Source organism: Bradyrhizobium sp. BRP56 (assembly GCF_020194035.1).
Classification (GTDB): domain Bacteria; phylum Pseudomonadota; class Alphaproteobacteria; order Rhizobiales; family Xanthobacteraceae; genus Bradyrhizobium; species Bradyrhizobium australafricanum.
Genome location: NZ_JADYVV010000005.1, coordinates 1 through 115,343, shown reverse-complemented (window position 1 = coordinate 115,343; position 115,343 = coordinate 1). Strand labels below are relative to the sequence as shown.

At 63.3% G+C, this 115,343-nt stretch carries 104 protein-coding genes and 2 pseudogenes (1 of these 106 running past the window's edge); 47 read left to right on the top strand and 59 right to left on the bottom strand.

Annotated features, from left to right (window positions below; all coding sequences use genetic code 11):
• Positions 1-103 carry the final stretch of a polyphosphate kinase 2 gene (gene ppk2 / locus I6F38_RS05890; protein ID WP_225159418.1) on the top strand. It extends 698 nt beyond the left edge of the window, so the window shows 103 of its 801 coding nt (coding positions 699-801); the start codon falls outside the window, past its left edge; it ends in the stop codon at positions 101-103.
• 42 nt (positions 104-145) lie between these two features.
• Here the strand turns inward: ppk2 and I6F38_RS05885 are convergent, their stop codons facing one another.
• From I6F38_RS05885 to I6F38_RS05875, 3 genes and pseudogenes are all read right to left on the bottom strand, one after another.
• The gene (locus I6F38_RS05885; protein WP_225159465.1) at positions 146-580 is read right to left on the bottom strand and encodes a hypothetical protein; all 435 of its coding nucleotides are present in this window, start codon (positions 578-580) and stop codon (positions 146-148) included.
• 91 nt (positions 581-671) lie between these two features.
• Entirely contained in the window at positions 672-3,422 is a 2,751-nt protein-coding gene (locus I6F38_RS05880) for a decarboxylase (protein ID WP_225159417.1), read from the bottom strand.
• Positions 3,423-3,608: 186 nt separating this feature from the next.
• Positions 3,609-5,304 (bottom strand): annotated as a pseudogene (locus I6F38_RS05875) (SulP family inorganic anion transporter).
• Positions 5,305-5,467: 163 nt separating this feature from the next.
• Here I6F38_RS05875 and I6F38_RS05870 point away from each other — a divergent pair.
• Positions 5,468-6,355 (top strand): dienelactone hydrolase family protein, encoded by an 888-nt coding sequence (locus I6F38_RS05870; protein ID WP_225159416.1) that lies wholly within the window; start codon positions 5,468-5,470, stop codon positions 6,353-6,355.
• A 27-nt stretch (positions 6,356-6,382) separates the two neighbouring features.
• Positions 6,383-6,964, top strand: a complete 582-nt coding sequence (locus I6F38_RS05865; RefSeq protein WP_225159415.1) for an invasion associated locus B family protein — start codon at positions 6,383-6,385, stop codon at positions 6,962-6,964.
• A 16-nt stretch (positions 6,965-6,980) separates the two neighbouring features.
• Here I6F38_RS05865 and I6F38_RS05860 read toward each other — a convergent pair whose 3' ends face one another.
• From I6F38_RS05860 to I6F38_RS05850, 3 genes are all read right to left on the bottom strand, one after another.
• Positions 6,981-7,328, bottom strand: a complete 348-nt coding sequence (locus tag I6F38_RS05860) for a response regulator (protein ID WP_309145033.1) — start codon at positions 7,326-7,328, stop codon at positions 6,981-6,983.
• Positions 7,329-7,524: 196 nt separating this feature from the next.
• Complete coding sequence (locus I6F38_RS05855; RefSeq protein WP_168856818.1) at positions 7,525-8,157, bottom strand: response regulator; 633 nt, start codon at positions 8,155-8,157, stop codon at positions 7,525-7,527.
• Between the two features lie 118 nt (positions 8,158-8,275).
• The gene (locus tag I6F38_RS05850; RefSeq protein ID WP_225159463.1) at positions 8,276-10,024 is read right to left on the bottom strand and encodes an ABC transporter substrate binding protein; all 1,749 of its coding nucleotides are present in this window, start codon (positions 10,022-10,024) and stop codon (positions 8,276-8,278) included.
• Between the two features lie 347 nt (positions 10,025-10,371).
• Between I6F38_RS05850 and I6F38_RS05845 the strand changes: the two genes are divergently transcribed.
• Entirely contained in the window at positions 10,372-11,040 is a 669-nt protein-coding gene (locus I6F38_RS05845) for a helix-turn-helix domain-containing protein (RefSeq protein ID WP_057017143.1), read from the top strand.
• Positions 11,041-11,046: 6 nt separating this feature from the next.
• Here the strand turns inward: I6F38_RS05845 and I6F38_RS05840 are convergent, their stop codons facing one another.
• Together I6F38_RS05840 and I6F38_RS05835 are read right to left on the bottom strand one after the other, a co-directional pair.
• A complete protein-coding gene (locus tag I6F38_RS05840; RefSeq protein ID WP_038374727.1) occupies positions 11,047-11,484 on the bottom strand; it encodes a potassium channel family protein in 438 nt (145 codons plus the stop codon).
• Positions 11,484-12,563, bottom strand: coding sequence for an AI-2E family transporter (locus I6F38_RS05835; protein ID WP_225159414.1), 1,080 nt, complete (start codon positions 12,561-12,563; stop codon positions 11,484-11,486). The genes I6F38_RS05840 and I6F38_RS05835 overlap by 1 nt, the downstream gene beginning before the upstream one ends.
• A 383-nt stretch (positions 12,564-12,946) precedes the next feature.
• On the opposite strand from I6F38_RS05835, the gene I6F38_RS05830 reads away from it, so the two are divergent.
• Positions 12,947-13,366, top strand: coding sequence for a hypothetical protein (locus tag I6F38_RS05830; RefSeq protein ID WP_225159413.1), 420 nt, complete (start codon positions 12,947-12,949; stop codon positions 13,364-13,366).
• Between the two features lie 36 nt (positions 13,367-13,402).
• Here I6F38_RS05830 and I6F38_RS05825 read toward each other — a convergent pair whose 3' ends face one another.
• Together I6F38_RS05825 and I6F38_RS05820 are read right to left on the bottom strand one after the other, a co-directional pair.
• Complete coding sequence (locus I6F38_RS05825; RefSeq protein WP_225159412.1) at positions 13,403-13,720, bottom strand: hypothetical protein; 318 nt, start codon at positions 13,718-13,720, stop codon at positions 13,403-13,405.
• Positions 13,721-14,160: 440 nt separating this feature from the next.
• Positions 14,161-14,814, bottom strand: coding sequence for an ATP-dependent Clp protease proteolytic subunit (locus I6F38_RS05820; protein WP_225159411.1), 654 nt, complete (start codon positions 14,812-14,814; stop codon positions 14,161-14,163).
• A gap of 690 nt (positions 14,815-15,504) precedes the next feature.
• Between I6F38_RS05820 and I6F38_RS43945 the strand changes: the two genes are divergently transcribed.
• On the top strand, positions 15,505-15,627 hold the full coding sequence (locus tag I6F38_RS43945) for a hypothetical protein (protein ID WP_256520575.1): 123 nt from the start codon (positions 15,505-15,507) through the stop codon (positions 15,625-15,627).
• Positions 15,628-15,657: 30 nt separating this feature from the next.
• Here the strand turns inward: I6F38_RS43945 and I6F38_RS05815 are convergent, their stop codons facing one another.
• The 10 genes from I6F38_RS05815 to I6F38_RS05770 all read right to left on the bottom strand — a co-directional run bounded on the left by I6F38_RS05815 (position 15,658) and on the right by I6F38_RS05770 (position 24,827).
• Entirely contained in the window at positions 15,658-16,650 is a 993-nt protein-coding gene (locus tag I6F38_RS05815; protein ID WP_092084474.1) for a formate dehydrogenase subunit gamma, read from the bottom strand.
• A gap of 41 nt (positions 16,651-16,691) precedes the next feature.
• Positions 16,692-17,288 carry a formate dehydrogenase FDH3 subunit beta gene (gene fdh3B / locus I6F38_RS05810; RefSeq protein ID WP_011088224.1) on the bottom strand — a complete coding sequence of 199 codons (597 nt, stop codon included), beginning with the start codon at positions 17,286-17,288 and terminating at the stop codon, positions 16,692-16,694.
• A 12-nt stretch (positions 17,289-17,300) separates the two neighbouring features.
• Positions 17,301-20,243: a formate dehydrogenase subunit alpha gene (locus I6F38_RS05805; RefSeq protein ID WP_225159410.1), complete on the bottom strand. Its 2,943-nt coding sequence runs from the start codon at positions 20,241-20,243 to the stop codon at positions 17,301-17,303.
• Between the two features lie 2 nt (positions 20,244-20,245).
• Positions 20,246-20,464, bottom strand: a complete 219-nt coding sequence (locus tag I6F38_RS05800) for a twin-arginine translocation signal domain-containing protein (protein WP_028345027.1) — start codon at positions 20,462-20,464, stop codon at positions 20,246-20,248.
• A 29-nt stretch (positions 20,465-20,493) separates the two neighbouring features.
• A complete protein-coding gene (locus tag I6F38_RS05795) occupies positions 20,494-21,273 on the bottom strand; it encodes a Cro/CI family transcriptional regulator (RefSeq protein ID WP_225159409.1) in 780 nt (259 codons plus the stop codon).
• 129 nt (positions 21,274-21,402) lie between these two features.
• Positions 21,403-22,023, bottom strand: a complete 621-nt coding sequence (locus I6F38_RS05790) for a DUF3306 domain-containing protein (protein WP_225159408.1) — start codon at positions 22,021-22,023, stop codon at positions 21,403-21,405.
• Positions 22,020-22,535: a DUF3305 domain-containing protein gene (locus tag I6F38_RS05785; protein WP_225159407.1), complete on the bottom strand. Its 516-nt coding sequence runs from the start codon at positions 22,533-22,535 to the stop codon at positions 22,020-22,022. The genes I6F38_RS05790 and I6F38_RS05785 overlap by 4 nt, the downstream gene beginning before the upstream one ends.
• Positions 22,532-23,539 carry a DUF6352 family protein gene (locus tag I6F38_RS05780; protein ID WP_225159406.1) on the bottom strand — a complete coding sequence of 336 codons (1,008 nt, stop codon included), beginning with the start codon at positions 23,537-23,539 and terminating at the stop codon, positions 22,532-22,534. Before I6F38_RS05780 ends, I6F38_RS05785 begins: the two co-directional genes overlap by 4 nt.
• Complete coding sequence (locus I6F38_RS05775; protein ID WP_225159405.1) at positions 23,536-24,075, bottom strand: DUF6505 family protein; 540 nt, start codon at positions 24,073-24,075, stop codon at positions 23,536-23,538. The genes I6F38_RS05780 and I6F38_RS05775 overlap by 4 nt, the downstream gene beginning before the upstream one ends.
• On the bottom strand, positions 24,072-24,827 hold the full coding sequence (locus I6F38_RS05770) for a biotin/lipoate--protein ligase family protein (protein WP_225159404.1): 756 nt from the start codon (positions 24,825-24,827) through the stop codon (positions 24,072-24,074). The genes I6F38_RS05775 and I6F38_RS05770 overlap by 4 nt, the downstream gene beginning before the upstream one ends.
• A 148-nt stretch (positions 24,828-24,975) precedes the next feature.
• On the opposite strand from I6F38_RS05770, the gene I6F38_RS05765 reads away from it, so the two are divergent.
• Both I6F38_RS05765 and I6F38_RS05760 read left to right on the top strand, forming a co-directional pair.
• Positions 24,976-26,946, top strand: coding sequence for a 4Fe-4S binding protein (locus I6F38_RS05765; RefSeq protein WP_225159403.1), 1,971 nt, complete (start codon positions 24,976-24,978; stop codon positions 26,944-26,946).
• Between the two features lie 4 nt (positions 26,947-26,950).
• On the top strand, positions 26,951-27,244 hold the full coding sequence (locus tag I6F38_RS05760) for a hypothetical protein (RefSeq protein WP_225159402.1): 294 nt from the start codon (positions 26,951-26,953) through the stop codon (positions 27,242-27,244).
• A 52-nt stretch (positions 27,245-27,296) separates the two neighbouring features.
• Here I6F38_RS05760 and I6F38_RS05755 read toward each other — a convergent pair whose 3' ends face one another.
• A complete protein-coding gene (locus I6F38_RS05755; RefSeq protein ID WP_225159401.1) occupies positions 27,297-28,589 on the bottom strand; it encodes a c-type cytochrome in 1,293 nt (430 codons plus the stop codon).
• A 279-nt stretch (positions 28,590-28,868) separates the two neighbouring features.
• Between I6F38_RS05755 and I6F38_RS05750 the strand changes: the two genes are divergently transcribed.
• The gene (locus I6F38_RS05750; protein ID WP_057017128.1) at positions 28,869-29,108 is read left to right on the top strand and encodes a hypothetical protein; all 240 of its coding nucleotides are present in this window, start codon (positions 28,869-28,871) and stop codon (positions 29,106-29,108) included.
• A gap of 128 nt (positions 29,109-29,236) precedes the next feature.
• Here I6F38_RS05750 and I6F38_RS05745 read toward each other — a convergent pair whose 3' ends face one another.
• The 9 genes from I6F38_RS05745 to I6F38_RS05705 all read right to left on the bottom strand — a co-directional run bounded on the left by I6F38_RS05745 (position 29,237) and on the right by I6F38_RS05705 (position 40,442).
• Positions 29,237-29,431, bottom strand: coding sequence for a hypothetical protein (locus I6F38_RS05745; protein WP_057017127.1), 195 nt, complete (start codon positions 29,429-29,431; stop codon positions 29,237-29,239).
• A gap of 137 nt (positions 29,432-29,568) precedes the next feature.
• Positions 29,569-30,873 (bottom strand): acyl-CoA dehydrogenase family protein, encoded by a 1,305-nt coding sequence (locus I6F38_RS05740; RefSeq protein WP_225159400.1) that lies wholly within the window; start codon positions 30,871-30,873, stop codon positions 29,569-29,571.
• A gap of 11 nt (positions 30,874-30,884) precedes the next feature.
• A complete protein-coding gene (locus I6F38_RS05735) occupies positions 30,885-32,564 on the bottom strand; it encodes an AMP-binding protein (RefSeq protein ID WP_225159399.1) in 1,680 nt (559 codons plus the stop codon).
• A gap of 117 nt (positions 32,565-32,681) precedes the next feature.
• The gene (locus I6F38_RS05730; protein ID WP_233285872.1) at positions 32,682-33,341 is read right to left on the bottom strand and encodes a GntR family transcriptional regulator; all 660 of its coding nucleotides are present in this window, start codon (positions 33,339-33,341) and stop codon (positions 32,682-32,684) included.
• A gap of 145 nt (positions 33,342-33,486) precedes the next feature.
• Complete coding sequence (locus I6F38_RS05725; RefSeq protein WP_225159459.1) at positions 33,487-35,028, bottom strand: sugar ABC transporter ATP-binding protein; 1,542 nt, start codon at positions 35,026-35,028, stop codon at positions 33,487-33,489.
• Positions 35,025-36,143: an SMP-30/gluconolactonase/LRE family protein gene (locus I6F38_RS05720; RefSeq protein ID WP_225159398.1), complete on the bottom strand. Its 1,119-nt coding sequence runs from the start codon at positions 36,141-36,143 to the stop codon at positions 35,025-35,027. The genes I6F38_RS05725 and I6F38_RS05720 overlap by 4 nt, the downstream gene beginning before the upstream one ends.
• 3 nt (positions 36,144-36,146) lie before the next feature.
• Entirely contained in the window at positions 36,147-38,258 is a 2,112-nt protein-coding gene (locus I6F38_RS05715; protein WP_225159397.1) for an SMP-30/gluconolactonase/LRE family protein, read from the bottom strand.
• Between the two features lie 115 nt (positions 38,259-38,373).
• Entirely contained in the window at positions 38,374-39,396 is a 1,023-nt protein-coding gene (locus I6F38_RS05710; RefSeq protein ID WP_225159396.1) for a sugar ABC transporter substrate-binding protein, read from the bottom strand.
• 59 nt (positions 39,397-39,455) lie between these two features.
• Entirely contained in the window at positions 39,456-40,442 is a 987-nt protein-coding gene (locus tag I6F38_RS05705; protein WP_092084499.1) for an ABC transporter permease, read from the bottom strand.
• A 345-nt stretch (positions 40,443-40,787) separates the two neighbouring features.
• On the opposite strand from I6F38_RS05705, the gene I6F38_RS05700 reads away from it, so the two are divergent.
• The gene (locus I6F38_RS05700) at positions 40,788-41,360 is read left to right on the top strand and encodes an alpha-ketoglutarate-dependent dioxygenase AlkB (protein WP_225159395.1); all 573 of its coding nucleotides are present in this window, start codon (positions 40,788-40,790) and stop codon (positions 41,358-41,360) included.
• A gap of 214 nt (positions 41,361-41,574) precedes the next feature.
• On the opposite strand, the gene I6F38_RS05695 is transcribed toward I6F38_RS05700, so the two are convergent.
• Together I6F38_RS05695 and I6F38_RS05690 are read right to left on the bottom strand one after the other, a co-directional pair.
• Complete coding sequence (locus I6F38_RS05695; protein WP_016842183.1) at positions 41,575-41,847, bottom strand: DUF2312 domain-containing protein; 273 nt, start codon at positions 41,845-41,847, stop codon at positions 41,575-41,577.
• A 109-nt stretch (positions 41,848-41,956) separates the two neighbouring features.
• Complete coding sequence (locus I6F38_RS05690; protein WP_225159394.1) at positions 41,957-42,568, bottom strand: exopolysaccharide biosynthesis protein; 612 nt, start codon at positions 42,566-42,568, stop codon at positions 41,957-41,959.
• Positions 42,569-42,634: 66 nt separating this feature from the next.
• Here I6F38_RS05690 and I6F38_RS05685 point away from each other — a divergent pair, with 66 nt between their 5' ends.
• Positions 42,635-43,165, top strand: coding sequence for a hypothetical protein (locus I6F38_RS05685; RefSeq protein ID WP_225159393.1), 531 nt, complete (start codon positions 42,635-42,637; stop codon positions 43,163-43,165).
• Between the two features lie 8 nt (positions 43,166-43,173).
• Positions 43,174-43,536: a hypothetical protein gene (locus I6F38_RS05680; protein WP_225159392.1), complete on the top strand. Its 363-nt coding sequence runs from the start codon at positions 43,174-43,176 to the stop codon at positions 43,534-43,536.
• A gap of 102 nt (positions 43,537-43,638) precedes the next feature.
• Here I6F38_RS05680 and I6F38_RS05675 read toward each other — a convergent pair whose 3' ends face one another.
• Entirely contained in the window at positions 43,639-44,559 is a 921-nt protein-coding gene (locus tag I6F38_RS05675; protein WP_092084505.1) for a LysR substrate-binding domain-containing protein, read from the bottom strand.
• Positions 44,560-44,659: 100 nt separating this feature from the next.
• Between I6F38_RS05675 and I6F38_RS05670 the strand changes: the two genes are divergently transcribed.
• The 21 genes from I6F38_RS05670 (at position 44,660) to I6F38_RS05570 (ending at position 68,742) form a co-directional block, all read left to right on the top strand.
• Positions 44,660-45,430, top strand: a complete 771-nt coding sequence (locus I6F38_RS05670) for an ABC transporter ATP-binding protein (protein WP_225159391.1) — start codon at positions 44,660-44,662, stop codon at positions 45,428-45,430.
• Entirely contained in the window at positions 45,427-46,149 is a 723-nt protein-coding gene (locus I6F38_RS05665) for an ABC transporter ATP-binding protein (RefSeq protein WP_225159390.1), read from the top strand. The genes I6F38_RS05670 and I6F38_RS05665 overlap by 4 nt, the downstream gene beginning before the upstream one ends.
• A gap of 1 nt (position 46,150) precedes the next feature.
• Positions 46,151-47,065: a branched-chain amino acid ABC transporter permease gene (locus I6F38_RS05660; protein WP_225159389.1), complete on the top strand. Its 915-nt coding sequence runs from the start codon at positions 46,151-46,153 to the stop codon at positions 47,063-47,065.
• Between the two features lie 3 nt (positions 47,066-47,068).
• Complete coding sequence (locus I6F38_RS05655; RefSeq protein ID WP_225159388.1) at positions 47,069-48,142, top strand: branched-chain amino acid ABC transporter permease; 1,074 nt, start codon at positions 47,069-47,071, stop codon at positions 48,140-48,142.
• A gap of 31 nt (positions 48,143-48,173) precedes the next feature.
• On the top strand, positions 48,174-49,361 hold the full coding sequence (locus tag I6F38_RS05650) for an ABC transporter substrate-binding protein (protein WP_225159387.1): 1,188 nt from the start codon (positions 48,174-48,176) through the stop codon (positions 49,359-49,361).
• A gap of 89 nt (positions 49,362-49,450) precedes the next feature.
• A complete protein-coding gene (pxpA, locus tag I6F38_RS05645) occupies positions 49,451-50,179 on the top strand; it encodes a 5-oxoprolinase subunit PxpA (protein WP_028345053.1) in 729 nt (242 codons plus the stop codon).
• A 38-nt stretch (positions 50,180-50,217) separates the two neighbouring features.
• Entirely contained in the window at positions 50,218-50,460 is a 243-nt protein-coding gene (locus tag I6F38_RS05640; RefSeq protein ID WP_018270951.1) for an acetyl-CoA carboxylase, read from the top strand.
• A gap of 16 nt (positions 50,461-50,476) precedes the next feature.
• Positions 50,477-51,877, top strand: coding sequence for an acetyl-CoA carboxylase biotin carboxylase subunit (locus I6F38_RS05635; RefSeq protein WP_225159386.1), 1,401 nt, complete (start codon positions 50,477-50,479; stop codon positions 51,875-51,877).
• A gap of 42 nt (positions 51,878-51,919) precedes the next feature.
• Positions 51,920-52,795 carry an allophanate hydrolase subunit 1 gene (locus I6F38_RS05630; RefSeq protein ID WP_225159385.1) on the top strand — a complete coding sequence of 292 codons (876 nt, stop codon included), beginning with the start codon at positions 51,920-51,922 and terminating at the stop codon, positions 52,793-52,795.
• Positions 52,785-53,762: a biotin-dependent carboxyltransferase family protein gene (locus tag I6F38_RS05625; protein WP_225159384.1), complete on the top strand. Its 978-nt coding sequence runs from the start codon at positions 52,785-52,787 to the stop codon at positions 53,760-53,762. Before I6F38_RS05630 ends, I6F38_RS05625 begins: the two co-directional genes overlap by 11 nt.
• 216 nt (positions 53,763-53,978) lie before the next feature.
• Entirely contained in the window at positions 53,979-54,944 is a 966-nt protein-coding gene (locus I6F38_RS05620; protein WP_092084526.1) for a LysR family transcriptional regulator, read from the top strand.
• A gap of 106 nt (positions 54,945-55,050) precedes the next feature.
• Positions 55,051-56,010: a helix-turn-helix domain-containing protein gene (locus I6F38_RS05615; RefSeq protein WP_225159383.1), complete on the top strand. Its 960-nt coding sequence runs from the start codon at positions 55,051-55,053 to the stop codon at positions 56,008-56,010.
• A gap of 165 nt (positions 56,011-56,175) precedes the next feature.
• Complete coding sequence (locus I6F38_RS05610; protein ID WP_225159382.1) at positions 56,176-58,203, top strand: hydantoinase/oxoprolinase family protein; 2,028 nt, start codon at positions 56,176-56,178, stop codon at positions 58,201-58,203.
• Positions 58,204-58,206: 3 nt separating this feature from the next.
• Entirely contained in the window at positions 58,207-60,168 is a 1,962-nt protein-coding gene (locus tag I6F38_RS05605; protein ID WP_225159381.1) for a hydantoinase B/oxoprolinase family protein, read from the top strand.
• Positions 60,169-60,271: 103 nt separating this feature from the next.
• Complete coding sequence (gene torT / locus I6F38_RS05600) at positions 60,272-61,372, top strand: TMAO reductase system periplasmic protein TorT (RefSeq protein WP_225159380.1); 1,101 nt, start codon at positions 60,272-60,274, stop codon at positions 61,370-61,372.
• A 71-nt stretch (positions 61,373-61,443) separates the two neighbouring features.
• A complete protein-coding gene (locus tag I6F38_RS05595; protein WP_225159379.1) occupies positions 61,444-62,982 on the top strand; it encodes a sugar ABC transporter ATP-binding protein in 1,539 nt (512 codons plus the stop codon).
• The gene (locus tag I6F38_RS05590; RefSeq protein WP_225159378.1) at positions 62,979-63,995 is read left to right on the top strand and encodes an ABC transporter permease; all 1,017 of its coding nucleotides are present in this window, start codon (positions 62,979-62,981) and stop codon (positions 63,993-63,995) included. The genes I6F38_RS05595 and I6F38_RS05590 overlap by 4 nt, the downstream gene beginning before the upstream one ends.
• The gene (locus I6F38_RS05585; RefSeq protein ID WP_225159377.1) at positions 63,988-65,001 is read left to right on the top strand and encodes an ABC transporter permease; all 1,014 of its coding nucleotides are present in this window, start codon (positions 63,988-63,990) and stop codon (positions 64,999-65,001) included. Before I6F38_RS05590 ends, I6F38_RS05585 begins: the two co-directional genes overlap by 8 nt.
• Complete coding sequence (locus I6F38_RS05580; RefSeq protein WP_225159376.1) at positions 64,998-65,891, top strand: FAD binding domain-containing protein; 894 nt, start codon at positions 64,998-65,000, stop codon at positions 65,889-65,891. The genes I6F38_RS05585 and I6F38_RS05580 overlap by 4 nt, the downstream gene beginning before the upstream one ends.
• A 16-nt stretch (positions 65,892-65,907) precedes the next feature.
• Entirely contained in the window at positions 65,908-66,366 is a 459-nt protein-coding gene (locus I6F38_RS05575) for a (2Fe-2S)-binding protein (protein ID WP_225159457.1), read from the top strand.
• 15 nt (positions 66,367-66,381) lie between these two features.
• Positions 66,382-68,742 (top strand): xanthine dehydrogenase family protein molybdopterin-binding subunit, encoded by a 2,361-nt coding sequence (locus tag I6F38_RS05570; protein ID WP_225159375.1) that lies wholly within the window; start codon positions 66,382-66,384, stop codon positions 68,740-68,742.
• A gap of 147 nt (positions 68,743-68,889) precedes the next feature.
• On the opposite strand, the gene I6F38_RS05565 is transcribed toward I6F38_RS05570, so the two are convergent.
• The 4 genes from I6F38_RS05565 to I6F38_RS05550 form a co-directional block, all read right to left on the bottom strand.
• On the bottom strand, positions 68,890-69,777 hold the full coding sequence (locus I6F38_RS05565; RefSeq protein WP_092084555.1) for a 2-hydroxy-3-oxopropionate reductase: 888 nt from the start codon (positions 69,775-69,777) through the stop codon (positions 68,890-68,892).
• A 126-nt stretch (positions 69,778-69,903) separates the two neighbouring features.
• Positions 69,904-70,689 carry a hydroxypyruvate isomerase gene (hyi, locus tag I6F38_RS05560; RefSeq protein WP_225159374.1) on the bottom strand — a complete coding sequence of 262 codons (786 nt, stop codon included), beginning with the start codon at positions 70,687-70,689 and terminating at the stop codon, positions 69,904-69,906.
• 36 nt (positions 70,690-70,725) lie between these two features.
• Positions 70,726-72,513 (bottom strand): glyoxylate carboligase, encoded by a 1,788-nt coding sequence (gene gcl / locus I6F38_RS05555; RefSeq protein ID WP_225159373.1) that lies wholly within the window; start codon positions 72,511-72,513, stop codon positions 70,726-70,728.
• Positions 72,514-72,694: 181 nt separating this feature from the next.
• Positions 72,695-73,543 carry an IclR family transcriptional regulator C-terminal domain-containing protein gene (locus I6F38_RS05550; protein WP_225159455.1) on the bottom strand — a complete coding sequence of 283 codons (849 nt, stop codon included), beginning with the start codon at positions 73,541-73,543 and terminating at the stop codon, positions 72,695-72,697.
• Positions 73,544-73,780: 237 nt separating this feature from the next.
• Here I6F38_RS05550 and I6F38_RS05545 point away from each other — a divergent pair, with 237 nt between their 5' ends.
• The 6 genes and pseudogenes from I6F38_RS05545 (at position 73,781) to pyk (ending at position 80,257) form a co-directional block, all read left to right on the top strand.
• Positions 73,781-74,194 (top strand): CBS domain-containing protein, encoded by a 414-nt coding sequence (locus I6F38_RS05545; protein ID WP_225159372.1) that lies wholly within the window; start codon positions 73,781-73,783, stop codon positions 74,192-74,194.
• A gap of 85 nt (positions 74,195-74,279) precedes the next feature.
• A complete protein-coding gene (locus I6F38_RS05540) occupies positions 74,280-75,299 on the top strand; it encodes a 2-dehydropantoate 2-reductase (protein WP_225159371.1) in 1,020 nt (339 codons plus the stop codon).
• Positions 75,300-75,304: 5 nt separating this feature from the next.
• A pseudogene (locus I6F38_RS05535) lies at positions 75,305-76,088 on the top strand (fumarylacetoacetate hydrolase family protein).
• Positions 76,089-76,153: 65 nt separating this feature from the next.
• Positions 76,154-77,512, top strand: coding sequence for an oxalate/formate MFS antiporter (gene oxlT / locus I6F38_RS05530; RefSeq protein ID WP_225159370.1), 1,359 nt, complete (start codon positions 76,154-76,156; stop codon positions 77,510-77,512).
• 30 nt (positions 77,513-77,542) lie between these two features.
• Positions 77,543-78,838: a glycerate kinase gene (locus I6F38_RS05525; RefSeq protein ID WP_225159369.1), complete on the top strand. Its 1,296-nt coding sequence runs from the start codon at positions 77,543-77,545 to the stop codon at positions 78,836-78,838.
• A gap of 3 nt (positions 78,839-78,841) precedes the next feature.
• Positions 78,842-80,257, top strand: a complete 1,416-nt coding sequence (pyk, locus tag I6F38_RS05520; RefSeq protein WP_225159368.1) for a pyruvate kinase — start codon at positions 78,842-78,844, stop codon at positions 80,255-80,257.
• A gap of 81 nt (positions 80,258-80,338) precedes the next feature.
• Here pyk and I6F38_RS05515 read toward each other — a convergent pair whose 3' ends face one another.
• Both I6F38_RS05515 and dinB read right to left on the bottom strand, forming a co-directional pair.
• Positions 80,339-80,548, bottom strand: coding sequence for a hypothetical protein (locus I6F38_RS05515; RefSeq protein ID WP_092084574.1), 210 nt, complete (start codon positions 80,546-80,548; stop codon positions 80,339-80,341).
• Positions 80,549-80,662: 114 nt separating this feature from the next.
• Complete coding sequence (gene dinB, locus I6F38_RS05510; protein WP_225159367.1) at positions 80,663-81,910, bottom strand: DNA polymerase IV; 1,248 nt, start codon at positions 81,908-81,910, stop codon at positions 80,663-80,665.
• A 408-nt stretch (positions 81,911-82,318) separates the two neighbouring features.
• Between dinB and I6F38_RS05505 the strand changes: the two genes are divergently transcribed.
• A complete protein-coding gene (locus I6F38_RS05505) occupies positions 82,319-82,585 on the top strand; it encodes a hypothetical protein (RefSeq protein ID WP_225159366.1) in 267 nt (88 codons plus the stop codon).
• 328 nt (positions 82,586-82,913) lie between these two features.
• On the top strand, positions 82,914-83,939 hold the full coding sequence (locus I6F38_RS05500; RefSeq protein ID WP_225159365.1) for a hypothetical protein: 1,026 nt from the start codon (positions 82,914-82,916) through the stop codon (positions 83,937-83,939).
• A 157-nt stretch (positions 83,940-84,096) separates the two neighbouring features.
• On the opposite strand, the gene I6F38_RS05495 is transcribed toward I6F38_RS05500, so the two are convergent.
• The 19 genes from I6F38_RS05495 to I6F38_RS05405 form a co-directional block, all read right to left on the bottom strand.
• A complete protein-coding gene (locus I6F38_RS05495; RefSeq protein WP_168856880.1) occupies positions 84,097-84,513 on the bottom strand; it encodes a tetratricopeptide repeat protein in 417 nt (138 codons plus the stop codon).
• Positions 84,514-84,804: 291 nt separating this feature from the next.
• Positions 84,805-85,209 carry a hypothetical protein gene (locus I6F38_RS05490; RefSeq protein ID WP_225159364.1) on the bottom strand — a complete coding sequence of 135 codons (405 nt, stop codon included), beginning with the start codon at positions 85,207-85,209 and terminating at the stop codon, positions 84,805-84,807.
• Between the two features lie 12 nt (positions 85,210-85,221).
• Positions 85,222-86,907: a type II and III secretion system protein family protein gene (locus tag I6F38_RS05485; protein WP_225159363.1), complete on the bottom strand. Its 1,686-nt coding sequence runs from the start codon at positions 86,905-86,907 to the stop codon at positions 85,222-85,224.
• A gap of 396 nt (positions 86,908-87,303) precedes the next feature.
• Positions 87,304-87,714 carry a TadE family protein gene (locus I6F38_RS05480; RefSeq protein WP_225159362.1) on the bottom strand — a complete coding sequence of 137 codons (411 nt, stop codon included), beginning with the start codon at positions 87,712-87,714 and terminating at the stop codon, positions 87,304-87,306.
• Positions 87,714-89,045, bottom strand: a complete 1,332-nt coding sequence (locus I6F38_RS05475) for a pilus assembly protein TadG-related protein (RefSeq protein WP_225159361.1) — start codon at positions 89,043-89,045, stop codon at positions 87,714-87,716. The genes I6F38_RS05480 and I6F38_RS05475 overlap by 1 nt, the downstream gene beginning before the upstream one ends.
• Positions 89,046-89,055: 10 nt before the next feature.
• The gene (locus I6F38_RS05470; RefSeq protein WP_225159360.1) at positions 89,056-89,514 is read right to left on the bottom strand and encodes a hypothetical protein; all 459 of its coding nucleotides are present in this window, start codon (positions 89,512-89,514) and stop codon (positions 89,056-89,058) included.
• A 6-nt stretch (positions 89,515-89,520) separates the two neighbouring features.
• Complete coding sequence (locus I6F38_RS05465) at positions 89,521-90,156, bottom strand: methyltransferase (protein WP_225159359.1); 636 nt, start codon at positions 90,154-90,156, stop codon at positions 89,521-89,523.
• An 18-nt stretch (positions 90,157-90,174) separates the two neighbouring features.
• The gene (locus I6F38_RS05460) at positions 90,175-91,080 is read right to left on the bottom strand and encodes a type II secretion system F family protein (RefSeq protein WP_225159358.1); all 906 of its coding nucleotides are present in this window, start codon (positions 91,078-91,080) and stop codon (positions 90,175-90,177) included.
• Positions 91,077-92,003, bottom strand: a complete 927-nt coding sequence (locus tag I6F38_RS05455; RefSeq protein WP_225159357.1) for a type II secretion system F family protein — start codon at positions 92,001-92,003, stop codon at positions 91,077-91,079. The genes I6F38_RS05460 and I6F38_RS05455 overlap by 4 nt, the downstream gene beginning before the upstream one ends.
• Positions 92,003-93,448: a CpaF family protein gene (locus tag I6F38_RS05450; protein WP_038379677.1), complete on the bottom strand. Its 1,446-nt coding sequence runs from the start codon at positions 93,446-93,448 to the stop codon at positions 92,003-92,005. The genes I6F38_RS05455 and I6F38_RS05450 overlap by 1 nt, the downstream gene beginning before the upstream one ends.
• Positions 93,445-94,476 (bottom strand): AAA family ATPase, encoded by a 1,032-nt coding sequence (locus I6F38_RS05445; protein ID WP_225159356.1) that lies wholly within the window; start codon positions 94,474-94,476, stop codon positions 93,445-93,447. Before I6F38_RS05445 ends, I6F38_RS05450 begins: the two co-directional genes overlap by 4 nt.
• 170 nt (positions 94,477-94,646) lie before the next feature.
• Entirely contained in the window at positions 94,647-95,612 is a 966-nt protein-coding gene (cpaB, locus tag I6F38_RS05440) for a Flp pilus assembly protein CpaB (RefSeq protein ID WP_225159355.1), read from the bottom strand.
• Position 95,613: 1 nt separating this feature from the next.
• Positions 95,614-96,120, bottom strand: a complete 507-nt coding sequence (locus tag I6F38_RS05435; RefSeq protein ID WP_028334084.1) for an A24 family peptidase — start codon at positions 96,118-96,120, stop codon at positions 95,614-95,616.
• 72 nt (positions 96,121-96,192) lie between these two features.
• Complete coding sequence (locus tag I6F38_RS05430) at positions 96,193-96,408, bottom strand: hypothetical protein (protein ID WP_050386273.1); 216 nt, start codon at positions 96,406-96,408, stop codon at positions 96,193-96,195.
• 91 nt (positions 96,409-96,499) lie between these two features.
• Positions 96,500-96,715, bottom strand: coding sequence for a hypothetical protein (locus tag I6F38_RS05425; protein ID WP_028334082.1), 216 nt, complete (start codon positions 96,713-96,715; stop codon positions 96,500-96,502).
• 355 nt (positions 96,716-97,070) lie between these two features.
• The gene (locus I6F38_RS05420; protein ID WP_225159354.1) at positions 97,071-97,622 is read right to left on the bottom strand and encodes a hypothetical protein; all 552 of its coding nucleotides are present in this window, start codon (positions 97,620-97,622) and stop codon (positions 97,071-97,073) included.
• 251 nt (positions 97,623-97,873) lie between these two features.
• Positions 97,874-99,235 (bottom strand): HlyD family type I secretion periplasmic adaptor subunit, encoded by a 1,362-nt coding sequence (locus I6F38_RS05415; RefSeq protein WP_225159353.1) that lies wholly within the window; start codon positions 99,233-99,235, stop codon positions 97,874-97,876.
• Positions 99,236-99,245: 10 nt separating this feature from the next.
• Complete coding sequence (locus I6F38_RS05410; protein ID WP_225159352.1) at positions 99,246-100,958, bottom strand: type I secretion system permease/ATPase; 1,713 nt, start codon at positions 100,956-100,958, stop codon at positions 99,246-99,248.
• Positions 100,959-101,331: 373 nt separating this feature from the next.
• Positions 101,332-104,457 (bottom strand): prealbumin-like fold domain-containing protein, encoded by a 3,126-nt coding sequence (locus tag I6F38_RS05405; RefSeq protein WP_225159351.1) that lies wholly within the window; start codon positions 104,455-104,457, stop codon positions 101,332-101,334.
• Positions 104,458-105,150: 693 nt separating this feature from the next.
• On the opposite strand from I6F38_RS05405, the gene I6F38_RS05400 reads away from it, so the two are divergent.
• From I6F38_RS05400 to I6F38_RS05375, 6 genes are all read left to right on the top strand, one after another.
• The gene (locus tag I6F38_RS05400) at positions 105,151-105,687 is read left to right on the top strand and encodes an NYN domain-containing protein (protein ID WP_038377452.1); all 537 of its coding nucleotides are present in this window, start codon (positions 105,151-105,153) and stop codon (positions 105,685-105,687) included.
• Positions 105,688-105,809: 122 nt separating this feature from the next.
• Positions 105,810-106,268, top strand: coding sequence for a hypothetical protein (locus tag I6F38_RS05395; protein WP_225159350.1), 459 nt, complete (start codon positions 105,810-105,812; stop codon positions 106,266-106,268).
• A 268-nt stretch (positions 106,269-106,536) separates the two neighbouring features.
• Positions 106,537-108,237, top strand: a complete 1,701-nt coding sequence (locus tag I6F38_RS05390) for a TolC family outer membrane protein (RefSeq protein WP_225159349.1) — start codon at positions 106,537-106,539, stop codon at positions 108,235-108,237.
• Positions 108,238-108,504: 267 nt separating this feature from the next.
• The gene (locus tag I6F38_RS05385; protein WP_225159454.1) at positions 108,505-110,658 is read left to right on the top strand and encodes a type I secretion system permease/ATPase; all 2,154 of its coding nucleotides are present in this window, start codon (positions 108,505-108,507) and stop codon (positions 110,656-110,658) included.
• 14 nt (positions 110,659-110,672) lie between these two features.
• Complete coding sequence (locus I6F38_RS05380; protein WP_225159348.1) at positions 110,673-111,923, top strand: HlyD family type I secretion periplasmic adaptor subunit; 1,251 nt, start codon at positions 110,673-110,675, stop codon at positions 111,921-111,923.
• A 220-nt stretch (positions 111,924-112,143) separates the two neighbouring features.
• Entirely contained in the window at positions 112,144-113,157 is a 1,014-nt protein-coding gene (locus tag I6F38_RS05375; RefSeq protein ID WP_225159347.1) for a transglutaminase-like cysteine peptidase, read from the top strand.
• Between the two features lie 84 nt (positions 113,158-113,241).
• Here the strand turns inward: I6F38_RS05375 and I6F38_RS05370 are convergent.
• Positions 113,242-115,343 (bottom strand): DUF5801 repeats-in-toxin domain-containing protein (locus tag I6F38_RS05370; RefSeq protein WP_225159346.1); only part of this gene is annotated, 2,102 nt, incomplete at its 5' end.

The following is a 115,343-nucleotide window of genomic DNA, read 5'->3' as shown; positions in this document are numbered from 1 at the left end:
AGTCAAGCGCGACACGGTCAAGCTCCCCAAGCGCTCCAACAAGGGTCGCTACAATGATCAGGCCGGGCTGCGCGGAATGAAATTTGTCGAGGAACGCTACTGAGAGGACAGGCCGCGCAGGGCGCGCGGCCGGCCTCCCTTAGACCTACTTCAAACGGATGGAAACCCCGCCCACGGCGGCCGAGACTTCGGCGCCCACCTTTGGGCCGCTGAGCTGCAGGATCACGCCATTGGCGTTCTGCAGTTGCACGCCGCCGGCGCCCGCGGCGATCGCCCCACCGGCGCCTGCAGCGCTGTAGGAGCCTTCGATCGAGGCTGGCCCTCTGAGATTGAGGGCGCGCCCGACAAGCTTGGTGGTCGAAGCGCCGATCGTGAAGCCGACGCTCATGCCCGACACCGTGAACGGATAGTGCTTGCCGCGCAGGGTCAATACGCCCTCGCCGCCTCCGACACCAACGATGAATCCACCCTTGGTGAAGATGACGGCGACCGAGCCGGTCTCAGCCAGCGACGGCGTGCTGAAGCCGGCCAATCCAACCGCCAGCGAAACAAGAACTCCGATCAAACTCACTTTCCTCATCATGTCCCTCCAGGAACCGGTTGCGTTACGCCTTGTTGCGCAAGACTCATCGCCGCAAGAATGCGAAGACGCCTTGCGGACTCTCCTTCGTCTATGATGCAGCCTTGAACTTCGGCGCGGCCGCTCGCGGCTTGCCCATCCTGGCCAATGCCTCGGTCGTCACGAGCTTCAGGCCCTCGGCCGCGTCGTAGCCATGGATCTCCTTGACATCCAGCTTGCGCATGAAATCGATGGTCTCCTGCGTGATGACCTGGCCAGGGACCATGATCGGGAAGCCCGGCGGATAGGGAATCACGAAGTTGGCGGAGACGAGAGCGGGCCCGTTCTTCAGGCGCCTGTCGATCTCGGGATCGTGCAGGCGAATATATTCGCATCCTGCCGCGTCATAGGCCGAATAGAACCCGCCGCGGATGTCGCCCTCATTCGTCTTCGCGCCGGCATCGCCGCGATAGGCGTCGTGGAAATGCGAGAAGTTCGGCAGATCGGGGACATCCTTCATCAGGCTGTTGACCCGCATGTCGAAGTCGACCCTGGCGTTCGCGCCGCCCTTGGTCAGGCCGCGATCGATTTCGCCGGAGATTTCGGCCAGCACCCGGACGAGATGCGCGACATCGCTCCGGGTGTTGTTGATGTTGGACTGGATCAGGACCGAGTTGCGCGAAGTCTTGTTGACCTGGATGTTGTAGCGGCTGGCGAGCAGCCCCTTGAACGACGTTCCGTCGTACCCGGCGGTGCCGCAGACCAGCGTCATGCGGGTCGGATCGAGGCAGAACTCGTCGTCGTTCAGGCTCTTCAGGGCGCTCGCCCAGTTGGTCCCGGCCGCCAGATAGTCGGTGAATCCGCTCTGGCGGTATTGCTTCGGCACCATGGCATCCGCACCGAGAACGCGGAAATATCTCGAAATCAACGGATTGGTGTTGACCGCGTTGCGGATGGCGAACGCGATCTCCATGGCATTGGCCACCAAACCGTAACCCTCGAGCTCCATCTGCCGGCGCGAGACGTCGAGGCTGGCGATCAACTGCTGGTTCGGGCTGGTCGAGGCGTGCGTGAATACGGCCTCCTTGAACTGCGCTTCGACGGTGTGGAATTCGATGTCCTTGACCGCCAGCATCGAGCCCTGGCGGATCGCCGACATCGACTTGTGCGTCGAGTTGGTCTGGTAGACGCGCAGTCGGATCTGGCGCGGATCGGGGATCAGCCTGGTCTTGAGCAGAACCTCGTCGGACGGATTCTTGCCGAGCTCGGCCTGCTGCTTCTCATAGGCGGCGACCGACTTGGGATCACGCATCCAGGCTTCGATCTCATTCGCCGCGCCCATCGCGGTTCGCCGCCTCAGGAACGGCGAAAACCGCGCGAAGCCGAACCAGGCCTCGTCCCAGAGGAAGATCAGGTCAGGCTTGATCGCGAGGCATTCCTCCATCACCCGCCGCGTGTTGTAGATGTGGCCGTCGAAGGTGCAATTGGTCAGGTCGATCAGCTTGACCCGGTCGAGCCGGCCATCCGCCTTCGCGTTCAGAAGTGCCTGCTTGATCGTCTGCAACGGCACCGCGCCATACATCGAGTATTCCGTCATCGGGAATGCCTCGACGTAGAGCGGCTGCGCGCCCGCCAGAACCATGCCGTAGTGGTGCGACTTGTGGCAATTGCGGTCGACGATTGCGATGTCGCCTGGACCCAGCAGCGCCTGCACCGCCATCTTGTTGGATGTCGAGGTGCCGTTGGTCACGAAGTAGACGCGGTCGGCGCCGAGCGCGCGCGCGGCCTTCTCCTGCGCTTTCTTGATGTTGCCGGTCGGCTCCAGCATGCTGTCGAGGCCGCCGGTGGTCGCGCTGCTCTCGGCAAGGAACAGGTTCAGCCCGTAGAATTCGCCCATGTCGCGGATCCAGTCCGACTTGAACACGGACTTGCCGCGCGCGATCGGCAGCGCGTGGAAGGTGCCGATCGGCCGCTGCGCATATTTCTTCAGATTGTCGAAGAACGGCGTGTCGAAGCGATCCTGCACGCCCTCCAGAATTGAAAGGTGCAATTCGAGGATATCCTCGACCGAGTAGAACACCCGGCGCACCACATCGGCTTCGGGATTGCCGGCCAACTCCTCGACGTCGCGATTGGACATGAGGTAGAGGTCAAGCTCGGGGCGGACGCGCTTCAGGATATGGGCCAACCGGAGCGCGGACGCGTCGGACTCCTCGTTCAGCCCCATGGCGCCGGTCATGGCGCGAAGCACCGGCGCATCGTGGCGCGAGCGCAGCCCGAAGCCTTCATTGATCACCACCGCCGCAATATTGGGGTTCAGCATGGCCGCACAGAAGGCGTCCTCGAGGTTGCCCACGACCACGGGCTCATAGATGAAGGCGTCGACCGGGCGCCGCAGCTTGCGCCATTCCGCCAGGAGCCCCGGCCAGTTGCTGGCCGGCACCCCGGTCACGATCAGGGTCTCGAAGTAAGGACGGCGCGCCGCCGATTGCCCCAGAGTTGGCGGAAGCAGATCGGGAACGTCGCCATTGCCCTCGTCCTGCGTGCTCCAGTCACCTGCATGCTGGCGGAAGGATTTTGTCTGAAGTGCCTGGGCGATCCGCGTCGCAAGCATATGCGAGGTGGCGGCGTCGCCCGCCGCCGCGGCCTCCTTCAGCGCCGCCATCAAACGAAGGCCCGGATAACCGTGAAACTCCTCCGTCACCGCAAGCGCCGACAGAGCCGCGTCATACGCCGCACGGTCGCCGCCCCTGCTCCACGTCTTTGCCGCCTCAACCAGATCGCGCCAATTGTCGGCCCGTCCGCCGGGCCCGGAGAAGAACTGGTCGATGCGCTGCTGTGCCGGCTTCGCCTCGTTGGCCATGAGTGTCTCCCGATCTCGTGATCTCAGCGCTGGTTCTGTCCAATCGTACAAACCGGGCCCATCGCGCCCTTTGATCCAAGTCAAGCTGCAAGCTGGATTGAGACAGACCCCCAAGCGCGCGTGATCACTACGTCTTGCGACGCAACAAGGGCTGGAGTGTCGCAGCGGTCCGCACCGCCGCGCACGCTAGATGCTTGCCTGCGGCTTTCTGTTGCTCAATACGCTGTCGAGCGTACGCGTCCAGTCGCCGCTGTCGGTCTTGTCGGCAAGACCGTCCGCCCGAAGCAGATCCCGCAACTGCGCGTGCGCGCCCACGATGCAGAATGTGATCTGGCGCGATGCGAGCTCCTGATGAAGGTCGTGCAGCATGCGCGAGCCCGCAAGGTCGATGAACGGCGAGGCCGACAGGTCACAAGCCACCAGCTTGACGTCGGGCGACGTCCGAAGCGCCGCCAGCACCGTTTCCAAGATCGTCTCGGCATTGACATAAAGGAGCGAGGTCTCCGGGCGGAACGCGATGATCCCGGTCAGGGGCTCGACGTCATCGTGTCGCGCCCGGTCAGAATAGCGCCCACTGCCGGCTTGACGGCCCAGAAACGCGATATTGGGCTGCGACGCCCGCAACAGCAGCAGGAAGATCGAGGCGACGGCGGCCAGCAGCACGCCCTGCAATATCCCGAGGAACAGCACGGACACCAGCGCGATGATAGCGGCATAGAAATCGATCCGGCTGATCCGCCACATCCTGGCGAGCGCCGCAATATCGACCAGTTTGTAGACCGCTGAGAAAACGATCGCGGCGAGCACGGTCTTCGGCAGATTGGTCAAGAGGCCCGTGAAGAACAGCAGGCAGAGCGCGAGGGTTGCCGAACAGAACACCAGCGCCAGCGGCGTGCGTGCGCCGGCGGCGTCATTCACGGCCGACTGCGACAACCCGCCGGCAACGGGATAGCCATGCCCGAAGGCCGCGGCGAGATTGGCCGCACCGAGTCCCAGAAACTCCTGCCTGACATCCAGCGGGTAGCCGTGCTTTGCCGCAAAGCTTCGCGCGGCAGACACCCCTTCCACATAGGCCAGCACGAGGCATCCGGCAGCGATCGGAAAGAGATCGTCAAATTCGAGCAGACCAAATGTCGGGAGCGACATCGTCGGCAACCCGGTCGGGATCGGCCCGGTCACCGGCAGTCCCATTTGCGCGAGCCCGAGCGCGGAGACCATCAGGATCGAGAGCGCGACCACCGCTAACCCGATGGGCTTTCCCGGCAGCCTCTTCTCGCCGAGCAGGAGCAGCACCGTCGCAGCCACACCGAAGCCGAGCACCAGCGGCCTGGTATCGCCGAGCTGGCCGGCAAGCTTGATCACGCGGTCGAAGAAGTTGTGGCCGCCTCCGGCGACGCCGAACAGGCTGGGCAGTTGGCTCATGATGATGGTGAGCCCCGCTCCGGCCTTGAAGCCCACCAGAATACTGTCGCTGATCAACCGCACCAGCAGACTGAGCTTGAACAGCCAGGCAATCAGGCAGAGCACTGCGACGCTGAAGGCCACGAGACTGGCAATCTGCCCGTAACGCGCGGCGTCGCCGCCGGCCAATATGCCGACAGCGCCGGCGATCATCAGCGAGATCGCCGACGTGGGTCCGACCGCGAGCTGCCGGGACGAGCCCAGCAGCGCGTAGCCCACGCCGCCGAGCAGATAGCCATAGACGCCGATCTGCGGTGGCAGACCCGCGAGCCCGGCATAGGCCAGCGACACCGGGATCGCGTAGGCCGCCCAGCGTGACACCGGCGATTGCGTCCGCCCCGAGCCAGGATGCGCGGTAGTCGGCGAGCCAGTTCGCCGGCGGAAACCAGCGCATCCAACTCGTCTCTGCCTGGATCGACATCAAGCCCGCCGTATGACGCACAATGGTCGCATGTGGTTGCGCCGGCGGGCCCGATGCGCGTTGATTCAGATCAAGCCTCGCAGTGCTCAAATGTGCTTCTGATCTTGCGCGGCTCGATCGTCGTGACCTGCAGATTTGCCAGATGACCGCCGGAGCGCACGGCATGCGTCAGCACCGCTTACGGACCCTCGCAACCGCAGCGCTGCTGTTGCTTGGCCTGATCGCTCCGGCGCGCGCGGAGGACCAAGCCACATCCCAGCGCATCCAGGAGGAGATCTGGGCGTTGCCGACCCCGCTGCCAATGTTCGCTTATCTGGTCCGTCCGCTCGGCGATGGCCCTTTCCCACTGGTCATCATGAACCACGGCGTGTCATTGAACGCCAGGGACCGCAGCTTCTTCCCGCTGGTCGAATTCCGCGATGCCGCAATGTGGTTCGCGCGGCGCGGCTACCTCGTGGTGGCACCGGTCGGGACCGGCTATGGCGCGGCGGCCATCGATATTCCCGAACGCGGTCTCTATGGCCCGTTCTTCTCCAAGATCGGCAAATGCACCAATCCGAATTTCCTGGATGCGGCCCTCGCCGTCGCGCAGGTCGATCTCTGGATCATCGATTACATGGCTGCCGAAAAGCGCACCTTGCCGAAGGACGTCATCGTCGTCGGACAGTCGGCCGGCGGCTGGGCTGCGATCGCGTTATCGAGCCTCAACCCGCCGCAGGTCAAGGCCATCATCACCTTCGCGGCAGGCCGCGGCGGCCGTGTCGACGGCAAACCCAACAACAATTGCGGCCCCGACAGACTGGTCGAGGCCACCGGCATGTTTGGCCATACGTCGCGGGTGCCGATGCTGTGGTTCTATATTGAGAACGACACATTCTTCGGCCCGGCCCTGTCGAAGCGTATGCACGAGGCCTTCACGCGCGCCGGCGGTCGTGCCGAGTACCATCTTTTGCCGCCGTTCGGCGACGAAGGGCATTTCCTGATCGGCTCTCCCGATTCGATTCCCACATGGTCGCCATTGGTCGAACGATTTCTCGACAAGGTCCGCTAGGCGGCCGTTCCCGCTGGAGGAGCATCCATGGTCCGATATGGTGCCTTGGCGAAGTTAGCGCTGTTTGCGGCCGGCATCGGTGCTGCCCACGGTCAGCAGGCGCCCTCACCACCGGCTGCAACGAAGGACGGTGGCGAGGTGGCCCCACGGGGGACACGCCCGCCGGTGCGAGATATCAAGTATGGCGAGTGGCGGAAGCTCTGCTTCAACGCTGCCGGTGCCAAGACATTATGCCGAACGACGGTCACCGGCACCTTCCCAACCGGGCAGACGGCCGTTCGCGTCGATCTGATCGAGCGAGAGGACGGCAGCGACCGCGTCCAGCTATTCCTGCCGGTCGGGATGTATCTGCAGGCCGGCGTCAAACTATCGGTAGACCAGAAGCAAGCCTATCGCCTGCCCTATACCTGGTGCGTGACCAACATGTGCATCGCGGCGGATGTCGCCGAACCCAAGCTTCTCGAGGACATGGATGGCGGAAAGGCGCTCTCGATCGAGGTCGTCGACACCAGCATTCTGACGATGACGACATCGGTCCCGCTCGACCGCTTTGCAAGCGTGCGCAAGGGGGCACCCGCGCTGACACTCGATCAAGTGATCGATGAATGATTGAGACCGGCAGCTGCTAGACCACGCCGGCCAACAGCCGTTCAATCGGTTGGATCAGCGAATTGGCGGTGAATGGCTTGGTCAGATAGGCCACGCACCCCGATGCCGTTGCCGCCATCCGCGTCGCCGGGTTGTCATTTCCGGTGATGTAGATGACCGGGATTTCGATGCCCTGATCCGCCAGGCGGTGCCGCAGTTCGATCCCGGACCCATCGCTGAGATTGATGTCCAATATCAGACAGACCGCGCTGTCAAAGCTGCCATGTCTCAGTAGCGCGCTTCCGGTCTCGAATAACCTGGATGCAAATCCAAACTGCCGCAGAAGCCGTCCGATTCCACGGAGCATGGAGGGATTATCATCCACGACGAAAACGAGTTTCGCGGTCGGCAAATCCTGAAGCCTCTACCTATCGCTGAATGACCTTCGCCCGCGTATGGATAAAGGGCACGTCAAGCGGCTACCGGCGCGCAATATTCTCGCGGCCAAGATCGGAGATACGCCGCGTCACAGAGCTTTCATATTGTACCATGGGACAGGAGGGGCAGAGCTCCCCGGCCGATCAAGCCTTGACCTCGCCACCGGATGCGCGCGTGCCGAGCTGCTCGGCGATCGAAACCAGCTCGGCAAGCGACTGCACCTGCATCTTCTCCATGACCTGGTGACGATGCGCCTTGATCGTGCGTTCGGTCGTGCCAAGCTCGTGAGCAATCTGCTTGTTGATCCGGCCGCACACAATCAGATCGAACACCTGCCGCTCGCGCGGGGTCAACTTCGCCAGCAGCGCGCGCAGCGAATCGAGCCTGGTTCGCCGGCCGCGGGCCAGTTCGTGCCGCGCAAGGGCGCGATTGATCGCCTCGATCAGCTGTTCCGACGCGATCGGCTTGGTCAAAAAATCTTCGGCACCTGCCTTGATCGCCTGGACGGTGGTCGCCGTGTCGGCATGTCCGGTCAGGAATACGATCGGGAGCGTCGACCCCAGCTCGTTGAGGCGACGCTGCAGCTCCGGACCACTCATTCCGGGAATGCGGACGTCCAGCAGGATACAGCCGGCCCCTTCGTCGTCAGGCAATTGGTCGAGCAATTCCCGGGCCGATGCGTAGGTGACGACGCGATAGCCTGCGAGCTTGAGCCGGCGCTCGAGCGCTGCGCGAAACGAGGCGTCGTCGTCGACTATGTGCACGTAAGCGTGCATTGCTGCTCCATCGCCGGATGATCGCCGCTACCTGTAGAATGTCCATCAGCGGCGATCTGAAAATGCTGCGTTCGTCGTAAATCGAACCTTGCACCGCGGCAAACAAGACCCAAACGCGCTACGCCGCCAGCGGCAGCGAAAGGTGGAATACCGCCCCTCCTCCGGACTGATTCTCGGCCCAGAGCTGGCCGCTATGCGCCAGAACGATCGTCCGTGCGATGGACAGGCCGATGCCCATGCCCTGCTCCTTTGTGGTGAAGAACGGATCGAAGATGTCGTTCAGCCTGTCCTGCGGAATACCCGGACCGGAATCGCTGATGGAAATCACCGCCGACGCGTCCCCATTGACCTCCGTACGACCGATGATGGTGCGCCCGTAGGGCATTTTGGCCATCGCGTCCATGCTATTGACCACGAGGTTGAGAATGACCTGCTGCAACTGCACCGGATCGCCCTTCACCCGCAGGGTCTGCGGCGAGGTCTGCAGGTAGATCGCGACGTTGCGCGCCGAGGCCTGCAGCTTGAGGAAATCGAATGCTTCCCGCATGGTCTGGTTGAGGTCGATCTCCTTCTTCTCAAACGGCGCACGCTTGAGCAGGCTGCGCATCCTGCGAATCACCTCGCTTGCACGCAGATCATCGCGCTTGATGTCCGAAATGATTTCCCGCACCTCCTGAAGGTCGGGCGTCGGCGACGCGAGGATCAGCTCCGCGCTCTCGGCATTGGTCAGGATCGAGCCCAGCGGCTGGTTGAGCTCATGGGCGATCGAGGACGAGAGCTCTCCGGCAGTCGCCTGGCGATTGATATGGGCGAGCTCGGACAGGCGACTGCGGGCTTCGACCTCGGCACTGCGCCGCATGTGACGCTCGTGGAGCAAAAACGCAATCAGCGCGGTTTGGACCAGCAGCGCCATGACCAGCGCAACGGCCCGCCAGCGATATTTTTCCAGGAAGGACGGCTCACGGAAGCGAATTTCGCTACCTTTTGGCAGACTGGCTTGGCTGACGTTCCAACGCTGCATCTGCCGCCAGTTGAAGATCGGCTTCACCGCATCGATCACCGACGGTGGCAGGCTTTCCGGTGCCTCGCCATCCAGAATCCGCAGCGCCCTGCCTGCTGCTTCGGCACCGACCAGGGATGGGACGATGACAAATCCGCCGATGCCGCCCGGTTCGAGGAACGTCTCCGCCGTAACCACGATGGGACGATTTGCCTTCGCTGCGACAAATGCGAGGGCATCCGAGGGCGGATAGTAGTTGCCTTTGCCGTCGCTGTAGAGGCCGGTGTAGATGATCGCGCTATGGTCGGGAAGCGCTGCGACCCGCTCAACGATCTCCGGCATCGGACGTCCGATGATCTCGACGATGTCGAGGCCCGGAATGCCGGCCGCTGCCTGGTCTTTCCAATTGCGAAACAGAACCTGCCGCTCCCAGTCTGCGCCAACGAGCACGACTGTCTTGAGCTCCGGCACCACGGCGCGAGCGGCCGTGACGGCATCCTGGAGCTTCGATGCCACGATGCCGCCGGTCACGGAGGCCGGCGGTCGCAATCGCTTGAAATCGGCCTCTTCGACCAGCGCAAACACGATTGGCGTATCGGCCCAAAGCTGCGGACGCCAGCGGAGCGCCAGTTCAAGCGCAGCCGCTCCAATGGTGACCACGACGCCGATCGGCCGATCGCGATATTTCGCCTCGAGAAACCGCCGGAAATCCTCCTGATAGGCTTCGCCACCGAAGCGATTGAGGTCGAGGCTCTCCGTGTAGACGGTGGTCGGCGCGTGACCGTGAGCGCTCACCGCATCCCTCAAGCCAACGAACACCTGGTAGTAGAAGGGGCCACGTCGATCGGATTGGTCCAGCACCAGCATGGAATGCGGGCGCATCTGTTGCGCCTGGAGGCCGACCGGCGCCAATAACGCAGCCAGGAAGATGACCAGGCCAGAGAGCCGAATTGCCTTGCCCATAGCGTTCGGAGCCGGAGACCAACGACTTAGAAAGCTAGCACCCGGTTATCATCGTGAAAATTGAAAAGTGATCTAAGACGGTGCGCATCAATTTACGAACAAATTGCCGCATTTCGCGCACCCTGTCCTTTAGGACAATGACCTCAAGACCAATAGAGACCGGCCGGACTCCGTCGTAGTCATTGCGCGCGGGACAAGCATTTCGAGCCGCCGCGGACGCTGCACCAGTCGTTACCCGAGAGAGTTAGTCCATGTTCGCTCGCGTCAATGTCAGACCGGCCAATGTGCCGAGCATCCTCGGTGGGTTGACCGTCCGGCACGCCAACTGCATCACCAGCGAATTCCACTACAGGAAAGGCACCGAGATCTACGGGGAGAAGGAGCCGGCCGAGTACGTCTACCAGGTCGTTTCGGGGGCGGTCCGCAGCTACAAGCTGCTTTCCGACGGACGCCGCCAGATTGGTGCCTTTCACCTCGTCGGGGATATTTTCGGCCTCGAGAATGCCGAAACCCATCGCTTTACCGCGGAAGCCATCGTCGACACGAACGTGCACCTGATCAGGCGGATCAGCCTCGAACGCGTGGCCGATTCCGATTTCGCCCTGGCCCGCAACCTGCTGGTCATGACCACCAGCAACCTGAGGCATGCCGAGGAGCACATGCTGCTGCTCGGCCGCAAGACCGCATTGGAGCGGGTTGCCGCGTTTCTGCTCGAAATGGATCGCCGGCTGACCGGAGTCGGCGTCGTCGCCTTGCCGATGTGCCGGCGTGATATTGCCGACTATCTCGGACTGACGCTCGAAACCGTGTCACGTGCGCTATCCAAGCTGCACGCCTACGGCGCGCTCAACTTCCTTGGCTCGAACCAGCGCGAGATCATGCTGGTCGACCGTGACCAGCTGTCCAGGCTGGACAACTAGCCGACGTCAGGGGGATTTCGTCAGCGCCGCCTGGCGCTCGATGGTCTTTTGCAACACTTCGAACAACACCGCGGTCGACCACCCGAACATGAGAATGCCGTTCATGGCCGCCATCGGTCCGATCAACAGCCACTGCTTGACCGGGATGACGTCGCCATAGCCGAGCGTGGTGTAGTTCACAAAGGCGAAATACAGCAGATTGCTGCCGGCCGGCGCGGCGCCGAGCACCCAATAGGCCAGGCTCCACACCACGATCTCGAGCGTGTGAGCCAGCATCAGCGCAAGCGCGGTTGCGACCATCACGCCGCTGAGCTGTAGCCCCGCCCGGCCGGCCGCGCTCAAGGCAACGTTGCGAAGCAACCCGATCGCCGCGACGGTCCACAGCGAATGGATCGCGATGTTGATCGCGCTCACCGCCGATCCCACGAGGAGCTGAAACAGCATTATCGCTCTCCCGCCAGCCGGGCGCGGTCGTCCCGGATCCATGCCGTGAGCAATTCCCAGGCGACCGCGAGAATGATTGGACCGATGAACAGGCCCACGATGCCGTGGGCAAGCGTGCCGCCGATCACGCCGACAAAGATGACGAGCGCCGGCGTGGTCAGGCCCCGCCCCATCACCAGCGGCTTCAGCACATTGTCGAGGACGCCGACGACCAGGAAGAAGAACGTGAGGGCGAGTGCGGTCGTGAAATCCTTGGCCGACCATAGCCAGATGATGACCGGAAACAGCACGATTGCCGCCCCGATCTGCACGATCGCGAGCAGCATCACGACAAACGCCAGCAGCCCCGCACTCGGGATCCCCGCCAGCTTGAAGCCAATTCCGGCCAGCAGCGATTGCAGGACGGCGACGCCAATGACGCCGCGGGAAACCGCCCGGATGGTCGCACCTGCAAGATCGAGGAAGTGCTCGCTCTGCTCCGGCACGATGCGGGACAGGAAGCTCCGGCACGCCGCCGCAAGCTGCGAGCCATAGGGAAACAGAAACCCTGCCACGACGACCGCCAGCAGAAACTTCAGCATCCCGATCCCGGCATCGCTGGCAAATGCAAACAGCGTCCCGGCCAACGGCTTCAGTTGCGGCACGACCTCGCGCAGCACGGCACGCAGATTGGTCGACGCCCGATCCCAGATCTCATGGAGTGGGCCGCCGATCAGCGGCCAATCCTTGATCTCGGGCGGCGGCGACGGCACGACCACGTGGCCGGCGCCGAGCTGTTCGGCGAGCTCCCTCACCCCCTCTACCGCTCCGATTCCGAGCCAGGTCGCCGGCCCGATGACGACTCCCAGAGAGATCAGGGTCAGCACGAGCGCCGCGATGCCGGTATGGCCGCCGAGCATTGCTGCGAGCCAGGTGAAGACGGGATAGAGCGCGACCGCGAGCACCACGCTCCAGGCCAGGATCGGCACGAACGGGCTGACCAGAACGAACGACCAGTAGATCAACAGTGCCAGCAATCCGAGGCGAATTGCGAGCTGGACGAACTCGTCTCCGGTCACGAGCTGGCGAAGGGTTTTCAAGAGCGTGCTTTCGAATCGAGCATCAGCAGCTACGCGGGAAGCGATGCCATCGCCTTGCTGCGCACGGCTTGATTCAGATCAAGCGTGACGCGTCCGGACTTTCACCGAAGAAGCGGCCCGGTTCGGGGGCAGGAATCGGGGCCGCTCCGACTTCACCGGGATGCATTCGCGGTCGGGATCACGATCGCGATCGCGCCCCATCAGGCAACTGTCCCAAGGTACGGGATCAATCGTCCGCGCCGCTCCCTTGCCACTTTGATTCAAATCAAGCTCGGGCCGGCCGCGGCTGACAGGCTCGGCGTCCTTATGGATCGGACAGCCGCTCTCGATTTGGGCTGTCTTTCGGTCACGACTGCCTGTGTCACCCCGATGTGGAGGACGTCATGAAGAACACCAAGACCCTGCCGGCCTTGATCCTGCTTGCGAGCATGGTCGGCATTGGCGCGAGCCAGGCGGCCCCGTTGCCGACCAACGTCGCGGCCATGAAGGGCATGGTCGAGAGCAACACCGCCCTTCAGGTGCGCTGGGGCGGCTGGGGCGGCTGGCGCGGTAGCGGCTGGGGCTATCGCGGTTGGCGCGGCACCGGCGGCTGGGGAGGCTATCGTGGATGGGGCTATCGAGGCTGGGGCGCCGCGGCCGCCGGTGCGATCGTTGGCGGAGCCATCGCGAGCTCGGCCTACTATGGCGGGTATCCCTACTATGGCAGTGGATACGGCTATGGCGGCGGCTATGGCTACGACTATTGCCCGCCGGGCGGAGGCTACGGCTATTACGCTCGGCCACGCTACTATGACGGATGGTAGTGCCGGCTTTACGTGACAGGCCGGCCTTCGGTGATGTCACCGAAGGCCGAGCAGCGAGCGCCGATAGCCGCTCTCGCGCGCTTCATTCCTGCACACGAAGCCGCCATCGAAGCCCCTGGCATAGCGGCTTTGCCCTTTGAGGTAGTAGCGTCCGCGCCGAAAATCGAGCCAGACCACGCTATCGCCGGGGCAATGCCGCTGAGCCTGGGCTTCGTAACGGAAAGGTGTCAGCGGCAGCGCGGCCGTCTGTTGCGCGCAGCAAAACAGGAAGGTCGCAGCGCAGGCCCCGACGCCCAACCCGGCCGCCAGACGGTCTCGACGTCCGCTCGATTTTTCAGCTAATTCGAAGTGCATTCATTGCCGCCGGGAATGATCCGTGTCGTGCTGGAGACGATAGCTCATATTGTCAGAGCTTCGCCGGCGGAGCACCTCAGAACGACGATTTCAGCATCACGCGCGGCAAACAACAGGCGCGCTCAGGACGATAGCAATCCAAAGGCGATCGCCGCGGTCGACAGCATCCCGGCCGTCACGACCACGACCTTGAAGGCAATATCGCCGTCGGCCGCTTCAAGCCAGCGACGCAGCCAATTGCGAGCGCCAGCCGGCTGGCTTGCGCCACGCACTCCCCGAAATCTGTCGCTGGTATACCCCATGGCTGCGATTGTAGATCGCGGTGGAATGGAGAGACCAGTGCAGCTTGTGCCAAGCAGTCAGGGTCACGTGCGACGGCTTGACTGACCCAATTGGGCTATACGAGCCGGTTCGGCGCCGAGGCCCGCTCAACCAGCGCACTAGCTTCCCTTCGAGCCGGCGGCGTTCCGCATCGGCCGCTCCTCCTCCGACGCGCTCTTCGAGGGCGCCGCGCCGCACATGGAGCCACTCCTTGATTCCGCGGTCGCCGCGCGAGCGGTGCGATCAAACGGATTCCGCTCCATGACCTTCAGCGAAGCGAGCTCCTCCTTGTTCAAATAGGAGATCTTTCCCGGCGGAGTCATCACCATCCTGCCGATGGCCGACGGAGGAATACGGAGCTTGGCCGACAACCTCGCAAGCTTGATCGTGTCACGAATCGTTCGACTGTCCTCGTTGCCGTGTAAATTGGAAACCGAATGGACGCCGATCTTGGCATTCGGCGCCACATAACGCTTCCTGCTCGCCAGGAAAATGAAAGCGCATGCCGAGTCGCATTCGCCGGAAACGTAACTGGCGATTTGCTTCTGGTGCGCGAGCATGGCGATTCGGAAGCCTTCGTAGAGGGACCCACCTCGGGAATCGAGATCGAGGCCAACGACCCGGCGCTCAGTCGCCAGATATCCGCGAAAGCGGACAAAGTCCCCATCCCTGATATCTCCACTGAGCTTCAAGACATCTCCAAAGCACCCCTGGACGCGAGAGAACTCCATCGCGAGACAGTTCGTCGAGGTCAGCACGACCGCGATGCTCAAAACGTATTCCGCAATCCGCATCGAGCGAATTGCAGGCGCTCGAGAATGAAGCTGACCCGTTGCGACATCGCTTCGGGGTGGCCGCAACCCATGCGTGGCGTACCGGCTGTTTGCGTCGCCGTCGATAAATGTCGCGCGGAGGACCCTCAAAGCGTGCTTCCAGGCTGCCACGGCGCTCCCCATTGGACCCGGGACCTCGCACGATAAACAGAGCATCGACGCGCATCGTGGGTTGATCTGAATCAAAGCCAACTCAGCAAGCGCGCAGCGGCAGCGCCATTTCGACGTCTGGAGAGGGACACCGGCCCTCACGCGCACGCTCTGTGCCGAGAGCGAACATCATCTACCGGGCCGTAAGATCAGCCAGTCCAATCCAGCAACCGACAATCTCCACCTTAAGTCATTCATTTCATTTATTTCTTTTTGCCCCCGATCCTTGAGGGGCCTGGACCGCCTGAGGAATCCCATTAAGGCTCGACATGCGCGATCAATCCACGATCCACGCGAACTGCTCGTCGCCAAGGCAACCTAACGCGGGATGCGGCGTCTCGATGGTGCAGCGTCCCGAAAGCCGCCGCTTGCGCCCCATGGGTTGAGCGATGGCCGCCCACACGCGCCGGACAACGCTGTCCGCGACGCGTCATCTTGTGTAAACTCCCACGGCATCCCGATCGATTTGGGAGAACGACAATGAAAGTCTTCTTGCTCGCCTGCGTGGCCGCCGTCGTCGTGTCGGCATTCGGGGCCCTGGCGCTAAACCGGGTGCAAGAACCGGTCGCACAGGCCTTTGCAACGACGGGCGTACGGCTGTAGCAAGTTCGCGTTCAACGGCTGCGCGCCCCCCTACTCCGCCGCGGTGACGGAGGGCTGGGGTCGCGCATCGCGCGCATTCTCCTCTTCCAGCCAGAGGCTGTGGTGCTCCCTGGCCCAATTGACATCGACGGTGCCGCTTCCCATCGCCTCGAACGCGCCTTCCATGCCGATCGTGCCGATATAGATGTGCGCCAGCATCACTGCCGTGAAGAGCATCGCTACGATGGAGTGGACGATCTGCGCGAGCTGCATCCCTTCGATGCCTGACAGGTAGAAGGGGAACATCAGCGCATATCCCGTCGCCGCCACCAGACCTCCGCCGATGACCACGATCCAGTAGATCGCCTTCTGGCCGGCGTTGAAACGATAGGCCGGCGGATGATCGCGCCCGACGATGCCGCCGCCGCGCTTGATCCAGTCGACATCCGCCTTGTTCGGGATATTGCCGGCGATCCACATTAGGAAGATCAGCACGACGCCGATGGTGAACGGGAAGCTGAGATAGTTATGAACATATTTCGCCCATTGCGACCATTCGGAAAACGCCTCGTGGCCGATCAGCGGCAGCAGCAATGGACGTCCAAAAGTGACGTTCAACCCCGAGATCGCCAGAATGATGAAGCAAGTTGCCGTCATCCAGTGCACGAAGCGCTCGAATGCGGAAAAGCGCACGATGGTCCGGCCGGAACGACCGCTCTGCAGTCGCACCATCCCGCGGCTGAGATAGAAGATGACCAGCGCCGCGAGCATGCCAAGAATGGCGATGCCGCCGATCCAGCGCAGCGTCACGTTCCGGAACTCGCGCCATTCACGGCCGGCCGGCTGTTCGAGAACGCCCGAGCGCTGGTCGGGAATGCTGACGCGTCCCTGCACCCGGTTCAGTTCCTGCAGGAGCTGTTGCTCCTTGACCGCGCTTGCGGTCGGGTTGACCTGCTGGGCTACGGACGGGGAAGCCGCGGAGACGAGCAGCAGGAGTCCAGCCACGCCAATGACGAGCCGAACACATCGTGCAAAACACGCCATAAGGTCCTCCCGATATCGACGCGACCCGCGCCAGGTCGTCGTCAGGACTCGATCGTCTCGCGATAGGCGGTCTTCCAGCCCCATGCGCCTGAGCCGTAGCCGCGCTTCAGCACGCGCTCCTTATAGATCTGGGCAATGATCTCGCCGTCGCCCGCTAGCAGCGACTTGGTCGAGCACATCTCCGCGCACAGCGGCAGCTTGCCTTCGGCAAGCCGGTTCGCGCCGTATTTCTCGTACTCTTCCTTGCTGCCATCGGCCTCGGGGCCGCCGGCACAATAGGTGCATTTGTCCATTTTTCCACGCGAGCCGAAATTGCCGACCTTTGGATATTGCGGCGCGCCAAACGGACAGGCGTAGAAGCAGTAGCCGCAGCCGATGCAGAGATCCTTGGAGTGCAGAACCACACCGTCGGCGGTGGTATAGAAACAATTCACCGGGCACACCGCCGCACAGGGCGCGTCGGTGCAGTGCATGCAGGCCATCGAGACCGAGCGTTCGCCCGGCTTGCCGTCGGCGATGGTGACGACCCGGCGGCGGTTGATGCCCCAGGGTACCTCGTGCTCGTTCTTGCAAGCCGTGACGCAGGCGTTGCACTCGATGCAACGGTCGGCGTCGCAGAGAAACTTCATACGTGCCATCGTCGTTGCTCCTTATGCCGCCGCGATCTGGCAGAGAGTGACCTTGGGCTCCTGCATGCCCGTAGCGGGATCGTATCCGTAGGTGGTGATCGTGTTCGCGCTTTCGCCGAGCACGATCGGATCGGTGCCCTTCGGGTAGTTGCCGCGAAGATCCTTGCCCGCAAGCCAGCCGCCGAAATGGAAGGGCATCCAGGCAACGCCCTTGCCGACCCGGTCGGTAACGAGCGCCTTCATCCTCGCCCTGGAATTGTTCTCGGCGCCGGTGACCCAGACCCAGCCGCCGTCCTTGACGCCGCGGTCGGCGGCATCAGCAGGATTGATCTCGATGAACATGTCCTGCTGCAACTCGGCGAGCCACGGGTTCGTGCGCGTCTCCTCGCCGCCGCCCTCATATTCGACCAGACGGCCGGACGACAGGATGAGCGGAAACTGCTTTGCAATGCCCTTCTCCACCGCGGCCTTCTGCACCGAGAATCCGATATTGGGCATCCGGAACTGCTTGGCGTCGGGCAGCGTCGGGTATTTGGCGACGAGATCGACGCGTGGCGTATAGATCGGCTCGCGGTGAACCGGGATCGGATCCGGCAAGCCGAAGGCATTCATGCGCGCCTTGCCGTTGCCGTAGGGTACGCAGCCGTGCGCCAGCGCGACGCGCTGAATGCCGCCCGACAGATCGAGCGACCACGACACCGTGTCCGGATTGGCCGGATTGATCTTGTTGATCACGGCCATTTCCGCCTCGGTGAGCTCGGTGTCCCAGCCGAGCTTCTTCAGGCTCGCCAGCGTGAATTCCGGATAGCCATCCTGGATTCCCGACCCCAACGAATACGAGCCGTCCGCGAGCAGGCTTACCTTCCGCGTCGTGCCGTCCGGCAGCTTCTCCTCGCGCTCGACGCCGAACCGCGGCCGGAACGTGCCGCCGCCGTCCATCACGTGCAGATTGGTGTTGTAGAGCAGCGGCGTGCCGGGGTGCTTGACCTCGGGCGATCCCCAGCACGGCCAAGGCAGGCCGTAATAGTCGCCGCCAACCGCGGGATCGTCCTTCGGCGCCCGCATCGTCAGCATGTCGAACTTCGCCTGGTTCTTCATGTGCGCCTTGAGGCGCTCGGGCGATTGTCCGCAATAGCCGGTCGACCAGCTGCCGCGGTTCATCTCGCGCAGCACGTCCTCGGCCTCGGGCAGGTTGTTCTCGACCTTGATCTTCTTGAACATCTGATCGGCGAAGCCGAGCTTCTTTGCCATCAGATAGATGATTTCGAGATCGTCCTTCGACTCGAAGATCGGCTTCACGATCTGCTCGCCCCATTGCAGCGAGCGGTTGGAAGCGACGCGCGATCCCTTGCACTCGAACTGGGTGGCGACCGGGAGAATGTAGACGCCTTCAGTGCGTCCCGCCTCGACCGCGAGCGAGGCCCAGGTCGTCGGATGCGGATCGGCGATGACGAGCAGCTCGAGCGCCTTCAGGCCGTTGAGGGATTCAGGGATACGGGTGATGCTGTTGGAGGCGTGCCCCTGCACGAACACCGCCTTCACGTTGTCCTTCTGGGCGACCTGCTCCTTCGGCAACGTCACCGCTTCGAACCAGCGGGTCAGCGGAATGCCGGGGGTTTCCATGATCTGCTTGGAATCGAACCGCGACTTCAGGAAGTCATAGTCGACCTCCCAGACCCGCGACCAGTGCTTCCAGGCGCCTTCGGCGAGACCGTAGTAGAACGGCAGCGTGACGATATCGAGCCCGACATCGGTCGCGCCTTGCACGTTGTCGTGGCCTCGGAAGATGTTGGCGCCGGCGCCGGCCTTGCCGACATTGCCGGTCATCAGCAGCGCGATGCAGCTCGCCCGCACATTGGCGGTGCCGACGGTCTTCTGCGTCTGGCCCATGGCCCAGATCAGCGTTGCCGGCTTCTCGGTGGCGAACATCTTGGCGACGCGCTGGAGCTGTTCGCCGGGAATGCCGGTGACGCGCTCGACTTCCTCCGGAGGCCATTTCTCGACCTCCTTCTTGAGGTCGTCGAAACCGTAGACGCGCTGCCGGATGAACTCCTTGTCCTCCCAGCCGTTCTGCAGGATGTGCCACATCATGCCGTAGAGCACCGGAATATCGGTGCCCGGCCGCATCCGCACATATTCGGTCGCATGCGCGGCCGTGCGCGTCAGGCGCGGGTCGATGACGATGAAGTTGGCCTTTTGCAGCTCCTTGCCCTCGAGCAGATGCTGCAGCGAGACCGGATGCGCCTCGGCCGGATTGCCGCCCAGGATGACCTGCGTCTTCGCATTGCGGATGTCGTTGTAGCTGTTGGTCATCGCGCCGTAGCCCCAGGTGTTGGCGACGCCGGTGACGGTGGTTGAATGGCAGATGCGGGCCTGGTGATCGGTATTGTTGGTGCCCCAGAACGCACCGAGCTTGCGGAACAGGTAGGCGCCTTCGTTGGTCATCTTGGCCGAGCCGAGCCAATAGACGGAATCGGGACCCGACTTCTCACGGACCGCCTGAATCTTGTCGCCGATCTCATTGATCGCGGTGTCCCAGGAGACGCGGGTCCACTGCCCGCCCACCAGCTTCATCGGATAGCGCAGCCGCCGCTCGCTGTGCACGAGCTCACGCACGGAAGCGCCCTTGGCGCAATGCGAGCCGCGATTGATCGGCGAATCCCAGCTCGGCTCCTGGCCGATCCATACCCCGTTCAAGACCTCGGCCGTCACCGTGCACCCAACCGAGCAATGCGTGCAGATGCTCTTGCGCACGGTCGCTCCCGCCGTGAGCGGACCGGCCGCCGCGGCTTCCGCCTTGCGCACGCTGCCGAGCGGCAAGGTGCCGAATGCGGCAAGCGCGCCGCCGGCAAGACCGGATTTGCGCAGGAAGCTGCGGCGGTCGAGGCCACCGGCCTGATCTGCAGGGGAGCTGGCGGCGGAGCCTTGGCGCAGGGAACGCTGGTTTGTTCGCTTGATCAGCACGGTCAACCTCCCTTGGCCGGATAACGATTGACGCGGTAGAACGCCTTGACGTGATCGGTTTCCTTGTAGCGCGCCTTGCGCTTCTCATCGTTGGTTTCGCTGTCAGCCTGCGCAGCCCCGACCAGCGGCGTCGCGAGGGTCGCGCCGGCGCCCACCGTGCCGACGCCGACCTTGCGCAGGAAATCGCGGCGCCCGACTGTGGTAGTCCTGTCTTCACTCATCGCATCTCTCCTGGACCTGCGGATGCAGGTCAGTTCGCGAACGTGAATGCTTCTGTCTCGATCTCGATAAAGGCGCGACCAAGCGCACCGACCGTACGATAGAAGACGGCGCTCTCCGCGCGCTCGATGTCGGCGAACAGCCGCCCCATCCAGGGCGCGACGTGTTTGCCGAAGAAGGCACGCTGCGTGTCGAACGGCGCCGGGAAACGCCCTCCCGCGAAGCCTGCCATGATCTCGCACAGGATAGCCGCGTGATCTTCCGGCTCGGAATTGTTCGCGATGCGCTCGATCCCGGAGGCAGCGAGGTCGGCGCGCAGACGCGACAGCGGCCGCTCGTTGAGAAAGCCGGTCAGATAGTAGGAGGCGTAGGGCAAGAGTTCGCCGCGGCCGAGACCTGTGAACAGATCGAAATATTCGCGTTCGACCTTCGCCGCGACCGCATTGGCGGCGGATTCGGCCAGCGCGGCATGCGCGCGCCCAAGCGGCGTCGCATCGGCGGTCAGTGCAGCCAGTTGATCGAGCAGTTTCTTCGATGGTGCGGCGGACAACAGTGTCGCGAGCAGCAGATATTCCTGCGCACGCGCGACATCGACAGAATCGATCGGCGCTTCGGCGTGAAGCGGCTCGCTGTACAGATCAGGCCGCAAATTATCGCGCGAGATGCCGGTGGCGGCTTCAACAGCGATTACCCGTTGCGCGGGCACCTTGTTCCAGTTCGAAACAGAGGGCTGGCTGATGCCGATTTTGCGCGCAAGCTCCGCAACGCCGCCGGCGGCGTCAATGGCTCGCTCAAGGCCAGCATCGCGCACGTGGACCTCCATCCAAGTCCCGGGTGCTGATTTTGCTTTTCTTACAAAGCGCTAGCGAAGCCTAGTCCCGGCCCAACGGGGGGTCAATCAGCTCGCATAGTCTGAGGCTATGGCCTTTCGTCGCGGTCCCTAGCGGGGCAACGCACTGCCGTGCGTGCGGCGCTCAACCGGCACCTGTTCGCCGTCGGAGGTTTCGGCGAGCGTTCGTTGCGTTGCAGCAGGATCAGGTGCGGATCCCGTGGTCGCAGCTTCTTCGGCGGCGATGCCCGGCAGTTCGACCTCGCGCAATTCCTGCGAAGAATCCGCGACTTCAACCGAACGCTCAGGCGGCGCCTCGGCCGGCTTGCCGAGGCCGCCGACGATCCTGTCGATGAGCGCGGTGAGCTCAGCCTCGGAGCAATCCAGCGGGCCAAAGCCCGCCATCGCGGTCGGGTCGTTGAAGTCCCAGGCGTTCTCGGCAAGCCCGACAAAGTCGCGGATGACGGGATCGGCGCTCCAGGCGCGACGAAGCGCCGCACGCGTCAGCTCCTGCGGAATTCCCTTGCGCAGGAATGCCGTGATGTCGGTCGCCGACGTAATCGAGTCGATCGAAGGCAGGCTCGAAAGGTCGAATTCCTTGTCGTCGTCGTTCACGGCAGGCGGCAGCATCGACTGCATGTCGTCGCGCATGGCCGGGTCCGGTTGCGTGGCGTTCGCCTTTGCCTCCTGCTTGCGACGGGACCAGCGCGCCAGGAACTTGTCCTCACTCATTCGTGTCCGCCTTCATGCTGCCGGCGCGCGAGCGCCTCCGGATCGGCCTGCCGTCGCTTGCGCTTGAAGAACTCACGTTCGACGTGGTGCTCGGCCACGAAGCTTTCAATCTGCTCACGCAGCATCTCCGGCATGTGGACAGCCTCGACCAGATTCGCACCGGCCTCCGTGAACGCCTCGCCCTCCGAAGGATCGGCGGTCGCGGCAGCCACCGAGTAGGGCCAGGCGCCTTCGGCCGGCGACAAGACGGTCCAGATGGCCGGACTGCCCGAGGCGAGATTGTCGCGATAGCGCGCCGTCTCGGAACCATAGAGATCGACCATGGCGCTGCCGGCATAAAACAGCGTCGTCCCATTCTCGTCGCGAAGCACCGTCCAGGGTTTGGTGTCCGGCTCGTCGGGCAGCACGGCGACCGCGCGCCAGACGAAGTCGGTCCAGGGCGAGTCCGCCTGACGCCGCTCCACCACGACACCGACGGGAACGCGCACAAGCGGCAGCGCAGCCGGGCTCATGTCGCCATCTCCAGATGTTTGACCGGCAACCCCGTCAGCAAATTCTGCGGCTTCATCCGGAGCTTCTGATCGGCGTTCATCGACAGAATGAGATAGACCGGCTCGCCCCGCATCTCGTCTGCGGCCGCGTTCGTGTCCGCAAACGTCAGGCGGAACAATGAGAGCACGCGTCCGGCACTGCGGTCGTCGAGCTGCTCGCCATGCCAGAGACGGTCGCCGAGCCTGGTCGCATCGGCGTCGAGCCCGACATACCAGGTGAGACGTGCATCACGCAGCTCGCGCAGCGGCTCAATGCTGACGTCGATCCCGAGCAGATGGGAGATCCAGCGCGCCATCGCCTGCGCCAGCGCCGCCGGCCCGCGGCCGCCTGCGGTGAGGTCGAATGCCATGTCGAATTGATCGCTCCGGCGCCAGTAATCGCCGGCATTGTCCTCGCGCAAGACATCGAGCTCGGCATCGGTCACCGCCCCCAGCATCGACATCAGCGAGAGCACCGGGGTCGGAGTCTGTCCCCCGACGACCTCTTCATCGCCGAGCAGCAGGGCCTGCTCCTGCGGCAGGATGCGCTGCGGGCGGAAGAACAGTTCGGCTGCGCGCAGCACGAACGGATCATCGCAGCCATCGAGCGCATTGCGCAGGATCACGTGCACGAGCTGATTGACGAACAGCGGCGGCAAGTCGTTGGTCCCGGACCGGACGGTTGCAAGATAGGCCTGCTCCAGCGTCGGATGCCGCACGAGGAGATCGCGGAAGGCAAGCACGAGCCGCCAGTTCTCCCGGGCATCCGCATCGACAATCGCTTCGATCTCTTCGGCGCCGACCGGCCTGCGGGGAGCCGCGAGCAGCGCGCGGTGCAGCCGCCGCTCGACCGGGCATGCTTCGTCCGGCGGAACCAGCTCCGGACGAGCAAAATAGGCCTTCAGGAACTCGTCGGTGACGCAAAGCCCCCCGCTCTCGTCGCGATCGAGCAGATGGTGGCCGCACGCGATCCAGAAATCATTCATCGGTGCCGCGACTCCCCGCTCATATCGGCAAGCTTGAGATCACCGTCAGGCTCGACATCGTCTTCGACTTCCATGAACGAGAACGCCTTGCCGTGTCCCTGACCCTGGCGCAGTTGCAGCCTGCGGAACGACTCCCGGACTTCGCCATCGCTCACCGAACGGTGAACGGCAATGAGCGAGCTGACCGGATGGTTGCAGAGCGACTGCGCGAAGGCGACCTCCTCTTCCGCGGCGGTCCGTGCGGTCTCTAGATCCGGCGCGCCGAAGCGATCGATCAATTGCCTCGCGAGGCGGTCGATCAGCGCGCTGCAATCGTTCTCGGTCGCAGGCACAATCTGCGCCAGCGTCGACCAGCCCCAGGACTGCACCCCAAGGAAGCCACTTCGGAACGCGACGCGGGCCTTGCCGGTCAGCTTCATCGGATCCTGATCGCAGAAGCGGAAGGCACCGGAGACGGCCCATTCGCCCGGCTCGGCCGCCACATCGAATACGAAGGTGTCGGAGGGATCGAGCGCGATGCTGCGCAGCAGTTTCACAGTCGCGGCCCTCCGAGCTTCGGATCGAACCAGGACGGCGTTCCGAGCGCCTTGACGAGTACGCTGCGTTCGATCCTGTCGGCGCCGACCCGGCGCGTGAGGAGATCGCCGCCGTCATCGATCCGCAGCACGGTTCGCCGCTCGCGGGGAACCCGGCTGAGATAATCGCGCGCGAGGCTGCCAAAGCCATCGGTCTGCCAGCTATCGATCGCCCGCATCAGGTGCCGTGCAAAACTCTCGGTCACCTGCACGGCTCCTGCTTCGCCAAACCCCTCCTCATCCAGCGCGGACGCGAGCGGATGGACGCCCGGTCCCTGATCGGCCATTGCGACCGTCCGGATCATGGCGCCGAACACCAGCCAGGCGGGCGGCTCGTCCTCGCGCGCAGACGTCGGCCATCCCATCCGTCCGCCGCCCACCAGCCCACCGTCGATCGCGACGGTGTCGGGCCAGCCGATCGCGACCGTCTTGTGCGGCGGCGCATAGGCGCGCAGGGCGTCGGTGAGCGCGACCATGCCGGCATAGAAGGCGCGCCGTGCGGTGGCCAAGGGCTCGCCCGGCTCGAGCACCACGGCGAATTCGGCAAGATCGAACCGCCCGACATACACCAGCGTGCCGGCACCGCTTTTGGGTGCAATGCGGCAAGCGTGAGCAAAGGCGTCTCCGCTCTCACGCAACCGGACGAGCGTGAATGGCGGCGGCAGATGGATCGCTTCCGCCACGGAGACCCGGCTGGTTCGGGTCGACCGCAAGGTCCTCCACTTTCCTTTTCCTTCCGATAGTGAATATCTATACGAGGTGAAGGAATGGCGCGAGTCCGCAAGACGGCGCCGCACCCGCGGAGGGATCGACCTGGAGCAGCCAGCGAAGACCGTCCTGATCTGCTCGTGTGAAGACACGATGCGCCTTGACGTGGCCGCGATCCAGCGTGGATGTCCCAACTGCGAGATCAGGAGCCATCGTCATCTCTGCGGCGCCGAGCTCGAAGATTTCCGCAACGCCGCGAAAGCCGACGGCCCGCTGACCATCGCCTGCACGCAGCAGGCCGGCCAGTTCACCAATGAGATGGGCGAACGCGCCGGCCCGATCAGCTTCGTCAACATCCGCGAGACGGCGGGCTGGTCGCGCGACGGCGCGAAGGCGGGCCCGAAGATGGCGGCGCTGCTTGCAGCGGCGGCGGTTCCCGCGCCGGACTATCCGCTGGTCACATTGTCGAGCGATGGCATCATCCTGATCTATGGGCGCGACGAGACTGCGATCGAGGCTGGCCGGCTGCTGGCGGACCATCTCGACGTCACGGTCATGCTCAGGAAGCCGGCGGACGTCGTCCCGCCTGCCGCGGCCGTGTTCCCGATCGTGCAGGGCACGATCCGCAATGCGCGGGGGCACTTTGGCGGCTTCGAGCTCACGATCGACGACTACGCGCAGCCACGCCCGTCCTCACGCGCCCGCTTCGAGTTCGAGGCCCCGCGCAACGGCGCGATCTCGCGCTGCGATCTCGTGCTCGACCTCTCCGGCGAGCCGCCTCTGTTTCCCGCACACGATCTGCGGGACGGCTATCTCCGCGCGGATCCGAGAGATCCCGCGGCCATGCTGCGTGCGGTGCTCGCCGCCCGCGATCTCGTCGGAAGCTTCGACAAGCCGAGATATGTCGACTTCACACCCAGCCTCTGCGCGCATTCCCGCTCGAAGCTGATCGGATGCCATCGCTGCCTCGATTTGTGCCCGACCGGCGCGATCACGCCGGACGGCGACCATGTCGCAGTCAACGCGGAGGTGTGCGCAGGCTGCGGGCAATGTGCGGCCGCCTGCCCCACCGGAGCGGCATCCTACGCGCTGCCACCCGCCGATACCCAGTTGCAGATCCTCCGCGCCATGTTGCGCGCTTATCGCGAGGCCGGCGGAACGCATCCGGTCCTGCTGCTGCATGACAGCCAGCACGGCACGCCGCTGATCGATGCGCTCGCCCGCCATGGCGACGGATTGCCGGCCAATGTGCTTCCGCTCGCCGTCAACGAGCTGACGCAGATCGGCCTGGAAGCCATCATCGGCGCCTTCGCCTATGGCGCGGCTGCCGTGCGGCTCCTGCTGCGCGCCAAGCCACGACACGACGTGACCGGATCGTTGCTAACGATCCGGATGGCCGAGACCATTCTCGCCGGACTCGGATTTGACGGCCGCCGCGTGAGTACGATCGAAACCGACGATCCCGACACTCTGGCCGAGCAACTGGCGGGGATTGGCCCCCTCGCCGGCCTCGAAAATCCCGCGACTTTCCTGACGGTCGGCAAACGCGGCGATCTGCTTCGCTTCGGCTTGAGCGAACTGCATCGCCTCGCCCCCAAGCCGGTTGACGTGATCGCCTTGCCCGAGGGTGCACCGATCGGTGCGATCACCGTCGACGTCGGCGGTTGCACGCTGTGCCTGTCCTGTGTTTCGGCCTGCCCAACCGGCGCGCTCCGCGCCGATCCCGACCGCCCTGTCCTCAAATTCGTGGAGGACGCCTGCGTGCAGTGCGGTTTGTGTCAGAGCACCTGTCCTGAAAAAGTCATCAGGCTCACCCCGCAGATCGATTTCCGGGCAAGACGCGCGCCGGCGCGGGTGATCAAGGAAGAAGAACCTGCCCTGTGTATTCGCTGTGGCACGCCGTTCGGCGTCAAGAGCACGATCGATCGGATCGCGACCAAACTCGAGGGACGGCATTGGATGTACCCTGCCGGGGACCGTCGGACCGAGGCCTTGCGGATGTGCGCCGATTGCCGGGTCATTGTCATGAGCGAACAGCAGTTCGATCCGATCCAGGACGTGCCGGAACGCGCGCCGCCACGAACGACGGATGACTACCTGCGTCAACGCGAGAACAAGGACTAGCCGCATGCCTCGATTCATGAAGGTTCTGTCGACGTGCCTTGTCACCACTGCCCTTGGCGGCACAGCCGTCGAGGCCGCCGCCCTTACCAAAGCCGAAAAGGTTGCACTCAAGCAGGCGGTGGTCGCCTGCAAGGCCGAGGCGAAGGGCAAGAAGATCAAGTGGCTGTCACGCCGCAAATACGTCAACCAGTGCGTCGTGGCGGCGCTCAAGGAGCATCCCAGCATTAATATCGCCCGCATGCTCAAGGAGAACCCGGAGCTGACGAAAATTCCAGTGGAGCAATGGCCGGGGTATTAAAGCCTCATATCTTCGCTTGAGGACGCCGCGAGGCGGCTAGCGCCAACGCGGGCTATTTCGACGTCGCACGCGCCAGGAAGTCCGTGAGCGCGCGGCGATCTTCGGCCGAGCCGATCTGCTGCTCCGGCATCTTCGTGCCGGGCGTATAGGCGTTCGGCCCGATCTCGAACAATTTTGAGACGGTCTCCGGCGTCCAGACGATGTCCATCGTCTTGAGTGCGTCGGAGAAGCGATAGCCCGGCAGCGAGGCGATCTTCCGACCGAACAGTCCGGCAAGGGTCGGACCGGCACGCTGCACCTCCGTCTCCGACAATGTGTGGCAGGCGACGCAGGCCCTGAAGACTTCGGCGCCGTGATCGCCGCCATAAGCGGCGAGCGGGTCCCCCGGCGTGCCCACTACGTTCGATCCGGCCGCCGCGCCGGTCAGTGCATTCCAGCGCCTGATCTTGCCGTCTGCGCCGCCGGTCAGGAGCGTCACGCCATCGGGCAGGAATGCAACCGACCAAACCGGCCCGCCCAGCCCGGCGAGCGTGCGCAGCACGCTGCGCGCCTTGCGATCGACGATCGCCACCGTGCCGTCAATTGCCGCCGCGGCGATCAAGGCGCCGTCATGCGAGACTGCCAAGGCGACGATCGGCGTAGCGCCGGCCGTGACCTCGCCGCTTGCCTTGCCGTCGGCCGTCATCATGCGCAGCTTGCCGTCCGCTGCGCCGGTGACGATTTCGCCGTCAGGCGAGATGGCTACCGCATTCAGCGGCGACGGCACCGTGACGATCTCGGCGCTGCCGTCCGGCAGGCGCCAGATCCGCACCGTCAGATCGTAGCCCACGCTCACCAGCGATTGTCCGTCGGGGGCAAAGGCCACGCCATTCACGTTTTGCGAGTGACCTTGCAGCACGCGCGAGCCCCCGTCGGACAACGACGAGAGCCGCACGGTGTGGTCCCACGAGGCGGATGCGAGCTTCGATGCATCCGGCGAGACGGCGAGCCCGACAATGGGTCCCGCATGGTCTGCGAAGACCCGGTCCGGCTGCGACTGGCCCGACGTCCAGATCGCAATCCGGCCATCCGCACCGGCCGTTGCCATTCTTCCATCGCCGAGGAACGCGACCGCATTCACCGCACCCGAATGGAAGCGAAGGACCTGCTCCGCAGACTCGGTTGCCAGCGACCATCGGATCGCCGCAGTGTCGAAGCTGCCCGACAGAACCGTCCTGCCGTCGCCTGAAACGGCGATCGCGCGGACAGGTCCGCCGTGTCCGGCCAATTGCGCTTGCGCGGGTTGCAGCGCAAGAAGCAGCGATGCTGTTACAAGGAACGTGGCGAGACGCAAAATCAAATCCATGGCCGTCGGAGACACTCGCAGCGCAGCCCCCAGGCCATTCTGCCCGTTTTTGCTGCCCGGCCAAAGTGCTCCCCTGGCGTCCATCGGCCCCGCCGGCGATCATTCTGGAAATCTGGCGTGTCCATGGGCGACGGGCTTGGCCCTTGGCAACAACGTGCCCATTTCACCAGTAATCAACAAGGGAGCTCGTATTCGGTTCGGGGTGCGACAAGCGGCGCCTTGAAGAGCGGCCCACGCGGTCGCAGTCTTGGTAAAGGCGCCTCACAATCGAGGTCGAACATGCAAATACATCCGAAAGCATATCTGCAGTTCATCTCGCGCATTTGGCATTCTCGCGTGTTGCCGCCGCGGGATCGCAATCCCACCAGCCGGGACGCGTCGCCACTGCTGATCTACATCGCTGCGGTGTTGGCGCTGCTACTGGCAATTCTGATAGTCGATCGCCACGGTGCGCCGTTTCAATTCCCGGAACATGTCGGCGATCCCGCTGAGATCAACCCGATCTTCATGAGTTTTTGAAACACAGCGCGCGACGGGGGCTGCGCAAGCGAACAAGCCGTCCGACGCGTCACGCTGTTCAACGCCAGACGATTTCCAGCCCGCTCATCCCGAACCGAATGCGTTCGGATGCGACGGCACTATTCTCTCTATTGCTGAGTTCCCCTCGGAAACACCAGCGATCGATCGTCGAAATCTTCGACCGGCAGTTTGTCTTGTTCCTGCACAGCAGGCATCCCTGCCACCGATGTGTGGCTCACGGACGATGGATGCGATCTCGGGACATTCGTTGCAGCCAGAAAAAGCGCGAGGGCGGTCAGGCCGGCGATCATCAGGAGCTTCATGCGAACCTCCGTTGGTTCTGAGAGCTTCCTGACTAGTGCAGGACTCGACGTCCCCCTGTGAGATCGCTCACAACTCTCCTTTTGTTGATCATCGCTGGAGCGGATGCCGTCCGGCTCCAGCCCCTTTCCCAACCCGCCTATGGCAACTCCTTCGGGCGCGGCCACAAGCCGCCTTCGGACCAGGATTCGGATTCATCGGGCGACAACGGATCCGCGCCACCGCCGGTCCTTGCGGGATCCACATTGAGCCATCGGCGCAATTCGAGCTTGCCGATCTGGTTGCGGTGGACCTCGTCGGGGCCATCGGCCAGTCGCAACAAGCGAGTCGTCGCGAGCGCTGCCGAAAGGAAATGGTCGTTGTTGGTGCCGCCTCCCCCGAACGCCTGGATCGCCCAGTCAACAATGGTCTGCGCCATGTTCGGCGCAACGACCTTGATCATCGCGATTTCCTGCCGCGCTGCCTTGTTGCCGACCGTGTCCATCATGTAGGCCGCTCTGAGCGTCAGCAGCCGCGCCTGGTCGATCTTCATGCGCGCTTCGGCCACCCGCTCGAGCGTCACGGTTTGCTCGGCGAGAGGCTTGCCGAAGGCGACACGTTTCAGCGCGCGCCGGCACATGCGCTCGAGCACGCGCTCGGAGAGGCCGATCAGCCGCATGCAATGATGAATGCGTCCGGGTCCCAGCCGCCCCTGCGCGATCTCGAACCCACGCCCCTCGCCGAGCAGCATGTTGGCGGCCGGCACGCGTACATTGGTGAATATCACCTCGGATGCACGATCGGGCACGCCGTAGAAGCCGAGCACGGGCAGCGAACGGACGACATGCACGCCGGGCGTCTCCTTCGGCACGAGGATCATCGACTGACGCTTGTGACGATCCGGATTCTGCGGATCGGTCTGCCCCATGAAGATGATGATCTTGCATCGCGGATCGGTGGCGCCGGTGGTGTACCATTTGCGACCGTTGATCACGTAATCGTCGCCATCACGGACGATCAAGCTGGCCACATTGGTCGCATCGGAGGAGGCGACGTCGGGCTCCGTCATCGCAAAGGAAGAACGGATCTCGCCGGCCAGCAAGGGCTTCAGCCAGCGTTCCTTCTGCGCCTCCGTACCGTAGCGCAGGATGGTCTCCATGTTGCCCGTGTCAGGGGCGCTGCAATTGAAGACCTCGGGAGCAAGATGCGAACGTCCCATGATCTCGCACAGCGGGGCATATTCGAGATTGGTCAGCCCGTCCTCGTGAGCGGGCAGAAACAGGTTCCACAGGCCGGCCTGTTGTGCGAGCGGCTTCAGTTCCTCGACGACCGGATGCACAGCCCAGGGCCCGAGCCGCTCGGCCTCCTGATAGTATCGGCGCTCATTCGGGTAGATGTGCTCCATCATGAAGCGCTGGAGACGCGCGGCCAGTTGCTGGCTGCGTTCGCTTTGGGTGATATCCACGTAAATTCTCCTTACCGGCCGCGCAGGCCGTCCCTGAGCGTGTTTCGGGTGATTTTTCCGGATTCCGTCTTCGGCAGATCGTCCAGCACGCGAATGTCGACCGGGCACTTGTAGGCCGCCAGCCGCTCACGGCAGAAGCGCGAGAGCGCGGCGATGTCGATCACGGTGCCGGGTTGAGCGGAGACGAAGGCGACCACCGTCTCGCCGCGATAGGGATCGGCGGCGCCCACGACGGCTGCCTCGCGCACGCCCGGAAAGCTGTAGATCACGTCCTCGACTTCACGCGGCCAGACCTTGAAGCCGGAGGCGGAGATCATGTCCTTCTTGCGATCCACGAGGTAGAACCAGCCGCTCTCGTCAAAGAAGCCGACGTCGCCGCTATGCAGCCAGCCGTTGGTCAGCACCTCGTCGGTTTCCGCCGGCTTCCTCCAGTAGCCGGCCATCACACCTGAGCCACGCACAACCACCTCGCCATGCACGCCGGGTCCGAGCGGGCGGCGCTCGTCGTCGACGACGATCGCATCGGCGCCCGAAGTCGGCCTGCCGATCGACAGCGCGCCTGAGTCAGGATCGACCGGAATCCGACCTTCGTTGGGCGCAAGATGGCTTGCAGAGGTCAGTTCGGTCATTCCATAGGAACTGCGGATCGCCCGTCCAAACCGACTCGCAAAGGCATCGATGACCGAGGGCGCGATCGGCGCGCCGCCGGAATAGATATGAACGAAGCTCTCGAAATGCCGGCTGGTCGCGTCAGCCTGGTTCATCAGCGCAATGTACGCGGTGATGGCACCGACGATGAATGTCGGCCGCCATTCAAGGAAGGCATCGAGCGCGACCTGGGGCTGGAAGCGATAGGTCAGCACCATCGCCGCACGCGCAGCAAACGCCGCGACCATCTGGATTTCAAAGCCGGTGATGTGGAACAGCGGCGCGACCCCAAAGATGCGCGACATGCCGTTCAATTCGAAATGATCGCAACAGATCAACGCGGTCGCCACCAGATTGCGATGCGTGAGCATGGCGCCCTTTGGAACGCCCGTGGTTCCGGAGGTATACAAGAGAAGCGCGATGTCGTCGGACGTCAGAACCGGTGCCGGTGGTGCGGGTGCATTTTCGGCGAAAACCGTCGCCAGCGCCTGGGCCGGCGGAGCTGCGCCTCGCACCGGCAGCACCCGGACGTCGTTCCGCGTCTGGAATTCGCCAGCGCCGGTCCAGAACACCAGCTCGGAATCGACCGAACCGGCGGCCGGGAAAACGTTCTCCCATTGATCGTCGTGGCAGATCACCGCCTTCGGCTCGCAATCCCCGAACAGCTTGCGAAGCTCCGGCGTGCGGTACATCGGATTGAGGCTGACGACGATGGCCCCGACCTTCCAGGCCGCTACGCTGACGATGACGAACTGCGGCACATTCTGAAGAATGACGGCGACCCGATCGCCGCGCCCGACCCCTTTCTGCGCGAAGCGGGCAGCGAGCCGGTCGCTGAGCCGATCGATATCGGCATAGGTCTGCGTCGCATCGAAATAGAACACCGCCGGCGCCTCGCGCGGCGCGGCACGAAACAGATCGAGCGCCGTCCGCCTTCCGGGATCGGGCGGAGCGACCGACGATTCGCCGAGCCGCGCGCGCAGCCGGCCCGCGGCTTCCTCGTAAGCGCGCGTACGCGACACGGAATCCAGGCCGACCGTCATCGCCGCTTGCTATCACTGTCGTAACGATGGCAGCCCCATCCGGCCCGGCGGCCGCTATAGGCCGCCACCGCCGCCACCCGACGCAGCAGGAACCGTGGCAAAAGGCGTTCGCCGCCACTACTCATTGGCACTTTTTCCTCGATAGACCGAGCCGAGACGCGCATGCGGAAGCGCGGCACGGCTTGCAAGGGGCGGCTGGGCCGCCCCACTCTCTTTTGCTTGAATGACAACGCGCGTGCGCCGGATGTGGAGACGCACCAGCACCTGTGCAGCTTCGACATCGCGCGCCCGGATCGCGTCCATGATCAGGACATGCTGGGGATCGGAGAACGGAAACCCGTCCTTGGCATAGGTCTCGCTCACAAACTGTCGCCGGAAATGCTGCGTGCTGTTCCAGAAGCGTTCGACCATCGCGAGCAGTTGCGGCATCCGCGCCCGCGAATAGGTCCGTAGATGAAACTCCCGATCAAGCTGGATGTATTCCTCGAGCGTGGTGACCTGCTCAAGTTCGCGCACAATGCGGTCAAGCGTCTCGATATCCTCGTCGGTCAGATTTGGAACGCTTTCGCCGATGGCAAGCGGCTCGACCGCTTCACGGATCTTGTAGATCTCGATCGATTCTTCCGAATTGACGTCCGCAATCCAGGCGCCACGGTTCGGCGCCATCACGACGAGCCCCTCGTTCTCGAGCTGCTTCAGCGCCTCGCGCACGGGAATGCGGCTGGCTCCGAAATGGGCCGCAAGAAGCTCCTGCCGAATCCGCGTGCCTGGCCGCATCTCGCCGCTCAGCACCGCGCTGCGAATCTCGCTTGCGATCCTCTCGCTCATCAGGCGACGGGACTCCGGATCGTCCTCATTGCCGTCCCGCGTCATGTCCTTCCAATGGGGAGGCCGCTGATAAGGACTCATGAAAGGCCCTCCTTCAATGAATGGCCGCGTACATGATCTTGTCCTCGGTCGCATCAGCCCGAGCCATTTCCTCGACGATACGTCCGCCACGAGCGACAAGGATCCGATCCGAGATAGCCAGAATCTCCGGCAGATAGGAAGAGATAACGACAACCGCCTTGTTCTCGCGCGCCAGCCTGCGAATCGCCTCGTGAATTTGTGGGATGGCGCTCACATCGACGCCTCGCGTCGGTTCGTCGAAGATGACCACCGTGGGTTCCTGGGCCAGAGACTTTCCCACCACGACTTTCTGCTGGTTGCCGCCGGAATATTCGACAATCTTCAGCGTCCGCTTCAATGCAGAGATCGAGAGCGCCGAGATCCATTGATCGGCGATCCGTTTCATCTCGCGCGTAGAGTAAAGGAACCGCTTGACGCGCGGCGACGATAGATAGCCTAGATAAATGTTCTGATCGACCGTCATCGTTTCGAAGAAGCCGTCGACCTTGCGGTCCTCGGTGATATAGGCGATTCCGTCGCGCACCGCCTGCCGCGGCACCCGGTAGCGGATCGGCTTGTCCCGCAGATAGATCATCCCGCCGCGCAGGAAGTTGCGCTTGCGGGCGCCGCTGACGATCTGCGCGATCTCGGAGCGTCCTGCCCCGACCAGCCCGAAGATGCCGACGACTTCTCCATTGAACACCGAGAACGACATGTTCTTGACGATGCTGCCCATCGTCACGTTCTCGACCGAAAGCACCTTCTCACCGCGGGAGGCATGCGGCTTCGGCGCATCCGGATCAGCCCCGTGGGTCGCGTACTGCGCTGCGGTTTCCTCACGGCCAACCATCATCCGCACCAGGGCGTCACGCGTGACGTCCTTCGCCGGTACAGTGGCAACCAGCTTGCCATCGCGCAGCACGGTGATGCGATCGGCGATGTTCAATGCCTCTTCCAGCGCATGCGAGATGAAGATGATCCCGGCGCCCTTCTCTTTCAGGGTGTTGAGAAGATGGAACAGGTGCTGCGTCTCTTCGGGGGTCAGCGATGCGGTCGGCTCATCGAAGATGAAGACCTGGGCGTTGTGGCGAACCGCACGCACGATCTCGACCATCTGCCGCTTGGCGGTTCCGAGATTTTCCACCAGCACCAGCGGGTCGACGTTGAAGTTCATCGATTGCAGCGACTGGGTCGCCGCGATGTTGATCTTGCTGTAGACCGTGACCCACTTCTCCATGCCGAGCTCAAGGTTCTGCGCCACCGTCATCGAGGGGACCAGGCTGGATTCCTGGTAGACCATCGCGACCCCACCCTCGAGCGCTTCCTTTGGCGACGCGAACGAAACCTTGCGTCCCTGGATCAGGTAGTCGCCGGAGGTCAGCACGATCGCACCGGCAATCGCCTTGCAGAGCGTCGATTTCCCCGCGCCGTTCTCCCCCAGCAGCGCGTGGATTTCGCCGGGCCGCAGATCGAAATTGACGCCATCGATCGCGTGCAGGCCACCATAGACCTTGCTGCCGTTGACGATCTGAAGCAGCTGGGTCCCTGCCTGTTGTTCGGCCGCCATGGCGTTCATCCTTCTTGCATGCCGCGGCCAGGCGGCAGTTCGACGAGGCAATCGCGTCCCTTGGACACCGCCAGCACACGCGAGCCGATCGGGCGGACGGCGGTGATTCCATGAACCCGACCATCGACGCGGCTGTGCAGCGTCTCGGTCGCCGCGCCCCTGGTGTCGAGCCGGGCGACGAGACCATAGGAACGCGGCGGCGCCCACGGCTTCTGGATACCGAGCTTCTTGATGCGGCCGATCTGGGTCGGTTCGCGCGGATTGAGGCGGCCATCCAGCGCCGGCCCGATCCAAAGCTCCGGTGGCACCGTCCGCATCATCTCTTCGCAGAATGCCCGCTCGCGCAGGACGAATTCGGTCAATTGCGTGCGCAGTGCGAGGAAGGCCATCCAGACCTCACCGTTCGCGCCTCGGGCAAGACGCGCCGGATAGCCGGTATGATTCTTGACGATCACGCGCCTGTCGTCACCCGCGCGTGAAAAAGCGGTCAGGCGGTGGGCCCAGGACTCGGCGACCCACACCTCCTTGCCGTCACCGGACACGACCAAGCCGAGCGGCCATGCGAGCTTGTCCGCGCGCACGCTCGCATTGCCGAGCGAGGAATTGCAGGCGATGAGCCGGCCCGACGGGGCGCGGTTCTGCATCAGATCGGTCAGCCATTGCTCTGGCCGATTGTTTCGCGAGCCGTCGGTCAGGTAGATCGCCCCGTCCGGCGCGACCGTCACCGACAACGGACAGGCAATCTTCTCACCGCCGATGCTTTCGAGTTTGCCGATGGTCTCGCCAGTTGGCGAAAGCGCCACCAGCCCCACGCCGGAGACGCAGGCGAGCAGCCGGCCGTCCGGCGTGCAGGCAAGCCCGCCGACCGGGCCGTCGAGCGTCGCGAACGCCGTGCGCGTGTTGAAGTCGTCTCCCGTGCAACGCAGCACGTGGTTGCCGGTCGAGACGTAGAGCGCACCGTCCTGCCCGAGCGCAATGTCGTCCGGTCGCTCGATCTCGTCGCCGAGCTGTCGGGCCTGATCGAGCCGCTGGTTCGGCGAGAAGGCGCCGTCGAGCACCGGAATGCCGTGAATTTCCCGGTTCGGGGACAACACGCGATCGATGATATCGCCAAGCAGAGACATGGCTCAGGCCCCTCCCCAATAGGACTTGTGCGCTTCCCAGGTCGGGTCGGCGTCCTGCAGGCGGATACGGCCGATGCGGTTGTTCTCCAGACCGCCGATATAGAGATGGCCCTTGTGTTCACGGACCGAGGTGATGGTCGGATGCGAAAGCCCGCCCGGATCCCAGAGCGATTCCGTCACCACGCCGTTGTCGTCGAACTTGACCACGCAGCCGTAGTTGATGCCGGGGCACAGCCACTCGTCCGGCGGGATCTGCTTGACCATGCGGGTACGGAAAACAGGGTTGCGCATCGCAAGGTCGTAGACCGGCGTGCGCAGGCCGACGAAAGCGAGCCAATACTTGCCGTCGGATGCGCGGTTGATGTTGTCGCAATAGCCCGGAAGGTTGTCGATCAGGATTTCGCTGGTGCCCGCCTTCGGGCCGGCGATCCAGAAGCGGTTGATCTGGCATAGCCAGGTGCTCGCCCACAGCACCGACTGACCGTCATGCGAAATGCAGATGCCGTTCGGGAACGTCAGGTTCTTGAGGACCGTCCTGGTGGTGCCGGTGTTCGGATCGTGGCAGATCAGCCGGCCGTTGCCGCGCCCCTCAAAGCCGTCGAGCGCCCAGTCGGTCAGTTCATAGCGGGTCGAGGCCTCGCTGAAATAGATCTTGCCATCTGGCGCGACGTCGAGATCGTCAGCGAGATAGAGCCGCGAGTCGTCCTTGAGGCGCGTACGCGTGCGCGTGGTGCGGTCGGTGACCTTGAAGACCGAGCGATCGGGCTTCACGCCGTAAACGCCCATGCCCGCGATGCAGACGAGGAGGTTCTGATCCCGATCGAACGCCAACCCGAGCGGCCGGCCGCCGATGCGCGCGAACTCTTCGCGCACGGTATAGTCAGGTGCGAGAAAGCGGATGATCGAGCCATTGCGGTTGACGGTGTAGAGGTTGTCCTTGCGGTCAAGGATGATGTCTTCCGGGCCCTCGATCATGTTGAGCGCGATCGCTTCCGCGTTCTTCAGGCGGTCGTTCTCCGCGAACGGCGTGCCGCTGCCCCGCTCGACCGACGGCGGCGGCTCGAAATCAACCCAGCTTGGGGTGACATAGACCTTTTGCAGCACCTTGCCCTTGTTCTTGACCCACTTCACGTTGAAGCCGACCGCAAGCAGCAGGATGATGCCGATGATGGCGGTCGTCAGGTTGCCGGAGATGCCGAGCCGAACCATGCCGCTGGTGAGCATGAAGATGATCGCCGCGCCCATGACGGCGCGCGCGATGGTACCGCGGCCGCCGGCCAGGCTGATGCCGCCGAGCACCACCGCGGCCAGCGCGTTGATCTCCCAGCCGACGCCGGTGTCGGTGCCCGAGCTGCTCTGCCGCGCGGCATAGAGGATTCCCGCCAGCGCCGCGATCGCGCCCGACATCACATAGGCCGAGAACAGCACGCGCTTGACGTTGACGCCGGCGTGGCGGGCCGCCTTGCGGCTCGACCCGACCGCCATGATGTGGACGCCGGGCTTGATGCGCGTGAGAAAGAAGTGGGTTCCGACCGCAAGCAGGATCAGCACCAGCATGTTGAAGGGAATGCCGAGAACCCTACCCGAGCCCATGAAGTCCCAGGTACTGGACCCGCTGTCGATGCTCGCGAGTTCGTTCGTGAACGCAACCGTCACCTTGTTGTAGGCGGCGCGGACGATGATGAGGACGACCAGCGTCGTCAGGAACGGCCGGGTCTTGCCGTAGGCAATCAGGCCGCCGTTGATCGCGCCCATCGCCGCGCCGAACAGGACGACAAGCACGATGGTCACCGGCAGCGGCAGCCCGAGGATGAGATACAGATAGAGCGCGAGAAAGTTCGACATCGCGAACACCGCGCCGACCGACAGGTCGATGCCGCCCGACAGCACGGAGAAAGCCATCGCGACCGCGACCATGCCCTGCTCCGCGAAATTCCGCATCAGTTCCTGCAGGCTGCCCGCCGTCAGGTAGCGCGGGATCATGATCGCGAAGGCCAGGAAAACCGCGATCGTCAGCGTGAATGGAATGATCGGCTCCATCCAGCGCTTCTCAAGCAGTTCGCCCAGGAACAACTGGGGCGAATGGCGGTGCCAGGCTCGTTGCAGGCTCTTCATCAACAGACTCCGGCGGGCTCGGCGCAGCAGCGGCCGAACGGCGGGACGACACGGGGGATTTGGATCGACAGCTCCGGCCTGCCCGCGCCGCGGTGGGCGCGGGCGCCGGAACGACTTACTTCGCGCCCTTCGGGATGCTGAAGCAGTACATGCGATCGTCCTTCGACTTCACCCAGGCGGGGGTCGTGTAATAGGCGATGTTCTTCGCGCCCGGCTTGTCGCCGCTCTGCAACAGCGCAATCACCGCGTCGGCGATGGTCTGGCCCTGCACGTCGGCGCGATACGACAGGTTTGCGGAGAACGCGCCTTGCTCGAGCAGATCGCAATCGGCAGGCTGGCCGTCGCTGGCGACGAACACCTTCACCTTGTCGCCCATGTTGGCCGCCTTGATCGCCTGCGCCGCGCCCGCGGTTTGCGGTCCCCAGACGCTGAGGATCCCGCACAGCTTGGGATGCTGCTGCAACACGGTTGTCGTGATGTCGCCGGCCTTGTTGGCGTCCCAGCTGGTCGGCTGCGACGATACGACCTTGATCGACGGGTCGGTCTTGAACACTTCCATCGCGCCATTCTTCATGTCGAGCGAATAGGCCGCGGTCGCCTCGCCTTCAAGGATCGCAACCTCGCCGGAGCCCTTGCCGCCGCCACACTGATTGATGACCTCGCGCGCGATCTTGGTGCCGAGATCCTTGGCATCGACGCCGACATAGGCATCGGTCAGGGTATTCGATGCCATGTTGACCTGCACGACATAGATGCCCGCATCCATCGCACGCTTCAGCTCCTTGGCGAGCAGCGTGACGTTCGGATTTTGCACCACGATCACATCGGGCTTGTCGTTGATATAGTCGCTGACGGTCTGAAGCTGGATGTCAGACTTCATGTTGGCGTCGCGGGTGACGAGCTTGATGCCGTAATCGTCGAAACGATCTTTCATCACGCGCGTCCATTCGGATTCCAGAACGCCCATCCAAACCGGCGACCAGGCCACCGTCTTGCCCTTGAGCGACTTGTCGAATTTCTCGCGCAGCTGGTCGCGCGGCCCGGCCGCCTGCGATGGCGCCGCCACCAGCGCGGCGGTTGCCACCAGCGCGGCCAGCCCGATGCCGGCAAACGCCCTTCTGTGCACAGCTTTCGTCATGTCAATTCCTCCCCTGTTATGTCGGCCGACTGTTGCGGCCCGTTGGTTGATGCAGAGCTTTAATCGCCCTGCTTCGACGTCTCCTCGTCGCGCGGATGCAGCCGGGAATCGAGCAGGATCGCGATCAGCAGCACGACACCCTTGACGATGTTCTGGGTCTGCACGTCCATGTCCATGATGGTCATGCCATTCAGCAGCACGCCGATCAGCAGCGTTCCGGCGATGACGCTCATCACGTTGCCGCGGCCGCCGACGAGGCTGACGCCGCCGAGCACCACAACCATGATGACGTCGAAAATGATCGTCGATTCCGCGACCTGGAGATGCATCAGCGCCGTCTGCGCGACCATCACGACACCGCCGACATACCCGATCGCGGCGCACAGCGCGTACTCGATCATGGTCAGCGGGCGGGTCGGCAGACCGGTCTGACGCGCGGCGTCGGGATTGTCGCCATGGGCATAGACGAAGCGCCCGGTCACGGTGCGCGACAGGAAAAGATGCACCACGACCGCGGTGGCCGCGAAGATCAGGATCGAGATCGGAACGCCGCCCCAGATGTTGCCGCCGAGCCGCAGGAATTCGTCATGCCCCTTGGAAAGATAGACGACATAGTGCTGCACCGCTGTGGTGCGCACGATCCCCAGCACCGCAAGGCTCGACGCCAGCGTCGTCAGCAACGGCGGCATCTCGATCACCGAGATCAGAAACCCGTTCAGGATGCCGATGGCGATCGCCATCACGAAGCCGATCAGCAGCGCGACCGGCGTCGCGTAGCCCGAGTTCATCAGGATGATCGCGATCGCGGTGGAAGCGGCAAAGGAGGCGACTTGCGACAGATCCAGTCCACGCCCGATCACGACCACCGCCATGCCGAGCGCGAGAATGCCGAGTATCGAAATATTGCGCGCCAGCGCGAACAGATTGCCCAGCGTCAGGAAGCCCTTCAGGAAGATCGAAAAAATGACGATCAGGACCGCGCACATCACCAGCACGGCCGTCGTCTGCGTCAATTTCGCCCCGCGCGCGCCCGAACTGCCGGTCACCGGGTCCTCCCAGGACTGATTTTATTGTGGGCGGAAATTGAACAGAATGTATCCAGAAGTCAATCTCCGTATCCAAGATTTGGACAGCAAGTGGTTTGACCACAGGATAAACTCGCGCACGAAACTCAAATAACTATTTGTAATTACATTGGTATACGCATCGTAGGGCAACCACAATCGAGGCGCATTTTCCGAGTTCGATCAACTTTTTGAAGCCGGCATCGCGATATTGGATACATTCGGCTCAGCGCGACCTGACGGCCGGTTTAAATTCCGTCTCGGCGCGCCCATATTCGTGACAGGTTCGCAAACACTGACGGCACCAGATTGTCCGAACAATTGTCGATGTTCGATGCGCCCGCCGCAGGACCGGGTCTGCACTACGCGCCGGATTTCATCTCCAAAGCGACCGAGGGCGAACTCATCCGCCACATCCGGGCACTTCCGCTTGCCCCCTTCCAGTTCGGACAGTTCGAAGGCAAGCGCCGCGTGGCTTCGTTCGACTACCGGTACGACTATGGGTCGCGCCGACTGGAATGTGCCGAACCGATCCCCTTCTGGCTAAGCGGCATCATCGCCGCTATCCAATCCTTCGGCGGCGCGTCGACCGAGATCGGGCAGATCCTGTGCACCGAGTATGATCGCGGCGTCGGTATCGGCTGGCACCGCGACAAGCCGCATTTCGACAGGATTTTCGGACTGTCCCTGGGATCCGCATGCAAGTTCCGCTTTCGACGCCGGACGGAAAACGGATGGGAGCGGTTCACGCTCGATGCGGCGCCCCGATCACTCTATCTGATGACCGGTGATGCACGGCAGATATGGGAGCACAGCATTCCGCCGGTCGAGGCCCCCAGATACTCGATCACCTTTCGAACCATGGTCGAAACGGCGCGGGGCGCCAAAGCGTCGCGATGACCTTGGATTGCCGGTTCCAGCGATCCGCTGCGCATCGCCGCATCAACCCTGATCGAGCGCTACTTCGATCCGATCGGAAGACGCAATCATGAGCGGAAGGTGCGACCAACGCCGCGCGAGTGGTTGATGGGACGGGGGCGGACGAACTTGGGAAGTTCGTCCGCCGAGAGATCGCGCGTCCCCGGATTCGATCGCGGGGAACGCAGCGGGCGTCTCACGCCGCTTTCGCGGCAGCCTTGTCGGCCGGTGCCGTTTCCATGGCGCGCATATAGAGATCGAGCAGCGATTCGCGCTCGTCGCGCTCATCCTGATCCTGCTTTCGCAGTTTGACGATCTCCTTGAGGATCTTCACGTCGAAACCCTCACCCTTGGCTTCCGAAAAAACTTCCTTCTTCTGCTCGTTCAGTTCCTGCAGTTCAGCGTCCAGATTCTCGATCCGCTCGATGAAGGAACGAATTTTTCCGCCGGGAATGGTGATGTCAGACATGGTACCTCTTTGTTGAATGAGGCGGTGAAAATGAAAGCAAAGTGATAACCAATGTCTTAAGCTTCATCGGTTCCTGTAGCGCATCTATCCCGCGGCTTGCCGCGGTATTTCAGACCGCGATCCAGCTGATCACGGCCGCGGCCGACGTCCAGAGCGTCCATCCAAGGCCAAGCAGGGACATCACCGCGGCCGCCATTGCTACGGCCAGCAGCAGACCATCTTCCTGCAGGTAAGCGATCGCGATCAGGACGACCACAATCCCGGGAATGACATTGACCAGAGGCAGGGGCCAGCCCGCCAGCAGACCCAGCAGGAACACGACCAAGCCAACAAGCCGGTCAGTCACGTCATGGCGCGCGTTCCAGCGCGGCCGGCTGATGTTCTCGATCGCGCGCAGCAGCGGGCCCGCCCTGACGGTGAACCGCTTGAATCGCTTGAAGTCGAACGGCCGCTTCGACAGGAAGCGAGGAAAAGATGGAGCACTGTGCCCCAACATCATCTCGACCGCCGGAAACAGGAGGGCCAGCGTCGCAATTGTGGCCACGCCGGGGACGATCACAAGCAGCCCCAGCAACAGCAGGAGCAGCCCGAACGAGCGCCTGTCCAGATGGCTGAGGAGCCATTCGAGGTCGACGGGGCCGTCAGGTGCTTGCGCGACGAGTTCTTCGAGGAGCTGGGAAGTACGGGTAGGCGCTGAGCGGGGAACGGGCAAATGAAGCATTACCCGGTAACATGGTCGAACTCCGTGTCGATTGCAACGAATGCCAGAGGCGCCTAGGAAGCATTGATGGACAACGATTCCGACCAGGCGTGGCACGGCCATGCGCCGAACAGCCCCCTGCCCGCCGGTCGCCGCCGCTGGCCATGGTTTCTTCTGATCATCGTCGTCGCCCTTGTCGGCGCCGGCAGCGTCTACGCTTGGCCCGAAGTCGCGGCATTGGTCCCCGCCATCAGCCACGAATCGTCCGGCGGAGCGATGACGACGAGCGACAAGGAGGCGTTGCCAACTCTCCTCGCGGCCCAACAGAAGCTCGAGGAAGACCTCGCCGCACTCGATCGGTCAGTAGCCGACGGGCAGGCGCAGTTGAAGGCCATTACCGACCAGTTGGCGGTCCTGACCTCGAAGGTCGAAGAGTTGCAGCATCTGCCCCCGCCGGCAGCGCCGCCGCCACCTGTTACGGCCGAGGTGCCGCGTGCCCCGATCGCGCCAACTACCCCGCAGCCGAGAAAGCCGCCGCCTCGGGCCGCCAGGCCTTCAGGTCCCGTTTCGATTGGCGGCGCACCGCTCAATGCCGCGCCCGGCAGCATGGCCCGTTGAGCTCAGAAATGCCCCAAACCGCATTCCGATTTTTGGCTTGGGGTTTGATCCTCGGCCTCTTCATCGTCACCGATACGACGATGGCATTTCGTCCCCACACGTTGATATCGCCAAACGCCGATCGCTTTGCCGCGCTCTTCGTTGTCGGAGCCGTCTTTTCGCTCGCCTATCCGAAGCATGTCCTGCCAATCCTGCTGGCACTGCTCGCCGTCATTGTCGGCTTCGAACTCATTCAAAAGCTGCTAGCCGGCAGGCATGGCTACATAAAAGACATATTCGTCAAAGGCGCCGGCTGTTGCGCAGGCGTTGTCGCCGCCACTGCCCTGAGACGCGCGCTTTCAGCAATGTCCAAGCCGACAGGTACCTCCTGACGTCCTGCGCCGCCTTTGCCCTGTTCGACGTTGGAGCAGAGGCACGTGTCGGCAACCTTCGGCCCAATCCATCATCAAACCTGCCTTGGCAGGGCAAGTCCGCTATTCAAATTGGACCGGCTCGGATCCAGGATAGGAATGGGCGACGAACTCGCAGAACGCGCGAGCCGCCGGAGAAAGCTTCGCCTTGTCCTTCCAGGCAAGCCCGACATCCATGGTGTGGACATCGTCATCGAGCGTCTTGAGATCGATGCGATGGCCTTCGAGCGACCAGGGACGGTAGACCATGTCGGACAGGATGGTAATTCCCATGCCGGTTGCGACCATGCTGCGAACTGCTTCGACCGACAGGGTCCGGAAGATGACGTTCGGCACGTACGCCGTATGCTGCCAGTAACGCATCGCGGAGCGTTCGGCTTCATCGACGGTCAACATCAGATAGGGCTCGCTCACCAGGTCCGCCAGCTTGATGCTGTCCTTGCGAAGCAACGGATGATTGACGCAAGTCCACAAGCGACGCGGCGAGCGCAACAAGAGCCGCGAGCGAATGGAGTGCCGGTCATGCAAGTTCGCAACCAGCATGATGGCCGCATCGACGCTACCGCTGATCAAGCTCTGCTCGATCGCGTCGCGCGGAAACTCGTGGAGACGCACCGTGATGCCCGGGAATGACCGCCAGAAGCGCGACAACAAGGGCGGCAGGAAATATCCGGCGATGGTGTAGCTGACGGCGACATCGACGGTGCCATCCACCTGCATTCCCCAGCGATGCGGCCCGCGTATCGCATCCGATACGCTGGCCTCGATGGCGCGGGCACGCTGCAAGAACTCCCGTCCGTCAAAGGTCAGCGTCACGCCGTTCGAGTGACGGTCGAACAGCTTGTGGCCGAGCTCGGCCTCGAGCGCCTTGATGGACGCGGTGACCGCAGATTGCGTCACGCTGAGCGCCGCCGCGGCGGCCGAAACGCGCCCGGTCTCGGCGGTTGCGATGAAATGCCGAACCTGACGGAACGTCAGAGACATAAAAATTTCCGATATCAGCGAACGATATTTCGAATTTTACAATCCCCCGGCGGACCGGAAAAATCAATCCATCGGTTCGCGAGTGAGAGGCATTGAGGTCATGTCCGATGGTTTGGAGTTGGTCGCTCGCGATATCAGCGTCCAATTCGAAGGCCTGAAGGCGCTGTCCAACGTGACCTTGAGCGTACCGCGGGGACGTATCGTCGGACTGATCGGCCCGAACGGAGCCGGCAAGACCACCCTTATTAATGTGCTGACGGGTTTCCAGCCGGTTGGCGCCGGAACCGTGGAACTCGAAGGCGAGACGCTGAGTGGCATTGCAGCGCACAAGCTGCGCCGCAAAGGCGTGGCGCGGACCTTCCAGTCGGGCCGACTTTTCCGCGACCTGCCGGTGATGGACAACCTTGAGGTCACCGGCGTCGGCCTGGGCCAATCCCGTCCGGAGGCGATTGGTGAAGCCGAGCGCGTCATGGCTTGGCTCGGCATTTTGCATCTGTCCAACACCATCGCCGGCGCCCTGCCCTATACCGACGAGCGCCGCGTCGCGATCGGCCGCGCCATCATGTGCACACCGCGCTATCTGCTGCTCGACGAACCGGCGGCAGGAATGTCGGAGCATGAGAGCCGCGAACTTGCCGCCATCATCCGGCGGATCGCCGGCGAGCTCAATGTCGGGGTGCTGCTGATCGAGCACAATATCGGCCTCGTGCTCGAGCTCTGCGAGCGGATCTACGTCCTCGATTCCGGCGAGGTCATCGAAGCCGGCCCGCCCGCTCAGATCCGTGACAGCGATGCGGTGCGGCACGCCTATATGGGCACGCAGCGCGACGAGCTGCTTCCGGTCGCCGCCGAAGAGGCCGTCGCGTCATGACGCTGCTTGCCGTCGACGACATCACCGTCAGCTATGGCCGCCTGACGGCTCTCCGCGGCCTGACGCTGAAGATCGACGAAGGCGAAATCCTGTTCGTGACCGGCCCGAACGGCGCTGGCAAGTCGACCTTGCTCAACGCCATCGCGGGCGTCGTGCCACCGGGCTCCGGGTCCATCATGATCGACGGCGCAAAGATCACGGGTGCCGCACCCGAAGACATCGCCCGGCGCGGATTCTCCCTGGTTCCGGAGGGACGCAATGTCTTTGGCGCGCTGACGATCGAGGAAAATCTGAAGGTCGGAACCGGCATGCGCGCCGACCGCAAGAAGATCGCCGACGATCTGGATCAGGTCTACGAGGAATTCCCGATGCTGGCCGAGCGCCGCCACACCCCGGCGGGCATGCTCTCCGGCGGCCAGCAGCAGATGCTCGTCATTGGCCGCGCCCTGATGGCCGCGCCCCGCATCATGGCGATCGACGAGCCGTCGCTCGGCCTTGCGCCAAAGATCATCGACCAGGTCTACGAGATCCTGGTGCGGCTGCGGACGCAGCGCAAGCTCACCCTCCTGATCGTCGAGCAGAGCTCGACACGCGCCATGATGACGGGCGGACGGATGGTCCTGATCCGCGGCGGCCGCATCGTGCTCGAGGGCCCTGCGGCCGATATGGTCAGGGATGATCGTCTGAAGCAGTCCTATTTCGGCTTCGGAGATCATTGAGATGCGCGAGCTGCTCCAGATCATCTTCGATGCCCTAAGCCTCGGCAGCCTCTACGCTCTTGGTGCGCTCGGCATCGCCCTGATCTTCGGCGTGATGCGGCTCGTCAACTTCGCCCACGGCGATTTTATCGCGTTTTGCGTCTTCGCCATGCTGTGGCCGTCGATCGATGCGGCGGCGATCGTCTTTGCCGGGCAGCTACCGTTCTATCTGCTGATCCCGCTGCTGCTGTTGGTCGGAGCCGCGCTGTCGATCCTGTCGGAGATCGTCGTCTTCCGCCGCTTCCGCAATGCCAATCCGGCGACGATGATGATCGCATCCTTCGCACTCGGCTTCGTGATCCGGCATCTCCTGCTGATGCTGTTTTCCAGCCGGCCGAAGTCAATCACGCTGTGGCCGAGCCTCGGCCTGCCGGTCGAATTCCTCGGCGCTCACATCCCGATGCTCCAGGTCGTGACCATCATCATCACGCTGGCCGTGCTGGTGGTCCTCGTCCTGTTCCTCAAGCGCACGCGCTACGGGCTCGAGATGCGCGCGGCCGCCGACAATTTCACCATGGCGCGCATGCTCGGGGTCCGCGCCAACGGCGTGATCCTGCTGGCCTTCGCCATCAGCGGCATGCTGGCGGCGGCGATCGGCCTGATCCTGGCGACCAATTCCGGCACCGCCGACATCGGCATGGGCGCCAACGTGATGCTGATCGCGTTCATCGCGACCGTGATCGGCGGCCTCGGCAGCATTCCCGGCGCCGTTGCCGCCGGCTTCCTGATCGGTGCGGCCAGCGTCGTGTTCCAGGCGACCCTGCCACACGACGCCAGGGTATTCCGCGACGCCTTCGTCTACGGCGCCGTCATCGTCGTCCTTCTGGTGCGGCCGCAGGGCCTGTTCGCACCGAAATCCGCCAAGCAGAGGGTCTGATCGATGTCGCAGCGGCCGTCCGTCATCCGGCAAACGATCATCACGCCGATCGTGCTGATCGTGGCGCTGCTCATCATGGCCGCCCTCTCCCATCAATTCGGCAGCCGGGCCTTCAACCGCACCGTGGTCGAGATGTTCATCAACATCATGGTGGTGGTCGGGCTCTACGTCTTCGTCGGCAATTCGGGCCTGCTGTCGTTCGGCCATATCAGCTTCATGTGCCTCGGCGCCTACATGACCGCCTGGCTCACGATTCCGCCGGTGATGAAGTCGATCACGCTCAAGGGCCTGCCGGCGTGGCTGCTCCACGCGCAACTGCCGATGTGGGTAGCGACGCCGATATCCGGACTGTTTGCGGCACTGTTCGCGCTGATCGTCGGCCGCGTCATCATGCGCCTGTCGGGCATCGCCGCCTCGATTGCGACCTTCGGCCTGCTCGGCGTCATCAACAATGTCTATTCAAACTGGGATTCGGTGACGGGCGGACAGGGTTCGATCGTCGGCATTCCGCCCACCATGAATGTCTGGACTGGATGGATCGGCGGCGCCGTGGCCATCGCGATCGCCTATCTCTACTCGATCTCGCGCTCCGGGCTGGCACTTCGCGCCACGCGAGACGAAGCCGTCGCGGCCAGCGCCTCCGGCATTGACATCGTCCGCGAACGGTTGATCGCCTTCGTCGTCAGCGCGTTCATCATCGGGCTCGCCGGCGCGCTGTACGCGCATTTCCTGAGCATCGTCAATCCCGGCGCATTCTATCTGCGGACGACGTTCATCACGCTGTCGATGCTGGTGGTTGGCGGCATGTACAGCCTCAGCGGAGCCGTCTCGGGCGTGGTCGCGATCTCCGTGTTGATCGAGCTGTTCCGCAATCTCGAGAAGGGCATCAGCCTCGGCGGTCACACCGTCGGCCTGCCGAACGGTGTCCAGGAGATCGCGATCGGCATCATCACCATCGCGATCCTGATGTATTTGCCGACGGGACTGACCCGCAACCAGGAATTCTCCTGGCGTCGATGGCCGTTGCAGCGCCGCCTGACGCCACCGGTCCAGACCGCGCTGAAGGAACTGCACTGACGCTTGTTTGTACAATTGGAGGAGTGGGGATATGCGCTTTACGACATTACTCAGCATCTTGGCCGGAGCATCCGCGCTCTGGTTCACGCCTGCCCGGGCAGCCAACGAGATCGTTGTTGGGTTTGCGACCGCGGCATCCGGATTCATGCAAGCCTACGACAAGCCGGCGCAGGACGCGGCACTGATCCGGATCGAGGAGATCAACAAGGCCGGCGGCCTGCTCGGCAAGAAGATCAAGCCCGTCTTTGCCGACACCAAGACCGATCAGGCCGAGGGTGCCAAGGCCGGCCTTGCGGTGCTCGACCAGGGTGCCGACCTCGTCATCGTCTCCTGCGACTACGATTTCGGCGCGCCCGCGGCGCTACAGGCGCAGGCTGCCGGCAAGGTTTCCTTCTTCCTCTGCGCCGAATCGATCAAGGCCGGCATCCCCGGCATCGGCCCGTTCTCGTTCTCGGCCTCGGTGCTGGCACCGGTGCAGGGAGCGACCATGTCGGAATGGGCTTACACCAAGAAGAACGCGCGCAGCTTCTATCGGCTGCTCGACAGCTGGACCGTCTACAACAAGGGCATCTGCGACGGCTTCGACTGGATGCTGCCGCGCCTCAAGGAGGCCAAGCTGGTCGGCAGCGACACCTTCAAGAACGACGATGCCTCGATCGCTTCGCAGATCACGCGCATCAAGAGCCTGCCGAAGGAGCCTGACGCTATCATGCTCTGCACGATGATGCCGGGCGCTGTCTCCGCCATCAAGCAGATCCGCGCCGCCGGCATCAAGTCGATGATCCTCAACGGGTCGGGTGTCGACGGCAGCTACTGGATGAACGCCGTTCCCGACCTCTCGAACTTTTACGTCCCGGTGCAGGGCTCGGTCTATGGCGACGATCCGAACCCGAAGGTCAACGAGTTCAACAAGAAGTACAAGGAGGTCACCGGCGGTGACCCCTCCAGCCAGTACGTCTATCCGGGTTACGTCCTGATCGACGTCTGGGCCAAGGCGGTCGAACGCGCCAAATCGACCGATGCGGCAGCCGTCGTGGCCGAGCTCGAGAAGATGAACAACGAGTCCACGCTGTTCGGGCCGCGCACCTTCACCAAGGACATCCACCACCAGAACCAGGGTCGTTACCTGATCGTCGACACCGAGGCCGGCAAGCCGCAGGTGATCGACCAGTGGACGATCTCGGAGAAGATCCCGCTCGACTATCTGGTGTCCAAGTAACCCGGCAATGCACCGCCCTGGGTGCGCCAGTCATACCCGGGGCGGCCTTCGCCGGTCATATGCAAAGCCAGTTGGAAGGAAATCAGGAGATGGTCGTGATCAACTGCGACATGGGCGAGGCCTACGGCCTCTACAAGATGGGCGACGACAAGGCATTGATGCCTCATATCGACGTCGCGAACGTCGCCTGCGGCTTTCATGCCTCCGACTTCAATCACATGCGCAAGACCGTGCAGCTCGCCAAGCAATTTGGCGTCAAGGTCGGGGCGCACCCGTCGCTGCCCGATCTGCAGGGATTTGGTCGCCGGGAGATGAAGATCGACCGCGAAGAGCTGGCCAATTGCCTGCTCTATCAGATCGGCGCACTCAAGGCCTTCCTGGATGCCGAAGGCATGGCGCTCAATCACATCAAGCCGCACGGCGCACTTTACGGCATGGCATCGCGCAACGAGGAGATCGCCGAAGCCGTGGCTGATGCCGCCGACGTCTACAAGGTGCCGTTGCTCGGCATGAAGGGAACGTTGCACCAGAAGGTCTACGAGCGGCGCGGTCATGCCTTCGTCGCCGAATACTATGCCGACCTCGACTACAATGCCGACGGCAGCCTGATCATCACCCGCGAGCACGAGGCGAAGGATCCGGCCGACGCCGCCACCCGATGCGCAAGGGCGGTCAATGAAGGCAAGACGCGCACGGTGGCCGGAAACGACATCGTGGTCGGCTCCGATTCGATCTGCATCCACTCCGACACGCCGAACGCCGTCGCCATCGCCGAAGCCGTCCGCGAGGCGGTGCGCCCTTATCTCACCGCGCGCTGAACCGTCGCGACAACGAACCAATACACTACGAGGAAACAATGGCAACGCAGCAGATCTTCTCGCCGCTCCCAGGCATCTTTTATCGCAAGCCCGCGCCCGACAAGCCGGTCTACAAGAACGACGGCGACGCCGTCGCCGAGAGCGACACGATCGGGCTTATCGAGGTGATGAAATCGTTCAACGAGGTGAAAGCCGGCATCGCCGGCAAGATCGTCCGCTTCCTGGCCGAGAATGAAGATGCCGTGATGGCCGGCCAGCCGATCGCCGAAATCGACGTTTAGGGCTCTCCGACCAGCCATGGCGATCAAGAAGCTCCTCATAGCCAATCGCGGCGAGATCGCGGTGCGCATCATCCGTGCGGCGCGCGATCTCGGCATTGCAACCGTGCAGGTCTACAGCAAGGCCGACCAGGATTCGCTCGCGGTCAGGCTCGCCAACGAGGCGGTCGATATCGGTCCGCCGCAGGCGTCGAAATCCTATCTCAACCAGGCGGCGATCCTCGCCGCGGCGCGGAACACTGGCGCCGACGCTATCCATCCCGGCTACGGCTTCCTGGCCGAGAACGCGGAGTTCGCCGCCGCAGTCGAAGCGGCGGGATTGATCTTTGTCGGTCCGACCGCGCAATCGATCCGGCTGATGGGCGACAAGGTCGCAGCACGTGAGGCCGCCGCCGCGGCCGGCGTGCCGACCGTCCCCGGCAGCCAGGGGCGGCTGGAGTCGGCGGAAGCGGCCTTCGCGCTGGTCGAGAAAACCGGCTTCCCCGTGATGATCAAGGCTGCCGCCGGAGGCGGCGGACGCGGCATCCGCATCGCACGGTCGCCCGAGGAGTTTCAGCATCTGATGCCGCAGGCACAGGCCGAGGCGCTCGCGGCCTTTGGCGACGGCGGGCTTTACGTCGAAAAGCTGATCGAAGGCGCGCGGCATATCGAGGTGCAGGTGCTCGGCGACGGACACGACGTGATCCATTGCTTCGAACGCGAATGCTCTTTGCAGCGCCGCCGCCAGAAGGTCTGGGAAGAAGCCCCCTCGCCCTCGCTCACCCAGGCTGTGCGGGAGAGGCTCTGCACCTCGGCCGTGGCACTCGCCAGAGCGGTCAATTATCGCGGCGCCGGGACGCTCGAATACCTCTACGACGACGCCACCGGCGAATTCTACTTCCTGGAGATGAACACCCGCATCCAGGTCGAGCATCCGGTCACGGAGATGATCACGGGCATCGACCTCGTCCGCGAGATGATCCGGATCGCCGGCGGCGAACGCTTGCGCTTCAGCCAGAACGAGATGCGCGTCAGCGGCCATTCGATCGAGGTCCGTATCAACGCCGAGGATCCCGCCAGAAACTTCCTGCCGAACCCGGGCACGGTGAGCGCGCTCAGCCTGCCCGTCGGCGACGGCGTTCGCTTCGACAGCATGCTCTATCAGGGCTACACGGTGCCTCCCTTCTACGACAGCCTGCTCGGCAAGCTGATCGTGCACGACAAGGATCGGCCGAGCGCCATGAAGAAACTCGAGCGCGCGCTTGCCGAGCTCACCGTCGAAGGCATTTTCACGACCAAACCCCTGCACCAGGCGCTGGCGCGCGACGCCGACGTCCAGGCTGGACGCTTCAATACGGCATGGCTCGAACCCTGGCTTGAGTCCCATGCCGCCGCCCTTGCCACCGCTCAGCCGCCATCAGCCGCGAAGGTCGCCTCATGATGGCGAGAGAATCCGCCCCGTCAGCAACAGGAGGCCGCTAGCATGCAAACTCGATTTTCCTTCGGCGGCGATGAGCACATTTTCGCCGAGGTCGGCGAAGCGATGTCGCTCGAGGCCTTTTTCAAGAGCCTGTTCATCACCAATGCGGTGCGCGATGCCAGGATCAAGGGTGTCACCGAGATCTGTCCGGCGAACGCGTCCTATCAGGTCAAGTTCGATCCGGAGCGGATCAGGCCCGACGATCTGCTCGCCGAGCTGAAGCGGCTGGATTCCGCATCCGAGAAATCAGAACCGGTGATCAAGACGCGGATCATCGAGATTCCCGTGCTCTACAACGACCCCTGGACCCGCGAGACCTTGATGCGCTTCCGCGAGCGTCACCAGGATCCTGACGGAACCGACCTCGAATACGCCGCGCGGATCAACGGCCTCGACAGCGTCGATGCCTTCATCAAGGCGCATTCCAGCGCGCCCTGGTTCGTCTCGATGGTCGGCTTCGTCGCCGGCCTGCCCTTCCTCTACCAGATGGTCGAGCGCAAGCGGCAGCTTCAGGCCCCGAAATATCTGCGCCCGCGCACGGATACGCCGAAGCTCACCGTCGGACATGGCGGCTGTTTCAGCTGCATCTATTCGGTGCGCGGCGCCGGCGGTTACCAGATGTTCGGCATCACGCCGATGCCGATCTATGATCCCAATCAGACCATCAGCTATTTGCGCGACTTCATGTGCCTGTTCAAACCGGGCGACATCGTGAAATGGAAACCGATCGACCGGGCAGCCTATGACGCCGCGGTCGCCGACGTCGACGCCGGCCGGTTTGCGCCTGTAATCCGCGACGTCTCGTTCTCGTTGACCGAGTTCAACCGCGACATTGATGGCTACAACAGCAAGCTCGATGGAGTTCTCCATGGCCGTTAGGGTTTTGAAGCCGGGTCTTGCGACCACCGTCCAGGACCTCGGACGTCCCGGCTATTATCACATCGGCATCCCGCTCTCCGGCGGCATGGACCGTCACGCGCTGGTCGCCGCAAATCTGCTCGTCGGCAATGATGCAGGCGCAGCCGTGCTTGAAGCGGTGTTCATGGGGCCCGAGCTCGAATTCACCGAGGACGCCACGGTCGCCGTCACCGGCGCGGAGCTGCCGCCAAAACTCGACGGCGAGCCGCGCGAGACCTGGACCAGCTTCAAGGTGAAGCGTGGCCAGATTCTCTCCTTCGACTTCCTCAAGCGAGGCGCACGCGGCTACATCGCGGTGGCCGGCGGCATCGATGTGCCCGTGGTGCTCGGCTCGCGATCGACCTACGCACTCGGTGCGCTCGGCGGCTTCAAGGGCCGCAAGCTCGAGGCCGGCGACGAATTGCCGGTCGGCCATGCCAGCGCGACGGTCAAGGACGGCCGCACCATCGCCAACGATTTACGCGGACAACCGGCGGGAATGCCAACGGAGCTGCGCGCAATGCCCGGCCTCTATTGGCACCGCATCACCGAGGCCGCCGGCAGCGGGTTCTTCTCCGACACCTGGAAGGTCGCGCCGGAAGCGGACCGCATCGGCTACCGCTTCAAGGGTGGCAAGCCGCTCGAATTCGTTCCGCGCGAACCGCCGTTCGGCGCCGGCTCGGATCCGTCCAACATCACCGATGCCTGCTATCCCTACGGCTCGATCCAGGTTCCCGGCGGCACCGAGCCGATCGTGCTGCATCGCGACGCCGTATCCGGCGGCGGCTACTTCATGGTCGGCACCGTGATCGCCGCGGACATGGATTTGATCGGTCAGCTCCAGCCCAACACGCCGGTGAAGTTCGTCAAGGTCGACATGGATCAGGCGCTTGCGGCACGCAAGAGCCGGACCGAGCTGCTGGGCAAGCTTCGCAGCGCCATGGCGTAATCGCGAGGGGACCGCCGCATCTGCCAACGGACCTCGGCCGCGGGCGCGGAGCGATCGCGCTTGGTCAAGTCTAAACCTGTGGCTGTCGATTGCGCGCCCGCACATCTGAGGTCTGTGCCACGGCGTGCTGTCCGCCGGACGGCACGAGAGTTGCAGCGGACAGATTCGGGCTGAGAAACACTGCTCATGAGTTGTGCAAACATCGGAACAACCGCGATGTCCGTTTCTCTGAAACAGATCCGCTACTTCGTCGCCGCCGCCGAGACCGGGCGGATCAGCCAGGCGGCCATCGATCTCAACGTCTCGCAATCCGCGGTCACCGCGGCGATCCAGCAGCTCGAGGCCACCGTCTGCGCCCGCTTGCTGGAGCGCGCGCCGAACGGCGTAACCGTCACCATGGAGGGCAGCCGCTTCCTTTCCCAGGGCCGTCATATCCTCGCCGCCGTCGCCGAGGCGGTGCGCGACACGCAGATGTCCGCCGGCCCCCTGTTCGGGACGATCCGCGTCGGCGTCACTTACACCGTGTCGGGCTACTTCCTGCCGCGTCATCAGATGCGCTTCAAGGCGAGTTTCCCCGGAATCACGATCGAGCTGTTCGAGGCGCCGCGCGACGTGCTCGAACGCGCACTCGTCGATGGTGCGCTCGACCTCGCGGTGATGCTGGTCTCGAACCTGCGCGACAACGCCATGCTCACCAGCGAGACCTTGCTGCGATCGCCGCGCCGGCTGTGGCTTGCGCCCGAGCATCCCCTGACCCGTGCCGAGCGGGTCCACCTCGCTGACGTCGCGACCTATCCCTATGTCATGCTCACGGTCGACGAGGCCAAGCACACCTCGATGCGCTATTGGAACAACGCTTCACTCGAACCGAAGACGGTGTTCCGTACCTCCTCGGTCGAAGCCGTTCGCTCCATGGTCGCCGGCGGCATGGGGATCGCCATTCTGTCCGACCTGATCTACCGGCCCTGGTCGCTGGAGGGGCAGCGGATCGAGACCCGCGTCATCGAGGACGAGGTGCCCAGCATGGACATCGGTCTTGCATGGCGTCGCGACACCAAGCCATCGGAGGCTGCGATGGCTTTCCGCGATTTCATGCGCTTTGCGGTTGCCGGCGTCGGACCGGCCCGGCCACCGGTCAGCATGGACCACCGACATCAGGCCGAGGAGGCCATCGAAATCTAGAATATCAGTTTCCGTTTTATTCGACTTGACGCCGTCCGGCTGTCCTCGCCAAACTTTGACCCGGGGACACGACGACCGGAGGCACAGCCGGCGGCGGGAGTGAGACATGCAAGTCACCTACACGACCAACGACATCCCGTTGCAGACCCGCCGCCAATACTGGCAGGAAGTCGTCTCGAAGACCTATTACTCGCTCGACCTGCGATTCCCGAGCACGCGCGACTTCAATGCGCGCCTCGGCGCCTGGTCGATGGGCCCTGTCTCGGTGTCCCGCAACATCGCCAACGGCCTGCTGTACAAGCGGCATGAGCGGCATCTCCTGAGCGAGCGGGAGGAATCCTTCCTGATCACGGTGCCCGAACTCGCCGAAATCCGTTTCGAGCAGGACGGTAAGGTGGTGCATTGCCGCCCGGGCGCGTTCCTGATCGAGCGCAGCCACCTACCCTACGAGTTCAGCCATCAGGATCCGACGGCGCTGTGGTGTCTGAAGATCCCGAGCGCGGTGCTGCGCGCCCGCATTTCCCGGCCCGAGCGCCTCGCGACGCTGCAATTCGACGCCAGCCGCAGCGTCGGCGCGCTGTTCGTCGACACGCTGCGCCTGTCCGGTGAACGTATCGAGGAAATGGACGAGACGGCGCGCGCGATGATGGGCAAGCATCTGATCGAGCTGCTTGCGATGGCCATTGAATCCGACGACCGTGTGTTGACCGGTCACTCGTCCTCCGTGCGCAACGGCCATCTGCTGCGTTGCGAGCAGTTCATCCGGGCCCGCCTCGACGATATGCGGCTGACGCCGCAGATGATCGCCGACGGCTGCGGCATCTCGCTGCGCTATTTGCACCAGATCTTCGAGGGCGAAGGCCTGACCGTCTGCGCCTATATCCGCAACCAGCGCCTTTCAATGTGCGACGCCCTGCTGCGCGATGCGAACTGCCGCAAGAGCATTTCGGAAATCGCCTATCAATGGGGCTTTGCCGACCAGGCGCAGTTCAGCCGCAATTATCGCGGCCGGTTCGGATGCACCCCGAGCGAGGCGCGCGCGATTTCGCGCACCGCCAACTCCTGATGACTGGCCTGCTGATGGATTTTTAGGCACACCGCCGCCGGCCTGGGCATGTATGAGCACCGGCGCGGTTCGCTCTCTCGCACAAACCTTCCTGCGCTCAGCGTCAAGAACGGAAGCCGCCGCTCTGCCTAAGATCGGCGAAACGCTCGTTCGAAAGGAAGAGGCATGGCGCAGAACCTTCGTGTGGCCGTCGACGTCGGTGGCACCTTCACCGACATCTGCATCATGGACGAGACGACCGGTCTCGTGCGGATCGAGAAGACCTCCTCCACGCGCGACCCGATCGAAGGGATCATGGGCGGCGTATCCAAGGCCGGCATCGACCTGTCCAAGGTGGCGTTGTTCTCGCACGGCACCACGATCGCCACCAACGCGCTGATCACCCGCCGCCTGCCGCGCACCGCCGTGGTGACGACCAAGGGGTTCCGCGACGTCATCGAGATCCGGCGCGCCAACAAGGAAGACCTCTGGGACACTTACAAGGACGTGGTCAGGCCCTATGTGCCGCGGCGCGACCGCCTCACCGTGCCAGAACGCGTCGATGCTGCCGGCACGGTGATCGAGCCGCTCGACGTCGAAGCTGCGCGCAGCGTCGCACGCATCCTCAAGCGTCGCGGCGTCGCCGCGGTCGCGGTGTGCTTCATGAACGCCTATCTCAACGGCGCCAATGAGCGCGCCATGCGCGATATTCTGCTGGCGGAGATGCCCGACATTCCGGTCTCGATCTCCTCGCAGGTGCTTCCCGAAATCTTCGAGCACGAGCGGTTCTCGACGACGGTCGCCAATGCCGTGGTGAGCCCAGTCGTCGTCAACTACACGAGCCGGCTCGGCGAACGCCTCTCGGACGAGGGCTACACCCGCGATCTTCTGCTGCTGCACACCGGCGGCGGCGTGATGACGCCGGCGAGCGTGAAGGATTTCGCGGCGCGCCTTGCCGGCTCCGGCATCGCCGCCGGGGCCATAGCCAGCCGCCATATCGCCGGTCTTTGCGGTTTCCCCAATTCGATCGGCCTCGACATGGGCGGCACGTCGACCGACGTGTCGCTCGCCTATGAGGGCCAGTCGCGGATCACCAAGGACTGGCACATCGAGTTCGGCTATCCGATTCGCTTCGCATCGATCGAGGTGCTCACCATCGGTGCCGGCGGCGGCTCGCTGGCCTGGACCGATCCGGCCGGCTCGCTGCGCAACGGTCCGCAATCGGCCGGCGCCTATCCGGGACCGGCCTGCTACGGCAACGGCAATACGCAGCCGACCAACACCGATGCCAATGTGACGCTCGGTCGGCTTGGTACCGATCTCGCCGGCGGCAAGGTCAAGCTCGACCCCGAACTGGCGCGGCAAGCGGTCGAGGGCGGCGTCGCCAAGCCGTTCGGCCTCGGCCTGCATGAAGCCGCAGACGCAATCGTCAAGGTCGCCAATGCCAACATGTCGGATGCGGTGCGCCTGATCTCGATCAGTCGCGGCTACGATCCGCGCGACTTTGCGCTGGTGGCGTTCGGCGGCGCCGGTGCCCTGCATGGGGTCGACGTCGCACGCGAGCTGGCGATTCCCGTCGTGATCGTACCGCTCAATCCCGGCGTGACCTCAGCGCTCGGTTGCCTGCTCGTCGACATGCAGCACGATTTTTCGCAGAGCTGCATGGTCGACGCCGCCGAGGCCGACGCCGCCGAGATCGAGGCGCAGTTCGCGGAGCTCGAGAAAGCCGCGCTCGCACGGTTGACCCATGAGGGCGTCGCGCAGCAGGACATCGTGCTGCAGCGCTCGATCGACATGATGTATCGCGGCCAGTGGCGTTCGCTTGCCGTCAACGCGCCGCGGCCGATCGGCGCGATCGCCGATCTGGTGCAGAGCTTCCATGCCGAGCACCAGCGCGAGTACAATTTCCGCCGCGACAGCGCACCGGTCAGTTTCTTCCGTCTCAATCTGAAGGCAGTGGGGGTGGTCCCCAAGGCCGAGTTTGCTGTCCACGAGCCGACCGGCGCTAGCCCCGAGCCGGTCAGCCGCCGCAGGGTCTGGTTCGAGGGCAGCGGGCTCGATACACCCGTCTATCGGCGCGACGACCTGCCCTGCGGCTTCTCCTTCCAAGGCCCCGCGATCATCGAGCAGGTCGATGCCACCACTGTCGTCCCGCCCGGCGCCAGCGCCGAGGTCGACAAATATCTCAACATCATCATCCGCGTGAAGGAGTGAACCATGGCCGGAGCTCTCCCGCTCGACCCCGTGACCTTCGAGGTTCTGAAGAACTCCTTCATCACCAGCGTCGACCAGATGGGCGAGCAGGTCTTGAGGACCTGCTACTCCTTCGTCATCTACAATCGCGACTTCTCGAGCGCGCTGCATGACGCCAACGGCGAATGCGCGGCGCAGGGCAACCAGGACATCGCCGTCCACGTCGGCACGCTGCATTTCACCTGCAAGGATGTCATGCGCCATTTCGAAGACGATATGCAAGAGGGCGACGTTTTCGCCATCAACGATCCCTATGCCGGCGGCACGCACTTCTCCGACGTGCGGCTGATCCGTCCGATCTTCGCCGACGGCAAGATCATCGCTTTCAGCCAGTCCAACGGACACTGGTCCGACGTCGGCGGCAGCGTGCCGGGATCGTTCGACGTCGCCGCCCGCGAGATGTTCCGCGAGGGCCTGCGCATCACGCCGGTCCGCCTGTTCGACAAAAACGGCCTGCGCAAGGACGTCGCGCATCTGATCGCCTCGAACACGCGCGACCCGGCCTCGATCATCGGCGACATCCAGGCACAGGCCGAAGCCACCGCCGTCTGCGAACGCGAGATCCTGCGGCTGGTCGGCAAATATGGCCGCGACACCGTCGAGACCGGGCTTGCCGCCGTCCAGGACTATGTGGAGCGTTCGGCACGCCAACGCATCGCAGCGCTTCCTGACGGCGAATGGGAGACGGTCGATTTCATCGATCGCGATCCGGCTGGCGGCGAAGGCATGATCCCGATCCGCATCAAGATGACGATAAAGGGCGATCGCGCAATCTACGACTTCACCGGCAGCCATCCAACCATCGGCTCGATCTACAACTCGGCGTTCGGTGCAACCTTCTCTGCCGTAGCCGCCGGCATGAAGACTTTCTTCCCCGACCTGCCGCTCAATTCCGGTTTCTACCGCTGCTTCGAGATCATCGCCCCCGAAGGATCGATCGTCGACGCCAAATGGCCGATCGCGGTCACCGGCTTTCTGATGCCGTTCGAGAAGATCATGAACTCGATCTACGAAATGTGGTCGAAGCTGATGCCGGAGCGCGCGCTCGCTTGCGCGTTCAATCTCGAATATCTGCTCACCGGCGGGCTCGATGCCCGCAGCTCCGACAAGCCGATCTTCATGTTCTATGACTGGCTGCCCGGCGGCTGGGGCGGGCGCAACGGCAAGGATGGCAGCAATGTCACGACCGCCTGCTTCGGCACCGGCCTGATGTCCCAGCCGGTCGAAGGCCAGGAGCGCGCCAACCCGATCCTGACCACCGAATGCGAGATCCTCAAGGACTCTCCCGGCCCAGGCAAGTGGCGCGGCGGCGCCGGCGTGGTGAAGACGTCGCGGATGCTTCAGGCCGAGAAAACCGTGATCTCCTATATCTGCGACCGCGAGCGTGCGATCGTGTGGGGCATCGAGGGCGGCCTGCCGTCGATGCCCCACGGCCTGACCCTGAAGCGCGCCGGCAGCACGGCCGAGGAGCGGCTCGGCTCGATCTTCTCGGACGTCCCGATCGGCGAAGGCGACACTTTCTCGCGTCCGACTGCCGGCGGCGGCGGGTTTGGCGATCCGCTGGAGCGCGATCCGAACCTCGTCGTCGAGGATATCAAGGACGACTATGTCTCGGTCGAGCGTGCCGCCAAGGACTATGGCGTCGTGGTGCACACCATCGACGCCGAGCTCTGCAACTACGGGGTCGACAAGGTCGCGACCGAGGCGCTCCGTGCGAAGATCCGCTCCGAGCGCGTTGCCGATGTCCGGCTCGATCCGGAGCTGGTGGCGCGACGCTATCGCAGCGGGGCAATCGACGCGCTCGACGCGATCCGCAAGCACGCGGTGATCCTCGATTGGGGCACCGGTGCCTTGCTTCCCGAATCCACGCGCCAGTTCCGCGAGGTGTTCGAGCGGCGCTCGGTCGCAACGTGGAAAGCAGGCTGAATGCCATCGCCGGCCGCGACGCCGGCAAACCGCACAGAGCGTTCACGAAAAACTGGATCCGACACCGCCCCTCCACTTTCATTCGAGCCATGAGGATTGTGCTATGACGAGTACGACGTGCCTTTCCCCCAATCGAGTTTGGCCGATCCGCCCCGCGCTCGGCCTTGCCGCCGGCCTCGCCCTTGCCGCTGCGGTCGCGCCGGCCGCGGCCGAGACGCCGTGGTTTCCGATGAAGGTCTACGACGCGTCGTCCGGCACACCGAAGCCGGCCGAGTACACGCCGCTGCCGAAGGCCGAGAAGCCCTACAGGCTCTGCGTGCTGTTTCCGCACATGAAGGACAGTTTCTGGGTCGCCGTTGCCTATGGCATCGTCAAACAGGCCGAGGCGATGAACGTCAACATGAACCTCTACGAGGCCGGAGGTTACGAGAACCTGCCGAAACAGCTGTCGCAATTCGATGACTGCATGGCGAGCGGACCGGACGCCATCATCGTCGGCGCCATCTCCGGCGCAGGCCTCAGCAAGAAGTTCGAGGAAGCCAAGGCCAAGGGCGTGCCGGTCGTCGGCGTCACCAACCCGCTGCCGCCGAACGCGCTGCCCGCGGCCAACTACGTCGATTTCGTCGCCATGGGCGAAGTCACCGGCGACGGCCTGCTGGCGCAATCCAAGCCCGGCGACAAGCTCAACATCGTGACGTTCCCCGGTCCGGCCGGCTCTGGCTGGGCGGAGTCGTTCAACGAAGGCTTCAAGAAGGCCGTTGCCAAGAACCCGAATGCCAAGATTCTGGCTGAGAAATTCGGCGACTCCGGCGTCGCCGTGCAGCTTCAGCTCATTCAGGACGCCTTGCAGGCCTATCCCGGCATGAACGTGATCTGGGGCACCGCCCCCACAGCTGAAGCCGCCATCGGCGCCGTTGCCGAGGCCGGCCGAAGCGACCTGAAGATCGTATCGTCTTACGAAAACCAGGCCATGCTCGATGCGCTCAACCGCGGCGACATCCTCGCCTTCGCAACCCAGTATCCGGTCGGAGAAGGCGCCGTCGCGATCGATCAGGCAGTGCGTCTCATCGAGAAGAAGCCGGTCATGAGCCTTGTCCAGCCGATCGCCGCTGTCATCGACAAGACCACCGTACCGAAATTGCAGATGGACCTCGTGCTGGCTCCGGCGAGTTGGACACCGGTCTATTCGGTCAAGGCCAAGTAAGCCGCTCGCGAATGGTGCCGGGTGGGAGCACCTGCTCCCGCCCGTCTTGCTCACGGCCAACGGAGACGCGGATGGATGTCGAGATCGACCCGAAGCCTGCCGAGCCTCTGCTTCGATTGCGGGGGATATCAAAGCGCTTCACCGGCGTTCGCGCGCTCGACCGGGTCGACCTCGACGTTCGTGCCGGCGAGCTTCATGTCCTGTTCGGCGAGAACGGCGCCGGCAAATCGACCCTGATCAATGTCGTCTCGGGAACGTTTCCGCCGGACGAAGGCACGTTCCATTTTGGCGACGAGGAGATTCATCATCTCACGCCGCAGCGGGCCCGCACGATCGGCATCAGCCCGGTCTTTCAGGAGTTCTCGCTTATCCCGAGCCTCACGGTGGAAGAGAACCTGTTCCTCGGCCGCGAGGTCACGCATGGCGGCGTGCTGCGCTCGCGCGAGATGCGCAAGCGCGCCAGGGCGCTGATCGACGAGCTCGGCTTCGATCTCGATCCGGCGCAGCGGATCGACGACCTTTCCCGCGCGCACCAGCAGATGGCCGAAATCGCCAAGGCCCTGCTCGGCCGCGTCCGCCTCTTGATCCTTGACGAGCCGACCGCCTCGTTGACCGAGCGCGAGACCGGACGGCTGTTCGAGCTGATCGCGCGCCTGAAGAGCCAGAATGTCGGGCTGATCTATGTCTCGCATCGCATGCGCGAAATCCGCGCCCTTGCCGACCGTGTGACGGTGCTGCGCGACGGCCGCCACATCCAGACCCTCGACGCCGCCGGCTCGACCGACGGCGAGCTGGTGGAGCTGATGACCGGCCGCAGGATCGACCTGCTGTTCCCGGGCATCGCCCACCGGCCTGACAAGGTGATGGTCGACATCGAAAACCTGACGCTCGCGGACGGCAGCGTTCAGGAGGTGAATTTCCATGCCCGCGCCGGTGAGATCACCGGCATCGCAGGTCTCGTCGGCTGCGGCAAATCGGAGCTGATCCGCGCGGTCTACGGCATCGAGCCCGCGGCATCAGGCGTGATCCGGATCGACGGCCTGCCTTACGAATTCCCGACTCCGAGGCAAAGCCTCAAGCGCGGCATCGCCTATTTTCCTGCCAATCGGGTTGCTGAAGGGCTCGCGCTGTCCCGTCCGATCCGCGAGAACGCATCGATGACGGTGCTCGACCTGCCCGCGTTCGCGCGCTTCGGCGTGCTGCGGCAAGCCGCCGAACGCGCCACGATCGCGGACATCATGGAGCGGTTGCAGCTGAGGCCGCCGAACATCGAACGGAGCGCCGGCGCGCTGTCCGGCGGCAACCGTCAAAAAGTGATGCTGGCACGCGCGCTCACGCGTGAGCTGACCGTGTTCCTGTTCGACGAGCCGAGTGTCGGGATCGACGTCGGCGCCAAGCTCGAGGTCTACCAGTTCATGAAGCGCCTGGTCGAGGCCGGCGCCGCCGTGATCGTGGTGTCGTCGGAATTGCCGGAGGTTCTGGCGCTGTCGAACCGGCTCTACGTCATGCATCACGGCCGCGTCGCCGCCGAGCTGAGGGGCGCCGAGAAGACCGAGCAGAACGTGCTGTCCAGCTTCTTCCGCGACCATCTCGCCGCGGAGGTCGCGTGAACACCGCGCTGGTCACCGCAAACACGCAAGGCGCGATCGGCTTGCGATCGTTCGCAGGCCGTGTCGGGTTCCTGCCAGCCCTGCTGGTCTTGCTCGTCGCCGGCATGTCGGCGGTCGATCCGCAGTTCTACGGCATCATCAACATCCTCAACATCCTGCGCAACGCGTCGCTGCTCGCGATCGTCGCCTGCGGTCAGGCGCTGGTCATCATCGCGGGCGGCTTCGATCTTTCGGTCGGCGCCGTCGTGGCGCTCGCGAGCGTCGTCACCGCCAAGACCATGGCGGCCGCAGCCACCGCGTTTCCCGGCAACAACGCCCTCATCATTGCCAGCGGGATGGCGGCCGGACTCGGCTCCGGGGCCGTAGTCGGGCTCGTCAACGGCTTCTGCGTGGCGAAGCTCAAGGTATCCGGCTTTGTGGTGACCCTGGGCACGATGTCGGCGACTGCGGGCGTCGGCCTGATGATCACCAACGGAATCCCGGTTTACGGCATGCCCGATATCTTCGTGAAGGGCTTTGGGCGCGCCCAGGCGCTCGGCCTGCCGACCGCCGTCCACGTGGCGCTGGTCATCATCATCGTGATGGTGTTTGCGCAGCGGCGCACGCTGTTCGGCCGTTACGTCTACGCGATCGGCGGCAATGTCGATGCGGCCATCGTTTCGGGCGTATCGATCCAGCGCCACGTCGTCGGCACCTACGTTGTCTCGAGCATGCTTGCGGCACTGACCGGCATCCTGCTGACCGCGCAGGTCGGCTCCGGCCAGGCGAGCTTCGGCGGCGACCGGATGATGCTGCAATCGATCGCGGCCGCCGTGATCGGCGGCGTGAGCTTGCGCGGCGGCGTCGGGCGCATCGAGATCGTCGCCATCAGCGCCCTGTTCCTGACCATCCTGGGCAATGCGCTCAACCTCCTGCACGTCGACTCCCGGCTGCAGCCGGTCTTCCTCGGCGTCATCATGGTCGCGGCCGTGGCGCTGGACGAACTCAGCCGACGGAGCAAGGCTCGTGTCTGACCTCGAATTGTCCGTCGCCGCCAAGAACGCGGATCGCCCGAAATTGGCGCCGGGTCGCTGGCTCTGGAGCGCAGTGCTGCCGGTCGCATTGGTGGCCCTGTTGCTCGGCTTCGCCGCGGTCGACCGCGGCGTGTTGTCGCCGGCCAACCTGCTCAACATCGCGCAGCAGACCAGCTATCTGGCGCTGTTCGCGATGGCCCAGACCGTGGTGATCCTGACGCGCGGCTTCGACCTCGCACTCGGCCCGACCGTATCGATGGTGAGCGTCGGCACCGCGCTGGCGATGGCCGGCGCCACGGCGTCGGGCCTTGGTACAGGCGCCGTGCTGCTCGCCGGGCTCGCTGCCGGCTTCCTGCTCGGCACCGCGTGCGGCCTCTTCAACGGCGTGGTTATTGCGCTGCTCGGGGTCAACCCCTTCGTCGCAACGCTCGGCAGCTACAATATCGCGATCGGGATTGCGACCACGCTGTCGTCCGGACGGCCCGTGCAAGGCGTGCCGGCGCCGTTCTCGCAGATCTTCTACGGCGGCACCGTCTTCGGTATTCCGGCGGCCATCGCGATCACGGTCGGGGTCGGCGCCGTGCTCCATTGGACCCTGACGCGGACCGTGTTCGGCCGTTCGCTTTACCTCATCGGCACCAACCCGCGCGCAGCGGCGGTCGCCGGCCTGCCGGTCAAGCGCACTCTGATCGCGACTTATGTGCTGTGCTCCGTGCTTGCGGCGCTCGGCGCGATCATGATGACGGCGCGGACCGGATCGGGCGAGCCGAACCTCGGCGGGGCGCTTTCATTGCAGGCGATTGCCGGCGCCGTGGTCGGCGGAACGAGCCTGGCGGGCGGGCGCGGCGGGGTCGGCACCGCGGTGCTCGGCGCCCTGTTCATCACCATTCTGTCCAACGGCATGAACCTCACCCGGATCGACGGCTACGTCCAGATGGTCGTGCTCGGCGCGATCGTCATCGTCGGCGTTCTGCTCGATCGCCTGCGACTGGAGCGGCGCCAATGACGACGGGTTCTCCCATGTCGAGCGTCGCGGGCGAGACGCATGATGCACCTGCCTCGATCTACGTCGCGCCCTCGCTCGCTTCCGCACTCGACGCATTGAGCGAATTCGGCGCGGCCGGCGCTGCCTTTGCCGGCGGCACATGGATCATGCGGTCACCGATCCGCCACGAGCGGTTGAAGCCGCACTATGTCGCGATCGGCAAGATCGCCGAGCTGACCGCGGTTCGTATCGGCAGCGATGCAATCGAGATCGGCGCGGCGGTTACGCATGCGGCACTCGCGGCGGCCCTGGCCGATCTTGCGGAATTCGCGGTCCTGGTCGACGCCGCCGGCCGCTCCGCCAATCCTGCGATCCGCGCGATGGCAACGATCGGCGGCAACCTTGCGACGTCGGAATTCGCCGCAGCGGATTGCGTGCCGGCGCTGCTCTGCCTCGATGCCCAGGTTGAAATGTCGGCCCGCGACGGCCGCGAGCGCATCGGCCTGGCGCATTTCCTGAAGGTCCGATCGTCCCTTCCTTCCGGTCATCTGGTGACGCGGATCATCTTGCCGCGGGCGGCGCGCAAAAGCGCCCATGCCCGCCTGCCGCTGCGCAAATCGGGTGACTACCCGGTCGCCATCGTCAGCCTGTCGGTCAGCATCGATGCAGCGGGCCGTGTCCAGGCGGCGCGCGTCGCGGTCGGTTCAGTCGAGCCGGTGGCGCGCCGTTGGGAACGGCTCGAGGCAGCGCTGATCGGACGCCCGCTCGATGCGGCGGAGGCGGCGCAGAGTGCGGCCGCGTTGGCAGATGAGTTCGTCGGCCGCGACAGCGTCGATGCCCCTGCCTGGTATCGGGTCAGCGTGCTACCCGGTCTCGTCCGCCGCGCTGCGATCGCAGCGCTTGGCTCCTGAACCGGTGGGGATCGACATGGGATTCAACTTGACAGTGAACGGTGATCGCCTCTCTTCCGTGGCCGATCCCGCCACGCCGCTGATCGACATTCTGCGTGAGGAGATGCATCTGACCGGCGCGAAACCGGTCTGTCGCGAAGGCTTTTGCGGTGCCTGCATGGTGCTGGTCGACGGCGAGCCGACGCCATCGTGCCTGCTGCCCGCCGCGCTGGCCGATGGCCGCGAGATCCGCACCGTCGAAGGCCTTGCGCCTCACGGCGAACTGAACCGCGTCCAGGCGGCCCTCGAGGCCAGTGATGCGGTCCAATGCGGCATGTGCTTTCCCGGCATGGTGGTGAGCCTGACGCATCTCTTGACGACCCGGCCTGACGCCACCCGTGACGATATCCGGGCCGCACTCACCGGGAACATCTGCCGCTGCACGGGATACGAACGCATCGTCGAGGCGACGCTGCTCGCCTTGGCCAACGCATAATCGGGAGGCGCAAGCATGTCCGACGTTTCCGCGACGATGGATTTGCGCCGGCGGGACGCCGCCGACAAGCTGCGTGGCCGCACGCGCTACACTATCGATCGATATCTGCCGGGCATGCTGCACGCCGCGGTGCTGCGCGCCGGCGTGCCCTCGGGCCGTATCATTCGTCTCGACACGTCGAGGGCTGCCCGCATGCCGGGGGTACGTGCGATCGTGACGGCAGCAGACGCGCCCGGCATGATCGGAATCGGCATCGCCGATCACCCGCTGTTCGCCCGCGATGTCATTCGCTACGACGGCGAACCGCTTGCCGCGGTCGCAGCTGTCACGTTGGCGCAGGCGCAGGCTGCGCTTGCGGCGATCGACGTGGAGATCGAACAACTCCCCGCAGTGCTGACCATGGAGCAGGCGCTGGCACCAGATGCGCGGCTGGTTCATCCGGACTGGCGCGGCTTTGAGGTCCTGGTCGAAGGCGGCGCGCGTGCGGGCAATGTCGCCTGGGAGGCGACCGTCGTTCGCGGCGACGTCGACGCCGCCTTTGCGCGGCCTGACGTCGAGATTGTCGAAAGTCTCTATCGCGTCGGCCGGCAGAACCACGTGGCCTTCGAGCCGCGTGCGGTCGTCGCAAGCTACGAGGACGGCCGCTTCCATATCGAGACGTCGACGCAGGTTCCCTGGAGCGTTCGCAATGCAACCGCGCGCGTGTTGGGCGTGCCGGCGTCGCAGGTGCGCGTCACTGTGCCGCCGGTCGGCGGCGGCTTCGGTCTCAAATTCGATCTGGCGGTTGAGCCCTTCGCCGCCCTCCTCGCCCGCGCCAGCGGCCGGCCGGTTCGCCTCGTCAATTCCCGCGAGGACGAGATGCTGACCTGCCTGTTCCGCGAGAACGCCGATATCCGTATCCGCTCGGCGGTGACGCGCGACGGAGAAATCGTGGGCCGCGAGGCGGTCGTGCTGATGGACTGCGGCGCCTATGGCGGCGAACAGATCTTCCTGACCACCATGACCGCACACACGCTCGGCGGAAACTACAGGCTTGGCAGCGTGCGCATGGTCTCGCGCGCGGTCTATACCAACACGGCGCCGAACGGGGCGTTCCGCTGCTGCAACGGCGTCTACAACACCTTCGCGCTCGAGCGGCACACCGACGAGATCGCAGCGCGGATCGGAATGGATCCGCTTGCTTTCCGGCGCCGCAACGTGCTCGGCGACAAGGATCTCGGCGCTACCGGCCAGGTATTCGAAGGCGATGTGCTCGGCCCGATGCTCGACCGGATGGATACGTTGCGCGACGCCGCAGCGCCGCTGCCGGCGCGCACCGACGGCAAGCTCCTTGGACGCGCGACCACCGTCGGCACCTGGTTCGTCTTCGTCGGCCCGTCGGCCGCGACGGTGAACATGAATGCCGACGGCACGGCGACCCTGGTCACGTCGGGTGTCGAGATCGGATCCGGCTCGATGATGCAGAGCCTGCCGCAGATCGTTGCCAGCACGCTCGGCATCGCGCCCGAGCAGGTGATTGTCCGCGCGGCCGATACCGATGCGGCCGGTTATGATGTCGGCGTCGGTGGCGGCCGCACCACCGTCTCGCTCGGCGCCGCCAGCCTGTCGGCGGCACAGGAGGTGCGCACGAAGCTTTTGAGGATCGCCTCCGAGATGATCGAAGCCGCGCCCGGCGATCTCGTCATGCGCGATGGTCGGATCGAGATCGCGGGCGCGCCGGGCTCCGGCCGCACCGTCGCTGAGGTCGCGACCCGCGCTCAAGCGCTGGGCGGACCGGTCGCCGGCACCGGCGCCTTCACCGGCGCCGGCGTGCCGGCGATGCCCGGTTGCGTTGCCGGTCATTTCATCGACGCGATCGACATCCCCGTCTTCGCCGTCCACGACTGCGAGGTCGCCGTCGATCCGGAGACCGGGCATGTCGAGGTGCTAAGCTATCGCGTGGTCCAGGACGTCGGCCGTGCGCTGAATCCACGCGCAATCCACGGCCAGATCCAGGGCGGCGTCGTGCAGGGCCTGGGCTACGCCCTGCACGAGGAGGTGACGATCGGCAGCAATGGCCGTGTCAGTCAAAGCGGCTTTGAGACTTACCGCGTACCGCTTGCGCTCGACGTCGTACCGGTGGAGATCAGCCTCTATGAGGGCGCGCCGTCGGTGGGGCCGCTCGGCACCAAGGGCGCCGGCGAGGTGCCGATCCTCAATGTCGGCGCCACCGTCGCCTGCGCCGTTGCCAACGCGACAGGAAAGCCGGTGCAGGAATTACCCCTGACGCCGCCGCGCGTGCTCGAACTTCTGCTCAAGCGCAAGCCGGGTCTGGCGCTGTCTCACATTGCCGAGGTGTGGGCAGACAACCTTGTTCGTCCTCACGGGACACCCTAGGGACACCAGAAAAAATGCCCCGCAAACGATCCGAACGCCGAGCGACCGATTTGGCGCGCAAGGCGCCTGATCAGTGGCGGGTAAGCGTTACCGTCTTTCCCGCACCGACCGAGCCCGCGATATTCTCGTCCATTCCTTGCATAAAGCTCAGGCAGCGGCGACCTCGTGGCCTGCCATGACCTCCAGCGCTCTCAGAATAGCGGAATGGTCCCAGCTTTTGCCGCCGAGGGCCGTACAGGCGTTGAACAGCTGCTGGGCTGCGGCAGTGCCTGGCAGCGACAGGCCGAGCGCGCGCGCACCTTCCAGCGCGAGGTTGAGATCCTTCTGATGCAGCTCAATGCGGAATCCCGGATCGAAATTGCGCTTCAGCATGCGATCGCCGTGTACTTCGAGGATCCGGGACGACGCGAAGCCACCCATCAACGCCTGGCGCACCAGCGCGGGGTCGGCCCCGGCCTTGGAGGCGAACAGCAACGCCTCGCTCACCGCCTCGATGGTCAGCGCCACGATGATCTGGTTCGCAACCTTGGTGGTCTGGCCGTCGCCGTTGCCGCCGACATGCGTGACATTCTTCCCCATCGTTTCAAACAGGGGCTTCATCGCATTGAACGCCCGCTCCCGCCCGCCAACCATGATGGTCAGGCTGGCCGCCTTTGCGCCAACTTCACCGCCGGAGACTGGCGCGTCGAGATAGTCGGCCCCGAGTGCATCGATCCAGCGTGCAAACTCCTTCGTCGCCAGCGGAGAGATCGAGCTCATATCCGTCACGATCATGCCTTTGGAGATGCCCTCCGCGACGCCGCCTTGACCGAACAGCACGGCTTCGACATGCGGAGTGTCCGGTACCATGATGATCACGGCGTCCGCCTCCTGCGCCACCTGCTTGGCGGACTCGCAAGCGATGCCGCCGGCCGCGATCAACTCAGGCGCAACAGGTACGACGTCGTGCAGGAACAGGCGATAGCCGGCAGCCAGGAGGTGGCCGGCCATCGGACGTCCCATGGTGCCAAGTCCGATGAATCCGATGTCTTTCATTGTCGTTGCTCCCTGTCAGCCGGATGAAGGCGTTTTTCCGGCGAGCGACTCTCGGCTCGCGTGAAGAAGACGCGTAAAAATATAATTCCAGAGCTCCGTCCCGATTCAATCGGAACGGAACAGGCTCTAGGTCACGAAAGTCTGTGCGGCGTGCCAGCCCAGGCTCTCGAGCGTGGTCGTCCGCGGCTTGTATTCGCACCCGATCCAGCCCCGATACCCGATGCTGTCGAGATGCTTGAACAGATAGGAGTAGTTGATTTCGCCGGTCCCCGGCTCATAACGCCCCGGATTGTCGGCGAGCTGGACATGCGCGATCCGGCCGAGATGCTTCTGCAGGGTCCGCGCGATATCACCTTCCATGATCTGCATGTGATAGATGTCGTACTGGATGAACAGATTGGATGAGCCCACCTCGGAAATGAGCTGCACCGCCTGTTCCGTACGGCTCAGGAAGAAGCCGGGAATATCGAGCGTGTTTATCGGTTCGACCAGGAGCTTGATGCCGTGCTGAGCGAGCGCGCCGGCGGCGAAGCGCAGGTTGGACACGAGGACTTCCTGCAGGTCTGCCCTATCCGTATCGGCTGGAGCGATGCCGACCAGGCAGTTCAGCTGCCGGCAATCCAGCGCCTTTGCGTAGTCGATTGCGCGCCCCACGCCGTCGCGAAATTCATCGACCCGATTGCGCAGAATCGCAATGCCACGCTCGCCGGCGGCCCAGTTGCCGGCCGGAAGATTGTGCAGCACCTGGGTCAGCCCACAGCGCGCCAATTCCTCCCGCAACGCGCCCTTTTCGAAGTCATAAGGAAAAAGATACTCGACTGCGTTGAAGCCGGCCGCCTTGGCGGCCGCGAACCGATCAAGGAATGGCAGCTCGTTGAAGAGCATGGTGAGGTTGGCGGCAAATTGAGGCACGGGTCGTATCTCCGCTTAAAGCGCTGAAAGATGTGGTCAGGCCGGCAACAGCGTGCCGGATCGTGACGCGCTCGGCACGTCGTAGAGCGGAAGATCGAGCACCTCCTCGAACTCGACGATGTTGTCGATCTCCGTTCCCATGGCGATATTGGTCACCCGCTCGAGAATGAACTCCACCACCACGGGCACGCGATGCTTCGCCATCAGCTCGCGTGCGGTCGCGAACGCCGCCTGCGCGTCGTTCGGATCGGTGACCCGGATCGCTTTGCAGCCCAATCCCTCCGCGACGGTCACGTGGTCGACGCCGTAAACGCCGATCTCGGGTGCGTTGATGTTCTCGAACGAAAGCTGGACGTGATAATCCATGTCGAAGCCGCGCTGGGCCTGCCGGATCAGCCCGAGATACGAATTGTTCACGACGACGTGGATGTAGGGCAGATTGAACTGCGCCCCGACCGCGAGCTCCTCGATCAGGAACTGGAAGTCGTAGTCACCCGACAGCGCGACGATGTCGCGGTCGGGATCGGCGGCGCGCACACCGAGCGCGGCCGGCAGCGTCCAGCCGAGCGGGCCGGCTTGGCCAGCGTTGATCCAGTTGCGTGGATTGTAGACGTTGAGGAACTGGGCCCCAGCGATCTGCGACAATCCGATCACGGTCACGTAGCAGGTGTCGCGGCCGAAGGCTTTGTTCATTTCCTCGTAGACGCGCTGGGGCTTGATCGGGATGTTGTCGAAGTGGCTCTTGCGCAGCATCGAACGCTTGCGGTCGCGACAGGCGGCGGGCCAGGCCTGTCGATCGCGCAGCCTCCCGGACTTCCGCCACTCCCGGGCAACGCTCACGAACATCTCCAGCGCAGCCTTGGCGTCCGAGACGATACCGAGGTCCGGATTGAAGACCCGCCCGATCTGCGTAGGCTCGATGTCGACATGCACGAATTTGCGGCCCTTCGTGTAGGTCTCGATCGAGCCGGTATGCCGGTTGGCCCAGCGATTTCCGATGCCGAGCACGAAATCGGATTCGAGCATCGTGGCGTTGGCGTAGCGATGGCTGGTCTGCAAGCCGACCATGCCTGCCATCAGCGCGTGATCGTCAGGAATAGCGCCCCACGCCATCAGCGTCGGAACCACGGGAACGTTGACCGCTTCGGCGAAGGCGACCAGCAGCTCGGACGCATCGGCGTTGATGACGCCGCCGCCGGCCACGATCAGCGGCCGCTCCGCGGCGTTCAGCATCTCGAGCGCCTTCTCGATCTGCTTGCGCGTCGCCGTCGGCTTGTAGACCGGCAGCGGTGAATAGGTCTCGTCGTCGAACTCGATCTCGGCCAGTTGCACGTCGAGCGGAAGGTCGATCAGCACCGGTCCCGGCCGCCCCGACCGCATGACATGGAAAGCCTGGCTGAACACGCGCGGCACCAGCGCCGGCTCGCGCACGGTGACGGCCCATTTCGTCACCGGCTTTGCTATCGACTCGATGTCGACGGCCTGGAAATCCTCCTTGTAGAGCCGCGCCCGCGGCGCCTGACCGGTGATGCAGAGGATCGGAATGGAATCAGCGATCGCCGAATAGAGGCCTGTGATCATGTCGGTGCCGGCGGGACCCGATGTGCCGATGCAGACGCCGATATTGCCCGCCTTCGCCCTGGTGTAGCCTTCCGCCATATGCGAGGCGCCTTCGACGTGCCGTGCCAGGATATGACTGATCGATCCGTTGCGCTTCAGCGCGGAGTAAAGCGGATTGATCGCCGCGCCGGGAACGCCGAATGCGCACGTGATCCCTTCGCGTTGGAGAATGCGCACTGCTGCATCGACTGCTCGCATCTTCATGTGATGATCCCGCTTCGCTATGAGTTGGCCTGAGCAGGATCATCGGGCCCGCGAGCATCGATCTCAACGCAATCGATTGGAATTTCCGCGCTGTGGCAACGCTCGCGATTTTTTGCGCGTCTTCAAACGATTAGCGTCAGTATAGAAATGGAAATTGTTGCGGACGGAATTGCAGCCAGCCTTACGCCTGCGCTTGCTGCGTGCGGTTCCCGCGAAGTTCGGCCGTGAGTTCGGCTGCGATCCGGTGCACGATCGTACCAATCTCCGGCAAGCGTTCGTTCGTCAGCCTGTCCGCCATGCCCGATACCGAGATCGCGGCATATGGCTCGTTGCAGTCGTTGAAGACGACCGCAGCTACGCAGCGCAGGCCGAGGCGCGCCTCTTCATCATCCACCGCATAACCCTGACGCCGCACGCTCTCCAATTCCTTGAACAACTCGCCGGGCCGCACGATCGATTTTTCCGTCAGCCGCGGCATGCCCTGACGGCGAATGATCGCATTCACGTCGGCATCGGAATAGGTAGCCAGCACCGCCTTCCCAACTCCGGAAGCGATCATTGCGACGCGCCCGCCCACCTTGGTCAGCGAGCGCATGATCTCGCGGCTTTCGATGCGGGACACGACGATGATGGATTCGTCATCGACCACCGCAAGGTTGGCCGTTTCCCTGGTCTGGTCGCGCAGCTTGCGCAGATAAGGCAGCGCCTGCGCGGCAAAATTCCGCCGGCGCACGAAGGTCGAGCCGACCACGAAGCTTTGCGCGCCGATGTGCCACTTGGACTCCTCGCGGTCGAACTGCACGAACCTGCGGTTCTCGAGCGTGGTCAGCAGACGATGAACGGTCGAGGGCGACAGGCCGGTACGGATCGCCAGATCGGTCAGCCGATAGCCTTCATCATCCTCTGCAAGTGTCTCCAGGATTTGCATGGCGCGATCAACGGACTGAACACCGCCGTCGCGCGCGTCCGGCTCCGGCTGCGCGCGAAGATCGGGATCGGAGGGCTTGCGCCGGATCGGCTCTCTTTTCATCACGACTTGCCCCTAACCGGTTGCAGTTCAGAACGAAATTGCTCGTCGAGAACGAGCGCAGAATTGGCATATGGCATACCAAAAAGCCCAGGAGTCAAGGCGACAATACTCGCGAATAGGTCAGTATTTTTGCCATTCTTCTTAGCAAACGGCTCGATTCTTTTGTTTGACTTCTGGGATAATGTATACCACGATCACTTCACAGCGACCTAATCAAGCAACCGGGAGGACGATGCCATGTACGTCGGGGACATCCTTCGCGCCAACAATGCGCACGTGGTGACGATCGGCTCGAACGAAACCGTAAGCATTGCGGCGAACCTGATGTACGCGAGCAATGTCGGCGCCCTCGTGGTCAGGAACGCCTCGCGCAGTAAGGACGCCGCCGTGATCGGAATGTTCAGCGAGCGCGACGTCGTCGCTGTGATCGCCGAGCGCGGCACCAATGGTCTTGCCATGAAAGTCGCGCAGTTCATTTCGCCGCGGCCGCTGCTGTCCTGCAATTCGCAAGATGCGCTCACGGATGTCGAACGCCTCATGGCCCGTCATGGGATCCGCCATGTCCCCGTCATCGACAACGGCCGGCTCGTCGGCGTCGTGAGCATGCGGGACATCACCCTTGCTTACGAGGAAGCCGCCTGCGCGGCCTGACGGAGTTACCCAAGGCCATTGCCACGCTACTCGGTTCGAGCCGCTGCGGCTCCTGCTGTGTCCCCACTCTGCTTGCGAGGATCGAATGAGAATCTGCATCTACGGCGCCGGCGCGATCGGCGGCTATCTCGGTGTCGAATTGATGCGCGCTGGTGCCGATGTCAGCCTGGTCGCGCGGGGTGCGCATCTCGCCGCAATGCGGCAGAACGGCCTGAAGCTCCTGATCGGCGACGAGGAGCGCGTCGTGCATCCTCGTTGCACCGATAACCCCGCCGAACTCGGCGAGCAAGATTACGTCATCATCTGCCTCAAGGCGCATTCGATCACCGGCGTCATCGAGCCGATGCGGCCGCTGCTCGGTGATCGGACACGCATCGTCACCGCCGTCAACGGCATTCCCTATTGGTATTTCCACAAGCACGGTGGTCGGCACGAAGGATCGACGCTCGAGAGCATCGATCCTGGCGGTCGGCAATGGAACGAGCTCGGCCCCGAACGCGCCATCGGCTGCGTGGTGTATCCTGCCACTGAAATCGAGGCGCCCGGCGTGATCCGCCACGTCTACGGCAACAACTTTCCGCTGGGCGAGCCCTCCGGCGAGATCACATCCGACGTCCAGAAGCTTTCCGAGCTCTTCGTGGCCGCGGGCATGAAAGCACCCGTTCTCGACCGGATCCGTGACGAGATCTGGCTCAAGCTGTGGGGCAATGTCTGTTTCAACCCGATCAGCGCCCTCACCCACGCGACCCTCGACGTGATCTGCAGCAATCCCGGCACGCGCGCGCTGTCCCGGGCGATCATGCTGGAGGCCCAGGCGATCGCGGAAAGCCTCGGCGTCAAGTTTCGGGTCGATGTCGAACGCCGCATCGAAGGTGCGCGCAAGGTCGGCGCGCACAAGACCTCGATGCTGCAGGATCTCGAGCGCGGACGTCCGGTTGAGATCGATCCGTTGATCACCGTGGTGCAGGAGATGGGCCGGATGACTGATATCGCGACGCCCGCCCTCGATGCGGTGCTGGCCCTGGTCGCGCAGCGCACCAGGCTAGCCGGTCTCTATGACGGGGCGGCCGGCGCCGCAGCAGCAGAAACGCTGGCGGTGGCGTGATCCCGATGGCCAATGTTACGCGCTGGGTCCGCTTCCGCCACCATGCCGAAATCGGCTTCGGGCAACTCACCCCGTCCGGCATCGCGGTGGCACGACGGGGACATGTTCGGCGACACGCGACCGACGGGACAAACGCTGGCGCTGGACAACGTCGAGCTGCTCGCCCCGACGCAACCGAGCAAGGTCATCGCGCTCTGGAATAATTTTCACGCGCTTGCGGAGAAGCTGAAATCACCTGAGCCTGCCGAACCGTTGTACCTGTTGAAGGCGCCGACCAGCGTCACCGCACCTGGCGCCGTCATCAGGCGCCCCTTGGGCTATGATGGCAAGACGACCTACGAAGGCGAGCTCGGCATCGTCATCGGCAAGAGCTGCACCGCGGTCGCGCCCGAGCAGGCCGACGCCTTTATCTTCGGCTACACCTGCACCAACGACGTCACCGCGGCAGACATCCTCAATCGCGACCCGACCTTCCCGCAATGGGCACGGGCCAAGGGCTTCGATGGATATGGACCCTTCGGTCCCGTCATTGCCTCAGGCCTCGACCCCGCACGCCTTGTGGTGCGCACCATCCTGAACGGCGTCGAGCGCCAGAACTACCCGATCGCGGACATGATCTTCAGCGCACAGACGCTGGTCAGCAAGATCTCGCACGACATGACGCTGTTGCCGGGCGACCTGATCTGCTGCGGGACATCGATTGGCGTCGGGGTGATGAAGGAGCCCGTCAACACGGTCACCGTCGCGATCGACGGAATCGGCGAGTTGACCAACGAATTTCGTCAGTAGGCGGCGGCGGGACGATAGCCCGACGCAGCCGGCCCAAACGACGATTATCTGCCTCAGGAGCACACATGATCTCCACGAAACCGGCATCATCGCCCGGCGGCTTCCGTTGGCTGCAGCTGGCGATCGGCATCGTCTGCATGGCGATGATCGCCAACCTGCAATATGGGTGGACGCTGTTCGTTGACCCGATCGACGCGAAGTTTCACTGGGGTCGTCCAGCCATCCAGCTCGCCTTCACGATTTTCGTGATGACGGAGACATGGCTTGTGCCGGTGGAGGCCTGGTTCGTGGACAAATACGGCCCCCGCATCGTCATCACGTTCGGCGGGCTGATGATCGGGTTGGCCTGGGTCATGAACTCATACGCCTCCTCTCTCGTCACGCTTTATGCGGCAGCTATTGTCGCCGGCATTGGCGCCGGCGCCGTCTACGGCACTTGCGTCGGCAATGCGCTGAAATGGTTTCCGGACCGGCGCGGCCTAGCCGCAGGAGCAACCGCCGCCGGGTTTGGCGCCGGTGCGGCCCTCACCGTCGTACCGATTGCCAACATGATTGCCGCCAGCGGCTACCAGAGCACCTTCCTGACCTTCGGGATCGGGCAAGGCCTCATCGTCATCCTGCTGGCCTGGTTCGTCCGCCCGCCGGATGGCATCGAGGCGCCCCGGAAGAAGCGCCTCAGTCTGCCGCAGAGCGCGATCGACTACACGCCGCCCCAGGTGCTGCGCACCCCGGTCTTCTGGGTCATGTACGTGGTGTTCGTCATGGTGGCTTCCGGCGGGTTGATGACCGCCGCGCAAATCGGGCCGATCGCCCATGACTTCAAGATCGCGGACACGCCGGTCACCCTGGCAGGCTTCCAGATGGCGGCGCTGACCTTTGCCATCTCGCTCGATCGCGTCTTCGATGGTTTCGGCCGTCCGCTCTTCGGCTGGGTCTCCGACAATATCGGGCGCGAGCACACGATGTTCATCGCGTTCGCGACGGCGGCGCTGATGTTGCTGACGCTGTCCACCTACGGTCACATTCCGGTTGTCTTCGTGCTGGCCACGGCGATCTATTTCGGCGTCTTCGGCGAAATCTACAGCCTGTTTCCCGCGACGTCGGGCGACACGTTCGGCGCCAAATACGCAACCACCAACAACGGCATGCTCTACACGGCGAAGGGCACGGCGGCGCTGCTCGTGCCGCTCGCGAGCATCATCTCTTCCCAGCTCGGCTGGCAGGCCGTGTTCATCGTCGCGGTTGCACTCAATGCCACCGCGGCCCTCACTGCCTTGTTGTTAATCAAGCCGATGCGGCGCGCGTTCATTCTCGGCAGTGAAGCGACGGCAAGTGCCGCGACCGCTCGCGCAAAGATCTTTCCCGGTGAAGGCGGCCGACTGGAGGCACCCGTGTCTTACGACCGTCTCGAGAAGGCGCCATAACAAGAGACCTATCGGCTGGAGCGCAAGCGATTGAACGACAGATGGACGGATGTGCGGGCTCGGACCGCCCTGCGGCGAATCTTCGACGCCGCCATCGCGAGCGCCGATCCGAGGATCACGATTGCCGACGCCCTGCCGGCAAAGCCGAAGGGCAGATGCATCGTCGTCGGCGCGGGTAAGGCGTCGGCGGCAATGGCTGCGGGCCTCGACGCGGCATGGGCTGACGTCGAGCTTTCAGGTGTCGTCGTCACGCGCCACGGCCATTCGGTTCCAGCCGGCCGTATCGAAGTGCTCGAAGCGTCTCACCCCGTGCCGGATGACACGAGCAGGACCGCGGCCCTTCGCATGCTGCGCGCCGTCGAGGGGCTTTCTGCAGACGATCTCGTCATCGCCCTGGTGTCCGGCGGTGGCTCGGCGCTGATGACCCTGCCGGCATCTCCGATGACTCTCGCCGACAAGCAGGCGGTCAACCGGGCACTCCTTGCAAGCGGCGCGACGATTGCCGAGATGAACGTCGTCCGCAAACATCTGTCCGCGATCAAGGGCGGTCGGCTGGCGCTGGCCGCCCGTCCCGCCCGCGTCACGACCCTTGTGATCTCAGACATTCCCGGCGACGATCCCGCGGCGATTGCCTCCGGTCCCTCGCTGCCGGACAGCAGCACAAAAGCCGATGCGCTGGAGATCGTTGGCCGGTTTGCCATCAACCTGCCGGAAGCGGCGCGGCTTGTGCTTGAACAAGCGGACGAGACACCCAAGCCCGGCGAGATTGATGCCGACGTCCGCATCCTTGCCGCTCCATTCCATGCGCTTGACGCCGCGGCCAGCGCCGCCCGGGACGAAGGCCTGACGCCGATCATCCTCGGCGACGCGATCGAGGGCGAGGCACGGGAACTCGGAACCGTGATGGCCGGCATCGCCCTATCAGTCGCGAGGCACGCGCAGCCGGGCCCTGCCCCCGCGGTGCTGCTGTCCGGAGGCGAGACGACGGTGACGATCGGGCGCGGGCCGGCGGGACACGGCGGCCGCAACACCGAATTCCTGCTGGGGCTTGCCGTCGCCCTGTCCGGCGCATCCGATATCTGGGCCGTTGCGGGCGACAGCGATGGAATTGATGGAACGGAAGATGCGGCTGGCGCTTTGATCGGTCCGGATACGTTGCGGCGCGCCGCCGCGAATCTGCTTGACGCACGGGCGCATCTGGCTGCCCATGACAGCTATACGTTCTTCGACCGCCTTGGAGACCTCGTGCGCACCGGGCCGACGCTTACGAACGTCAATGATATCCGTGCCGTGCTGATCGCAGCCGGCCAGCCACCGACGAGGTGATCCATGCGTCGTCATCGACGAGCCAAGATCGTTGCAACCGTTGGTCCAGCAAGCAGTTCCCCCGAGATGCTCGAGGCACTGCTGCTGGCGGGCGTCGATACGTTCCGCCTGAACTTCAGTCACGGAACACAGAGCGATCACGCACGCATTCACGCGGCGATCCGAAAGCTGGAACAGGACGTCGGCCGGCCGATCGGCATCGTGATGGACCTCCAGGGCCCGAAGATCCGCGTCGGCACCTTGCGCGATGGAAAGATCACCGCAATGGCCGGAGAGACCATTCGGTTCGTCTTGTCCGGATCGGAAGGCGACCGAACCGCAATTCCCCTCCCGCATCGGGAGATCTTTGCCGCCGTTGCCCCCGGCCATGACCTTCTGATCGACGACGGCAGGGTCCGCGTTCGCGTTACCGGGCTCGGTGACGATTTCATCGAAGCCAAGGTGATCGTCGGTGGCACGATCTCGAATCACAAGGGCGTCAATCTGCCGGGAACGGTCCTCGATCTTTCACCGCTGACCGCGAAGGATCGCCTCGATCTGGAGTTCGGCCTGAAACTTGGCGTGGATTGGGTTGCCCTGTCGTTCGTGCAGAAGCCCTCCGATATCATCGAGGCGAGAGGCCTCGTCGGGGACCGCGCCGGCCTGATGGCCAAGATCGAGAAACCGGCAGCGCTCGAACGGATCGACGATATCATCCAGTTATGCGACGCCATCATGGTTGCGCGGGGAGATCTCGGCGTCGAAATCCCGCATGAGGACGTGCCGGGGCGCCAGAAGGAGCTGGTGCGGGCCTGCCGTCTCGCGGTGAAGCCCGTGATCGTCGCCACGCAAATGCTGGACTCGATGGTCGCCGCCCCTACGCCGACACGTGCGGAAGTCTCCGACGTTGCGACCGCCATCTATGATGGCGCAGACGCCGTGATGCTGTCGGCGGAGTCCGCAACAGGCCGATATCCGCGCGAGGCGGTCGAGATGATGGACCGCATCATCCGCAGCACCGAACAACACAAGATGTACCGCTCGATCGTCGAGGCGACCCAGCCCGGCGAAGAGCAAACGCCACCGCATGCCGTGGCAACGGCGGCGGCCGATCTCGCCTCCGTCGTTCACGCCGCAGCCATTGTGGCCTATACGTCGAGCGGTACCACGGCCGCACGCGTCGCGCGCAAGCGGCCGAGCCGCCCGATCCTCGCCATCACCCCAAGCCGCGAAGTGTCCCGCCGCCTGTGCCTGCTTTGGGGCGCTCACAGCGTGCTTTCCGACGACGTTCAGAGCTATGAGGAGATGGTCGAGCGCGCAACTACATTCGCGCAAGCAGAGCAGTTTGCATCGAGCCGCGATCTGCTGGTCGTGGTCGCCGGCATTCCCTTTGGACAAGCGGGAACAACCAACAATCTACGGGTCGTATCGCTGCCCTGAGAGAACCGTCGGCCCGAGCGATTGCATCATCAGCACACCGCGCGGCAAGGCGAACGCGACGGTCGCGCACCGTCCGATCGCCTAGGTCAGCATCGAGATGATCGACTGAAGCTGATCGGATGCCGACGTCACGAGCCCGTCGAACGAGGTCTGGCCGTGAGCTGCGGCTCGCAGGATGCATTCCGCAACAGCGGCCTTGAGACCGAACACGGATTGATCCGCCGGTACGCTTGCCATGACCGCATCCAACGCATCGCGCATCGTCTGGATCAGTTCGGCGCTGTGCTTCATGGCTGTCCCTCCGCAGGCTCAAAATAGGCCGACCGTACGGGGTCGCCACTCACAAGCGCGCGATTCCAAATTGCCTTTTCTTAATGCAGTGACAGATACGTGAACCGGCGAACGCTAGAGATCTCTCTCGGCAAGCTTGCGAAACGCGTCGGGCACCGAATGAACCGCCTCCAGCGCGGCTGAACCATATCCGATCGCCTCCCAGCCAAAGCGATCGCGGATCTTGTCGATCGCACGGTCCGCCGCCCAGCGGGCCATCCCTGTCGGACTTCCAGGCCGAAGCGCTTCGTCCTCCAGTCCGAGTGGAAGCTCCAATGCAAGATCCCAATGCTCCTCGAGATGCGACACCGAGATCGCCAGCAGCGAGATGATCTTCTCGCCGGGATGGTCAGCAAGAGCAGCGCGCACGAGATTCTCGGCGAGCCGCGCCAGGACGATGGTCGTGCACACCGGCGCATCGAGCGTCATCGAGCGCGTCACCGACTTCAGGTCGGCGAAGAGGACGCGCACCGTCACGGTTCGTCCAGGCCGTGACTTCGCCCGAAGCCGCGTGGCGACGCGGTCGGCGAGATGAAGCAACGTTGGCCGGATGACTTGCTCGATCGCAGGCCTTCGGCCAAGTGCCGATTGTGCTCCCGCCGATCGCGCGCGCCGGTGTGGCTTGAGCTGTCGCGGATCGCGATTCCAGGCCAGCGCGGCGAGTTTCTCGCCCGCCGCCGGACCGAGCAAGTGCGTCAGCGACCGTTCCGACAATTTGGTGAGCTGACCGATCGTCGCGACACCGATCGCGTCCAACCGGGTCCTGGTGACCGGCCCTACTCCCCACATCAACTCAACCGGCAATTCGTGAAGGAAGCTCAGCTCGGCGTCGGGATCAACGACGACAAGTCCATCGGGCTTTGCGACCTGCGAGGCGATCTTCGCCAGATGCTTGGTGCGGGCGACGCCGACCGAGATCGGAAGGCCGAGCTCGCTGCGTACGCGCCACCGGATCGACGCGGCTATTTCGGCAGGCGTTCCGAACAGGTGAGTGCAGCCGGCAACGTCCGCAAACGCCTCGTCGATCGAAATTCGCTCGACCAGCGGCGTGAAGTCGCCGATCACCTTGATGGCCGCGTCACCCAACCGCTGGTAATCGCTGAAATGGCCGCCGACGAAAACAAGTTGCGGGCACAGTTGGCGCGCTTCCCGCCCCGACATGCCGCCATGCACTCCGAAGGCCTTGGCCTCATAGGACGCCGCCAGCACAACCCCGCCCCCGACGGCGATCGGCTTGCCGCGCAGCGACGGCTCGAGCAGTTGCTCGACCGATGCGTAAAATGCATCCAGGTCCGCATGAAGGATGGTGGCTGCGGCTGCCATCTCGACCCGTTCATCCCTGACCTGACCGAAGCCGCCGGTCCCCGGACGTGGAAACTGGCAATAGAACAAAATAGGAACAAGTCAATCCGGCACGTCATCGCGGCCGCTGGCGCCGCGAACGACGCCAGGTCGTCAACGCGCGTTGCCACGCTGCGCGCTTGCCGCGCGAGGGCATCTGCCGGCGCTGCCTTCAGCCGGCTTCGCCCGTTCGCCCTCGATCTCGGCCCGCGGGAGATCGAAGCGGGAGTTGCTGCGAGGCATCAACGCGAGGCACATCGGCGGATCGTTCGAGATGCATGACGGCGGCTTCTGCGATGCACGACCGCAGCTTGCGCGTATTGCCGCACCGGCTCACTCATCAGCCGGCTGACTTTGCCGCGCAGGGCTTTTTCGGCTAGATATTTTGCAATGACCGACCAATCTCATCAGGTGGACTTCCAAGCTGCGGCCCACCTTTACAAATGGCCTTCTCTCAACAACTCGAGGCGAGAGGATCGCGCGCCCTATATGGTCGTCAATGGAACGCTTGACCAATGCATTCGGGATTTCATGAGCAAGCCCGAGAAGACGCGACATCTTTACGAGATCCGCACCAAGTCGCAGCCTCCCCTCGTCCCCGACGTGCTCTCACCCGAGCATGTGATCGAACTCTCCAGACTTCGCGAGTTTCTCTGAGGCGCGCCGCGAACACGATCCCGACGCGTCTCGTTTGCGGGCCGACTTATCCATCTGTCGTAGGTCTGGTGCCGGATTGTTTGCCCCTTGGCGAGCCGGTACACTTGCTTGACTCCCTGATTAACCGACGTCCGTGCCGGCATGATTGATCCGCTTCGACCCCGCTGAGGCTCGCACGTCGCCTGCACGGGAGCGGAACGGCGGCACGGCCGGTTGACGGGGCATCGCGAGGCGCCGCATGAGGTTCAATCTGGCGATCCTGAGTGTGCTGGCCGCAAGGCCCGGGCAGCGGATCGCGATCGACGAGGTCAGCCGCGAGGTCAAGCGCATGATCGCGGCCGGCGATGAGGCCACGCAGTCGAAGCGGCCGTCCGAGCTTGGCGATGCCGACGTCTTCCAATCGGGATGGGCATCGATCAACGACGCGGGCCTGCAGATCACCGATTCGGGGCTCTCGCTGTGGCGCTCGCTTGAAGAAGGACTCGATCAACAGGAAACGGAACGATTGGACGCCGCTGCCGCCGACACGCGCCATTACGTTGCGGATGCTGCGATCGACCGTCCCGACGACGTTGATCTCGAGCTCCCCGGCATGACGCGCGAGGACCGCGACGACCGCCAGCCATCCGGCGCGGGCCATTCGGCTACTGCTCCCGGCATCCCCCCGGCGCACTCTCCGATCGTCCCTGCGCCTGCATTCGGCTCCTTTCAAGAGGCGAACCGCATGGTGGCTGCGCGGTTGTCCGGTCTGGTCAGCTTCCTCGGCACGATCAAGCCGAAATTCGCCGCCGCGCGGCGACGGCGATCCGCGGAGGATGTCGGGGATCGTCGTGCCGATCGTCGAGGCGGATTGACGGGGCTGGCGGTGGCGTGCCTCAGCCTGATCTCGGTCGTCACTTGCGTTGCCGCCGCGATTGCACTTGGTCAGCTTTCTTCGCTGAAGTCGGACATAGCCGCGTTGCGGCGGGAGATCACGCCGCTGAGGGAACGCCTCGCCAGACTCGAACAGGTCGAGGTCGCAAGACGCGATGCCGCCCAGCAGCAAGATGCGCAAGACAAGGCCGAGGCGGAAAAGAAGCTGACTGACGGCGCAGGCGAACAGGCCGCGCTCAACCTCTCGCGTGAAGAGATTCAGTTGATCAGGGAGTACATCAAGGCAGCGCCTTCGGGCGGCGCAGCAGTCGCGCCGATCAACGTCGGCGATCCCATCACCGGCGGAATGATTCCGCTGCCGTCGTCGTTGACGGAAAAAGTGCCGCGGCTTCTCGGTGCGAGATTCGCCACCCGCAACGGTGCTATCATCATCAGCACGCGAAACAGCCGCCGCATCGATGTCGTGCTGATGCCGAACTAGATCGTGGCGAGGTCAAGTCGCAGGGGCGAGCTGCCAAAATATCGAAAACAACCCCATGCAAAGGAGCCGGCGGACCCGGCAACTCGACGCGTCGGGCAAAATTTGGTATTATCATACCCCTAAGAAATCGTGCAGAGGCTCGTGAACCGCTGTCAACCTACGGCTGATTGTTCGGCGGACGCTCGATGAACCTCCGGCTGCCGTTGAGAAGCTCGAGGTTGTTCGCGATGACGGGGTTGCCCGGATCGAGCGAATACGCCTTCTCGAACTTCCGCCGCGCGCCGTTCAGATTGCCGCGCAGCATGAGGGAATAGCCCTGATCGTTGAGGATCTGGACGGTCTCGCCGCCAAGCCGGATCGCCTGCGCATAGGCCTGATCGGCGAGATCGAAGCGGCGCAGCTTGTCATAGCTCGCCGCGAGCCCGACCCAGGCCGTCACGTCCTTCGGCGCCTTCTCGACCGCTTCCTTGAAATAGCGCTGCGAGATTCCGTAATTGCCGCGGTTGTAGTGCTCGAGCCCCATCCGCACCGGTTCGTCGGAGGGATAGTATTTGACGTCGGTCGGCTCCTGCACGGGGTCTCCGCCCGGCGGATCCACGGGGGCTACGATCGCAGCCTCCCGCGTCGTGTAGTCACAGGCCCCAAGGCCGGTCGCCAAGCCGCAACAGATCAACGCCGGTGCGAGGCGATGCAATCCTCGCCCCATTCCCCAAGTCCAGCGCAGCCCCTGCACCATTCGAAGATCCATCGCAAAACTACCTACGAAAACAGACGGCACGACCGAAATACCGAGGTCTGCCGAAACCTAACGTCGCACTTCCCTTCCGAATCCCTGCCCCGGCACCTGGCCGACGCTGCAAGGACATTACCTGCCGCCTCCGCCTCCGACCCCGACGGCCACCGATCCACCGGTCCCTGCGCCCAATCCGGTCGTGTTGACGTTCTGAATCGTGGTGACGGGCGGCGGCTGGCCCATCGCCTTGGTCGGATCGCCCATGTCGGGAAGCTGATCGAGCGGCCGCTGCTGGGTGCCATAGCGCGTTATCGCAGTGCCCGTGCGCCGCGCGTCGTAGGCGATCCTGCGATCGCCGACATAGGCCGGCCACGGGTGGATCGTGTGTGTAACGGCGTTGACCTCTTTGGCGTTGCCGGCGCTCATCGTGATGGTGTCGGAACGCTGCACGTAGCGGTCCATCTCGTCATGTCCGTAAAGGCCGTAGCAGCCGCCGAGCAGGAAGGGTGCGAGCAAAGCCAGATATCGGATGGTCATCTCTCGCCTCCCCTAGTTCAAGGTCTTCACGACCGGCTGGTTCGCACTGACAGCCGGTGGCGGAGCCGGAACAACAGCGTTTGGCGCGATGATGTGACCATAGGGTCCCTTCACGTCGCCGCCGGAATTGACGTAGTCGTCGTAACGCTTGCGAACTTCCATCTGGCCATTGAGGAAGAAATCGACGTCGTTGGCCGGCAGGCGGGAATCGAGCGGCGATGCCAGTTGCTGACCGGGCGCTGCCGGCGCGACGAGGCGCGGCGTCACGATGATGACGAGATCGGTTTCCTGCTGCTGGTACGACTTGCTGCTGAACAGGGATCCGAGCACCGGCACCGAGCCGATCCAGGGCAATTGCGAGACGTCCTGCCGGTTGCGCGTCTGCAAGAGGCCGGCGATGGCAAAGCTCTGGCCGTCGCGCAACTCGACCGTAGTGCGTGCGTCACGGCGGCTCAGCGCCGGGATGGTCGTTCCGGAGATGCTCACCGCGTTGGTAAAATCGAGCTCGCTGACCGAGGGCTCGACGCGAAGGTTGATCACTCCGCGCGACAGCACAGTCGGCACGAAGGCCAGTTCGACGCCGAACTTCTTGTAGTCGATGCTCACGGTCGGCAGTGCGCCCGGGACCGGCGACGAGGCGACCGGCACCGGAATCTCACCACCAGCCAGGAATCGCGCAGCATCACCCGACAGCGTGGTCAAATTCGGCTCCGCCAGCCGGCGGGCCAGTCCTTTGGTTTCCAGTGCGGTGATCAGAAGATCTACCGAACTGCCATTGCTGGTTCGAAGAATGCTCGTCAACAAGCTTCCGAACGGGGGCGCAACCACGCCGCCGGCCGAACCAACAAGCGTTCCGATCGTTCCCAGCACTGGAAGGCTGCCAGCAGGATTGGCACCAACAGGAGTGCTGCTGGTACCAGGGATGGCGCTGACACCACTGATGGGCACAGTATTGATACTATTGACACCGCCAATGGGAGTTCGGCCAGCGACTGCGACGCCGCCCAATCCCGAATTGGCAATATTGGTCCCATTGGCGTTGGCCGCCATGAGGTTCACGCCGAGATCGCGTCCCGCCTCGCGGCTGACCTCGAGGAAGCGCACCTCGAGCATCACCTGCTGCGGCGCCGCAACGCTCATGGCATTGACCACGATGGCGTCCTTGGGAACGCTGCCCTGGGCAATCGTCATCGCCCGCTCGGCGGCGACGGCATCGGTGGCCGTTCCGCTCAGCACCACCTGCCCTTCGGAGGAGGACACGCGAATGCCGCGTGTGCCGGTGCCTGACTGGATGTTCTGCTGCAAATTGCCGATATCGAGCGTCACCTCGACATCGAGAATGCCGATCTGCTTCATCGAGCTGTCGAACAGGATGACGTTGGTGGTGCCGGTCTTCCTGCCCTGGACGTAGATAAGGTGGTCGCTCAGCGACTTCACGTCGGCGATTTCGGGCGAGCCCGCGACGATCGACGAGAACGCGGTATCGACCCTGAAGGTGCGCGACTTGTTGACGGTCACCCTGACGCGCTGGACGTCGCTCATCTCGCTGACGAAGACGCCGCTGGACGACGGCGCCCGCCGCTCCGCGGCCGCAGCAGGATCGGCGAAATGAAACAGGGCGATCGCAGCGCCAAACGCCATCGCGCTCAAGGCTACCAGCCCAAGTCCCGCATCAACCGAAACGCGACTTCCCATCATGCCAATCCCCTTCGCCGCGTCTCCGCGACGACCCCCGTAAATCTACGACCTCGGCGTCCCGATCACTCCCGTTCGTCCACCACGCCGTAGAGTTTACAGTCTGTCCGACTACAAATCGTTACTCGCGAAAATTCCCATTTCCCGGCGCACCGGACACTCACCCGGGTCGCAAGGCCGCTAATGGCGGCTGGTAGATCATCCCTCGCTACGCGCCTCGATTGCAAGGAGAGAGGTCCGCCCGGCCGCGGCAACGCCGGAGAAAACTCCCCGTTGTTGCCAGCGCGCACCACTTCCATAGCCCGCCCGGGCTATTTCCCGGCCCGCCATCGGGCCGAGCCGTCCTGGCGGCCGCCCAAGCCGGCGCCACCGATCGGCCTCGTCGAATCGGGGTTCTGCTCAGAAGGGAATCGTGGTGGACGCGCTCGGCGCGTTGAGGGACGTGCCCCAGATCGGCATGATCATGGCGAAGCCTGACTGGGATGCCGTCACCGTCAGCGCCGAGGCGCCCGCCGTCGTGGTCACGGTGGGCGTGAGACTGGCGCCATACAGGAAGGGAGCAGCGGCCTGCTTTTCTGCGGCCGACAGGTAGTCACCGGTACAAGCGGACGGTGATGTGGCCTGCAATACAGCAGGTGTATAGCATTTGATCATGTTCGCGCGAGCGCTTGCATCCGCGAGCATGCGCAGCGACTGCATCGTGATCGCGTACCGCCCGAAATCAAACACGGCGAAGATCAAGGTGAACAAGGGCACAGCGATGAGGCAGAACTCTAGCGCTGCAACGCCCCGCTGGTCCAGCTTTCTCATCATTGCACCAAATAGACAACTTGGGTGTGAGCAACTGTGGCAGGGACACAGCCATCCGTGCTCATGTAAGCGCTACCGGTCATCGTCAAAGTATTGGCTATTACCTCTGAACACGTCGTGTTCGCATTGACGCCCGTTCCGCTCCACGCAACATCAACATTCGGGAAATACATCGCGCCGCCCAAATTGATCATGTTACTGTTGCCGTTTACGGTGACGGCATTCTTGCTCTTATTTGGTGCCTGATCGTCAATCAGAACGCCAGCGAGTGCAGGATAAGTAGCGTTAGTAGAAGGTGCGACAAGGCTAACTGAAGCGTTGCCACTAATGGAAATCGACGAATCCCCGAGCAACACGAGCGTAACGCCCGATGCGCCTGCGCCTGTACAGGTCGGGCAGCTGACGGTTCCGCCATTAATTGTGATTGTTGCGTTGTAGAAGAAGTAGGTTCCGGGGGAGAAAACCACCGTATCCCCGTTCGTACAGGTCAAATCACCATACAAATTGGTACTGTTGTTTGGCGTCAACGTACCGCTGCATGACAGTTTCGTCGTTTTGCCGGTCCATGAGTTGAACGAAGCAGTGTCAAGTGCCTGCAGGGGATTCGTCGCAGCAGGCATAAAATAGTTATATGGCACGCTAAGGCTATTGCACTGAGTGACGTTGGGAAGGCAACCTTTCGCAGCATCGATCTGCCAACCTGATCCCGTGATAGTGGGAGTGCTGGAAAATTTGACAGTGTCGTTTGACATCAGCCCGCAGCCATTTCCGGCGGTCGTAACATTGCCACCGATGGTAAGTGCGCTGCCTTTTGGCCACCGCCCGAGCCCCAACGCACATACATCTTTCGGGTTCTTGACTTCGGCAACAGCTGTCGCGGCGATGTTGACCGTAGACAAGCCGAGCACCGCGGCCAAGTACGCCGGCTGCTGCCGACTAACTGTAGCTTGAACGAAGTTTCCGGTGTTTCCATTCCACGACGTAAGCGAAGCGATCGCAACGGTGTGCGAGATGCCACTCGGAAGGCTGGCCGCACAGATGGAGCCTGGATACGACGTGTCACCTGAGTTGCAGAACGCGTTCTGCGCTGCGAATTGCTTGCCGCGATAATCCACAGACTGCGTATCGGCGCACGTAAGTGATCCGAGAGAGCAAGCGAGCCGCAGCGCGCCTGAATAGGCGGCAGCATCAGCGGCATTCTGCGCGCGCTGCTTGGTAACATACCAGGACCCGGCTTCACCGCCGAGCGCCATCATTCCGATCAACGGGATCAACGCAATCACGGTCGCGAACGCGGCCGAACCTCGACGGCAACGGAGTATGTCGCGCATGGAGCCCTCTCTATTGAAACCGCTCAGAATATGACAGCGTGTACGTGCACGAATTGCTGCAAAGCACTGACCGCAACACCATTGGCGCAAAGGTTATGGTCGTTGTGTATGAATAATATTTGGGCGAAAGCGTAGCGTCAGAACAGCCGGTCTGATTGTCACCGCAAATGATTTGAGGATCGCTGATAGGATAACTCGGATTAACGGCGGCTCTAGGACGCACAGTTGTCAGCCAATCCGACGTGCTCGTGACATCGGTCGGCTGATTGTACTGTAAATATTGCCCGAACCCGCGTAATGCCGCGAACGCCTGGATGTATTGAAAGCCCGCCAGCGCGAGGTCGGCAAGCGGCAGCAGAATAACCAGGAACAGGAAGGCGAAAACGAACAGCATCTCGAACGCGACGGCGCCGCGTCGATCCGCGATCAGGGAACGCTTGCCGATCACTCGGCTTTTCCAGCTCTGCATGGCCGCTCACCAGACATAGGGAATCAATCTCCAGCGCGACGCCTCGTAGCTGGAATATTCAGGAAGCGTGCGCCGAAGCACGTCCTCTTCGTAGTGAATTCGCCAGACCTGGATGCAGATGTGCAGAATCAGCAGGCCCACGGTCATCCAGCTCAGATGCTGCAGCACGACACCAAGGAACACGATCTCTTCCGACAGATAGAGCGGATGCTTGATCCAACGGTACGGCCCGGTTTGCACCACCGAACGCGCCTGCGGCACCAGGCTGAACGACCGTCCGAGATGACGAACGGTCACGAGGATCATGATCATGCCGGTCAGCACGAAAACCGCGGACAACAAATTCGGCAATGCGCCCTCGGTCTTCTCGAAAAACGTGATCGTCCATGGCCAGTATGTGCCGACGAACGCAGCAACCCTCGGCAGCAGGCCTTCGGCCTGCGCCTTTGCGGGGCCGCGGATCAGGATCAGCAACGCCAGCATCAAGTAAAACACCGCGACCAGAAAGTTCGAGACGAGCGACGGCCACAGCTCTCCCGCCTTCGCGAGATTGGTCGTCACGGCAAGTGCCAACAGAAGGAACCATGCGCTGCCAAGGAATCGGGTCGCCCGATCGTAAGCCAGGTTCGTCGAAAGGCTCATTGCAGCTGCGCTCATGGCTCAATTACCGAGATTGGAGAATGTACGGATCAAATGAAGGAACGGGCTTCCGCCCAAAATGACGAACATCGCCGGAAGCAGAAACAGCACCATCGGAACGGTCAGCTTGGCGCCCAATTTGTGCGCCCGTTCCTCGAGCTTGGTGATGCGTTCCCGGCGCAGGTCGACCGCGATGCTGCGCAGCGCCTGACTGAGCGGCGTGCCATATTGCAGGCTTTGGCTGACCATGGTGCCGAAGCGACGGAGGCCCTCCGAGGTGGACGCAAGCTTCTCGAAGGCGTCGGCACGATTCGGCAGGATCCGGAGATCATCGAGAAGACCGCGCAGCACGTGGGTGATAGCGGGATTGGTCTCCCGCATCTCCTCCGCCACACGCTCAATCGCGCTCTCCAGGCCCATGCCGGCTTCGCTGCAAACCACAAGCAGATCGATGGTGTCCGGCGTGCCGAGCCGGATCGCGGCATCGAAACGTCGCTTCACAACCAGCAAGATCAGGCGCGGAATCATGATTCCAAACGCCAAGCCAAGCAGCGTGAAGATCATCACGTCGGTGAACGGCCGTCCAAGAATCTGCGAAACAGAGAAAGCCGCGATCGGAAACGCAAACGTGCTGACCGTCTTGAAGCCGATCCAGATCGGCAAGGTTCGATAGTGATTGAACCCTGCCGACTGAAGAACCATCCTCAGCTGGTCGAGATTTTCCTGGGCGTAGTAGCGCCTGTAGCGCATGCCGACCGATGAAAGCCAGCCGATCAGATCCTTCGAATTCGATCGATCGGAGATGCCCAGCACGGCATTCGAGACACGCGTGTCCAGGGTGCGCAGATGTATCTCGCGAATGACCAGCAGGAAGGTCGCAGCCGCGAGTGCGACGGCAAGCGTGGCAAAGCCGAGAACAGCCGTCATAGGGTGGTTTCCCTTCTGACCATCCAACGGATCACGAAATGCCCGATCAGGACCGAGCACGCCGCATAAGCGAGCAGCACGTTTCCTTGTGGATCGAACAACAGCAGGTCGACCGACTGCGGATTGATCAGATAGAGCAGCCCGCCGATCACGACCGGCGCACAGGTGAGCGCACGCGATGAGAAGATGACCTCCCCCGCCAAGGCCTTCGCACGGGCCGCCAGCGCAACCCGCTGACTCACGGTCTCGCCCAACGTTTGCAGCGTTTCCGCCAGGCTGCCGCCGGTCTTCAATTGCACCGCGAGGGTTACCGCAAACATCGCATACTCCGACACCTGCGTTCGCTGATAGATCTCCTCGACGGCTTCCTCGGGCGACCTGCCCAGGTTCAATTCATGACAGACGATGGCAAATTGCCCGGATGTCGGTTGCGGCATCTCGCGGGCGATGGTGCGAAAAGCTTCGTGGACGGGCAATCCGGAGCGGACAGTACTCGTCACCAGCTGGACCGCATCGGGAAGCTGCTGGAAGAGCTGATTTGCAAAGCGTTGTTGCTGCCATCCGAACAGGCCGCGCACGACCAGGATGGCAACGCCGACAGCCGCAATGGCTCCATAGGAGCCAGGGAACCTCAGGAATCCATTGACGTAGAGAATTCCCGCCGCTGCCATTCCCCCTGCAAGCAGCACATAGACCGGCCGTACGACGTACACCATATCAGGGCGATAATTGGCGAAGCGCTGGAGCGCGCGCCAACGCGACGTCTTGGCCGCGCGACGGATGGACACCAAGGCTGCTGCTTCAGCCGTCGGTAGCGCAATCTCGAGCTGGCGCTCCATTCGTCGCTGTCGTGCGTCGAGCCAAAGGGTGTTTGCCCCGGCACACAACAGAAGCACCAGAACGATGATCAAGGGCGTCGACATCAGATGTGCCTCATCGCTTCTGCCCAGGCCCGATCGAGCCCGTAATAGACGAGGCGGCTCTTGAACTTCGGAACCGCATTGGTGGAGCGGTAGGTGCCGGATATCCGCCCTTGGACATCCTCGTCCTTGTACTCGAACAACGCGATGTCGTTGGTGGTGATCACCTCGCCCTCGAGGCCGATCACCTCGCTGATCTGCACGATGCGGCGCTGGCCATCCCGCATGCGCTCGACTTGCACAATCAGATCCAGGGCGGCGACGATCTGGGAGCGGATTGCGCGCGACGGCAGATTGACCTGCCCCATCTGCACCATGTTCTCCACGCGCGTCAGCGCGTCGCGGGTACTGTTGGCGTGCACGGTGGAGATCGATCCGTCATGACCGGTGTTCATCGCCTGCAGCATGTCGAACGCCTCGGCGCCGCGCACCTCACCGACGACGATGCGGTCCGGACGCATACGAAGTGCGTTCCACAGAAGATCGCGCTGCGTCACCTGCCCGGTGCCCTCGAGGCTGGCCGGACGGGTCTCCAGGCTGATCACGTGCGGCTGCTGAAGCTGCAGCTCCGCCGCGTCCTCAATCGTGACGATGCGCTCGCTATGGTCGATGAACTGACTCAAGGCGTTCAGCAGCGTCGTCTTGCCGGAACCGGTGCCTCCGGAGACCAAGACATTGAGCCGGCAGCGGGAGGCGATCTCCAGCAGCTGTCCAAGCGCGGCGGTCATCGAGCCGTTTTCGATCATCCCGGCGATGTTCAGACGCCGGTTCGGAAATTTTCGGATCGAGATGCAGGGGCTATGGATAGCCAGCGGCGGCAGGATGATGTTGACACGGCTGCCGTCCGGCAGACGGCAGTCGACCATCGGGCTGGATTCATCCACCCGCCGGCCGACCTGCGAGGCGATCTTCTGTGCGACCGAGGCGATATGGTCGTTGTCGCGAAAGCGGACCGCAACCCGCTCCAGCTTGCCGGCCCGCTCGACATAGACGTTGCTCGGCCCGTTGATCATGATGTCGTTGATCGTCTCGTCGAGCAGAAGCGGACGCAACGGCCCGTAGCCGGTCATGTCGTCGGCGATCTCCTCCGCCAGGAAGAGCTGCTCGCGGCCCGACAGCTCCAGCCGCTCCTGGTTGGCGATGCCGTGGATGATTTCCTCGATCTGCCGCCGCAGGACGTCGCGGGGAACGGTCGCGGCCACTGACGGCTCGATCTGCTCGATGACGCGTTCGCGCAGGGATGCCGACATCACCGGATGGTGCGTCGCAGGTTCTTCATGCTTCGGCGCCGATGCAAACAGGCTGGACGCCGGTGACGCCACGCTCGGTTCCGCCGGCGGCAAGGGTGGCGGCGCCGGCCGCGCGCTCGGTGCCGCTGCCGGGGCGTCCGGCACCGCTGCGGGCATCCGCACTGGCATTTCGTCTGCGCGCCTGCCGAACTTTTTCATAGCCCGAGCCACCTCTTCCACCCAGCCCTTTTCTTGGCACCGACGCCGGTGATTTCCCGTACGATCGGGGCAAGGTGGCGCCGCAGCCCGGATACGTGCTTCAGAGCCGGAACGCCGAGGTTGACCGCCTGGGTCATTCCCTTGCCGAGATCCGGGATCACCATGTCCGGCTCAGCGCCAAGCGCCTTGACGATCGTCGCCCTCGGCAGACCGCCGGCGCGGTCGGCACGATTGAGCAGGGTAAACACCCGATCCTTGCCCGCGATGTTGGTGACGGCGTTGCGCAGCGCGTGGGCATTGCGCAGGCCGGTTACTTCGGCCTCCAGCAGCACCAGCACATGACGGGACATCTGAATGACCGGATAGATCGATGCCGGGAACGGCACCGGCACATCGACAACGACGTAGTTGAACCGCTGACGGAGCAGGCCCAGCACGTGCCGGACGCCGGCTTCGGTGATGTCGAGCTTGGCATCGAGCTCCTCGTCGCCGGAAATCAGGCAGACCCGATCGTTCACCTCGATCGCGGCCCGTTCGAGAAACAGCGTGTCGGCCCGCATCGGGTTTTCAAGGGCGATGCGGAGGCCGGGTCCAGGACGAACACCCAGCATCACCGCGGTCTCGCCGCCCTGCAGATGCAGGTCGAGCAGCGCCACCTTCGCCTTGGTGGTTTCGGCCAGTTGCAGCGCGAGGTTGATCGCGACGCTGGTCGCGCCGGCGCCGCCCTGCGCGCCACAGATCGACACCACGTGCCCGCCGCGGTCATTCTGGGCCGGCGCGGCGTCGCCGATCAGCTTGGGACGCAGCTGGTCGAGCACCATATCCCTGGTGATCGGCGTCGGCAGGTATTCAGTGAGGCCGATCTCCATCAGTTCGCGGTAGAAGATGATCTCCCTGTTGTCACCGATCAGGGCCACCTTCACATCGGGCGGACAGACACTGGCGAGGCGTTCCAGTTCGGTGAAGGGATCGTCGATGCCGCTGATGTCGGTCACCAGCGCGTACAGATCGGTGTCGGTCTCGAGCATGCGTGTCGCATGACGGATGGTACCGCGCCGGATCACCAGGTTGCTGCCGTCGAGACCCTTGCGGAGGGCTGCCGCACTCAGCTCGTCATTGACGAAGCAGACGATGCGGTTGCGCGCGACAAGAGACGTCGTCTCTTCGGGTTGTTCCACCACTGCCATGTTCGCACTCATCAACGTTTCTCCGATCCCTTGCCGACGTCACTCGCTGCCGCTGTAGTCTGACGATCGAGTTCGGACGGCACGTCGCAGCCCGCGCGGGCGTCGTCGTCAAGATCCTGTCTCCTGACCGAGTATTGCTTGACCTCGCTGCCGGTATAGATCGCGACCGTCGTGCTCTGGCCGGCAATCGCACTCTGGCGCGCCAGCTCCGGCGATACGTCGCAGCTGGACGTTACGCTTGTGTCGGCCTTGCCCCACTGCTCGGCCGCAGCGCGGATGACGAGCGACAGCGTTCCGAGCTGCTTTGCGACGGCCACCTTCTTGACCTGATCCGGCTTGAGCTCCAGTGACACGGTCTGCGCCGTCTTGCCCGGGACGGCATTGGTGATCGGACGGCCGCCTTGCGCAATCTCCTGGTCGATCGCGATCACGCGCACATTGGACAGAACGGTTTCGCTGACGGCTCGCTTCACCGGCGCGGCCTTCTCGAACACCTGGGTCAGCACCACGTCGACATTGTCGCCCGGCCTGATCAGACCGGACACACCGGTCTCCTCGTCGACCTTGATGCTGATGGCGCGGCTGTCCGGCGCCAGGACGCTGGCAAGGAAGCCGCGATCCTTCGGACGCAGGATGTCGTCCAGTGTAATCGCGCTGCCGGCTTCGACGAACTTGCGAACCAGCGAACCGGGCAACCCGGCCCTGGAGTCAGGCGTTTCGAGGATCGCCCCCGCGGGAACACGGTTCGGTGCTGTCTGGCGCACCGCGAAATCTTCGTCCCGCGCCAGCGTTCCCTTCGAAAGCGGGCGGGTCGCGACAAAGTAGCCGACCGTCGCGGCCGCAGGCGCAGGCTTCTCTTCGACTGCCTGCGCAACAACCGGATCTGCGGGTCGGTTCATGCTGTAGGCGATCATTCCAAGCGCCGTAGCCGCAAGCAGCAGCACCATGATGATCGAGACGCGGAGAGCGGACGACATGTCAAATTCCTTTGCTCAAAATGGCCCAGATACCGCCGCATGCGATGGCGACCCCGTAGGGAAGCGGTGCATGTCGCAAATGACGCCAGCGCTCGACCGCGTAGACCCGGCGCATCAGCGATGATCCGGCGGGCGCCAGCCTCGGTTGGGGCAGGCGGCGCATCATCAGATGCACCGCGGCCAGAACGCCGCCGGCCAGTGCAGTTGCCGTCAACAGTTCAATCACGCCGGTCAGCGGCAGACCGATCGCCAGGGCAACCAGCAACTTGACGTCGCCACCGCCGATCGCTCCCCGCAGGTAGATCACGAAGAGCACCAGGAACAGGATTGCGGCAACGATCAGCGACTGGCCGATCTGCATCGGACTGGCCAATTGGCCGACGATCCCAAGGAACGCCAGCGCCAGACAAATTTCGTTTCGGATCAACCGTGTCGCGATATCGATCGTTGCGACATACAACAACAATGCGATTTCCAGACACAAGGTCGTGGACGCAATCCAATTCATGAAATAATCGCCTTAGAAAAATGGCGGGGGGCACAAAATAATGCCCCCCTCCGGAGCGCCGTCCCTCTGGACTTAGGCGCTAACCGCGTTGGCAACCGCGGTGCCGATCGAAGTGAGCGAGGTGGTCAGAACACTGCCAATGCCACTCGCGGTACCCGTACCGAACGCTGCGGAAACGGCGGCGACGATACAGGCGGCGACGATCACGTACTCGAACGACACAACGCCGTCCTTGTCCGTGCGCAGACGCCTCAATACTTCTGTGACCTTGATGTATGACTGCAACATAGGAGTAAGCCTCCTTAAGGCTCGCGCACATCGCAATCCGGTTGACCGCTGTTGACAGACGGAATCTGCCAACAGCATTCAACATCCGGAGTTAAGCGGAGACTGCGGTGGCGACCTTGCTGGCGATCGTGGTGATCGAGGCGTTCAGAACCGAGCCGATACCGCTGGCGGTACCCGTACCGAACGCAGCAGAGACGGCGGCCACGATGCAAGCGGCGACGATCACGTACTCGAACGACACAACGCCGTCCTTGTCCGAGCGGAGACGCTTGAAGGCTTCGGTGGTCTGGATGTACAGCTTCAACATAGGAAAATATCCCTTTTACGATGAAATTTACGCAATACGTTGGCGGGGGGCAAAATCCGGGTGCCAACTAGCATTTTCTTATAATGCGTCGCGAGAAAACTGTCGATTGGTAATCGTTTATTAACCCTACCGGCGTAGCGGCGCACACCTTCTCCTCGGCGAGGCGCTCCGACAACGATGCACGAAACCCCTTAAATTGTAGGACTTTCGACATTTCACACTATTTCAACTTCGCTGCTCCGTGCGAATACGGTGACAGCGTCGGACGTGACGCTGTCACGACAACGACCTCGGAGGTGACGGTGTCACGATCCGGTTCCATTCCCCCCGATAGCCGTTTGCAGGATTGCTCGTTTCAGTAGCAGGTCCCCGAATCCCCTCCGAGCCGGCCGCAACTCTCCCCATTGGATTGCCGCCACTGCGTGACGGCCAGCGGCGGCTTGCTGGCGTCCGCGGGCGCGGCCGATAGCCTGCTGCGCTCCTCTTCGAGGAGCTGCGAATGCAGCTTCTGGATCTGGATGTTGCGCTCGAGCAGGGACATCGTTCTTGTCTGAACCTGCTCGGCCAGCGCCTTGCGCAGGGCGTTCTCCCGGTCGAGCAGTTCGGGAAACGGCAGCAGCGGACGGACGAGGTCGGTCGCCTTGATCACGCAAGACGCCCGCGCCACGGCTTGCGCGATCTGATCCGGAAACGCGCTCCGACATTCCGCGAGCGCGCCGCTCAGGTTGACCGTTGCCGCCGTCGGTGTCGGTACCGGTATCGCCTCCGGTATCGTTGTCACCGCTGGTGCCGGCTCTGTGGGCGCTGTTGCCGTCTCCGTTGTTGGCTCCGCTACCGGCCCCGCCTCCTTTTCGATGACCTGGCGAGGGGCGCCGCAACAGGACAGCAGGATGCAGAGCGAAGCCACGAGTGTGCACCGAAAGGAGCCCCTTAGAGCTTGCAGGACCCTTGACCAGGTCACCCCACGTGTCATGGGCTCAGCTGGTGACGCCGAGCGCAACCGTCAGCCCGCTCAGCGCAACCACGAGAACGCAACCACTCCGCGTTGCCACGCCGGCGCCCCACGCCAAGCCATGTCGCGGCTGAGCCGCGAGCTGTGAACTGGCAGCCGCCACCCTGCCCCCGATCCAGCTCAATCATCGCAAACCCATGTCGCGGTCATTTCTGTCGGAACGAATGGTTGAACGACATGATGAGCGGCCCGACGATATACTCGAATGCGGTACGCTGGACGGTCGGGATCATGACGGTGGCCGGCATGCCTGGATAGAGGTGGATATTGGGCATGCTTGCGAGTTCGCTCTCATCGATCCGGACGAAGGCGACGTAATACGGATTGTTGGTCTTCGGGTCGGTAAGACGATCGGCCGAGACTTGTGTGACATCACCATGGATGATCGGCACGATTCGCTGCTTGTAGGCCGTCAGATGAACCTCGGCTCGCATGTTCGGGCGCACATCGCTGATGTCCTCGACCGCGATCTGCGCCTCGATTGTCAGGAGATCCTGATCAGGAACGATATCCAGGATCTTGTCGCCTCGCTGAATGACGCCGCCAACCGAGAATACCGAGAGGCCAACGACCCGGCCCGCGTAAGGAGCCCGGATTTCCATACGCCCGAGCACGGCCTTGGCGTTCATCGTCTTCGGGATCACCTCAAGGATCTTTGCCTGGGTATCGCGCAAATCCCTGGTGACGTCGGTCATGCGATCATTGTCGAGCTGCGCGATCTGTTGATCTTGTTCGGCAATCGCCTGGCGTGCTTTGGCAATGCTGGCGTTGGCGTCCGCGATCTGCCCCTCGAGACCAAATGCGGAGCGTTCAAGCTGCAGAATTCGCGGGCGTGCGATCAATCCACGCGCGACCAGTGGCGCGATGTCCTTGGCTTCCGCACGGACCGACGTGATCTGGTCGGTAAACGACTTGACCTGGGCTTCGGCGCCGGTGATCTGCGATCCAAGCTGGTTGATCTTTTCCCGGATGACGCTGCGCTGGCCCTCAAGGGCGGACCTGCGGCTTTCAAACTGGCTGACCTGCCCGTTCCAGACGCTCTTCAGATAGGGGTCGCCGGCACGCGCATTGAGGTCGTCAGGCATCGAGAGCGTCGAACCGTGATCGAGCTCCGTGAGCAGGCGTACCTCAGTGGCCCGCAGCACGAGATATTGTTGGGAAAGCACATCGTACTCGGCCCGCGCCTGGGTCTCGTCAAGGACGATCAGCGTATCGCCAACGTGGACCTTGTCGCCCTCCTTGACGCGCAGCTCCTTGACGATGCCGCCATCGAGATGTTGTACGCTCTTGCGGTTGCCGTCGACCTTCACGACGGCGTTGCCGACGACCGCACCATTCAGCGGCGCGGTCACGGCCCATGTGCCGATGCCACCGAAAAAGACCGCAATGATGATCCAGCCGACCAGCGCGACCCCGCGGATGGAATCGCTCGGCGCAGAATCAGCAAGCTTTCTCGGAGGCGCTGGCGCCGCGGGAGCTCCCTGAACGTTGACATCCAAGATGGCCATGAGCTGCCCTTCAAATCGCCTTACCCTGGACCGCAGGGACCGGCACAGGACGCGTTAGACGCGCCAGGATCTCGGCTCGGGGACCGAACATCTCGGCGACGCCATCTCTCAGCACCAGGATCTTGTCCACAACCCCGATCGTGGCCGGCCGGTGAGACACGATGACAACCGATGTTCCCAGCTTCTTGAGCTGCAAGACACAGTCCGCAAGCGCCGCGTCCCCGTCCGCATCCAGGTTCGAACTTGGTTCGTCGAGCACCACGACGCTGGGATTTCCGAACACTGCGCGCGCCAGCCCAATCCGCTGGCGGTACCCACCCGAGAGGATCGATCCACCGTCGCCGACCTGCGTGTCATAGCCCTCGGGCAAATGCAGGATCATCTCATGCACGCCGGCCATTTGCGCCGCACGGATCGTCTCCCGATCCTGGCCTTCATGAAAGCGGCTGATGTTGGCGGCGATCGTATCCGCGAACAGCTCGATATCCTGCGGCAGGTAACCGATATGCTCGCCCAGCGAGGTTTTGACCCAGCTGGAGACCTCAGCGTCATCGATACGCACCGCGCCGGCAGTCGGCAGCAGGACGCCCACCAAATGCCGCGATAGCGTCGACTTGCCCGCACCCGACGGCCCGATAATGCCAAGCACCTCGCCCGGCTCGATCGCAAAGGTCACGCCTTTGAGGATCGGCTTGTTGGACCTTGGGGGGACAAAGGTCACGCCCTCGACCGACAATCTCCCTGTCGGCCGAGGCAGCGAAAGTCCGGGACCTTGGGCAGGACTGGCCGACAACAGGTCCCGGATCCGCAGAAAAGCGGCTCGTGCCGACACCAGATTGCGCCACGAGCCGACGAGCTGCTCCACCGGCTGCAGGGTGCGTCCCAACAAGATGCTGGCTGCAAACATCGAACCGGCGGTGGTCATCCGCTCGATGACGAGATAGGCGCCAAGGCCGAGGATCAGGGATTGCATCGCGAGCCTGAGAAAGCGGATCAGGCTCTGCATCGTTGCCGCGCGATCGCTCGCCACGACCTGTCGCTCGAGCATCCTGTCGCGATCGCGACGCCAACGCTGCAGCAGACCATCGGTCATGCCCATCGCGCGCACGACCTCGGTGTTTCGCAGACTCATCTCGGTAAAGCTATAGTTGCGCGCGGAGCTTTCGCCAGCCTCCATCAGGGGCAGCTTCACTCGCCATTCGTTGAGTACCGCCATCAGGATAAGCAAGCACGTGCAACCGAGCGCAAAAGCGCCAAGGAACGGGTGCAGCACGAAGATAACGGCAATGTAGATCGGTGCCCACGGCAAGTCGAAGACCGCGTTGATGCCGGGGCCGGTGATAAACTGCCTGAACGTATCGAGATCGCGGAGCAACTGGCTGCGCGCGCCGCCGGCATTGGCAGACCGATCAATGATCGCCGTCATGACGCGCGCGGCGACTTTCTGATCGAGCCGGACGCTCGCTCGGGTCAGCACGCGGGCACGGACGGCGTCCAGTCCGGCGAGCGCCATAAATGCCAGCAAGAGGGCTATCGTCAGCATCAGCAACGTGGTCTCGCTGGCGCTCGAGATCACACGATCGTAGATCTGCAGCATGTAGAGCGGGCCCGCCAGGTACAACAGGTTGATGGCGAGGCTGAACATACCGGCCGTCGCGAAATATCCCTGGCAAGTCTGCAGCAGGCGCCCAAGTTCGTCCGGCCTCTTGAAATGCGCGCTCACACAATCCGGCGGATCTCCGCCCCTCTAATCAAAATGACCGCCGGACCACCCGGCAAGGCTAAGAACCAATTGGCGACAGCTAAAGTTTTTTTGTAATTCGGCCCGTTGGTTAGCATGGGCATCGCTGGTCGAGAAAGCGATCCATGCTCGAAAGGTAAAGACGCCCGTAGAGCTACGGAGCTTCCCATCGCCGCAGCCTGCCCTCATTCTGCCTTGCGGGCCGATCGTTCGACCAGGTGGGTCGGAGCGCAAAGACGGCGTGCATCCAGCACCTACCCTGACGCGGTCTGCCGTCAGGTCCGGGATCTTTGCCAAAACAGGCACCGCATCGGTTGGATCGATACGGCGCCTGCATCTCTCGCGCTGACCATCGTCAGACCAGGTGCTCCTGGCTCAACGTATGCCAGAAATTGTCCGTGGCATTGGCATGAAGGTTTTCGAACGTGCCGTTGTTATTCCAGGCAACGTTCGCGCCATCCTGACTCACCACCAATTGCCCCTGATTGAACCACGCCAGCGCGTTCGCGATGTCCTGGCCGTTGACCATGATCGGTCCGCTCCCGTCCGCGGGGAAGACGGCCTTGTCGGATCCCCACGTTCCATTCCAGCTGCCGCCCCCGGCTCCAAGCACCACCTGGTTCTTGGAGACGGTAGCCTCTGAGTTCGAGAGCACACCGTCAGCGAGAATGCCGCCAGTGTCCTTTAGCCAAGTAATCGCTTCGACAACCAATTTCTGGGGTTCGAGGTCTGCAACGCCATATTTATTCCAGTCGTTGTTGATGTTGAGCTGCGTCGCGATCAGCTGGGCCAGCATGATAGCCCGCGGATCGCCGAGCTTGGCGGATGACTCGAGCGACTGCGCAAGCTTGAGATCGATCGTCAGATTCACGCCGTCGTCGGCGTTACCGTCGTGGTCGATATCTCCCAGTATCAGCAGGTTGTTCTTGTTCGGGTTAGCCTCGGCCCCAACGTCTGAAGAACTTGTCGTCTTTCCGAGACCGTCCTTGCCATCCCAGGCGTCAGTGTGAGACCCCCAATAGCCTTGGGTCAAAGTATAGGCCGGCTTGAACAGATAATTCGCGAAGTCGAGCCCGGTCTCGTCATGGCCTGACGTTCCAACGATGGTGTAACCGTCCTGTCCAACGGTCTGCACATAGCCGCTCGGTAACACCTCGTAGACCGTCTTGCCCGCATAGCCGGGACCGAGATCATGGAACGACCATGTGCCATCGGCGGCTGTCGTCGTCCATTGATCGCCCTCGCCGGAATCCCATACGCCATTGTGGTTGGAGTCGGTCCAATTGAAGACCTTGTTGTCGTTCAGGTCGATGTAGATCTTGATCTTACCAAGCCCGACATCGTCTGCCGTGATCCCGTCACCGGTCTTGTCGAGGTACTTCGTGCCGGAGATGTCGAACTTCTCGAAGTTCGCGAAATTCAGGCCGGTCTGGTCGGTGCCCGAGGTCCCGGTGATGCTGTAACCGGCCGTGCCAACCGTCTGTACATAGCCGTCGGGCAGCACCTCGTAGACCTGCTTGCCGGCATAGTGGTAGTCCAGCCCCGTGAACGACCAGTTGCCGCTGGCGTCGGTCGTGGTCTCGTTGGCCGCGCCGTCGTCGTCCTGAAGGTTGCCGTTCACATCGATGAAGATCTTCACGCCCGCCAGCGGCGTGTCGTCATTGGTGATGCCGTTGCCGGTGACGTCGGTGTACTTCGTCCCCGAGATGTCGAACTTCTCGAAGTTCGCGAAATTCAGGCCGGTCTGGTCGGTGCCCGAGGTCCCGGTGATGCTGTAACCGGCCGTGCCAACCGTCTGTACATAGCCGTCGGGCAGCACCTCGTAGACCTGCTTGCCGGCATAGTGGTAGTCCAGCCCCGTGAACGACCAGTTGCCGCTGGCGTCGGTCGTGGTCTCGTTGGCCGCGCCGTCGTCGTCCTGAAGGTTGCCGTTCACATCGATGAAGATCTTCACGCCCGCCAGCGGCGTGTCGTCATTGGTGATGCCGTTGCCGGTGACGTCGGTGTACTTCGTGCCGGAGATGCTGAAGTTGTGGAAGTTGATGAAGTTGAGACCTGATTGCGTGCCATTGGCGGCCACGGTCACGGTAAATTCGTCGGGACTCAGCGGTGAGAGCTGGGTCCATCCCGACGGGAGATCTTCGCGGATCGTGTAAGTCCCTGCAGCGAGCCCCGTGAACGAAAAATTGCCGTTGGCATCTGTTGTCGTCGAGACTTCACCAGCGTCCAGTTGGTTGTTGTCGTTCCCGTCGATATAGATCGTCCAGCCGGCAAGATGCGTCTGGTCGCCGGTGGTCTGCAGGCTGCCGTCGGCGTCGACCAGCTTGGACCCTGAAATTGTCGCGGTTCCCGTATTGATCTTCGCGACGCTCCATTCTTCGAACGTGCTGTCCTGCACATAGCTAATGCCGTCGACTGTGCCCTGATAACCAAACGCCGAATACAACAGCACCTTCGACGTCGCGTCCGCCCCTGCGGCGGTGAAGTCAGAATTCGGGATCAACACCCGGTAATTGGTCTGGCCGTTGCCTGCATTCAGATCCTTGAGAGCTATCCATCTGTCGGCGCCCGCATCGAGATCGTAAACGAGGGTGCCGCCAGTCACCCCGGTCGAGGCCGTGCCGTCCTGTTGAAGCGGCCGGTCCACGCTCGAGACGGTCGCGAGGCCCGCACCACCGATGTAAACCTGAAGCGAATCCAGCGAAATATAGGCCTGGGCGTTGTCGCCATTGCCCGCTTCACCGAGATCCAGACGGAATTCCCGATATTGGATGCCGCCGACCGTCACGATCGGCACGTCGCTCAACGAAAGCGAGTGCGTGAAGGTCAGATTGTCGATGTCGTCCAGCGGCGCTTTCGGCGGGGTCCGATAGTCGGTGTTGAACCCCTCCTCCGTTGTTGACGAACCGTCAGTGTCATTCGGTGCGCCATTGATGCGAACGAAGGCGGTCACCGAGCCGCTGCCGGTGCCGCTACCTGTCACTTCCTGGAAGATCGCGGTGCCGACGTTCCCCTGGGAGCCGGCTGTCGTCAAAGTAAGCGCTGCAGGGTTCGCGTTCGGGGTGGCGAATTGGACGACGGGCGTATTGCCATTACCGGCATCCGTGAAAGTGGTCGTCGCAAGCAACCCCGCGGTCTGGTCCATCGCGCTGAGCACGAACGACTCTCCGGCCGCGTCCTGGCCGACCGCCCACGTCGTCTGGATCACCCCGTTTGCGACCCCATCGAGGTCCCCTGCTCCACCATCGGTCACCGTCCAGGGCTGGCTCGTGCCGGAGACGTCCTTGCCGAGCGTGTCGCTCACATTGAAGGTGACGGTGTCTCCGATTCCGATTTTCGCTGTGAAGTATGCGGTCGAACCTGGCGCGTAGTCGGGAAGATCTGTTGCAACCGAGAAGTTGGCGAGATCGGTGCCAAGAAGAGTCGAGTCATCGACGAGCACAAATGCGTTGGTGCTTGGGTCGTATTTGTAGACTGACATGACCAAAATCCTTTTGATACCAACACGACAATCCCGGGCACGTGTCGGCCGTAATCGGCTCGTTATCGGTGAGGGCGAAAAGTCCTATTGAGACGACAAAACAGACGTGCCGCCTTGCGTCACGCCTGTCGGTAGCAACAAACTGTCTAGGCAATCAGGACGCAAAACCGTCCTTCCTCTATGGCGAAAAGTTCGGCGACAATCGGCATCTGCAAAAGCACAAGAAAATCGCGTCGGCGCAAAATGGCACCGACACGGTGAAGTTGATTTTAGGTGTATTTCTGTTGGTGACGCAATAGTAACCATCTGTGGCCGCCCAATGTGGCCGCCCAGCACTGCTGCGGTGCACAATTCCCAGCACTGTCCCCGGCGGCGGCTTCCCTCTCCTGGTCTGCGGCATCATCGATCGCAAATGGCCGCCCCGAACGCGCTTCGCCGGCGCGAACTGCCGCATCCTTGGTCAACGACGACCGTTGCGGTTTGCCGGTCGCGTCCAGCCGCGCGCTTCGCGCTTATCAACAGGCGCACGACTGGTACGGCATGGGCCCGTGGTGGCGAAAATTTCCGCTTCTTCCCGGCCAAGCCCTTGCTCTAGGATTAGCCATTTCAGCTAGGGTGCTCACCCACGATGCGCCCGTGGAATTTCAGAACCACAGCATACAGTGACTGATCCGGGCGTCATGGGGATTTGAGATGGCCGATCGCATTGCACTTTTCATCGATGGCGCGAATCTTCACACCACGGTCAAGAACCTCGGTTTTGAAATCGATTTCCGGCGACTGCTCTCGGAGTTCGGCAAGCATGGACAGATCGTCCGCGCCTACTTCTACACAGTCGTGAGAGACGACGACGAGTTCAGCAGCCTTCGGCCGCTGGTGGATTGGCTCGATTACAACGGATATGCGGTCAGGAGAAAGTTAGCCAAAACGCACGATGACGGCGAAGGGCGGCGGCGAATGAAGCGCAGCATCGGCATCGAGCTCGCGGTCGACGCATTGGAAATCGCGCACCGCATCGACCACGCGTACCTGTTCTCTGGCGACGGTGATTTGCGCGCGGTTGTCGAAGCCGTCAGGCGGGCTGGTGTCCGCGTGACGGTCGTTTCCAGCATCCGAACGAAGCCTCCCATGATCGCCGATGAGCTTCGCAGGCAAGCTGACGTCTTCCTCGAACTCGAAAGCCTCAGGGCATCGATCGAACGTCCAGCGCACCCGATCGCACCCGAGTGAAATCGCGGGCGCCTCTTCCTGCGAGGAAGCAAAGCAGCTCTGCTTGTCCGTAAATCACCGAGTTGCGCGAGTCGGGCGCTGACATCACTATCCCCCAAACAACGAAACAGAGGGTAACGCCCATGTGGAGGTCGGTCGGCTGCCTATTGCTGCTCTTGGCGGCGACGAGCGCTGCGATCGCCGAACCTTCCCGGTTCACCTGCGACGCGCCGCGGGGCAAACGGGTCGAGCTCGGCCCGTCAGGCAAAGGTGGTGACGCCCAGTGGATCGATGACGATCTCGATACGGTCCGGCCCGCCGTCGTGATCGATGGCGACACCCTCACGGTCACCTGGGGGACATCCGACGCGGCAGGAGGCAAGGGAGGAGCCAAGCTCACGACCTACGTCTTTGCGGCCGCCCGCCGTACCGCCGCGTCGATCTTTGCGACCCGCACGGACGACACCACGGCCGAGATCTTCCGGTTCTATTTTGGCGACAAGTCGCTCTACAAACTAACGAGCCGCCTGGGAGGCCCCTCCGCGGACACCAAGGCCGCGCCCTTCGTTGCAACCTACCTGGCGACCTGTCGTCAGCAGTAGCCGGCTGCCCAACCTTAAGATGGGCTTAACTGATCTTTCATGTTCCGGTCCCCGGTGTTGCGGCTCGGCACCAGTTCGCGCGATCACAGAACATCATATAAATCACTGAATTTTAATAAAAATGTTTAGATTTGCGCGCACTGGACCTCGGATGGTTCGGCCCCCACTTAGGGCGCCTGTGTGGCTGAAATGTCATAGGTCGCGGAACTGTCCTTTGTTACCCTTTGGAGGATTCTACATAATATTTTTGTGAGTAGGGGCTGAGATTATGAAGTCGGCATACACGGTCATAGCGTGCCTATGTCTGGCGGCAACGCCAGCATGTGCCGAGGTTTTTTCTATTAATGATGCACTACGGCAGGCCATGCAGACCAACCCGGGTATCGGCGAGGCTTCGGCGAACCGGCGGGCGACGGAAAGCGAGCTGCGGCAAACCCAAAGCACACTGCTGCCGCAGGTGCGCATTGACGCCAGCTACGGCCCGGAAAAATTCGATCAATCGCCAGGCTTCATCACCCCGAACATTCAGTCGGCGCCGACCGTGGGCTCAGGACCATGGCGCAATGGCAGCCAGGAATCAGTCGTGGTGCGCCAGCTGCTGTGGGACGGTTTTTCGTCGATCTATGACGTCTGGCGCCAGACCGCGCGGGTCAATGCCGCTGCCTCCCGCGTCAAGGAGAGAACCGAGCTGCTGGCCCTCGACGCCGCCGAAGGCTACATGGACGTCGTCCGCTACATCCGGTTGGTCAGCCTCGCCCAGCAGAACGTCGCCAACCACGAGAAGATCTTTGCAAACGTGAACTCCCGCTTCTCGGGTGGCCGGGCCGGCGAAGGCGACCTGGAGCAAGCGCGGGAGCGCGTCGAAGCTGCCCGTGCGGCACTCGCCGAATTCCAGCGCAGCCTCGATGACGCCCGGGCAAAGTACCGCAAGGTTGTTGGCCTTGAGCCGATCAATGTTCGCTTCCCCGCCCCTCTCGCAGGATTGCCGCACAGCCGCGACGAAGCGCTGGCGACCACCCTCCGATTCAATTCGACGATCGCGGCGGCCCAGTCCGACGCCGACGCCGCCAAGCATGCGTTCAAGGCCACGGACGGCACATTCGGCCCGAAATTCTATCTAGAGGGACGAGCAACCCATTACGACAACTCCTACCCCTACGTGGCGACCCCAGGAACTCCCTCCATTACGCATGAGGACTACAGCGGCAAGGTCGTCATGTCGTGGGACATCTTCCGCGGCGGCCAGGATGCCTGGAACAGGTCAGAGAAGGCCGAGCGCTATACCGAAGCCACCATGCGCCACGCCCGCCTGCAGCGCGACGCGTATGAGTCGATCGACAAGGCGTGGAATGCCCGTACAATTACGGCTACCCGCATCGGTGCTCTGACCCGTGAGCTGGAAGCAGCCAGGAAGACCATCACGGCGTTCCAGAAGGAATATGAACTCGGCCAGCGTTCGCTGATCGATCTCCTGAACGCGCAGAACCAGTTCTTCAACGCATCGGTCTCGCTCACCTCCGCCCGCAGCGTCGTCGTTTTCGCCGACTACCAGCTGCTGGCCGCGATGGGGACCCTGATCGAGTACCTGAAGGCTCCGCCGCCGGTCGATGCTGCGCCGACGGACATGCTTTCGATTGGCCTGCCCCGCTACTCGTTCCCGACTCTTCGCGTGAACCTCCCGCAAACCGGGTCTGAGCCGCTGCACGTCGCCGTTCCGGCGCCTGTCGCCCGTCCTGCCAAGACCTATGCGGCAACCCAGCCGAAGGACGTTGGCTTTGCGGACCGTTTCACCGGTGCGACGACGACCGCAGCGGTGCCCGGTTCAACGGAATGGATGCAGCAGCAAAAGACCGCTGCGGACGGCCCGAACGTCATTTACGCGGACCCTTCGGTCACGGCGAACGCGAACTCCTACGCGTCGACCAAGCCCCACTGGCTGCTGTCGGCCTTCCCGAGTTCCGCTCGGTAGCGACCGCCAACAAGCTCAGGACAGGACTGCCGGAAGGGCCCCAAGTCGGGGCCCTTTCGATTCCTTATTAATCGTTAAGATAAGTTTCGCTGAATTTGTTCGCTGTTTGTTGTAGTCTGCCCGAAATCTAATGCGATTGCTGCATTTCCATTTTGCTCGTCGAGGTTTCAGTTGTTGTTTCGAACCCCCAGCGCGGCGGCCGACGCCGTCCGCCCCTCGCCTGATATCTCAACCTCAAAGCCTGCCGCGACAAACAGGCCAAGCGCGCTGGGCGACGATCCCCTCACCGCGTCGTTGACTTACCTCGCCGCCCATCACGGCCGCGCGGTGAGCCGCGAAGCTCTGCTCGGCGGACTTCCGATCACGGACGGACGCTTGTCCGTATCGCTCTACGACCGCGCGGCCAGGCGCGCCGGTCTGGAGACCGAGGCCGTCAAGCGCGACATTTCAGACATTCCCGCGCTGGTCCTGCCGGCCGTCCTCGTTATGAAGAACGGCTCTGCGCTGATCCTTCTGGGCGTGGACCCGGCGAACAAGTCGATCAAGGTCGTTGATCCGGCGACGCCGAACAGCCCGCGCGTCGCCGACATCGCCTCGCTCGCTACGGACTATACCGGCTATGCGTTCCTGGTGAGAAGCGCGCCGCAGGCCGATGCGCGCGCCGCCGCCGCAGGCGACATCCCCAAGAGCCACTGGTTCTGGTCGGTGGTGAAGACGCATTGGCGCAGCTACGGGCACATCGCGGTCGCGGCTTTTCTGACCAACATCCTCGCGCTCGCGACGCCGCTGTTCACGATGAGCGTCTATGACCGCGTCATCCCCAACGGGGCAATCCCCTCCCTGATCGCGCTCTCGATCGGCATGGGGCTCGGCATCGTGTTCGATTTCATCTTCCGCATGGTCCGCAGTCGCATGATCGACGTGACCGGCAAGACCATCGACGTCGTGCTGGCCGCAAACATCTTCGAGCACGTGATGTCGGTGAAGATGGCGCAGCGGCCGACTTCGGTTGGCATCCTGGCCAATCAGCTCCGCGACTTCGACTCGGTGCGCGAGTTCTTCACCTCCGGAAGCGTGGTTTCGGCGACCGACCTGCTGTTCGCCATCCTCTTCGTCGGGGTGCTGTTCCTCATCGCCGGACCGCTGGCCTGGATCCCGCTGATCATGCTGCCGCTGGTCATGCTGATCGGCTTCCTGCTGCAACGCCCGCTCGATCGCGCCATCAAGCGGCTGCAGGCCGAATCCGCCGCCCGGCACGGCGTGCTGGTCGAGTCGCTGTCCGGCCTCGAAACCGTCCGGGCGACCGGCGCCGAGGCCCGCATGCAGACCTTGTGGGAACGCTCGGTTGCCGCGACCGCCCGATCCGGCGAGGACGTTCACTTCTGGTCGTCGATGTCGCTGACGAGCGCGAGCACGGCCCAGCAGATCACGAGCCTGCTCCTCGTCATCGTCGGCATTTTCCTGATCCTCGACGGCAAGCTGAGCGTCGGCGCGCTGGTCGCCGCCAACATGCTCGCCGGGCGCGTTCTGGCGCCGATCGCCGGGATCGCCTCGGTGATCACCAAGGGTACGCAGACGATCACGGCCCTCAAGGCGATCGATCGCATCATGTCGATCGAGCGGGAACGCTCGCCGACCCGGTCCTATGTCGCAAGGCGAATCGAAGACGGCAAGGTCGCCTTCGAGAACGTGTCGTTCGCCTACCCCAACGCGCCGGGTAACGCGCTCGAAAAGGTCAGCTTCAAGATCGAGGGCGGAGAAAGGGTCGGCATCATCGGTAGGGTCGGCTCTGGCAAGACCACGGTCGGCAGGTTGCTGCTCGGATTTTACGAGCCGAAGGAAGGCCGCATCCTGGTCGATGGCGTCGACTCGCGCCAATACGACCCCTCGGACCTGCGCGCCGGCATCGGCTTTGCGATGCAGGATACCGACCTGTTCTTCGGCAAGCTGCGCGACAACATCGCCCTTGGCAAACCGGAAGCGACCGACGAGGAAGTCCTGCTTGCCGCGCGGCTTTCGGGCGTCGAAAGCTTCATCGCCGGTCACCCGATGGGCTATGACATGCCCATCTCGGAAGGCGGCCGCAGCCTGTCGGGCGGCCAGAAGCAGGCCATCGGACTCGCGCGCGTTCTGATCCGCAAGCCTCGCGTCCTCTTTCTCGACGAGCCGACGGCGCACTTCGATATTCGCAGCGAACAGGAATTCCTTGAGCGGCTCAAGAGCCTCAATGATGATCGCATGACCATCATCATCTCGACCCATCGCCTGTCATTGCTGAACATGGTCGATCGCTTGCTGCTGTTCGACAATGGCCGCCTGGTTGCCGACGGCCCGCGCGACAAGGTGCTCGCTTTGCTCCAGGGCCGGCCGGCGTCCGCGGCCCCGTCGCCGGAGAATACGATTCAGCCGAAGTCCGCATAACGAGCAAATACATTATGGCGTCTTCCGATTTCACATTTGCAAACGATATCCGGTCCGCGGCGCTGCTGCGCACGCCGCGCACCTCCCGCATGCTGCTGTGGACGTCGTGCGCGCTGCTTGCGACGTTCTTGATCTGGGCTCATTTTGCCGTGCTGGACGAGGTCAAGCGCGGCAGCGGCCGCGTCGTGCCGTCGCGGCAGATGCAGGTGGTTCAATCGCTCGAAGGCGGCATCGTCGGCGACATCCTGATCCGGGAAGGCGACATCGTTCAGCAGGGCCAGTCCCTGATGCGGATCGATGATACGAAATTCGCTTCCGAGTTCGGCGAAATCCGCGAGCGCCGTGCGGCGATGGCGGCGCGGGTGGCCCGTCTCGACGCCGAGGCGCGCGGCCGAGCCGAGATCACCTTCCCGGACGATCTCGACAAGATGGTTCCCGCCGCCGTCGCGACCGAGACCAGCGTGTTCAAGATGCGGGGTCAGAAGGTCGCGCAGGACATCGACGTCCTCAACCAGCAGGTCACTCGCCTCACCGGCTCCCTCAAGCTCCTCGAGCGCGAGCAGACCCTGACGCGCAGGCTGTATGAGCAGAAGGTGGTGCCCGAGATCGAGATGCTGCGACTTGATCGGCAGGCAACCGAGATGAAGGGACAGCTGGCCGAAGCGCAGTCGAAGATCGCGAACATCACCGCGTCGTTCCGTTCACAGGCCGACGAGGACCTGGCCAAATCGCGTGCCGACCTCGCCGTGCTCGACGAGAATATCAAGTCCGCCCAGGACCGGGTGCGCCGCACGGATCTGAAGGCGCCGGTCCACGGCATCGTCAACAAACTGAACATCAGCACCATCGGTGCCGTCGTACAGTCGGGCGCCAACCTGATGGACATCGTGCCGCTGGACGACACGCTGCTGGTGGAAGGCCGGATTCGTCCGCAGGACATCGCGTTTATCCGTCCCGACCAGGACGCGGTGGTGAAGATCAGCGCCTATGATTCCTCGGTCTACGGATCGCTGAAGGGCAAGGTCGAACGCATCAGCGCCGACACCATCGTCGACGACAAGGCGGAAAAGACCGAACGCCAGGAGACCTTCTACCGGGTCATGGTGCGTACCGATAAGAACCATCTCGGCACCGAACAGCATCCGCTGCCGATCATTCCGGGCATGGTGACCACGGTCGAGGTCCTGACCGGCGAGAAGTCCGTGCTGGACTACATCGTGAAGCCCGCCCGCCTGCTGCGTGACGAGGCCCTGCGCGAACGCTGATCGGGACCACGGATTCCATGGTTAACCGATCGTGACCTCGGTTCGTTCAATTTCGAACGAACCGGCAAACCCCGGATTGACCGCCTTTTCGACATTCGAGGCGGCGCCCCCCTCCACTTAACTCCGCTTAAGCGGCCAAGGCGCCAGTTTGCGTCCCGATAACAGCGGGGACGCAGATCGACGCACAGACGTTGACGGTCCCCGACATTGGGGACGTCATATGAAGTCGCTGAAGTTTGCTTCGTCGGCGGTCATGGCCGCGGCCGCACTGACAATCGGTCTTTGCGCAGCGCCTGCCGCGTTTGCCGCGGACGAGCTCTCTCTCGGAAAACCCGCCGGCGAGCTCGCGCCCGCAGCGGACGCCGCGTCGAACCGCCCGCCTGCCACCTTCTTCACCATCGCCGACGTCCTGGCCAAGCTCGACCAGCAGCGCGGCCGTGGTCCGAACGCCATCCGTACCGCCTCGCTCACGCCGCCAAATACCGCGACCGACGCGGTGCCCGCGGCAAAGCCGCTTCCGCCTGTCGGAGCCGAGCCGTTTGGCCTGTTCACCTTCCGCGCACCGGAAAACGGCATGTGGCGCAAATGGCGCGGCCTCGAAACCGATCTCGCAAGGGAGCAGAGCGTTCTCGAGCAATGCCGCGAGAACGCGACCGCCTGCCCGTCGCAGGCCGCGCAATTCCTTCGCCTGATCGGCGCGGTCAAGTCCAAAGCCGGACGCGACCGGCTGGATGAGGCCAACCGCGCCGCCAACCAGGCGATCCGCTATGTTAGCGACTTCGCCCAGCACGGCGAGGCCGACCGCTGGACCGCGCCGCTCGCCACCTTCGCGACCGGCAAGGGCGACTGCGAGGACTATGCGATCGCAAAATACATCGCGCTCAGCGAAGCCGGCTTCCCGCGCGAGGATCTGCGCCTGGTGCTGGGTCGCGATCGCGCCATCCGCCAGGATCATGCCGTGCTGGCGGCGCGCCTGGACGGCCATTGGTTGATCCTGGACAGCCGCCGCTCCGAACTGATTGATGACGGCGAGCTCGGCAACTTCACACCGATGTTCGCGATCAACGACCGCGGCGTGCAGTTGTTTGCGGCACCTTACGCCAAGCGGCTCCCGCTCGGCGATGAACTCGACGCGGCGCCGGCGGCCGCCAATGCGGCGAAGACCGAATGGACCGGCGTGGAAGCGCTGGACGCGGCAAGCCCGCTCTTGGGCTTCCTGCCCGTGCTGATGTGATTGCGCGCGAGAAAGGCGACAATTCAATCAATAAAAATCCGCGGAGAGGTCTCCGCGGATTTTCGATTTTGCTGCGGGCCTGGCCTAGAAAATATGAACGTTCGTAGCCGCCGGCAAGCCGGTGCTCACATGTGCGAGGTCCACCTTGTCGGAGCCTGTGCCATTTGCCGAGTACCAGAGCTCATGGGTCGTATTGTTGAAGAAGAACTTGTTCGTGCTTGCACTTTCGTTCCAGGCGCTGGCGTTGTTTTCGGTCTGGCCGGTGACTGCCGATGACGTGAACTGACCAGCCGTAAGGGCGTTTGAAACGCCCGTCGGCAGGCTCAGACCGGCCACGTCGAGAAGCAGCGTATCACCGCTGTTGAAATCACTGATAATATCGTGGGCGCTGAGATTGAGAACAAACTTGTCGTCCCCACCATTGCCAGTGAGCGTCTCGCTGGTTGGTCCGGCGACAATGACATCATTGCCGGCCGTGCCAAGCAGGGTCGTCGTACCATTGATGTTGATATTGATGGTGCTCGACGCCGTGTCGCCGTCACCGTCAATCGTCGACACGTTGAAGCTCAGATCCTCGGAGACGTTCGTGGTCGACGAAACTCCGACGCCAACCAGGTCGACCTTGCCGCTGCCTGTCACGTCCGTGAACTGGACCGTGTAGAGCTGCAGGCCGGCCGGCGCTGTGGGCGTCGACCATTCGGTGGCGACCGTGGTGTGGGTGGAAGGATCGAAATCACCGGATACCGATGTGATGGAGGCGGCGTGCACTCCGTCCCAATAAGAGACGACGTAATGGATTTCGTCCCCGCCCTTGTAGTTGGAGAACGTATAGTTCGCGACCGATTCGTTTGCCGGCGGATGGAACGCCGCGTTGCCGACCGGACTGGCGATTGCGCCGCTGGTGAAATCGAACAGCAGCTTTTCATTGGGGTCGAAGTTATTGTTGTCGACGCCCCAACCGTTGGTTGATCCGTTCACACCGCCTTGGCTGCCGAGGGAGGTCGAGCCCGAAACAACCGCCAGTTGATCGGTGTTCGAAGAAAGAATCTGCTCTTCCGATGGTCCCGCGCCGAACGAGGATGAACTGCCGACATTCTGGATCGTCGTCTCCGTGAATGGCTGAAGCAATGTGAATAGGTAGTGACCGGTTGTGTCATCCAGAGTCAGCGTGAAGATATTATTCGCTGCCGATGGGGCCGCACCGATATAGGCCGTCAAACTCTGTCCAAATGCGTCGATGGAATAGTGCACGGCCTGGCCATTGAACGTCAGGCCGGCCGGCGCCGTGTTTCCAGTCAAGGTGAAGTCATATGCGCCAAAACCATCGGCGCCGGAGAACACGGGTAGGTTACCTAGCACGGACATTCCCGCGTAATCGGCAATGATTCCATGCTCGATCGTGCCGAAACTCGGGCCGTCGTCGAGGAAGCTGATATGAGTGCTGATGTCGGCGGTGGCCGTCACATGATCGCCATCGGCGTCCGTCAACGTGACCGTTGCGCCGATCTTGCCGGCCGTCATCGTCAGCAGATCGTTCGAACTGGCGGTGCTGTTGTGGTGGAGCGAGAGATAGTCCGCCACATAGAGCTGACCGGTGATCGGATCGATGGCGATCGCGAACGCCGTTTGGCCCGTCAGGCTGGGGTTGGCGGCATCGTTGCCCACAGTACCGATGATCCGGCCGCTGGCATCCAGCGACAGCGCGATCCCTGTGCCGTCCGTCAATGTCAGGCCTGACGCAGCGCTGAGGACGCTCAACGCATAGGTCGTAGACCCCGCGCCGTCAGAGCCGAAGCTGCCGCCGGCCACCGTCAGGATGCTGCTCGCGCCGGTCGAGGCAAAGCTGAGCGCACCGTTGTCAAGTGACGCTGCCGACACATCGGTGTCGACGCCCTTGTTAGCAACCGTGCTGAACAGCGCGGCGACAGTGCTGGCGGCACCGTTGAACGTGATCGCAGTGGAGCCGAGCACGTCGCTCGCGCCGCTGGTGGTCTGCACGCCGGGCGTCTCGTCCACGCCGATCGTAGCTGCACTGACGGTCGCTGTCGGCGCCGTCGGACCGTCGTCGTGGATCGCAAACACCCCGCTGCCGAGGTCGATGCCCTTGGTGACGTGATCGCCGTCGGCGTCGGTCACCGTCTGGTTCAGCAGCAGCGTGTTCGCCGCCGTCGTCAGGCTCGCCAGCT

Excerpts from the sequence above, each read along its gene's own strand:
- I6F38_RS05885 (WP_225159465.1), bottom strand. The coding sequence starts at position 580 with ATGAGGAAAGTGAGTTTGATCGGAGTTCTTGTTTCGCTGGCGGTTGGA.
- I6F38_RS05880 (WP_225159417.1), bottom strand. The coding sequence starts at position 3,422 with ATGGCCAACGAGGCGAAGCCGGCACAGCAGCGCATCGACCAGTTCTTC.
- I6F38_RS05870 (WP_225159416.1), top strand. The coding sequence starts at position 5,468 with ATGCGTCAGCACCGCTTACGGACCCTCGCAACCGCAGCGCTGCTGTTG.
- I6F38_RS05865 (WP_225159415.1), top strand. The coding sequence starts at position 6,383 with ATGGTCCGATATGGTGCCTTGGCGAAGTTAGCGCTGTTTGCGGCCGGC.
- I6F38_RS05855 (WP_168856818.1), bottom strand. The coding sequence starts at position 8,157 with ATGCACGCTTACGTGCACATAGTCGACGACGACGCCTCGTTTCGCGCA.
- I6F38_RS05850 (WP_225159463.1), bottom strand. The coding sequence starts at position 10,024 with ATGCTGGTGCTGGACCAATCCGATCGACGTGGCCCCTTCTACTACCAG.
- I6F38_RS05845 (WP_057017143.1), top strand. The coding sequence starts at position 10,372 with ATGTTCGCTCGCGTCAATGTCAGACCGGCCAATGTGCCGAGCATCCTC.
- I6F38_RS05840 (WP_038374727.1), bottom strand. The coding sequence starts at position 11,484 with ATGCTGTTTCAGCTCCTCGTGGGATCGGCGGTGAGCGCGATCAACATC.
- I6F38_RS05830 (WP_225159413.1), top strand. The coding sequence starts at position 12,947 with ATGAAGAACACCAAGACCCTGCCGGCCTTGATCCTGCTTGCGAGCATG.
- I6F38_RS05825 (WP_225159412.1), bottom strand. The coding sequence starts at position 13,720 with ATGCACTTCGAATTAGCTGAAAAATCGAGCGGACGTCGAGACCGTCTG.
- I6F38_RS43945 (WP_256520575.1), top strand. The coding sequence starts at position 15,505 with ATGAAAGTCTTCTTGCTCGCCTGCGTGGCCGCCGTCGTCGTGTCGGCA.
- I6F38_RS05815 (WP_092084474.1), bottom strand. The coding sequence starts at position 16,650 with ATGGCGTGTTTTGCACGATGTGTTCGGCTCGTCATTGGCGTGGCTGGA.
- fdh3B (WP_011088224.1), bottom strand. The coding sequence starts at position 17,288 with ATGGCACGTATGAAGTTTCTCTGCGACGCCGACCGTTGCATCGAGTGC.
- I6F38_RS05800 (WP_028345027.1), bottom strand. The coding sequence starts at position 20,464 with ATGAGTGAAGACAGGACTACCACAGTCGGGCGCCGCGATTTCCTGCGC.
- I6F38_RS05790 (WP_225159408.1), bottom strand. The coding sequence starts at position 22,023 with ATGAGTGAGGACAAGTTCCTGGCGCGCTGGTCCCGTCGCAAGCAGGAG.
- I6F38_RS05785 (WP_225159407.1), bottom strand. The coding sequence starts at position 22,535 with ATGAGCCCGGCTGCGCTGCCGCTTGTGCGCGTTCCCGTCGGTGTCGTG.
- I6F38_RS05780 (WP_225159406.1), bottom strand. The coding sequence starts at position 23,539 with ATGAATGATTTCTGGATCGCGTGCGGCCACCATCTGCTCGATCGCGAC.
- I6F38_RS05765 (WP_225159403.1), top strand. The coding sequence starts at position 24,976 with ATGCGCCTTGACGTGGCCGCGATCCAGCGTGGATGTCCCAACTGCGAG.
- I6F38_RS05760 (WP_225159402.1), top strand. The coding sequence starts at position 26,951 with ATGCCTCGATTCATGAAGGTTCTGTCGACGTGCCTTGTCACCACTGCC.
- I6F38_RS05755 (WP_225159401.1), bottom strand. The coding sequence starts at position 28,589 with ATGGATTTGATTTTGCGTCTCGCCACGTTCCTTGTAACAGCATCGCTG.
- I6F38_RS05750 (WP_057017128.1), top strand. The coding sequence starts at position 28,869 with ATGCAAATACATCCGAAAGCATATCTGCAGTTCATCTCGCGCATTTGG.
- I6F38_RS05745 (WP_057017127.1), bottom strand. The coding sequence starts at position 29,431 with ATGAAGCTCCTGATGATCGCCGGCCTGACCGCCCTCGCGCTTTTTCTG.
- I6F38_RS05735 (WP_225159399.1), bottom strand. The coding sequence starts at position 32,564 with ATGACGGTCGGCCTGGATTCCGTGTCGCGTACGCGCGCTTACGAGGAA.
- I6F38_RS05730 (WP_233285872.1), bottom strand. The coding sequence starts at position 33,341 with ATGCGGCCAGGCACGCGGATTCGGCAGGAGCTTCTTGCGGCCCATTTC.
- I6F38_RS05725 (WP_225159459.1), bottom strand. The coding sequence starts at position 35,028 with ATGAACGCCATGGCGGCCGAACAACAGGCAGGGACCCAGCTGCTTCAG.
- I6F38_RS05720 (WP_225159398.1), bottom strand. The coding sequence starts at position 36,143 with ATGTCTCTGCTTGGCGATATCATCGATCGCGTGTTGTCCCCGAACCGG.
- I6F38_RS05715 (WP_225159397.1), bottom strand. The coding sequence starts at position 38,258 with ATGAAGAGCCTGCAACGAGCCTGGCACCGCCATTCGCCCCAGTTGTTC.
- I6F38_RS05710 (WP_225159396.1), bottom strand. The coding sequence starts at position 39,396 with ATGACGAAAGCTGTGCACAGAAGGGCGTTTGCCGGCATCGGGCTGGCC.
- I6F38_RS05700 (WP_225159395.1), top strand. The coding sequence starts at position 40,788 with ATGTTCGATGCGCCCGCCGCAGGACCGGGTCTGCACTACGCGCCGGAT.
- I6F38_RS05695 (WP_016842183.1), bottom strand. The coding sequence starts at position 41,847 with ATGTCTGACATCACCATTCCCGGCGGAAAAATTCGTTCCTTCATCGAG.
- I6F38_RS05690 (WP_225159394.1), bottom strand. The coding sequence starts at position 42,568 with ATGCTTCATTTGCCCGTTCCCCGCTCAGCGCCTACCCGTACTTCCCAG.
- I6F38_RS05685 (WP_225159393.1), top strand. The coding sequence starts at position 42,635 with ATGGACAACGATTCCGACCAGGCGTGGCACGGCCATGCGCCGAACAGC.
- I6F38_RS05680 (WP_225159392.1), top strand. The coding sequence starts at position 43,174 with ATGCCCCAAACCGCATTCCGATTTTTGGCTTGGGGTTTGATCCTCGGC.
- I6F38_RS05675 (WP_092084505.1), bottom strand. The coding sequence starts at position 44,559 with ATGTCTCTGACGTTCCGTCAGGTTCGGCATTTCATCGCAACCGCCGAG.
- I6F38_RS05670 (WP_225159391.1), top strand. The coding sequence starts at position 44,660 with ATGTCCGATGGTTTGGAGTTGGTCGCTCGCGATATCAGCGTCCAATTC.
- I6F38_RS05665 (WP_225159390.1), top strand. The coding sequence starts at position 45,427 with ATGACGCTGCTTGCCGTCGACGACATCACCGTCAGCTATGGCCGCCTG.
- I6F38_RS05660 (WP_225159389.1), top strand. The coding sequence starts at position 46,151 with ATGCGCGAGCTGCTCCAGATCATCTTCGATGCCCTAAGCCTCGGCAGC.
- I6F38_RS05655 (WP_225159388.1), top strand. The coding sequence starts at position 47,069 with ATGTCGCAGCGGCCGTCCGTCATCCGGCAAACGATCATCACGCCGATC.
- I6F38_RS05650 (WP_225159387.1), top strand. The coding sequence starts at position 48,174 with ATGCGCTTTACGACATTACTCAGCATCTTGGCCGGAGCATCCGCGCTC.
- pxpA (WP_028345053.1), top strand. The coding sequence starts at position 49,451 with ATGGTCGTGATCAACTGCGACATGGGCGAGGCCTACGGCCTCTACAAG.
- I6F38_RS05640 (WP_018270951.1), top strand. The coding sequence starts at position 50,218 with ATGGCAACGCAGCAGATCTTCTCGCCGCTCCCAGGCATCTTTTATCGC.
- I6F38_RS05635 (WP_225159386.1), top strand. The coding sequence starts at position 50,477 with ATGGCGATCAAGAAGCTCCTCATAGCCAATCGCGGCGAGATCGCGGTG.
- I6F38_RS05630 (WP_225159385.1), top strand. The coding sequence starts at position 51,920 with ATGCAAACTCGATTTTCCTTCGGCGGCGATGAGCACATTTTCGCCGAG.
- I6F38_RS05625 (WP_225159384.1), top strand. The coding sequence starts at position 52,785 with ATGGCCGTTAGGGTTTTGAAGCCGGGTCTTGCGACCACCGTCCAGGAC.
- I6F38_RS05620 (WP_092084526.1), top strand. The coding sequence starts at position 53,979 with ATGTCCGTTTCTCTGAAACAGATCCGCTACTTCGTCGCCGCCGCCGAG.
- I6F38_RS05615 (WP_225159383.1), top strand. The coding sequence starts at position 55,051 with ATGCAAGTCACCTACACGACCAACGACATCCCGTTGCAGACCCGCCGC.
- I6F38_RS05610 (WP_225159382.1), top strand. The coding sequence starts at position 56,176 with ATGGCGCAGAACCTTCGTGTGGCCGTCGACGTCGGTGGCACCTTCACC.
- I6F38_RS05605 (WP_225159381.1), top strand. The coding sequence starts at position 58,207 with ATGGCCGGAGCTCTCCCGCTCGACCCCGTGACCTTCGAGGTTCTGAAG.
- torT (WP_225159380.1), top strand. The coding sequence starts at position 60,272 with ATGACGAGTACGACGTGCCTTTCCCCCAATCGAGTTTGGCCGATCCGC.
- I6F38_RS05595 (WP_225159379.1), top strand. The coding sequence starts at position 61,444 with ATGGATGTCGAGATCGACCCGAAGCCTGCCGAGCCTCTGCTTCGATTG.
- I6F38_RS05580 (WP_225159376.1), top strand. The coding sequence starts at position 64,998 with ATGACGACGGGTTCTCCCATGTCGAGCGTCGCGGGCGAGACGCATGAT.
- I6F38_RS05575 (WP_225159457.1), top strand. The coding sequence starts at position 65,908 with ATGGGATTCAACTTGACAGTGAACGGTGATCGCCTCTCTTCCGTGGCC.
- I6F38_RS05570 (WP_225159375.1), top strand. The coding sequence starts at position 66,382 with ATGTCCGACGTTTCCGCGACGATGGATTTGCGCCGGCGGGACGCCGCC.
- I6F38_RS05565 (WP_092084555.1), bottom strand. The coding sequence starts at position 69,777 with ATGAAAGACATCGGATTCATCGGACTTGGCACCATGGGACGTCCGATG.
- gcl (WP_225159373.1), bottom strand. The coding sequence starts at position 72,513 with ATGAAGATGCGAGCAGTCGATGCAGCAGTGCGCATTCTCCAACGCGAA.
- I6F38_RS05550 (WP_225159455.1), bottom strand. The coding sequence starts at position 73,543 with ATGAAAAGAGAGCCGATCCGGCGCAAGCCCTCCGATCCCGATCTTCGC.
- I6F38_RS05545 (WP_225159372.1), top strand. The coding sequence starts at position 73,781 with ATGTACGTCGGGGACATCCTTCGCGCCAACAATGCGCACGTGGTGACG.
- I6F38_RS05540 (WP_225159371.1), top strand. The coding sequence starts at position 74,280 with ATGAGAATCTGCATCTACGGCGCCGGCGCGATCGGCGGCTATCTCGGT.
- oxlT (WP_225159370.1), top strand. The coding sequence starts at position 76,154 with ATGATCTCCACGAAACCGGCATCATCGCCCGGCGGCTTCCGTTGGCTG.
- pyk (WP_225159368.1), top strand. The coding sequence starts at position 78,842 with ATGCGTCGTCATCGACGAGCCAAGATCGTTGCAACCGTTGGTCCAGCA.
- I6F38_RS05515 (WP_092084574.1), bottom strand. The coding sequence starts at position 80,548 with ATGAAGCACAGCGCCGAACTGATCCAGACGATGCGCGATGCGTTGGAT.
- dinB (WP_225159367.1), bottom strand. The coding sequence starts at position 81,910 with ATGGCAGCCGCAGCCACCATCCTTCATGCGGACCTGGATGCATTTTAC.
- I6F38_RS05505 (WP_225159366.1), top strand. The coding sequence starts at position 82,319 with ATGACCGACCAATCTCATCAGGTGGACTTCCAAGCTGCGGCCCACCTT.
- I6F38_RS05500 (WP_225159365.1), top strand. The coding sequence starts at position 82,914 with ATGATCGCGGCCGGCGATGAGGCCACGCAGTCGAAGCGGCCGTCCGAG.
- I6F38_RS05490 (WP_225159364.1), bottom strand. The coding sequence starts at position 85,209 with ATGACCATCCGATATCTGGCTTTGCTCGCACCCTTCCTGCTCGGCGGC.
- I6F38_RS05485 (WP_225159363.1), bottom strand. The coding sequence starts at position 86,907 with ATGATGGGAAGTCGCGTTTCGGTTGATGCGGGACTTGGGCTGGTAGCC.
- I6F38_RS05480 (WP_225159362.1), bottom strand. The coding sequence starts at position 87,714 with ATGAGAAAGCTGGACCAGCGGGGCGTTGCAGCGCTAGAGTTCTGCCTC.
- I6F38_RS05475 (WP_225159361.1), bottom strand. The coding sequence starts at position 89,045 with ATGCGCGACATACTCCGTTGCCGTCGAGGTTCGGCCGCGTTCGCGACC.
- I6F38_RS05470 (WP_225159360.1), bottom strand. The coding sequence starts at position 89,514 with ATGCAGAGCTGGAAAAGCCGAGTGATCGGCAAGCGTTCCCTGATCGCG.
- I6F38_RS05465 (WP_225159359.1), bottom strand. The coding sequence starts at position 90,156 with ATGAGCCTTTCGACGAACCTGGCTTACGATCGGGCGACCCGATTCCTT.
- I6F38_RS05460 (WP_225159358.1), bottom strand. The coding sequence starts at position 91,080 with ATGACGGCTGTTCTCGGCTTTGCCACGCTTGCCGTCGCACTCGCGGCT.
- I6F38_RS05455 (WP_225159357.1), bottom strand. The coding sequence starts at position 92,003 with ATGTCGACGCCCTTGATCATCGTTCTGGTGCTTCTGTTGTGTGCCGGG.
- I6F38_RS05450 (WP_038379677.1), bottom strand. The coding sequence starts at position 93,448 with ATGAAAAAGTTCGGCAGGCGCGCAGACGAAATGCCAGTGCGGATGCCC.
- I6F38_RS05445 (WP_225159356.1), bottom strand. The coding sequence starts at position 94,476 with ATGCTCGAGACCGACACCGATCTGTACGCGCTGGTGACCGACATCAGC.
- cpaB (WP_225159355.1), bottom strand. The coding sequence starts at position 95,612 with ATGTCGTCCGCTCTCCGCGTCTCGATCATCATGGTGCTGCTGCTTGCG.
- I6F38_RS05435 (WP_028334084.1), bottom strand. The coding sequence starts at position 96,120 with ATGAATTGGATTGCGTCCACGACCTTGTGTCTGGAAATCGCATTGTTG.
- I6F38_RS05430 (WP_050386273.1), bottom strand. The coding sequence starts at position 96,408 with ATGTTGCAGTCATACATCAAGGTCACAGAAGTATTGAGGCGTCTGCGC.
- I6F38_RS05425 (WP_028334082.1), bottom strand. The coding sequence starts at position 96,715 with ATGTTGAAGCTGTACATCCAGACCACCGAAGCCTTCAAGCGTCTCCGC.
- I6F38_RS05415 (WP_225159353.1), bottom strand. The coding sequence starts at position 99,235 with ATGGCCATCTTGGATGTCAACGTTCAGGGAGCTCCCGCGGCGCCAGCG.
- I6F38_RS05405 (WP_225159351.1), bottom strand. The coding sequence starts at position 104,457 with ATGTCAGTCTACAAATACGACCCAAGCACCAACGCATTTGTGCTCGTC.
- I6F38_RS05400 (WP_038377452.1), top strand. The coding sequence starts at position 105,151 with ATGGCCGATCGCATTGCACTTTTCATCGATGGCGCGAATCTTCACACC.
- I6F38_RS05395 (WP_225159350.1), top strand. The coding sequence starts at position 105,810 with ATGTGGAGGTCGGTCGGCTGCCTATTGCTGCTCTTGGCGGCGACGAGC.
- I6F38_RS05390 (WP_225159349.1), top strand. The coding sequence starts at position 106,537 with ATGAAGTCGGCATACACGGTCATAGCGTGCCTATGTCTGGCGGCAACG.
- I6F38_RS05380 (WP_225159348.1), top strand. The coding sequence starts at position 110,673 with ATGGCGTCTTCCGATTTCACATTTGCAAACGATATCCGGTCCGCGGCG.
- I6F38_RS05375 (WP_225159347.1), top strand. The coding sequence starts at position 112,144 with ATGAAGTCGCTGAAGTTTGCTTCGTCGGCGGTCATGGCCGCGGCCGCA.